The following is a 115,343-nucleotide window of genomic DNA, read 5'->3' as shown; positions in this document are numbered from 1 at the left end:
ACGAACAGCATCAGCCGCGCCAGCGTTCGGCGCAGTCGCTGGTCTGGTTCGACTACGCCCTGGCGGTCGTGGCGACGGTGTTGGCCAGTGCGCTGGCCTGGGCAGTGGTGAGTGTTCTGCCGCTGCCGAATATCTCGCTGGTGTTCCTCGCCGCCGTATTGCTGGTGGCGGTGCGCAGCAGCCTCGGTCCGGCGCTGGCCTGTGCGGCGCTGTCGTTTCTGGCTTATGACTTTCTGTTCATTCCGCCGAATTTCTCACTGAGCATCCAGCGCGAAGAAGACGTCCTGACCTTGCTGTTCTTCCTGCTGATGGCGGCGCTCACCGGCAACCTTGCGGCCCGGCAGCGCCGGCAATTGCAGGCGTTGCGCGACACCCAGGAAGAAACCACGGAACTGCTCGACCTGTCGCGCAAGCTCACGGCCGCCACCGATCGCCAGGCCGTGGTCAGCGCGGCGGCCCAGCACCTCATCGGCTGGACCGATCTGAAGTTGTGCCTGCTCAATCGCGACGGGAACAGTGGCTGGACAGTCGAGACCGGTGGTCCGCTTGAGTTTTCCGAAGCCGAACGCGCCGCTGCCGAGTGGGCCTGGCAACACGATCAACCGGCTGGCGCAGGCACCGGCACCTTGCCGTTAGGCCGTTGGTGGTGGTGGCCGCTTTCGGTGGAGGATGGACCGCTGGCGCTGCTCGGGGTGTGTGCCAAGGAAGGTCAGGCCTTGAGCGGCCAGCGTCGGCGGTTGTTGACCGCGTTGAGCCAGCCGCTGGCCCAGGCGCTGGCCCGGGCGCAATTGGCCGAAGACCTGGAAGCGGCGCGGCTGCACGGCGAAACCGAACAACTGCGCAGTGCCTTGCTGGCGTCGGTGTCCCATGATTTGCGCACGCCGCTGACCTCCATGCGCGGTAGCATCGACAGCCTGCTGGCCCTCGGAGAAGCCATCCCGCTGGAGGATCGTCGGGAACTGCTCGAAGGCACGCGCGATGAAGCCGAACGCCTCGATCGCTACATTCAAAACCTGCTGGACATGACTCGCCTCGGTCACGGCGCCCTGAAGCTGGCGCGCGACTGGGTATCGCCGGCCGACATCGTCGGCAGTGCGCTCAATCGCCTGCGCGCGGTGCTGGCACCCTTGCAGGTCAGCACCGAGGTGTCCGCGCAGTTGCCGCTGCTGTTTGTCCACGCCGCGCTGATCGAACAGGCGCTGGTCAACGTGCTGGAGAACGCTGCACGCTTTTCACCGGCTCACGGGCGCCTGCAATTGCGCGTCGAAGCCGATGACAGCGAGCTGTTTTTTTCGGTGAGCGATGAAGGACCCGGGATTCCGGAAGAGGATCGAGCGAAAATTTTCGACATGTTCTACACCGCTGCGCGTGGCGATCGTGGCGGACAGGGCACAGGGCTGGGGCTGGCAATCTGTCAGGGCATGGTCGGTGCCCATGGCGGGCGGATCAGCGTCGCCGACGGCATCGAAGGGCGCGGCACTTGTATCGCTCTTCACTTGCCGGTGCAGGAACAACCGGGCTTTGAAAGTGAAGCCTGATACCCTTTGCCTCTCACCTTGCCTCGATCGAAAACCATGAGCCAGACCGCGACCATTTTGGTCATCGACGACGAACCGCAGATCCGCAAATTCCTGCGCATCAGCCTCGCTTCCCAGGGCTACAAAGTGCTGGAAGCCGGCACCGGTACCGAAGGCCTGGCGCAGGCCGCGCTAAACAAACCGGACTTGCTGGTGCTCGACCTCGGTTTGCCGGACATGGACGGTCAGCACGTGCTGCGTGAGTTTCGCCAATGGTCGACGGTGCCGGTGCTGGTGCTGTCGGTGCGTGCCGGCGAAGGGCAGAAAGTCGAGGCCCTCGATGGCGGTGCCAACGACTATGTGACCAAGCCGTTCGGCATCCAGGAGTTTCTGGCGCGGGTACGCGCCTTGTTGCGCCAGGCCCCGGCCGGTGAGGCCCAACAGGCGGCACTGACGTTCGGCCCGTTGACCGTGGACCTGGCGTATCGCCGGGTGCTGCTCGATGGCGCCGAGGTGGCGTTGACCCGCAAGGAGTACGCGGTGCTGGCGCAATTGGCCAGGCATCCGGGGCGGGTTATCACCCAGCAGCAATTGCTCAAGGATATCTGGGGGCCGACCCATACCGAAGACAGCCACTATTTACGGATTGTGGTGGGGCATTTGCGGCAGAAGCTGGCGGATGATCCGACCCGGCCGCGGTTTATCGTGACCGAGGCGGGGGTGGGGTATCGGCTTTTGAGTGAGGGTGGTCTTTAGTTTTTTTGTTGTCTGGGCGGGCCTCTTCGCGGGCAAGCCTCGCTCCTACAGTTTTGAGGTGATCACACACTGTGTGAACGACGCAAACCCTGTAGGAGCGAGGCTTGCCCGCGAAGAGGCCCTTGAATCCACCCGAGAACCTCAAGAATCGCGCTTCTGCTCATTCTCATACCGATCCAGCGTATCCCGCGCAATCTCCCGCCCCAGCGCGATCAGCTCCGGCGCCTTGTAGAACTCGAAAAACCGGCACACCCGCTTCGGTACGTTGATCAGAATATCCGGCGGATAACCGGCAATCTTGTACTGCGCCAACGACGTCTGCATCACCTCGAAACTCTGGTTGATCAAATCCAGCAACGAGGCCGGGCCCACATTGTCGATGATGAACGAACCGGTGGCGGACTTAGGCGCGCCGTCACGTTCAGGAGCGGCCGCCGGTTGCTGGGCTTCGGGTTCGGCGGATTCGATCCAGGGGTTGATGTCAGCCCCTTCGGCCATCAACGCTTCCTTTTCCAGCAACAGCAATTGTTCGGCCTGTTTACGGCGAAATGGCAACTTTGATCCGAGCGAATTGATCAGGCTGTCGAAACGGGTCTTGAACGCGGCCGGGCGCTGGATCACCGGCAGTTGATAGTGGCGCTGGTTGGTGGAGTTGAGGTTGACCGCGATGATCAGGTCACAGTGACTCGACACCACCGGCACGATTGGCAGAGGGTTGAGGATCCCGCCGTCCACCAGCATGCGATTGCCTTGCATCACCGGGGTGAACAGGCTGGGGATCGCCGCCGAGGCGCGCATGGCCTGGTGCAGGCAACCTTCCTGGAACCAGATTTCCTGCTGGTTGGTCAAGTCGGTGGCCACCGCGGTGTAGGGAATGCGCAGGTCTTCGATATTGATTTCGCCGACGATCTTGCGGATTTGCCCGAAGACCTTCTCCCCGCGAATCGCACCCAGGCGAAAACTGACGTCGACCAGGCGCAACACATCCAGGTAATCGAGGCTCTCGATCCAGTCGCGATAATCCTTGAGCTTGCCGGCGGCATAGATCCCGCCGACCACGGCACCCATGGAGCAACCGGCAATGCAGGCGATGTCGTAGCCACGCCGCTCGATCTCTTCAATGACCCCGATATGGGCATAGCCCCGGGCTCCACCCGAGCCCAGCACCAGTGCGACACGCTTTTTCATGAATCGCCCTCGTCTGACAAGGTTCAACAATGCGCCAATCGAGGGCCGCGCTTCAATCGCCGGGTGGCTCGGTGGGGCAAACGCGTCGTTTTTTCGACACTCCATGGCGGCAGATGAGTATTCTTCCCGGCACTGTCGTTTCCGCGGCGGGGCCAAGGCACTTTTCCCGCGCCATACCGTCTTACATGCACGATTGTTTAGCTATCTTTGAGGTGTAAGTGATGAAAGCCTGGATCTGTGTGCCGTTGATTGCGCTGGCACTCGCCGGATGCGCCGGCAAAACTGCCTATCGCGACAGTTGCGCCCGCGGAATCGATGCCGCGTGGCACGAACTGGACCTGGCCAAGGCTGAAGGTTTTGCCGGGACCGTCAGTTACTCCAAGGCGCTGTCGTTGTTGACCGGCGCCAAGACCCAGCAGCAATTCGAAGCGTTCGAAGGCTGCTCCAAGAAGGCCGAAAAGGCGCGTTTCTATATTCGTGAGTCTCGCGCCGGCCGTTGAGGCATGATGAGCAACTGGGGAAATTCGATTCAGGGAGCCAAATGATGTCTGCCTTGGTTGATCGGTTGGTGGCTCGGCACTTGGGCCTGGAAATTCGTTTGCTGGCCTGTCAGGCGCGCCTGAGTGCCCGCACCGACCCTGAGGCGCTGCACGACCTGCGCACCACGGTTCGCCGTTTGCGCAGTATGCTGCGACCATTGCGCGGCTTGCCCGGCGTCGAACAGCTGGAAGCGGCGGCGTCCGGGGTCGGTGATTTGTCCACGCCATTGCGCGATCGCGAAGTATTGGCGGCGTATTTGCTCGAGCATGATCAACCCGAGGCCGCGCACCGGCGCATGGCACAAATGGCCGAGGCCTATCCGGCGGTGGCGGCCGGTCCTGCGCTTGCGCAGTTGCTGATGATCCTCGACGCTTTTCCGCGGTTTTTGCGGGCTTCCCAGCGACAAGGCCTGCTCAAGGGCCTGCGCACGCGCATTGAAAAGCGCCTGGCCAGACAATGGAAAAAACTTGATAAGACGCTGCATGACCCTGCCCATGATCGCCATCGTCTGCGCCTGCTGATCAAGCGCGTGCGCTATGGCATCGAAGCTTATCCCGAGCTGGACCGTTTACCGAAGGCGGCCATGCCCAGGTTGAAGGCCGCCCAGGGCGCTTTGGGCGATTGGCACGATTGCTGGCAATGGCTGGCCAGGGCCGAAGAGGAAGCGGATTTGCAGCCTTGTGTGGCAGGTTGGAAAACCGCCTTGGCCGAGGCCGAAGAACGCGCCGATCGTGCCCTCGACAAACTCAGCGTTGCCTGCTTCAAATCTTGAAACCTCGAAAATCGATGGGCTAAACCACATTAGATGTGGGCGCACACACAACCCCCTGTGGGAGCGGGGCTTGCTCGCGAAGGCGGAGTGTCAGCGACATGAATATCGACTGACACGCCCTCTTCGCGAGCAAGCCCGCTCCCACATCAGGTTTTGTTTTGGGCATGGAATCAGTGTTCAAACCGAACGCGGCTTATCTGTCAGTCAATTTGGCCAGAATAAGCGCTGTGCCGTCCTCGTCGGCTGGTTAAGATCCCTACATCCTTTTCCCGCCTTTGAGGTTTCAATGCGCTTTTCCGATCTGCTCGACACCGTCCGCAGCCAGCCGCGCGAGCTGTCTATCCCGGCCGAATGGGCTCAAGGGCGGGCCAGCTTTGGTGGCCTGGTGGCCGCTTTGCAATACGAAGCCATGCGCGCAAGGGTGCCGGCGGATCGTCCGGTGCGTTCGCTGGCGATCACCTTTGTCGGGCCAGTCGAGCCCGAAGTGCCGCTCAGCTTTGAAGTCGATGTGTTGCGTGAAGGCAAGGCCGTCAGCCAGGTACTGGGCCGGGCGATGCAGAAGGGCCAGGTCGTGACGCTGATTCAGGGCAGTTTCGGTGCCTCGCGTCCGTCGGAAGTGAAGGTGACAGCCGAGCGGGCGCCCGAGATGAAACACTGGGACGACTGTCAGGAGCTGCCCTACATCAAAGGCGTGACCCCGGAGTTCATGCGTCATCTGGCGATGCGCTGGAGTGTCGGCGGACTGCCGTTCACCGGTAACAAATCCCGGGAGATGGGCGGCTGGGTGCGTTTGCGTGGGGACGTGAAGGCAGAGGCGGTCAGTGAGTCGCATATTCTGGCACTGGTCGACGCCTGGCCGCCGGCGCTGTTGCCGCACCTGAACAAACCGGCGATGGGCAGTACGCTGACCTGGACCATCGAGTTCGTTCAGCCGTTGCTGGAACTGAGCACGCTGGACTGGTGCAAATACCTGGTTGAAATCGAACATGCCGCTGACGGCTACGGTCATGCCGCCGCGAAGCTGTGGAATGCAGACGGTCAGTTGATCGCCATGAGCCGCCAGACCGTGACGATTTTTGCCTGAATCCCTGAATCAGTGACGACGGTGGCGCTCACGCCAGGCGCGCCACCAGCCGCCGCTCAGGAAAAACCGGGGAAAGGTCAGGAATTGCTCGACCAGCAGGCGTGAAACCGCGTCTTTGCGATCACTGAACGGCTCGGAGGCTTGCGCCTCCAGGCTGTGACCATGGCGTTGCAGGCCCAGGGCTGCCAACAGGCCGATAATGCCGATGGCGAAATTGGCCAGATTCAGGTTGAACACCCCGCAAGCAATCAGCAGGAACCCGACGATAAACAGCGGCACGGCTATCAGGTGCAACACCAGATTGGTCGGGTGCTGATGATTGTTCGGGTACGCTCGCCATTGCCAGGCGGGTAGGTTGGGGTGACGTTTGCCCATGATGCCGATCCTCGATCCGTGTTCAACACATGATTGAAGAATAGGCGCGCCACCAGTCCGCGGCGAATCAAGGTTGGCTATCGAAGTGATAGGAGTCATGGTCAATATTGATGTTGGCCGGGCTGACGCCTTCGCGGGCAAGCCTCGCTCCTACAGGGGATCGCCCTTGTTCAATTCCCCCGCCGGAATGCGCTATCCTGCGCGCCTTGAAAATTCCCTCGCTACAGGATTCCGCCCCATGAAAGCCGCACTCATCGAACTCATCGGCAAAATCAGCTCCGGGTGCATGAGCGATGAAGAAATCCTGAAGATCGCTGACGAAGCGACCCAGGCCTACACCGATCCAGAGGCTTTCCTGACGGCCAATCCGGATATCAACTACGACGACACCTTCCCGATTCCGCTGGGCGAGTGGGTGGTCGTCGGCAGCCTGCCGGAGACCGTGCTATTGCAGGCCGACACTTATATGGATCTGTTCGCCCGGATCGTTGCATCGTTCGGCCCTGGCGTTGATTTCAATATCAAACCCAAGCAATTGGCCAAGACCGAAGCCCTGACCGCGCTCAATCGCATTCAGGTGCAGATGAGCAGCATGAACAAGGAAAACGGCGGTTACGTGCTGATGAACTTCAGCCAGTTGCTCGATGACGAGTTGCAAGTGGTGCTGGTCTACGGCAACGACGTGCCGCGGGTGCTCGAGTTGTGTGCTGAAGTCGGCATCGCTGCCGCGCCTTCGCTGGAAGCCCTGAAAGTGGCGATCCACGTCTGAGGCCGCCATCGGCCTAATAAAACGGAACCCTCGCAGGGGCCAGCTATCCTAAGAGGGCACACCACTCTTAGGGAGCGACGTCATGGGTTCCACGTTCAATGGTCTGGTTGGCCTGATCATTCTTGCCCTGGACATCTGGGCAATCATCAACGTGCTGAAAAGTGGCACCGACACCGGGATGAAAATCGTCTGGGTGCTGTTGATCCTGCTGCTGCCGGTCCTGGGCCTGATCATCTGGGCCATCGCCGGCCCGCGGGGCAATGTGCGGGTTTGACCGGTCCTCACCAACAACACCAAACCCTGTGGGAGCTGGCTTGCCTGCGATAGGATCGCCGCGCTGTATTCGACGGACCGCGACACCCAGGGTAATTCGTCAGCATCAGGCTGACGCGCTGTAATCCGTTTGAACGATAGGTCAGGATAAAAGTCCAAATGGTTGTAAGCCCATTTGCGGGTTTGTTCGAGGAGGCACTGATGCAAAAGTGGAAAATCACTTTCGTGGATGATCACGGTGAAACAGTCGACGAAGTCTTCGAGTGCGACGAATGCCCGGACAACGAGCACGCTGCCAAACTGATCAAGGCCCGTCTCCTTCCTGTCGCTGCCGAACTGGATCTGAATGATCTGGAAGGGCGCACCGCTGATGCGAGCGTCAAAAGTCTCAAGACCCAGAACAGCATACAAATCCTCGGCATTACTCCCATCTGAAACACCTCCTGGCACTTTCGTGAACCAACCAGGCCTTGGCAGCGCCTCTATCTTGGGGCTACTCTGCAAGCGAGATCAGCGAACGGATCGCTAAGGTCTGGTCTTGTCAGCTACATGCTTGCTTCCCACCGGCAACGTTGTTGCCGCATCGCTCGCAGATTGCGTGTGCCGGGAATACGGAAAGTCTATCCATCAATGTGAGGGGGACGTTTCATGAGCACAGCCTATCAAGAAGACATCAGCAGCAGCGTGCTGCGCCGCATGAAAGAAGGCGGTTTCGACTTTTCACGATTCCATCCCATCGAGTTCTACGCCATTTTCCCCGACGAGGAGCGGGCACGCAGGGCGGCAGGGCATTATTGTGGTGAATCCTTGAATGCCCAGATCAGCGTGCGCGATGACGGCGCGTGGCATCTGGAACTGAGTAAAGTGATGTACGCCACCTACGACGGTATCGGCGATTTCGAGCAGGACTTCGAGGCAGTGGTCGAGCCTCTGGGCGGGATCATCGAAGGGTGGGGCGTCAAGCAGGAGGTACGAGGGCGACTCGCATAACATTATGAACAGCGACAACACACAGTAACGGCTGACCTTAGGGTTGGCCGTTTTCATTTCGCAGATCTTAAAACCGAACACGGACCTGTAGGAGCTGCGGTGCGGCGATCCGACTTGTCAGCGAAGGCGATCTCAAGATCACTGCAGCATCCAGCGGTCCCTTCGCCAGCAAGCCGGCTCCTACAGGCTATGCTGTTGACAGGGTTACATATTGCTTCGCAATGAAGCGGGGACGATCAGGTTGGAGCGTTTGCCGCACAGGATTGGTGCGGAAATTGCTGCGTCATTACCCAACTGATTGATATTAAAGCGTTTATGCCGATGGCACGGGCCTTGCGAAGGCTTGGGTGTCCGGGTGACAAGGAGTACGGCATGATGCGCACCTATTTTGATGAAATGTACGATGCCGGCGGCCTGGTCCGCCCGCATTACCGGGAGTTTGCCCGTTGGCTGGCCGAAACGCCTGATGAGCTTTTGGCACAACGGCGACGCGAGGCCGATCTGCTGTTTCATCGCGCCGGGATTACCTTCACGCTCTACGGTGACGAGCAAGGGACAGAGCGTCTGATTCCCTTTGACACCATTCCCCGCAGCATCCCCGCCAGTGAATGGCGAATCGTCGAACGCGGCTGTATCCAGCGGGTCAAGGCGCTGAACATGTTCCTCGCCGACCTCTATCACGAACAGCGCATCATCAAGGCCGGCATCATCCCGGCCGAGCAAGTGCTGGCCAACGAGCAATACCAGTTGGCGATGCAGGGGCTGGATCTGCACCGGGATATCTATTCGCACATTTCCGGTGTCGATCTGGTACGCGATGGCGACGGCACGTACTACGTGCTCGAAGACAATCTTCGTACACCGAGCGGCGTCAGCTACATGCTCGAAGACCGCAAGATGATGATGCGACTATTCCCCGAATTGTTCGCGGCGCAACGCATTGCACCGATCGATCACTATCCGAACCTGTTGCTCGATACCCTGAAAAGCTCCAGTGCGATCGATAACCCGAGTGTGGTGGTGCTGACGCCGGGCCGCTTCAACAGCGCGTTTTTCGAACATGCATTTCTCGCTCGGGAAATGGGCGTCGAACTGGTGGAAGGCGCGGACCTGTTCGTGCGTGACGACAAGGTGTTCATGCGCACCACGGACGGGCCGAAAGCCGTCGACGTGATCTACCGGCGCCTCGACGATGCGTTCCTCGACCCGCTGGCGTTCAATCCGGACTCGATGCTTGGCGTTCCGGGGCTGTTGTCCTCCTACCGTTCCGGCAACGTGGTGCTGGCGAATGCCATCGGCACCGGGGTGGCGGACGACAAGTCGGTGTACCCCTTCGTCACGGACATGATCCGCTTCTACCTCGACGAAGAACCGATCCTGAAGAATGTGCCGACGTGGCAGTGCCGTAATCCCTCGGAACTGTCCCACGTGCTGGCCAATCTTCCAGAGCTGGTGGTCAAGGAAACCCAGGGTTCAGGCGGCTACGGAATGCTGGTGGGGCCGGCGGCGACGGCGGCGGAAATCGAAGCCTTCCGCGCGCGGATCAAAGCCAAGCCCCACGCGTACATCGCGCAACCGACGTTGTCTTTGTCGACCTGTCCGACCTTTGTCGAAAACGGTATCGCTCCACGCCACATCGATCTGCGTCCGTTTGTATTGTCTGGCCGTGAAACCCGGGTTGTGCCCGGCGGTTTGACCCGTGTCGCCCTGCGTGAAGGCTCCCTGGTGGTGAACTCCTCCCAGGGCGGAGGCACCAAGGACACCTGGGTGGTCGAGGATTGAAAGGAAGCCTGCCATGTTAAGTAGAACTGCCTCGGATTTGTATTGGATGTCGCGTTATCTGGAGCGGGCGGAAAACCTCGCACGGATGCTCGACATCAGTTATTCGCTATCGCTGATGCCACAGGATGGTCGCGGTGACGGTTTGCACGAACTCGCCATGCCGTTGCTGATTACCGGCACCCTGGACGATTACCTGGAGCGCCATGGCGAGCTGCACGCCGAGCGGCTGCTGCATTTCTTCGCCCTGGACCCGGCCAACCCGGCGAGCATCTACAGTTGCCTCGGTGCCGCGCGGGCCAGTGCCCATGCGGTACGTGGGCGAATCACCGCCGACATGTGGGAAAACATCAACGCCACCTGGCTGGAAATTCGCGGGATCGCCGACCAGGGCTTGAGTCGCTACGGCATGAGCCGTTTCTGCGAGTGGATCAAGGAACGTTCCCACCTGTTCCGTGGCGCGTCCTACGGCACGATCATGCGTAACGATGCGTTTCGCTTCATTCGTCTGGGGACGTTTATCGAACGGGCTGACAACACGCTGCGCCTGCTCGATGCGCGCTACGAAATGGCTGGGGATCAGGCCGAAGCGGTCAGTGACGGCACAGCGCACGCTTATTACCAGTGGAGCGCTTTGTTGCGGGCCTTGTCGTCGTTCGAGGCCTACACCGAGATCTACCGCGATGCACCCGGCGCCCGGCATGTGGCCGAACTGCTGTTGCTGCGTGCCGACGTGCCGCGTTCTTTGCGCGCCTGCACCGAAGAAATCGACCAGATCCTCGCCCAGCTGCCGGGGGCCAACGGCCGTCCGGCGCAACGCCTGGCGGCGGAAATGGACGCGCGCCTGCGCTACACCGGCATCAGCGAAATTCTCGGCGAAGGCCTGCACGCCTGGCTGACCGAGTTCATCCCGCTGGTGCGCCAGTTGGGCAACGCCATTCACAGTTCCTACCTGGAGGCTGCATGAGACTTTCCATTAGCCACGAGACCACCTATCACTACGAAGACCAGGTGCGGGCGAGCATCCAGTACCTGCGACTGACCCCCCACGACAGCGAACGCCAACACGTGCTCAGCTGGCAACTCGACCTGCCGCGTCCGGTGCGCGCACAACTCGATCCGTTCGGTAACATCCTGCATGTATTGACCCTGGACGAACCCCACGAGGCCATCATCATCGGTGCCCGTGGCCAGGTGGACATCGATGAGCTGCGCGAAGCCGAGCATGAGAGCCAGTCGGCGCTGCCGTTCCTGCGTTTCACCCGACTGACCGAAGCCGACGAAGCCCTGCGCGCGTTCGCCCAGAAGCAATGCCAGCAACGTCGCGATCGCACGGCGCTGATCGACTTGATGCATGGCCTGAACCAGCACATGACCTACACGCCGGGCTCCACCGCAGTGGACACCAGCGCCGCCCAGGCCTTCGCCGGGCGTTCGGGCGTGTGCCAGGACCACACCCATGCCTTCCTCGCCTGCGCCCGCAGCCTGGGGATTGCGTCGCGTTATGTGTCGGGCTATCTGTACAGCGAGGACTGCGAGCACCTGGCCAGCCACGCCTGGGCTGAAGCCTGGCTCGATGACGCCTGGTACAGCTTCGATGTGACCAATGAGCTGGCGCGGCCCGAGCGGCATTTGAAACTGGCGGTAGGGCTGGATTATCTGGATGCCTGCCCGGTGCGCGGCATGCGCCGGGGTGGTGGGAGTGAGCAGATGCATGCGAAGGTGTTCGTTGCGCCGACGCCGATGCCGGTGATCTCCGTTCAACAACAATAACCAGGAACACCGCATAACCCTGTAGGAGCCAGCGGTGCGGCGATCCGACTTGCCGGCGAAGGCGGCCTCAAGCCTTGCACCGCCCATGAAGACGCCTTCGCCTGCAAGTCGGATCGCCGCACCGCTGGCTCCTACAGGGGACAATGTCAGGGCTTCACCTTGCGCCCTGCCATATGCTTCAAATACCCCACCAACATCGCCAGGTCCGCCTCCGGCAACACCGCCGCCGTGAACCCCGGCATCTTCGCCTGCGGCCACTGCCGCAAACTCTGCGGGTCACGAATGTAACGCATGAGGAAGTCCGCGCCGAAGTACTCGGTCGGGTTGAACGGAATATTCAAATCCGGCCCGAACTGCGAATCCCCGGCACCATTGAGCCGATGACAGGCCAGGCAGTTCTTCTGAAACAATGCAAAGCCCTTGTTCACCGGATCATCCGCCACCAGCGCAGGGTCGGGCAGCAGGGAAGGGAAGCGCTCGGCCACCGGCGCCATGCGCTTGATGCTCGCCACTTCAAACGGCCACTGCTCAGGACTGATATTGCCCGCTTGCGGATCGGTCCAGACCAGATAGAACGGCCCGGCACTGTGCTTGCCCTCGGACAACGCCGGCCATGGTTTGGCCGGATCTTCAATCGCCAGCCACGCCCGCGCACCCTTGGCATTGAGCAGCGGCGCCGCCGGCAATTCTGCCGCAAACCCGTCCAGCGCCACGGCTTGCAAGTGATCCTCAGGCTTGATACCCGTCAACAATGCCGCCACGGGAACAGCGCGATAGCTCATGTCCCGTTTGTAGGAAACGTCATTGGTGATGGTGATGGTCTGAACCTGAGGGTGCTTGAGCAATTCCCCGGTCTGCCAGGTGCGACTGTTCGCACCCAGCTCCAGGTTCAGCTGTGCGGCAAGGAGGGGCGTGCTCAGCAGCAAGGCCCCGAACAGCATAAGCGTTTTCACAGTGATCGCCGTCCATGTCGTGCAAGTGCCACTAAGGTTGGCACACCCACGCTGGCCCGGGTAGCGAGCCAGTCACATTTTTAATGAGGCGATATGAAAATAAAAACCTGACGCCGTACTCTTTAAAAACTGACTTAGCCGATCACCTTGGTCAGGTTCGGCAAAATCAACAATAACGTGGTGGCAAATAGAATGAGCCCGGCTTGACGTACTTTCGATTGCTTGAACATGGCTGACCGCCTTTTTTTTGTTATTTCCTGATGCCTGCCTGCATAGCTCCATGACGGCAAGGCGTTGCACTTCCTGTAGGACGAGCGTCTCGGCAAAACCCGACGACAACTTCGTACAACTTCACATTAGAGGCCGCGTCCCACTTGGCTTAGATCCATTTCATATGGTGTGGTAATTAATTGCTGTTAAAAAGATATGAGGCCTATTGCCAGCTTCTTGGGCGCCCGTTTGCTAGACAGCTTGGTGTCCTGAATCGGTTAATCCCCTGGCGGACTACCGTCCGTCCGAGCATGAGCGTCAACGCGGTTGAGCGTTGCGGAGCGCACCTCTCTCGACACCAGTCAGGTCGATGACGTGATGCTCGGCTGCGTAACGCCGATCGGCGGCGCACTGCAGTTCATCAACCAGTACGGCGTAAAGGATTTCGTCGCCCGCGCCCAGTACCTGGCCGGGCAATATGGCGAGCGGTTCGCTCCGCCCGCATTGCTGCTGGAAAAAGCGGCCAAAGGGCAGGCATTCTAGGGTACCGATGACGCATTCCGGGGCTTGCCTTGCTACCGTGTTTCAAGGCACGCTCTGGGTGTGCATTATTCCCGTCACGTGTCAGGTATTTTTTATGTCGTTACGCATCTGCATTCTGGAAACCGACATCCTGCGTCCAGAACTGGTCGATCAGTATCAGGGTTACGGGCAGATGTTCCAGCGTCTGTTTTCGCAGCAACCCATCGAGGCCGAGTTCACCGTCTACAACGTGATGCAAGGCGAGTATCCCGGCGATGAGCTGACCTTTGACGCTTACCTGGTCACTGGCAGCAAGGCCGATTCCTTCGGCACCGACCCATGGATCGAAACCCTCAGGGCTTACCTGCTGAACCGCTACGAGCGGGGCGACAAATTGCTGGGCGTGTGCTTCGGCCATCAATTGCTGGCGTTGCTGCTGGGTGGCAAGAGCGAGCGCGCGACCCAAGGCTGGGGCGTCGGCACTCATAATTACAAGCTCGCCGCCAAGGCGCCGTGGATGAGCCCGGTGCGCGAAGAACTGACGTTGTTGATCAGTCACCAGGACCAGGTGACGGCGCTACCGGAAAACGCCACGGTCATTGCCTCGAGCGATTTCTGCCCGTTCGCCGCGTACCACATCGACGATCAGGTGCTGTGCTTCCAGGGGCATCCGGAGTTCATTCACGATTACTCGCGGGCGTTGTTGGAGATTCGCCAGGAAGCGCTGGGGGAGCAGATTTATCAGAAGGGCGTGGCCAGCCTGGAGCATCAGCACCATGGCGCTACGGTTGCAGAGTGGATGATGCGGTTTGTGGCGCACAAGCCAGATGCTGCGCAAAGCTAAGAGCTTCGCTGGCAAGCCAGCTCCTAAAATGGAATGCGTTCCCCTGTAGGAGCGAGGCTTGCCCGCGAAGCTTGCAGACGCCGCGGTGTCGGCTACAACCACCCCGACCTCTTGAAACTCGCCCACAACCCCACACACCCCACCGCGATAAACCCCAACACCGCGAAATACCCGTAATGCCAGGTCAACTCCGGCATGTTCTGGAAGTTCATCCCATATATGCCAGCCACCGCTGTCGGGAACGCCAGAATCGCCGCCCACGCCGCAAACTTGCGCTGCACCACGCTTTGCCGTGACGCCTCCAACAACACCCCGACCTCGATCGTCTGGCTGGCAATATCCGCCAGGGTCGTCAGGTCCTCCATCTGCCGGGTCACGTGGATCTGCACATCGCGAAAATACGGGCGCATGTTCTTGTCGATGAATGGGAAGCTCAGCTTCTGCAGTTCCTCGCCGATTTCCACCATCGGTGCCGCGTAACGGCGCAGACGCAAGACATCACGGCGCAGACTGTGGAGTTTTTGAATGTCGCGTTCGTTCAGGGAACCGCACATGACATTGGTCTCCAGCTCATCGATCTCGGCATGGATCGCTTCGCCCATGGGCTGGTAGTTTTCGATCACGAAGTCGAGGATGGCATAGAGCACGAAGTCTTCGCCGTGCTCCAGCAACAGCGGACGCGCCTCGCAGCGCTGGCGGACATAGGCGTAGGACGCCGAGTGACCATTGCGTGCGGTAATGATGTAGCCGTTGCCGGCAAAGATGTGAGTCTCGATGAACTCCAGCTTGCCTTCATGGCGGATCGGCGAATAGGTGACGATAAACAGTGCGTCGCCGAAGGTTTCGAGTTTCGGTCGACTGTGTTTTTCCAGGGCATCTTCGATGGCCAGTTCATGCAGGTTGAACTGGCGTTGCAGATTGAACAGCTCTTGAGCGTTCGGCTCTTCGAGGCCGATCCACACAAAGTGGCCCGGCTTGGCTGCCCAGGCCGCCCCTTCGTCGAGGGTGATATTGGTGACTTTCTTACCGGCGCTGTAAACCGCAGCAGCAACAACTCTACCCATGATTCAGGTTCACTTCTTGTTTGCAGGTGGCAGTGGCAGGCAATATTCATCTTAGCCTTGTCTGCTGCTTGAGGGTCAGCAAACTCAGCAGAGTTCGCAGGCAAAAAACTCGCGGGCAAAAGAAAACCCGCACCAGGCGGGTTTCTTTCAAGCGGGTTGCAGTTGCCGGTCCATCGAAGCGATGCATTCGCGCATCTGCTCGCGGCACTGCTCAATCAGTCGCGGCAGGTCATCCAGGCTCAATCCAGCCGTAGGAATCGCCGGCAGCGAGCGGATCAGGATTTTCCCACTGCGCCAGCGGTTCAAGCGCATGTGTTTGACATAAGTGCTGACACACACCGGCACGATCGGCACCCCGGCGGCGATGGCCATCTGGAACGCGCCTTTCTTGAACGGCAACAACTCTTCACCGAGATTGCGCGTGCCTTCCGGAAACACCCAGATCGACGTGTCTTCATTTTGCAGCGTATGGGTGGTGGTCAGCATCGACTGCCGCGCTTTCTGCGCATTGCCACGATCAATCAACACATTGCCCGCCAGCCAGAACAGCTGGCCGAACAACGGCACCCACTTGAGGCTCTTCTTGCCGATGCACACGGTGCGGCGCGGCACCACATTGCCGAACACGAACAGGTCGTAGTTGGACTGGTGATTGGCAATGATCACGCAGCTGTCGGGTTTATCCATCAGCGGCCCGACCTCGGCCTTCACCCGCAGGCGCAAAATACACATCGCCGGCCACGCGTACAGACGCGCGCACAAACGGCTGTTATCCGGATTGAACGGGCGGCACAGCCCCAGCAGTACGCCAAGCACTCCGGCCAGAATAAAATGCAGCCCCATCAGTAACATACGAAACACAAACAGCATTACAGGCCCACCGGGGACAAAAGGTGGCGCAGTGTACGGATGTGCACTGTTTTCGGCAATTGCTGCTATAGACGTCGGAGATAGCCGATGTTTGAGCGCATGTTTCCGACTTGTCGGCAGGAATGGTCAAAAGCGAAGTGGTACGCCGATCCATTGTGGGAGCGAGCCTGCTCGCGAAGCTGTTGATTTTGCCGTTACCGTTGCCGCTGGCTTTAGATATGCCGCCCCATTGCCAGAGGCCGAACGCAGGTGTCGCGCAGGAGACACCGCCATGGATGGCCAATGGCGGCGGGGCGGTCGAGCTTCGGTACTACCGCGCCGGGCTTAACCCAAATGCTCCTGATCCAGGATGATCGCGTGATCCAGCGTCTCCAGCAGTGCCTTGCGCACTTTGAGCTTGGTGTTCTTGTGCGCCGTCATGTTGATCTTCTTCAACTGACGTGCCGCTGCCAGCGCCGCACCCTGCAACTCTTCGGCCGACACCACCAGGTCAAGGAAACCGGCATCCACGGCGCTCTGCGGATTGAACATCTCGCCATTGATCACTGATCGGTGAAATGCCGACTTGCGCAGACGATCACGAGCGATCTCGATACCGGCGTGGTGCATGGTCATGCCGATCTGCACCTCGTTCAGACCAATGCTGAACGGGCCGTCGACCCCAATGCGATAGTCGGCCGACAACAGCAGGAACGCCCCCTTGGCCACCGCATGCCCAGGGCACGCCACTATCACCGGGAACGGGTGCGCCAACAGGCGACGGGCCAGGGTCGAACCGGCCGTCACCAGCGCCACGGCTTGCTCAGGGCCGGACGTCATCACCTTCAAGTCATAACCGCCGGACAAAATCCCGGGCGTACCGGTAATGATCACCACCGCACGATCAGTCACCGCCTGATCCAGCGCAGCATTAAATGCAGCAATCACGTCTGGCGAGATCGCATTGACCTTGCCATTGCTCAAGGTCAGGGTCGCGATACCGTCTTCGAGATGGTAGGAAATCAACTCACTCATGACGCTATTCCTTTCAATAAAGTAGGGCAGACGTTACCCACCGCCCTAGGCCAGGTAAAGCGCCATGACTGACCCGCCAGTCACCCTTTCCCCATCCTCCAGGCGTAGCCCGCCATGCTGGCAGCGCATTGCCCTCTATATAGAAGGGAATGGCCAAGCCGAAGATTGGCAGGTTTGCCATGGCCCGAAACCCGTCGCAACGACTAAATCGCTAACCGCATGAAAATTCTGAAAAAAAAGTTTGCCATCGGAAAAGCTTTCGACTACATTAGCGCGCCTCGACAGACAGAACTTGTTTGACGAGATACGGTGAAGTGTCCGAGTGGCTTAAGGAGCACGCCTGGAAAGTGTGTATACAAGAAATTGTATCGAGAGTTCGAATCTCTCCTTCACCGCCACATTCTGAAAAGCCCCACAAATCAATGGTTTGCGGGGCTTTTTCATTTTCGATTGTACTACTCGATTGTACTACTCGCTGTCTCTCTCCTTGCGTTACCCCGATCCAATCCCTTCGCCATCTCGTTTTTTTCGTTCTGCCCGCAAATCCTCCGGTTAACTACCGCTAGTCCGATTCCAGCCTATTCTCTAAAAACGATCCTCAAGGGGGTTGGGGCGCAATGTGGATGTCGATACCAAAAACTTAAGGTCAGGACGCACCATGAAAACAGGATTGATGGGGGCTGCACTGGCGGGACTAATGTGGAGTGGAGCTGCTATGGCAGCAGACCCAAGTTTCGACGGAAACGAGTTGTTAGGGCAGTGTCAGATTTATATAAAGTTGGTGGACGGCGGCACCGCGAGAAATGATGCACATTATGATGCTGGTGAGTGTGGTGGCTTTGTGCTAGGAGTTGCACGCTCGACCGCCCTCTATGGTGAGTTCATTCCGATTAAACTTAAGTTTTGTACGCCAGACACGGTAACCAACAGTCAGCTAGTGCGTATTGTAGTTAAGTATTTAAAAGATAACCCAAAGACGTTAAGCGACAACAGAACAGTCTTGGTATGGCGTGCACTTCTGGATGCCTACCCCTGCAAATAGGCATTCGTACTGAGAGAGGGTTGCAGACATGACAGTTGAAACTGTAGGTACAGTAAGCAGTGTCATCACCAGTACAGATGTAACGTTCTACCTGAGTATTGCTGCTGCACTGATTAGTCTTGCAACGTTCATTGTCGGTTACTCGCAAATGAGGATTGCGAGTGCCAAGATAAAGTTGGATTTGTACAATAAACGCTTCAATGTGTATTTGGCAACACTTGCTTTCTTTCAGTCAGTATATGACAAGGACGCCCCTAGCATGAATGCGAAGTATGATGAGTTTGCAAAGTGCTGTCGCGAATCACAGTTTCTGTTCGATGAGAAGGATGGAGTTTTCGAAACTATGAGAAAGCTGATAAAAATCGGGGGCGATATACTTTCATATGATAGAAGTCTATCTGGTGCAGATGCGGACGCAACTTTAATGCTCAACCAGAAAATTGATGAGGCAAAGGTGGCGTTTGGGAAAGAGTTAATACGCCTAGAAGATCAGTTAACCAAATACATCAGTTTTAAAACTATTGCAGGGTGGTAGAGCGGCTGCAAGTGACAAATGAACGCAATCATTCAGGCGCTGTGATGCAATCTCCGCTGCTATCTTTCAATAGAAAATCCCGCTCTAGGCGGGCTCTTTCATATCTGTCAGCAATGTCACACTGTATCTGGCTTGGTTACTGCTTTTAACACAGCGTCCTTAACCAGTTCGTAATGCACGGCTGAACGTGAAGGTGGGGAGTCAGGGAGTTTCTTACCTGTGTGCTTCTCGTATTTCTGTTCAGCTTCAAGGAGCTTAGTTCTCAGGTTGGTAACTTCAATGGCGAGCAGCTTGATATAGTCTGCTTTCTGCTGTTCTACGCGTCCCTACGACAAATCCGCCAGCCCAGCAGGGCCATCCCCACTAGATTTCATTGGTTGGCTGATAGTCAGGACACCCCAGCGGGCGGCATAGTCCTGATGATCCAATCACCGAACATCGGGCTATAATAAAAAAACTTGCATGGTTGGCGTAATCATGCTTGACGCTATAAGAAAGTGTAGTAGAGTATGCGTCTAGTCGAGGAAACCACTCGGCTTCTCTCCCGCTGTACCCATATACCCGACTGCCGATACATCGATGGAAACGGACAGTTTCTGTCTGTGTCCTGCAATCCCGTCCTCGCCGTAGAGCTGGTGATCGCGTGATGCATCGGGTGATTTGCTTCCGCAACTGAAGTAATACGCGCACTTCCCCATATAAGTAGCAAACTACTTCATGCCAACGCACCAACTGGCTTAGTCGGTTTCGTGCTGCCCGGAGAAAGACGGTTGAAGGGCCGGGTAGTATAGATTTATGACACGCTAATATGAGCAACTCCGCGTGATACGTGGCTTTCAGCCAATCACCGACTATAGAAAATGAGTGTAAACCATGCGATTGATCGTGAACGAGCAGGCTCAGAAGGAGCTGATCGAGATGATGCAGGCAAGGGGCAAGTACAACCCTTCTTACTTCATAAACCTTCTGATTACAGAAGCATATAAACAGTATTTTGAAATCCCAAACACTGAGGGAAACAATGGAAAGCCGGAAACAACCCACGCAGCGTAACTACATCTGCTGCCAGTGCAGCACCGAGTACCCCGCCAAAAAATTCACCGAGAAGTCCCAACGCTACTGCACCAGCGTATGCCGTAAAAAGGCCCACAGGGCGAGGCAGCCCAGCAAGAAGGTAGAGAACAGATTTGCCAAACTTGCCAAGAACACCTTCTGGCGGTGGGTGATCAGGGAATGCCGAGAGGCTGGCACTGTTCAAGTTCTGACCGGACACACGTCCGCCACCTTGTTAGTTCTGCATTCGTTAAGCGGCGCCATGTACAAGTGTTACGGCTGGAGCAGCGACCAGAAGACGAACCTGTTCAACATCTGCCATATCCAGCCACGGAAGGGCGGGAACGGTTACCTCGGTCTGCTTCACCCGGCAAACCTGTTCATCGGTTGCAGCCAAATGAACCGGGGGCAGAGCAACAAGCCAGTGCCTACCGATGCAGGTCTGAGAATCGCCACTAGTACTTTGAAGCGGAAGTGGGCAGTAGAGCAGGGCGACACAAACGCAGCCATTGCCGAAAAGATCCGCGCCTTTCTAAATAAGGCACTTGATGACTATCTCGACCAAGCCTCGTCGATTGACCTCGATAAGCGCCACACCCTTGCCCGGCGGATCTACAACCGCCAGCAGAAGGGAACCGCCATCCGCAACCTTGACCGTCAATGGACATTGAGCGAGCTGGAGTCACGCGATATCGAAGTCGAAGTGCTGGAGCATATGGACGCGCACCAACGCGGCAAGACGACACCCAACAAGTTCCAGCCAGAGGTATATGCAAGGGCCATCCTGTGCATTTACGCCGATGAGCTGGAGCGTGTCGCCAACACAGCCACCGGGCGCCACCAGGGACACTGCCAGGTAATGTTACGTCTGGTGCGTGTGTTAGGAATGTACTTGGCCCAGACCGAGGACTTTATCCAGCGGCAACACGGTAGTTTCCTCAAGCCCGTCAATGCTACGTGGACACCATTACAGTACTTCTGCCCCCGGAACCCGTGGAAACCGTCAGCACGCATGGTAGATTCTGATCGACAGGGGTTGGTCAAACTGATTACAGAAGCGGCGTTCAATGCATTACAGGGCCTGAATATTCCCGTGGAAATGTTGGATGCGAAGTTGGTGAAGCGCATGCACCTACAGACACTGGTGCCTGTCGTAGAGATTCCTGAGCAATGGTCGTGGGAAGCTTGCGGATCGAACTGGGAAGGTTACACCGCCAACTTGTACCGCTCGTTCGAGAGCACGTGGCAAGCGCTGATGGACGTAGGCATCTGCACTGCCGACGAGATCGCAGCAGCTCGTACAGGCGTACTGGAGAGCCTACATACCGCAATCGGACATGGGCGCCAGCAGTACAAGAATCAACCCTGCTTCAAGCGATGGTATCGCAACAAGTACTACAGCGACTGGGGCTTCAAGGGTTACCCGGCCTATCTGGAGTTTCCACCAGTGGCAGCAGAGCAATCACCGTTGGCTGCGTAGTGGGAGGGGACTTCACCCCAAGCTACTTGTCAATAAGGACTATGGAATGAGAATAACGAGAAACAAGGTGCGGGTGCTTGAAGCGCTCGCTTTTATTGATGCCGACAAAGGCATGTACCCCCCATATAACGCTGTACGGGTCCAGGGGGTGTTGAAGGACGACCTCGGGTATGGTGACTACGATCTAGCCAACCTGACGAGAACGCTGAAGTCTCTTGTGGATCAGGGGTTGGTTGAGTGCTCGCTGGGGCCAGTGGATATGTCTGGCACCAATGGCTTTGTGCAGCGGTGGTTTGAGCAGCAGAGAATGAAGTACTGGCCAGCAGACCTCGACCTTGCAGAGATGGAATTGACGTACAAAGGTACGCCGGAAGAGCAGGAGTTGAAGTGGGACAATGCCTTCCGGCGACTAGGTGGTCTGCCGATGCTCACGATGGAAGAGTTCCGAGCGAACAATGCACGTAAGGCAGCAGCCCTCGGGTAACTAGTAAGGAACTAACTGGGTATCTATTCCTTATAGGCGTCGGTAACAACCGCTACACCACCCTACGCCCGCCAAAGCCCCCTGTTTCCGGTGTGTTCCCGCTACAGGTGTCAAGCCAGCCCTTCTTTTCACATACTTCATGATGGGCAGGCGCTATCATCGAAGATCTATTACGCAGGAGCGGTACGAATGGCTGATGAGCAGAAGATAAGGCTAACAGACAACCAGAGAAGGCTGTTGAATCAGGCGATGGGAAGATTCGACAAGATGCTCTGGGAGCTAATAGACAAAGCCAAGGATGCGGACGGCATGACACGTCCAGAGGAAAAGCTATCCAGCAACGGTGACTTTCGAAAAATGGCTCTGGCGTATCACTCTAGGTTCGAAGAGCACCTCAAGAAGAATAATCTGGTCATCCCTGTTTTTATCCAAGCATCACAGGAATCGCTGTACCACCTGCATCAAATTGTGCCGGGGCAGTCCCGAAACTATGTTCGTCAGAATCTGAACGAATACAGGTGCTGTTTGTTACACCGCATGGAGAGAGACACCGTCAATGTGACCTACGCGTGCAATGGGGCACATCCAACGATTTATCCAGTTCCGCCACAATCCAGCGTTTGAGTTGGCGGGCAACATAGCACTTCGCTCGTGATCGTTTTGACATAGAGTTCGGTATCATCAAATGACCGTTAAACGATACCGTCTATCCGATACTCAAAGTGGTGTCATCAAGTGTGGGTAGACTGGTTGTTGATACCAGTGCAAAATGATCCCACCGTTAATGACACCAAGAGATACGAGAGATGAGCCGCCTATTCGCGTATGGTCGTGTATCCACAACCGAGCAACACACAGACAACCAACTGGTGGCACTCGCCAGCAAGGGCTTCGATATCCTCCCTGCTCGCTGGTTCTCTGAGCAGATTAGCGGTGGAGTGCCAGCCCTACAGCGTCCTCAGTTCGGCAAGATGTTCGAACGTCTGGAAGCGGGCGATACCCTCGTAGTGCTGAAGTTGGATCGTCTAGGTCGCGATGTGCAAGACGTCCTCGCCACAGTTGAGAAGTTGGCTGCTGTAGGTGTCCACGTTCGCTCCCTCGACCTTGATGGCGTAGACCTCACCAGTGCAGCGGGCAAGCTACAGCTCACCGTGCTGGCTGCTGTAGCAGCGTTTGAGCGCGACCGTATTAAGGAACGCACGAAAGAAGGCTTGGCCCGTTCCACCAAGAAGGGTGGTCGTCCAGTAGCAGTTGAAACCACCAAGTCTGTACAAGCGTTGAAAGCCAAAGACATGACACAGTCTCAAGTAGCTGGTGAACTGAAGATCGGTATTGCTACAGTGAAACGCCACTGGAATAAGGCCTAGTCCTCTTCCCGCGAATACCGCAGCCCCGTCAAGTGCGGGGCTTTTCTTTTGTCCGCAATATTCGCCGATTCTAGCCGCTGAGAGTGAGGTGGCACGGGAATGTCGTTAAGGCTCGACCCACACTGAGTGGGATTTCCACCGTTCTGCCGAATCCTACTATCTGATATTGCCGCCACAGATTCACGACTGGTATTACCCAAGGGTGACTGAAAAAATTGAAAAGTGGGGTATCACCGGATGTGGAAAAGTGTCTTACTCGCTGCTCCAGCAACGCCAACCACACTGGTAACTAATGGAGGCACCATGACGGAAACCAACCTCATCCTTGCACTGCAAGCGTTGGACGAAGCTTACGTTGCGTTTAAGAAGGAAAACGAACAACTCGATCAGAAGATCGAGCAATGTCTTCACGCTGGCGGACCTTGGCCAACAGAGGCCGACTATAGGGTCTGGACGGATGCAGCAGATGCACTGCGTAAGGCAGGGCAGGTACACGGTGAAGAGGTAGCCAGCAGTCATGGCGGATAACTCGGATGCGAACATCGCGATTGCAGACACGCTGACATTGCTCCTGCATAACCAGCATGCCTTAGCCGCTGCCATCGAGGAGATAACCAAATGGCTCTCTGAGAATGGTGTGGGGAGTGTTGCCGTTAACGCAATGTCCGCCATGGAAACGCTGGACGCAAATGCTCAAGCCATCACAGATGCGATTATGAGGGTACGCCAATCGTAGGTATCGAGCAGTTCGCACTCACTCCGTGGTAACCCCGGCCATAGGGTTGTACGTTAAAGCAGTCTTTGCCATGCACTGAGTCACTTCTTGCAGGGAAATGCACCCATGTAGGCAATCACTGTGAGCATCGATGCGGGCAGGTGAAGCTGGTCCGGGTGTTCTTGCAAGTACTTCACCACGATCCTCGCCTTCTGGATGTTTGTGGTTCCAGCCACTGGATAGCAGGTTTTCATGTTGGAAGTAACCGAATCATTCAATACAAGTATTGCCCCCTCAACACCATCAACCATCCCCGTGCATTGGCCCACATCGAAAGCGGATACGTTCTTGTCGCCCTCGGAATACTTGATCGTTGTTTGGCAGGAGCTGAGCAGACCGTTTCCGTCTAGTGCCATGGCACTCCCACTTGCCAGTGTCCCTATTATTGCAGTCGCTCCAATCCATGCCTTCATCGTCAGCTCCTATCGTCGTGTGCGGGAGCTTATCGCCTCTGTTGGCCCTGTGCTACTACAAGGCTGCCTCTGATAACATCGGATGAAATCAGCCTGTGGGGGCAGCATGGCTCAAGTCACTCCAAGTAAAACGTCTACTCCTGATCGTGAGATGCACTGGGCATTACGTGCTGTAGTCAGAGCGGTTATTGGCGCATTTATCACTCCGATCATTGGGTACTACTTCAAAGTTCCCTATTTGAGTGCTGCAGTGTCCTGGGTGTGCGTGAGATTTGTCGAGCTACTTGATTGGCTGGGCGAAGACACCGCACTACAACGCTTGCAGGTTCTTAGTGCCGTGGCAGTTGGTTGTGCCTTGGCGACCTTAGCGTTCTGGCTATGGAGAAGACTTGTCGCCAGTGAAGCAAAAAATGCGGAAAGAGAGGGGCCTCAGTCGTTGGTGCTGGATGCAGATCAGCTTGCGGTTCTGCGTGTTATCGGGATGCATGTCGAGCGAAACGCTCACTTACGTTTCGATATCGTCGTGCGGAGAACGGGGTTGACCCGAATCGCCACCCAAGCCGCATTGACTGCTCTGCGGGAGAACGATCTGATACCGCTAGGTCAATGGACCGATGAACTTGCTTCGCTTACCAATGCTGGCAATACCTATATTTTGCAATCCGGATTGCTCGTTACTTCCGAGCTGTAGTGTGATCACCGTAGGCGTATCTCGTGCATAACGCTTCCTGTTCACGCTCGCGGATGTACATTTCGCTCAGCGTCCGCTGAAAACGTTCGTGCTCAATCTTCAATGCGGCCAACTCTGTCGAGCGGTCCCGGTGCATGATGATCAGCTTGGCGATGTTCTTGTGGGCGTTCCGCAAGTCGCGGCGTGTCGTCTCCAGCTCGGCACACAGTAGGGTGCACTGGTGCTTCAGCATCTCTTCGCGGATCGGCATCCCGAGTTCAAAGCCGGTGTCATCGATCAAATCGTCTTCCATCACACGCACATTAACACTGTATGTGTGTACAGTGTAATGGCAGGTGGCGATGTTCAATCTGTCTGCGATGGGTGACCGCCTTACTCGGCGGCTAGGGTAGGGAGTCTGGAGATGGCTTCCAGCTTCTGTGCTGTCGTCGCACCTTTCGAATACACGGCGTGAGTCACTGATTTATTATCGTGACCAACCAGTTCTTTTGCCAAGGCGTCTGGCACGTCAGCCCTGATCAGCCCAGTGACTACGGTGTGGCGGAAACTGTGGAAAACGTGGAGTTTGCTGAAGCCTGCTGTTTTACGCAATCTGCCAAACGCCTTCGATATTGCGTGCGAGCGTTTTCCATATTTGTCGGCGGATTCTGTGGGGATGAGGAAAGTATCAGTGGAGTCTTCGCTCAGACGATCAATGGTCAGCAACAAGCTTGGATGAATCGGCACTACACGTTTGCTCGCCTTGTTTTTGCTACGCGGGAAGTCGAAGCATCGGATGCCATCGACAGTGACCACACTGTCCTTGGCGAGGCGGCATAGTTCTTCGATCCTGCCCCCGGTGTACCAACCCAGTGCGATAAGATCCGCAAGCGGTTTATCTTTGTTGTCCAGTGCGGCTTGATGCAGCTTGAGTGCGTCTGCCCGCGAGTAGATTTCCCTGTCTTGGCCTGCTGTCTCGGAGCCCCCACCCTGCGGCAGTTCGTGGCCTTTGAACGGGTTCACCTTGTCTTTGTATTCTTCACGCCAACTAGCGTCGTATTTCATTGCCCAGTTCCAAAACGCCGTGCCAGCCATGAGGTACTGGCCTAACGTAGCTGGTGCACGATCAAGCGATTTCAGCCATGCGTCTACCGTGTCGAAGTTGATCGGCAACCCTTCTTCCTTTAAGAAGTCCGACAACCGCTCCATCTTGCCCACTTGCTGATCGACATGTTTTGGCGCGCCACCACGACTCTCCCGGAACTCTCGGTAGCTCTTCAGGCGAGCGGGGGTAATTGGGGACTTCGGTTTATAGACCGCCGGATCAAGCACTATTGCCTTCGCTTCGGCTACTTCAGTGGGCGTGAGGTTGTATTTGTATGCCGTCATCTGCTGTTCGATTGAGCGAACAAGGTCCGCAGCCCTCTCCACCGCCTCAACCATGGTTGGGGGAAGTGTTTCAAAATGAGCCATGACTTGCTGAACGATACCTGGCGGCCCATTTTCCTCCCACTTGTGGGCGGCCTGAATCATTGCTTCTCTGCCTCGTAGAAACCAGTCGAGACGGGCATCCGACACGTCGGTAGTCAGAACTCGGTCGGACGGCGGTAGCTTGATAGCTGTCAAAAGCTCGCTATCCACAATCTCGTGTAGCGTGACGCTCTTCGACGCAAGTTCGGTTCGCCAGTTCTCCTTGAGCACCTGTAACTTTGCTCTGGCCGCTTGGATTTCTGCCTTCCACTGGGTGAGATAGGGAAGGCGAGCGACCATGGCCTCTCTGCGTAGTCCAGTCTTCAGCGACCGGATAAAGACCTTCGCTCCCAATACACGCTGTACATCAGCCGGAATAGCCATCTTCACATACCATGTGGATTCGCCTGCCTTCTGAATCAGGTTGTCTGCCATTTGAACGCCTTGCAGTTGGGAGTGGTACAGCGGATTGTACTACTCGATTGTACTACTATTCACGCTGAGAGCCCCGTAATGCCGGCGTTACTGGTCAAAAAGACTGTTAAGTTCGAATCTCTCCTTCACCGCCACATTTAAACGCAAAAGCCCTGATGATTCAGGGCTTTTTCGTTTCTGCGTTTCTGAAAAAAAATCCCAGCCCATGCTTTGGCTCATACCCTGGATGGCTCAGTGCTGTGCGACCAAAGGCTAATTATTCCGGCGGTTTCCAAGCGGTGTAGTCCAGCAGCGATCCGTCGATCGATCTGACTTGCATCGTTGTAATCGGGATCATCCTCTGGCGACACCAACGCACGAACGCCAGGCAGCGATCGTCAGCAGACACTAATAGCGCGTCTCAGCGTGCTGGTTCACATGGTGATTGGGTTCATGGTTTTTAAGGCTGTACTTTTCCACATTACGGTCAACCGTAAGTATAGGTATTCATTGGGGTTTTTTTTGATTTCGTGCTTGACGCCCCAGCCGTAAAAACGTTTAATCCTGCTGCGGCCCAGATAGCTCAGTCGGTAGAGCAGGGGATTGAAAATCCCCGTGTCGGCGGTTCGATTCCGTCTCTGGGCACCACTAATACCGAACAAAAAGCCCCAGCCATGCGCTGGGGCTTTTTGCTTTCTGTAGGTAAAAAATTCCGAGACCGGGCCATTCTCGGCTAACGACCGAACCAGGAGCCTTGCCTGCAGTCCACGTGCTTTAGCGGCATCAAGCACCCGTTCAATTCGAGTACGTAATTTTTCGGACTCCTTCACCGCCATATTCGATTCAAGCAAAACCCCTGATTTCGAGAGAAGTCAGGGGTTTTGTGGTTTCTGCCGTCTGAAAAAAATGTTGGTTGTGCTAGAGAAAAAATTTCCCTAGCATTGTTCTATGGCTACCCTTCATAGCGAACGAAACTGGAAAATAAAAATCTATCCGGACGACCATGCGCCGCCGCACTTTCACGTGCAGACGCCTGATGGGGAGTCGTTGGTGCAGATCGAAGGGCTCGTCGTTTTGGGCAAAGGCGCTGAAAACAAAGCCTTGAAAGCAGCCCTGCTGTGGGCAGGAGCACATATCGCCGAACTCTGGCGGGTATGGAACGAGCAAAACCGGAGGAACTGACTAATGACCAGCAAGCTTCGCATTTCTGCTGTGCAACCAGTTGCCGGCAAACATGCCCTTGACATCGAGTGGAACAACGGCAAACGGCATACCGTTGATGTCACCGAACACATCAAGACCTTTCCCGTACTCAAGCCGCTGCAAGACCTGAAGCTGTTCGGCAAGGTTGCGGTGGGCGAGTGGGGATTTGATGTGACATGGGGAAATGATCTCGAGCTCGCAGCTACGACTCTGCATCGTCTGGCCCTGGAGCAATCCGGAGAGGTCATGCCTACCAGCGATTTCAAGCGGTGGATGTTGACCAACAATCTCTCGCTTTCCGCAGCCGCTGTTGAGTTGGGGTTTACTCGCCGAACCATTACCGCTTACAGCAGTGGTAAGGCGTTGATACCCAAACACGTCGGGCTAGCGTGCAAGGGGTGGGAGTACGAGCATAAAGGCCACGGTGAGAATTGCATTTAGATTTTGGTAACGACGGCTGTTTCTCATCGAACTAACTTAACCCTCTAAAGCCTTCGGGTGGGGGTTTCTGCTACCCGAACCCCTCGAACGGAATCGACACCATGTCTCACCTTCGCATCTCCTCCCGCCGCTTGGCTGTGTCCATCACAGCCGTGTTGATGGGCGTCATGTCATCCCTCGCCACCGCATCCCCTGCCGCAACCTTCCCCGACGCCGCCGCCAGTGACCCCGCAAAACTTGGCTGGATGGTCGGCTCCCCACCGCCCGCCGATCGCACTGTACGTTTCGAGGACGGCAGCTATTTCCAGTTCCCGGCGATGCGCTGGAGTGTGTCGAACTTCCGTCAGCTCATGCCGACGATCAACGTTTCGCGAGGGCTTGGCGCACCGGTTCCATTGCCAATGGCGTTGCGCAACGACATCGACGCCATCAGCTTCGTCCCGCTGGGCGCAAAGGCGTCGATGACCTGGGATCAATCCCTCGCGGCCACCTATACCGACGGGATTGTGGTGATGCATCGCGGCAAGGTTGTCTACGAACGGTACTTTGGCGTGCTGAAGCCTGAAGGCCAGCATGCGGCGATGTCGGTGACCAAATCCGTGGTCGGCACGTTGGGGGCGATGTTGGTGGCTGAAGGGCGGATCGACGCGGATAAGCACGTCGCCGAGTACGTCCCCGAACTGGCGAACTCCGCGTTTGGCAGTGCCACGGTGCGTCAGGTTCTGGATATGACGACCGCGCTCAAATACAGCGAGGACTATGCCGACCCGAACGCCGAAGTCTGGGCCCATGCCAAGGCCGGTAGTCCTTTGCCCAAGCCGAAGGACTACACGGGGCCGCGCAGTTATTACGAGTTTTTACAGACGGTGCAGCTGCAAGGCGAGCATGGCAGCGCTTTCGCCTACAAAACCGTCAACTCCGACGTAGTGGGCTGGATCATCGCTCGAGTGACCGGTCGTAACGTCGCGCAGGTGTTGTCCGAGCGTATCTGGAGTCGGCTGGGGGCTGAGCAGGATGCCTATTTCACAGTGGATTCCATCGGCACCCCGTTTGCCGGCGGCGGCTTGAACACTGGCTTGCGCGACCTGGCCCGGTTTGGCGAAATGTTGCGCAATGATGGCAAGTTCAACGGTCAGCAGATCGTGCCCGAAGCGGTGGTGGACGACATCCGCCATGGCGGCGACAGGCAGGCATTTGCCAAGGCCGGTTATGGCTTGCTCAAGGGCTGGAGCTATCGCTCGATGTGGTGGGTGACGAACAAGGAAGGCGGCGCCTTCATGGCGCGCGGAGTCTATGGTCAGCGTGTTTATGTCGACCCGAAAGCCGAGATGGTGATTGTTCGCTATGCGTCCCATCCGGTTGCCGCTAATTCAGCCAATGATCCGGTGACGTTGCCGGCGTTCGAGGCGTTGGCTCAGTATCTGTCCACGTTGCCCTGAGTGCAGGCGAGTGTTTCCCACGAATTCTTTCACAAAGTTTTCACACCCGTCGACGTAGTCTCAGCTCATCCGTTAGAAAGCAATACTCCAGCCCGTCTCCCCAGCGGGCTTTTTTTTGCCTGTCATAAAACCTTTTCCATAAACGCTGTCCAACCGTCGCCAACTGTGTGGTTGCGGCGACTTGTCTGTGGTCGTTGCTTCATGAACAACATTCAATGACTGCCCTATCGGTTTCCCTTTTTTTTTGAGGTTTCTCGTCATGCGTTTAACTCTGCCCGCTCTGTTTCTGGGACTTTTGGTTGCTCAAGGTGCAATGGCTGCCGGCGACGGTACTGCCGCGTTGGGTGGCGGCCTGGGTGGTGCGCTGGGTAATGTGGTCGGCCAGAAAATGGGCGGCAGCACCGGTGCAGCGATTGGTGCCGGTGTGGCTGGCGCGGCGGGCAGTGCGGTTGCCGCACGCAAAGGCAGCCGTACCAAGGCCGCCATCGGTGGCGGTATCGGCGCGGCGGGCGGTTCGGTGATCGGCAACAGCCTGGGCGGCAAGACCGGTTCCACCATCGGCGCCGGCCTGGGTGGTGCATTGGGCGGTGGGGTGGGCAGCAACCTGTCCAAGGGTCACAAGCGTCATTGATTGTGAGTGATCGATTCGAGGCCCGGCTAAATGCCGGGCTTTTAGTATCAGGATGTGTCTTCCTGCACACTTTTAATCGACAGGCTGTCCAACCAACATCGCTGGCCGGATTCAGCGGGCGCAGATGCTAGACTCCGCCGATCCGTAGCGCGTTCACTTCCCCTGATACGGAATTAGAGGTTCATATCATGCGTTTGACATTGTCCACAGTGGTTCTGGGACTTTTGGTCGCTCAAGGTGCAATGGCTGCCGGTGACGGCACTGCTGCCGTTGGCGGTGGTATTGGCGGTGCGCTGGGTAACGTGGTCGGCCAGCAAATGGGCGGCAGCACGGGGGCAGCGATTGGTGCCGGCGTCGGCGGCGCGGCAGGCAGTGCGGTAGGCGCCCCAAAAGGCAGTCGGACCGAAGCGGCCATTGGCGGCGGATTGGGCTCGGCTGGCGGCTCGGTGATTGGTAACAGTCTCGGTGGCTCCACCGGCTCTACCATCGGCGCAGGCCTGGGCGGTGCGGCGGGTGGTGCGATCGGTAATAACCTGGGGACCGACAGCGGCAGTTCCCATTCCGGCAACGGCCACAAGCACAAGCATAAGAACAAACACAAGAACAAGAACAAGCATCACTGAGTCGACCCCGAATCAACGCGAAAACCCGGCCTGGTGCCGGGTTTGTCGTATCTGTGGTCCTGTTGCGGAACGATTGACTGAAGGCCGCCTCGAACTTCATACACTCCCTGATTGTTGCGAGGATTGCCATGACTCCTGAAACCGAAGGCACGGAAGAAAAAGGCCCGGGAGGGGTCCCATTCATCAACGATCCCGGCAATGAAGACCCGGGCTCCCTGATGGATGACGCGACGGTACCGCTCAACGATGCCGACGACGTGGGCCAGACCGAGTTTGAAGACGAGGACGAAGACGAAGACGAACAATGATCAGGCTCTGGGACCATCCTGACCGATCGTCCGCCTGATCGAACCGTGGCCATTGTGCTGTCATCGAAATTTCAGGACCTGATTTCAGGCCCCTGAGAGGTGTTTTATGAACGCTGATCCAAAAGATTCCGACATCGACGACACCCCTGAATACCCGCTGCCTTCTCCTACCGACCCGCTTCCACGCGACCAGCGCCCGCCGGATGATGACGCAGGAGTGGAGCAAGTGCCGAACGATGATGTGAGGCGCACTGACACTGATGTTGAAGCTACGCCTGACGATCCGGACATTGCCGGCAACGATGGCTCCAACGAGCCAAGTTGACGCACGTTCATGGCTTCCTCGCCGCTGGTCGATCGAGCGGCACCTTTAAAAAAGCGGAGGCTGCCGGAAATCAGGTCAGCAACTTTTAAAGGAGACACACCATGATCAGGTCAAAATTGACAGCCATGACGGTGGCCGGCGTGTTGTCGGTCGGCTCGATGGCGGTGTTGGCTCAGTCCGATGCGCCCATCGATAAAGGCGGCATGCCTCCCTCTACGGAGATGAATGCGGGTTCCGCCGATGGCAATGCCCTGCCACCTGGCTCCATCAAAGGCGGCAATGGCGGTGACGCCAGTGGGAGCAACACCCGCCCGGGGACGGGAAGCGGGTCAATGAGTGGTGGGAGTTCGATGGGGAGCGGTTCTGGAAGTGGGTCTGGAGAATCCGGTCGTTCGGGAATGAGTGGAAGCGGCAGCGGTGGCAGTTCGGGCAGTGCCGGTGGTGGTACGGGTAGCGCGGGCGGTGGTACAGGAGGCTCGGGAGGTGAGTGAATCGCTGAATCCCGGCCATCCTCCAGCAAAGGTTTTTGCATTCGTCGGGTGTGTTGCCGTTGCTCTATGACGGCTGCGCTCGTTATGCTGCTGAAACCTTTAATCAATCACGGATCCGGCCTTGCCCGAATCTCCGGGATGTTAAAAACGGATCAGATGCGATGAATGCAGCGCTGAATGAAATCGGCCCGATAAAGGCCGTGATTTTCGATATGGACGGCTTGCTGCTGGACACCGAGGGCATCTACACCGAAGTCACCTCCCTCATTGCGGGGCGTTATGGGCGGACCTTCGACTGGAGCGTCAAACAGAACATCATCGGCCGTGGGGCGAGTGATCTGGCGCGGTATGTGGTCGAGGCGCTGGACCTGCCGATTACTGCCGAAGAGTTTCTGCGTATCCGTGAACCACTGATGCGCGAGCGTTTTCCACAGGCGCTGGCGATGCCGGGCGCTCAGGAACTGGTTCGGCATCTGAAAGCCAACAATATTCCGATCGCGGTGGGCACCAGTTCCTCGCGTCAGTCGTTTGGCCAGAAAACCACCTTGCACCGCGACTGGTTTGCGCTATTCGACTTCATCGTCACCGCCGATGATCCGGAAGTCGGCGCGGCCAAACCGGCACCGGATATTTTCCTTACCGCTGCGCGGCGCCTGGGTGTATTGCCCGGGGACTGCCTGGTGTTCGAAGATTCGCCGTTCGGTGTCACGGCGGCGAAAGCGGCAGGGATGACGGCGATTGCGATTCCGGACGCGGCGATGGCCGACGAAAAGTACGCACACGCCGATGGCATTCTTCGTACGCTGAAGGCGTTCAATCCGAGTGCCTGTGGTTTGCCACACCTCGACTGGGCTTGACGACGGGAAAGTGAGAGCGGCGGTGCGACGATTCGACTTGCTCCGGGCGTTCCGACGAAGAGTGCGTGTCAGGCAACATTAAAGTTGGCTGACACAACGCCTTCGCGAGCACGCCCGCTCCCACAATGGATTGCGGTTGACTGACCTGAATCAGGCGCCGAAACCACCGTCGATGGTCAGGCTGGCACCGGTGATGTAGCCGGCTTCGGGGCCCACCAGGTAGGCGACGAAACTGGCGATTTCTTCCACTTGGCCGTAACGGCCCACCGCCATCAATGGGATCAGGCTTTCGGCGAAGTCGCCGCTGGCCGGGTTCATGTCGGTGTCGACCGGGCCGGGTTGCACGTTGTTGATAGTGATGCCCCGCGGGCCGAGGTCGCGAGCCAGGCCTTTGGTCAGGCCGACCAGCGCCGATTTGCTCATGGCGTACGGGCCGCCACCGGCGAAGGGCATGCGCTCGGCGTTGGTGCTGCCGATGTTGATGATGCGACCGCCTTCGGTCATGTGTCTGGCGGCGGCCTGGGTGGCGATGAACACACTGCGCACGTTGATCGCCAGCGTCTGGTCGAAGTCTTCGAGTTTGAAATCTTCGAGGGGCGCCACAGCCAGCACGCCGGCGTTGTTGACCAGGATATCCAGGCGACCGAAGGCTTCGACGGTGGCAGTGACGGCGCGGCGAATGGCCTCGGCGTCGGCACTGTCAGCCTTGATGGCCAGCGCGTTGCCGCCGTTGGCGGTGATGCTGTTCTGCAATTCTTCGGCCTTGACCGTGGAGCTGACGTAGGTGAAGGCGACTGTCGCGCCTTCAGCGGCCAGGCGTTTGACGATGGCCGCACCGATACCGCGGGAACCGCCTTGAATCAACGCCACTTTGCCGCTGAGGTTCTGAGTAGTCATATCGATCTCCAAGTCCCGAGGCGAGATGCCGCGGTTGATGGAGCCTAGTATCGATTCAGGATTACAGGCTGTGTAGACGGTCATTGCGCTAGTCTGTGTAAACCAGAAGTTTATAGTGACGCTTATGGAAACCTTCAGCAGTATCGAATGCTTCGTGCGCAGCGCCGAAGTCGGCAGCTTTGCCGAAGCCGCGCGGCGTCTGAGCCTGACCCCGGCGGCGGTGGGCAAGAGCGTCGCCAAGCTAGAGGCTCGATTGGGCGTGCGGCTGTTCCAGCGCAGCACCCGCAGCCTGACATTGACCGAAGCCGGTCATCTGTTTCTCGGCGAGGTCAGCGCCAGCCTGCTCACGATCCAGAATGCCGTGGCCAATCTGGCCAGTGCCGAAGGACGACCGGCCGGCACATTAAAGGTCAGCATGGGCACCGTGTTCGGACGCTTGTACATTGTGCCGTTGCTCGGGGAGTTTCTGCGACGGTTTCCGGCCATCAACCCGGACTGGCATTTCGATAACCGGCAGGTCGACCTGATCGCCCAAGGGTTCGATGCGGCGATTGGCGGGGGATTCGAACTGCCTCAGGGCGTGGTGGCGCGCAAGCTGACACCGGCGCATCGGGTGTTGGTGGCGTCAGCGCAATACCTGGCCGAGCGTGGGGCGATCGTCGAGCCCGAGGATCTCAAGCATCACGATGGCATTCTGATTCGATCGCCGCAAACCGGTCGCGTGCGCTCATGGCAGTTGACCAGTCGCACCCAACAACACAGTCCGTTGACGCTCAAGGCACGGATGACCATGAGTGATTCCGAGGCTGCCTGCGCCACTGCAGTCCAGGGCTTGGGCATCGCGCTGGTGAGCATGCCGTTCGCCGTGGGTTATCTGGAGGCCGGGGCGTTGCAGCGGGTGTTGCCGGAGTGGTATGTCGACGACGGCAATATTTCCATCTATTACGCAGAGCACAAGCTGCTGCCGGGCAAGACCCGGGCGTTTGTGGATTTCGTCATCGAGCAGTTTGCGGAGCAGGGGTTGGGGCGGCGGTTCAGTGCTCTTTGAGCCAGGCTTGGGACCGAGGTGCGGCCTTCGCGAGCAAGCCCGCTCCCACAGGGATTGGTGTCGTACGATGGTTATGTAAACGACACTGAAACCTGTTGGAGCCTGGCTTTGGACCGAGGTGCTGCCTTCGCGGGCAATTCGGATCGCCGCACCGCCGCTCCCACAGGGTTTTGTGTCGTACCACGGTTATGTAAACGACACAAAACCCTGTGGGAGCGAGCTTGCTCGCGAAGAACGATAACGCAGACTATCGGCCAAACCGCCCCGGCCAACCCACAATTTTCTTCGGCCGCGGCGTCGCATAAGTCCGCACCTTGGACGTCGACAACCCCAGCCGCACCAACGACTCGGCAATGGTCACCGCCGCCGTCACACCATCCACCACCGGCACCCCCGTACGCTGACGAATCTGCTCGTCCAGCCCGGCCATGCCGCCGCATCCCAGGCAAATCACCTCGGCCTTGTCCTCAAGCACCGCCAATTCCGCCTGACGCACAATGGCCTCCAGCGCGCGTTCGGGGTCGGACTCCAGCTCCAGCACGGCCAAGCCACTGGCTCGCACCGACGCACAGCGGTCCCAGAGCCCGGAAAGTTTGAGGCGATCCTCGATCAGCGGCACGGTGCGGTCCAGCGTCGTGACCACCGAATAGGCATGGCCGAGAAACATCGCGGTGCTGGCGGCCGCATCGGTGATGTCCACCACCGGCACGTTGAGCAACTCCTGTAACCCTTCGCGACCGTGCTCGCCGTAACCGGCCTGAATCACCGCGTCGAAGGGTTGGTCGTAGGCCATCACCCGATCCATCACGGCGATGGCGGCCAGGTAGCTTTCGAAGTTGCCTTCGATGGAATCGGCGCCGAAGAAGGGCGTCAGGCCGATGATTTCGGTGCCGGGTGCGGCCACGGAATGCGCCGAGCGGGCGATAGCCTGGGTGATGGATTCGGTGGTGTTGACGTTGACCACGAGAATGCGCATGGAAAGTCCTTATGACGGATGGTTCTGCGGCCCGACATCGTCGGGCCGTCACGGGTTTAATGACTGACGTTGTCGACCGCGATGGATTCGCCGCTGACGTCGGCGTAGTGCGGTTGCCGTTTGGTGATAATCAGATAGAGCATGGCGGCGATACCTGCGCCAATCAGCCAGGAGAAGGGCGATACGCTGTGGAAACCCGGCACCAGCGCCAGGATGATGGCGATCAGCGCTGCAGGAATGAATGCCGCCACGGCACGCAGATTGACTCCACGGCTGTAGTAATAAGCGCCGTTGGGATCTTCGCTGTACAGTTGCGGCACGTTGACCTGTGCTTTTCGTACAAGCCAGTAGTCGACCATGATCACCCCGTACAGCGGGCCGAGCAAGGCGCCGAGGCCGGACAGGAAATACACGATCACCAGTGGGCTGTTGTAGAGGTTCCAGGGCAGGATCAGCACGGCAATGGTCGCGCTGATCAGCCCGGCGCGACGGAACGTCAGGTATTTGGGCGCCAGGTTGCTGAGCACGAAAGCCGGGGCGACGAAGTTGGCCATGATGTTCACCGCGACGGTGACGATCAGGAAAGCCAGGCAGCCGAGCACCAGGAAAAAGGTGTTGGGAATCGAGGCGATGATTTCAGTCGGGCTTTCGATGATCCGGCCATTGATCTGGAATTGCGCACCGCAGAGCAGGACGGTGATGCTGGCAAACACCAGGATATTCACCGGCAAGCCCCAGAAATTGCCGACCTTGATCGTCTTGCGGCACGGCGAAGAACGGGCGAAGTCACAGAAATTCAGAATCAACGTGCCGTAGATCGACAGCCACAACGCACCGCCGGCAAAGATGTTGCGCCACATCTCGCCGCCAGTCAGCGGTTCACGGATCGACCAGGCGATGGTTGCATTGGCCTGGAAGTACATCCACCCGGCGAGGGAGGCGACGGTCAGCAAAATCACCGGTCCGGCAAACGCCTCGTAGCGCCGCACCATCTCCATGCCATAGGCGAGGATCGCCAGTTGCACTAGCCAGATCGCCACGAAACATATCCAGCCCAGGCTCGACAGGCCAAGGATCGAATTGTGGTCGTAGTCGGCGAACCCGGGATGCACCGCCGTCAACAGCACGCGTAGCACTACGGACGCCAGGTACGTCTGAATCCCGAACCAGGCAATGGCGATGACGGCGCGGATCAATGCAGGAATTTGCGCCCCGTGAATACCGAAACTGATCCGGCTGATGACCGGGAACGGCACGCCGGTCTTCTGGCCCATGTAGCCGGACAGGTTCATGAACCCGTACACCAGCGCCGCACCGATCCCCAGGGACAGCAGAATCTGCCAGCCACCCAGGCCCAAGGCATACAGGCCGATGGCGAAGGAGTAGTTGGCGATGTTGTGAACGTCGTTGGTCCACAGGGCAAAGATGCTGTAGCGCCCCCAGCGCCGACCTTCAGCCTTGGTCGGGGCCAGGTCTTTGTTATGCAGGCGTGGGCTGAGTACTACAGGTGCTTGGAACGTTTGATCGTAAGTGACGGGTTCGGGGTGAGAGGAGGGCAGATCCAGCGCGATATTGTTATTGGAGAGGCTAGTACGCATTCCGGCAGGCTCCTGAAGCTTGGCGCCGCGATGACTGTGCATGAGCGAAGGCTCGACAAATCTTCGTCGCGGGCAGTAAGCATCATTGGTTACGGGGCATCTGCAGCCTGTACGGGATAGGGCGCTTCAGGCTTGCGGATCTAAAGTGTGTGTATGTTTTGATGATTATTGTATACAAAACATGTATGCACTAAAGCCAGAACTATGCCAGTTACCGAGCTATAAACCATGGCGCTAATTTCGTTTTTTTATCTATATTAGCTAAGTGATTGAAATTAATGCGATATAAATTGACCGCTTGAGCAGGTATTTATTTTTCGGCGAGGTTTGGGAGAAAGATCGGCAGGGAAAGTCAGGAAAGGAGAATGTAACTTTTGGGGGCGCTGAAACGAAAAGTGCACACATAAATGGCACTTATGGTGACATTCGTGTGTACACATTTCTAAGGTCGTTCACAGAACCTGTGGGAGCGGCGGTGCGGCGATCCGACTTGCTCGCGAAGGCGTCGTGTCAGTCAACATCAATGCCTACTGACGCACCGCTTTCGCGAGCAAGCCCGCTCCCACAGGGGATTTCACAAGGCTCGGAATTACGCCTTTGACTTGCTGATGATATTCCCCGCATGCAACCCGCATTCTTTCTGCGTCGCTTCTTCCCACCACCAGCGACCTTCACGTTCGTGCTGGTTCGGCAGCACCGGACGGGTGCACGGTTCGCAGCCAATGCTGATAAAGCCGCGTTCATGCAGGCTGTTGTACGGCAGTTCGAGCATGCGGATGTAACCCCAGATCTCTTCACTGGTCATCTGTGCCAGCGGGTTGAACTTGTACAGGGGGCGTTCCGGCGTCGAAAACGCGCTGTCGATTTCCAGCACGGCTACGGCGCTGCGGGTGCCAGGGCTCTGGTCGCGACGCTGGCCGGTGGCCCAGGCCGTCACGCCGGACAACTTGCGGCGCAGCGGTTCGATCTTGCGGATACCGCAGCATTCGCCATGGCCGTCCTTGTAGAAACTGAACAGGCCTTTTTCCTTCACGAAGGGTTCAAGTTTCGTATAGTCCGGTGACACCAGTTCGATGTCGATCTTGTAGTGCTCGCGCACCTGATCGATGAAACGATAGGTCTCGGGGTGCAGGCGGCCGGTGTCGAGGCTGAATACCTTGACGTTTTTGTTCAGCTTCCAGGCCATGTCCACCAGCACCACATCTTCGGCACCGCTGAAAGATATCCACAGGTCATCGCCGAACTCGGCGAACGCGAGCTTCAGGATGTCCTGGGCGGATTTGTTGGCATAGGTCGTGGCGAGTTCCACGACATCGAACGATGGGCTCATCAGGGCGGCTTCCTACAGGTCGGTGGCGCTGGGCGCTCTATATGGGGCTAATGGTAACAAAATCCTGCAGCGACTGGCGCGCCCTCTGCGTTGCACGGGCCGGCCCGAGTCGCTAGAGTTCGGCAGTCCTTTTGCTTGCTCGACTCAATAATCAATACAAATGGGAGTGTCTTGTGGAAATTGCCTGTCTGGATCTTGAAGGTGTACTGGTCCCGGAAATCTGGATCGCCTTTGCCGAAAAAACCGGGATCGAATCCCTCAAGGCCACCACCCGGGACATCCCCGACTACGACGTGCTGATGAAACAGCGCCTGCGGATTCTCGACGAGCACGGCCTGAAGCTTTCCGACATCCAGGAAGTGATCGCCACGCTCAAGCCGCTGGACGGTGCCGTCGAGTTCGTCGACTGGCTGCGTGAGCGGTTTCAGGTGGTGATTCTGTCGGACACTTTCTACGAATTCTCCCAGCCACTGATGCGTCAGTTGGGCTTCCCGACCTTGCTTTGCCACCGCCTGATAACGGATGACTCCGGTCGGGTGACGAGCTATCAGTTGCGTCAGCGAGATCCCAAGCGCCAGTCGGTATTGGCGTTCAAGAGCCTCTATTATCGGGTGATTGCGGCAGGGGATTCCTACAACGACACCACGATGCTGGGCGAGGCGGATGCGGGGATTCTGTTTCACGCGCCGGACAATGTGATTCGCGAGTTTCCACAGTTTCCGGCGGTGCACAGCTTTGAAGAGCTGAAGCAGGAGTTCATCAAGGCTTCGAATCGGGCGTTGAGTTTGTAGTCGTCAGGGAGGGCCCCATCGCGGGCAAGCCACGCTCCCACAGGTTTTGTGTCGAACCACAATTATGCGGTCAACACATAACCTGCAGGAGCCGGCTTGCCGGCGAAGCTCTTAAAGGTTTTGCAGGGTATCGAGCAACACCTTCACCTTGGTAATCGATTCCTGATACTCGGCCTGCCACTCGGAATCGGCGACGATCCCGCCACCGCCCCAGCAACAGACCTGCCCATCCTTGACCAGCAAGCTGCGAATGGCGATGGAGCTGTCCATCTCGCCGCGTACGTCCAGGTACAGTAACGAACCGCAATACAAGCCGCGTCGGGTTGGCTCCAGTTCATCGATGATCTGCATCGCCCGAATCTTCGGCGCGCCGGTAATCGATCCACCCGGGAAGCTGCCGGCGATCAGGTCCAGGGCGTCCCGCTGATCCGCCAGTTCGCCGGTCACGCTGCTCACCAGGTGATGCACGTTCGGGTAGCTTTCCAGGCTGAACAACTCCGGCACCCGCACCGAGCCGATGCGGCAAGTGCGACCGAGGTCGTTGCGCAGCAAGTCGACGATCATCAGGTTTTCTGCGCGATCTTTCGGGCTGGCCAGCAGCTCGGCGGCGTTCGCCGCATCTTCGGCAGGGGTCATTCCGCGCGGGCGGGTGCCCTTGATCGGGCGGGTTTCCACATGGCGCTCGCTGACTTTGACGAAACGCTCCGGCGACAGGCTCAGCACCGCGCCGCCATCGGGCAGGCTCTGGAAGCCGGAAAACGGCGTCGGGCATGCCGCGCGCAACGCGCAATAGGCGGCCCACGGGTCGCCCTGGCATTGCGCGCGGAAACGCTGGGCGAAGTTGACCTGATAGCAGTCGCCGGCCTGTATATAGTGCTGAATGCGCGCTAGCGCGTGGCGATACTCGTCAGCGCTCAAGTCGGCACTCATCGGTGCTTTCAGTTTGAAAGGCTCGAACGGATCGATCCCGGGCTGACTGAACAAGGCGATCAGACGTTGCTGTTCGCTGTCGATCAGCGTCGGGTGAAAGACCAGCTGACTGGTCTTGAGTTGGTGATCGCTGATCAGGGCCCAGGCATAGAGCCCGAAACGCGCATCAGGCAACTGCAGGTCGTCCTGCGCCAGGCTCGGCAGGTGCTCCAGGTGACGGCCGAAGTCATAGCTCAGGTAACCGATCAAGCCGCCTGCGAAAGGCAAGTCAAACGGCAGCGCGGCTTCACCCAGCCGTGTCAGGTTATCGCGCAGGCGTTGCAGGAAATCGCTACCGCTTTCGTCAGGCAATACGGCCAGGTGTTCCAGCGGCCAGGCGCTGAGCAAGTCATAGCGACCGCGATCCGCAGTCGGCCGACCACTGTCGAGCAGTACGGCACCGGGAGCATGACGAATCACCGCGAAGTAGTCGGCGGGATTGGCGCGATAGGGGAGCGGGTGTACGGAACAGGTCAACATGGGCGGGGCGGATCAGCCATCGAGGCGGGGGTGGCGATTGTAGTCTGCTCGGGGAATTGCTCCTAGAGGGGATTGGCAGATTGGCGGCAGGGTTAAGCGCTGTAGTGACCGGGAGTCCGCCTTCGCGGGCAAGCCTCGCTCCTACAGATTTAGCATCGTTCACATTCCCGATGTACGACACAAATCCTGTAGGAGCGAGGCTTGCCCGCGAAGGGCGCGCCGCGGTCCTGGATCAGCCCTCAACCGCCGGAATATGCCCGAACATCTCCTGAACAAACTCCACCCGTTCCTCGACCGTTTCGCTGATCCCGCGAGCCTTCAATGCTTCAATCCGCGCCTCGACCGCATGGGTACGCAACGTCAGGCCGCAATCATTGGCAATCTGAATGTTCAACCCTGGCCGGGCGTTGAGCTCGAGAATCAGCGGGCCTTTCTCCTGGTCCAGCACCATGTCGACCCCGATGTAACCCAGCCCGCACAGTTCATAACAGCCGGCGGCGAGTTTCATGAAACCGTCCCAATAGGGCAGTTGCACGCCGTCCACCGCGTTGGTGGTGTCCGGGTGTTTGGTGATGATGTTATTCAGCCAGGTGCCGCGCAGGGTCAGGCCGGTGGCGAGATCCACACCGACGCCGATGGCGCCCTGGTGCAGGTTGGCCTTGCCGCCGGACTGACGGGTCGGCAAGCGCAACATGGCCATGACCGGGTAGCCCATCAGCACGATGATGCGGATGTCCGGCACGCCTTCGTAGCTGATGCTCTTGAAGATCTGGTCCGGGGTCACGCGGTATTCGATCAGCGCCCGGTCGCGATGACCGCCAAGCGAATAGAGGCCGGTAAGGATGCTGGAAATCTGGTGCTCGATTTCCTCATGGCTGATGATTTTGCCGGACACCGTGCGATAACGCCCCTCGAAGCGGTCGGCGATCACCAGGATGCCGTCACCGCCAGCGCCCTGGGCCGGTTTCACCACGAAATCGTTGCGCCCGCCGATGATCTCGTCGAGGTTGTCGATTTCCTTCTCGGTGGAGATCACGCCATACAGTTCCGGCACATGAATGCCGGCGGCGATGGCGCGCTCCTTGGTGATGATCTTGTCATCGACGATCGGGTACAGGCTGCGCTTGTTGTACTTGAGCACATAGTCCGCGTTGCGCCGATTGATCCCCATGATGCCCCGGGCTTCCAGGGCCTTCCAGGTCTTCCAGAGGCCGAACATCAGGCGTCAGCCTTCTTCAGGAAGGCCTTGAAACGCACCAGTTCGGTCAGGCGGTAGCCGCGATAACGACCCATCGCCAGCATGAAGCCCACCAGGATCAACAGGATCGCCGGGAAGGTGAACACGAAGTACACCAGCTCCGGGACACTCATGATCAGGTGCGCCAGGGCCGCGGCGAACAGCGTGCCGATCGCCACCTTCATGGCATGGCCGCCGCCGCGTTCTTCCCAGGTGATCGACAGGCGTTCGATGGTCATGGTCAGGATCACCATCGGGAACAGCGCGACCGACAGCCCGCGTTCCAGGCCGAGTTTATGGCTGAGCAGGCTGATCGTCGCGATCAGCACCACCACAAAGGTCAGCACCACCGACAGCCTCGGCAACATTTGCAGCTTCAGGTGTTCAAGGTACGAGCGCAGCGACAGCCCCAGCGCCGTAATGATGGTGAACAGCACGATCCCGAAGCCGAGCTGGGTTTCGCGGAAGGCCAGGGCGATCAGCACTGGGGTAAAGGTACCCAGGGTCTGGATGCCGATCAGGTTGCGCAGGATCAGGATCACCAGTACGCCGATCGGGATCATCACCATGATCATGAAGGTCTGCTGGGTTTGCAGCGGCAGACCGTACAACGAGTATTCGAGGAAGTTGGCGTCGGTGTTTTCGTCGGTCAGCTTGGCCAGGCGAATGGCGTTCATTTCGCTGTTGTTCATGCTGAAGGTGACAGTGGCTTTCTTGCCGCCGTCGACGGTGATCAGGTTTTCGTCACCGGTCCACCACAGCAGGCGGTCGGTGGGCAGGCCTTGTTCACCGGTTTCCGGGTTGAAATACAGCCAGTCGGTGCCGTTGAAGCTGCGCAGCCAGAGTTCCGGTAGTTGCGGCTGATCGGCTACCAGGCGAATGGTGTGGACCTTTTCCACCGGCACGTGGGCGATGGACAGTACCAGCTCGACGATTTTGGCTTTGTTCGCGGTAGACGGATCGCCGCCCAGCAGCAGTTTCACGTTGTCATCGTTGACGTTATTGACGCGCTTGATGGCTTCGCCGATGAAGGTCTCGACGTCCGCCGAATGCTGGCGGATCGGGGCGAGCAGGGCTTCGGCGGCGATTTTTTCCGGGCCTTCCACGGCAATGCTGTCACGGAAGGTCGGGCCTTTGATCTTCAACTTTTCGCCGCTGTAACGCTTGGTCAGCACCAGACGGTAATAAAGGGTCTGGTTGCCCTTGGCCCTGCGCGCCGACCAGGTGACCTTGCGGTTGCCGTCGACCCGGTTCACGGCCACGCCGTAGTTATTGGAGATGAAGCTCTCGTTGAGGCTGACGTAATCGCGGCTCAGCGGCGGCACGAACATCTGGATCTTGACCGGGTCCTTGGCACTGGCGACGAACTCGACCTTGGCGTCGATGTTCCACAAGTCGTCGGTGGCGTCTTCGGTCACGGGAATGCCGAGCACAAAGATCTGATAGGCCGTAACTGAAATGCCCAGGACCACCAGGATGGCGATCAGCAGTTTCAGATGGAGGGTAAGAGAGCGCATTGGAATTACTCTGCGGTATGTGCGTCGGTGGCGCAGGCGGGTTTGCCAGCAGCGTATTTAAGACTGGGGTCGACCAGCGCATCGAAGCGTTTCAGGGCTTCGGAGCCAATCAGGAGCGGGTATTGGAAGGCGCTTCGGTCGGTCAAGTTCACTTCGATGCTGCGTAAAGCCGAACCCATGCAGATATCAAGCTCGATCACCGGACGGGCGGTGTACTTCTTGCCCGCTTCCGGATCGTAGTCACCGGCCCTGCGCTTGATCTTGCTGACCCGGGCCAGCGGCCGTTCGATCGGGTGCGAATGGGCGGCGTCGATGGCCAGGTAGAAGCGCACCCAGGACTCGCCATTGCGTTTGAAGCGTTTGATGTCCCGGGCACTCAGCGAGGCGGTTTTCGCTCCGGTGTCGAGTTTGGCGGCGACTTCCAGGTCGATGCCGTTCAGCGAGGCGTACTCGTTGAGGCCGTACACGGTTTTTTCCCCCGCCGCGGCAAAACCGGGCAGGCAAAGCATAAAGAGGAATGCGGGGAAGGGCTTGAGTCTCATAAATCCTGGTGCGCGGCGGTCCATACTTCAATTCAAGGCCCTGGCATCGCTGCGCAAGCTCCCTCGTATGCCTATCAACGATGACAAGCCGTGCAGATGTCACAAACAAATGCGGCCGGCATTCTAGCACGGTGGTTTTATGGCGCCAGCGCTGGCGGCTGGCTGTCAACCGAGTGACTGCGTGGATGGAATACAGACGGTTATTAGACGATTGTCGACAATTACCAATTATCCTTTGACTATACCGCCTGTATTCGTTAGTTTTTGCGGCATTGGTTATCAAGGTGTCGACAATATGCTGGATCAACTCGATCCGCCGGTCATTGCACAGGACGATTCGGAAACCCTTTCCGAGAATGTCTTCCGACGCATTCAGGCGGCCATCGTCAAGGGCGAAATCGCTCCGGGCAGCAAGATCTCCGAGCCGGAACTGGCGCGCACCTACGGCATCAGCCGCGGCCCGTTGCGTGAGGCGATCCACCGCCTGGAAGGCCAGCGCCTGTTGGTGCGCATACCGCACGTCGGCGCGCGGGTGGTGTCGCTCAACCACGCCGAGCTGCTGGAACTCTATGAGATCCGCGAGTCCCTCGAAGGCATGGCCTGCCGTCTGGCGGCCGAACGCATGACCCTCGAAGAAATCGACGAACTGCGCCGGGTCCTCGAAACCCACGAGCGCGATGCGGCGTTTCAGGCCGGAGTCGGCTACTACCAGCAGGAAGGCGATTTCGACTTCCACTACCGAATTATCCAGGGCAGCGGCAACCGCACCCTGACCCAGATGCTCTGCGGCGAGCTTTATCAACTGGTGCGCATGTACCGCATCCAGTTTTCCACCACGCCCAATCGGCCGCGCCAGGCCTTTGCCGAGCACCACCGGATTCTCGATGCCATCGCCGACCGTGACGGTGAGTTGGCCGAGTTGTTGATGCGCCGCCACATCGGCGCCTCCAAACGCAATATCGCCCGTCACTACCAGGACGGCGTTAACCCGACAGCCACTGAACGAGGTGAGTCATGAGTTCCAACAAGAGCACTCCAGGCCAGCGTTTCCGCGATGCGGTCGCCAACGAGCATCCGCTGCAAGTGGTCGGCGCGATCAACGCCAATCACGCGCTGCTGGCCAAGCGCGCCGGTTTCAAGGCTATCTATCTGTCCGGTGGCGGGGTGGCTGCCGGCTCCCTCGGCGTGCCGGACCTGGGCATTACCGGCCTCGATGATGTGCTGACCGATGTGCGTCGCATCACCGACGTCTGCGACCTGCCGCTGCTGGTGGACGTGGACACCGGTTTCGGTTCCTCGGCGTTCAACGTCGCGCGCACCGTCAAGTCGATGATCAAGTTCGGCGCGGCGGCGATTCACATCGAAGACCAGGTCGGCGCCAAGCGCTGCGGTCACCGTCCTAATAAAGAGATCGTGTCCCTGCAGGAAATGGTCGATCGCATCAAGGCCGCGGTCGATGCGCGCACCGATGACAGCTTCGTGATCATGGCCCGTACCGACGCCCTGGCGGTGGAAGGGCTGGACTCTGCGCTGGAGCGCGCTGAAGCGTGCATCGAAGCCGGTGCCGACATGATCTTCCCGGAAGCCATCACTGAACTGGAAATGTACAAACTGTTCGCCAGCCGCGTGAAAGCGCCGATCCTGGCCAACATCACCGAATTCGGCGCGACGCCGCTGTACACCACCGAGCAGCTCGCCGGTGCCGACGTGTCGCTGGTGCTGTACCCGCTGTCGGCGTTCCGTGCGATGAACAAGGCGGCGGAAAACGTCTACACCGCGATCCGCCGCGACGGCACGCAGCAGAACGTCATCGACACCATGCAGACGCGCATGGAGCTTTACGATCGCATCGACTACCACACCTTCGAGCAGAAGCTCGATGCGTTGTTCGCCGCGAAGAAGTAATGAAACCCCTGTAGGAGCGAAGCTTGCTCGCGAAAGCGGTGTATCAGACGACATCAATGTTGAATGGTAGTCCGTCTTCGTCGGATCGCCGCCCGGAGCAAGCTTCGCTCCTACAAGTTTCCCTAACAAATTCAAAAACTGGAGACAGCAATGGCCGAAGCAAAAGTACTCAGTGGCGCCGGGCTCCGTGGCCAGGTTGCCGGACAAACCGCACTGTCCACCGTGGGCCAGTCGGGCGCAGGCCTGACCTATCGCGGCTACGACGTTCGCGAACTGGCGGCTGACGCCCAATTCGAAGAAGTGGCCTACCTGCTGCTTTACGGCGAACTGCCGACCCAAGCGCAACTCGCCGCCTACATCAACAAGCTGGGCAAGCTGCGCGACCTGCCGCAAGCGCTGAAAGAAGTGCTGGAGCGCATTCCCGCCGACGCCCACCCGATGGACGTGATGCGCACCGGTTGTTCGTTCCTGGGCAACATCGAGCCGGAGAACGACTTCTCCGAGCAGCACGACAAGACCGACCGCCTGCTGGCCGCGTTCCCGGCGATCATGTGCTACTGGTATCGCTTCAGCCACGACGGCAAGCGCATCGACTGCGTGAGCGACGAACAAACCATCGGCGGCCACTTCCTGCACCTGCTGCACGACAAGAAGCCGAGCGAACTGCACGTCAAGGTGATGAACGTATCGCTGATCCTCTATGCGGAGCACGAATTCAACGCCTCGACCTTCGCCGCGCGGGTTTGCGCCTCGACGCTGTCTGATCTGTTTTCCTGCGTCACGGCGGCCATCGGCACCTTGCGCGGTCCGCTGCACGGCGGCGCCAACGAAGCGGCGATGGAAATGATCGAACGTTTCAGTTCGCCGGAGGAAGCGATCAAGGGCACCCTCGGCATGCTCGAGCGCAAGGACAAGATCATGGGCTTCGGTCACGCGATCTATAAGGACAACGATCCGCGCAACGAGGTGATCAAGGCCTGGTCGAAAAAGCTCGCTGACGAAGTGGGCGACACGGTGCTGTTCCCGGTCTCCGAAGCCATCGACAAGACCATGTGGGAGCAGAAGAAACTGTTCCCGAACGCCGACTTCTACCATGCGTCGACGTATCACTTCATGGGCATTCCGACCAAGTTGTTCACCCCGATTTTCGTCTGCTCGCGCCTGACCGGCTGGGCGGCGCATGTGTTCGAGCAACGTGCCAACAACCGCATCATCCGCCCGAGCGCCGAGTACACCGGCGTCGAACAGCGCAAGTTCGTGCCAATCGAACAACGCTGAATGGTGTGGGCCGGCACCTGTTGCTGAATGAACCGGGAACCCCCTGTAGGAGCGAAGCTTGCTCGCGAAGACGGACTGACATTCAACATCAATGTCGACCGACAGACCGTTTTCGCGAGCAAGCTTCGCTCCTACAGGACCGTGTTCGCTTCGGGAGCCGTACCAGGCCCGACCCTTTGAAACTACCGTGACCGAGTCCCTGACGATGAACACAGAATTCCGCAAACCGCTGCCCGGCAGCCATCTGGATTACTTCGACGTCCGCGCGGCTGTCGAAGCCATCCAGCCCGGCGCCTACGACACCCTGCCGTACACCTCCCGCGTGCTGGCGGAAAACCTGGTGCGCCGCTGCGACCCGGCCACGCTCACCGAATCCCTGAAGCAATTCATCGAGCGCAAACGCGACCTCGACTTCCCGTGGTTCCCGGCCCGTGTGGTGTGCCACGACATCCTCGGCCAGACTGCCCTGGTCGACCTCGCCGGCCTGCGTGACGCCATCGCCCTGCAAGGCGGTGACCCGGCGCAAGTGAACCCGGTGGTGCCGACGCAATTGATCGTCGACCATTCCCTGGCCGTGGAGCGCGGAGGCTTCGATCCGGAAGCGTTCGAGAAGAACCGCGCCATCGAAGACCGTCGCAACGAAGACCGTTTTCACTTCATCAACTGGACCAAAAAAGCGTTCAAGAACGTTGATGTGATTCCGCCGGGCAACGGCATCATGCACCAGATCAACCTGGAGAAAATGTCTCCGGTGATCCAGGTGCGTGACGGCGTGGCATTCCCTGATACCTGCGTCGGCACCGACAGCCACACCCCGCATGTCGATGCACTGGGCGTGATTGCCATCGGTGTCGGTGGCCTGGAAGCGGAAAGCGTGATGCTCGGCCGCGCGTCGTGGATGCGTCTGCCGGAAAGCGTCGGCGTCGAACTGACCGGCAAGCTGCAACCGGGTATCACCGCCACCGACATGGTGCTGGCGCTGACCGAGTTCCTGCGTCAGCAAAAAGTCGTCGGCGCGTGGCTGGAGTTCTTTGGCGAAGGCGCATCCGCGCTGACCCTTGGCGACCGCGCGACCATTTCCAACATGGCCCCGGAATACGGTGCCACTGCGGCGATGTTCTACATCGACCAGCAGACTATCGACTACCTCAAGCTCACCGGCCGTGAAGACGAGCAGGTACAGCTGGTCGAGAACTACGCCAAGGTGACAGGCCTGTGGGCCGACAGCCTGAAGGGCGCGCAATACGAGCGCGGGTTGACCTTCAACCTGTCCTCGGTGGTGCGCAACATGGCGGGCCCGAGCAATCCTCACGCCCGTGTCGCGACCTCGGATCTCGCCGCTCAAGGCATCAGCGGTCAGTGGGACGATGTTCCCGGCCAGATGCCGGACGGCGCGGTGATCATCGCGGCCATCACCAGCTGCACCAACACCAGCAACCCGCGCAACGTCATCGCTGCCGGCCTGCTGGCGCGCAATGCCAACAAGCTCGGGTTGACCCGCAAGCCGTGGGTCAAATCGTCCCTGGCACCGGGTTCGAAAACCGTGGCGTTGTACCTCGATGAAGCGGGCTTGACCGATGAACTGGAACAACTGGGTTTCGGCGTCGTGGCCTTCGCCTGCACCACCTGCAACGGCATGTCCGGCGCGCTGGATCCGGTGATCCAGCAAGAAATCATCGACCGCGACCTGTACGCCACTGCTGTGTTGTCCGGTAACCGCAACTTCGACGGGCGGATTCACCCGTACGCCAAGAATGCGTTCCTCGCCTCGCCGCCGCTGGTAGTGGCTTATGCCATCGCCGGGACCATCCGTTTCGACATCGAAAAAGATGTGCTGGGCCTGGATGCCGAGGGCAAGGAAATCCGCCTGAAAGACATCTGGCCGAGCGACGAAGAAATCGACGCGGTGGTCAAGGCCTCGGTCAAGCCCGAGCAGTTCCGTCAGGTCTACATCCCGATGTTCGCCATCCACGAAGACACCGGTCCGAAAGTGACGCCGCTGTACGACTGGCGCGAAATGAGCACCTACATCCGCCGTCCGCCGTACTGGGAAGGCGCACTGGCCGGCGCGCGTCCGCTCAAGGGCATGCGTCCGCTGGCCGTGCTGCCGGACAACATCACCACCGATCACCTGTCACCTTCCAACGCGATCATGCTCGACAGCGCCGCCGGCGAATACCTGGCGAAAATGGGCCTGCCGGAAGAAGATTTCAACTCGTACGCGACCCACCGTGGCGACCACTTGACCGCACAGCGCGCGACCTTCGCCAACCCGAAACTGTTCAACGAAATGGTCCGGGAAAACGGCAAGGTCAAGCAGGGTTCTTTGGCCCGCGTCGAGCCGGAAGGCAAAGTGATGCGCATGTGGGAAGCCATCGAAACCTACATGGAACGCAAGCAGCCGCTGATCATCATCGCCGGCGCCGACTACGGCCAGGGTTCGTCCCGGGACTGGGCGGCGAAGGGCGTGCGGCTGGCGGGTGTGGAAGCGATTGCGGCCGAAGGTTTCGAGCGCATCCACCGCACCAACCTGGTGGGCATGGGCGTGTTGCCGCTGGAGTTCAAACCGGGCACCGACCGCCACACCCTGGCCATCGACGGCAGTGAAACCTACGACGTGATCGGCGAGCGCACACCGCGCGCCGAGCTGACGCTGGTGATCAACCGCAAGAACGGCGAACGCGTCGAAGTGCCGGTGACCTGCCGCCTGGACACCGCCGAAGAAGTGTCGATCTACGAGGCCGGCGGCGTACTGCAGCGTTTCGCCCAGGACTTCCTCGAAGAATCGGCGGTCGCCGTTTAACACGCGCCAAGCGGGCACGGGACTTCAGGTCCCGTGTTTGTTTTCAGATCAGGAGTAAGCAGCACCATGGCTCACGCAGCTACTTTTCCAAAGCAAATAAGGATACCCGCCACCTACATGCGTGGCGGCACCAGCAAAGGCGTGTTCTTCAGTCTCAAAGACTTGCCTGAAGCCGCACAGATTCCCGGTCCTGCTCGCGACGCGCTGTTACTGCGCGTGATCGGCAGCCCCGACCCTTACGACAAGCAAATCGACGGCATGGGCGGCGCAACGTCCAGCACCAGCAAAACCGTGATCCTGTCGAAAAGCCTCAAGGCCGATCACGACGTCGATTACCTGTTCGGCCAGGTCTCGATCGACAAGCCTTTTGTCGACTGGAGCGGCAACTGCGGCAACCTGACGGCAGCGGTCGGTTCGTTTGCCATCAGCAACGGTCTGGTGGACGCCAGCCGCATCCCGCACGACGGTGTGGCCGTGGTTCGGGTGTGGCAGGCCAACATCGGCAAGACCATCATCGCCCACGTGCCGATCACCAATGGCCAGGTGCAGGAAACCGGCGACTTCGAACTCGACGGCGTGACCTTCCCGGCCGCCGAAGTACAGGTCGAATTCATGGACCCGGCGGCGGAAGAAGAGGGCGGCGGTGGTTCGATGTTCCCCACCGGCAATCTGGTGGATGATCTGGAAGTGCCCGGGGTCGGGACCTTCAAGGCGACCATGATCAATGCCGGCATCCCGACGATTTTCGTCAATGCCGCCGACATCGGCTACACCGGCACCGAACTGCAAGGCGCGATCAACGGCGATCCGAAGGCCTTGCTGATGTTTGAAACCATTCGGGCTTACGGCGCACTGCGCATGGGCTTGATCAAGGATCTGGACGAAGCGGCCAAGCGCCAGCACACGCCGAAAGTGGCCTTCGTTGCCAAACCGGCGGACTACGTAGCGTCCAGCGGCAAGGCAATCGCGGCGGGTGATGTCGACCTGCTGGTGCGTGCGTTGTCCATGGGCAAGCTGCACCACGCCATGATGGGCACGGCGGCCGTGGCTATCGGCACGGCCGCCGCGATATCCGGCACCCTGGTGAACCTCGCCGCGGGCGGTATCGAACGCAACGCCGTGCGCTTCGGCCATCCGTCCGGCACCTTGCGTGTGGGCGCCGAGGCCAGTCTGGTAAACGGTGAATGGACCGTGAACAAGGCCATCATGAGCCGCAGCGCACGGGTACTGATGGAAGGCTACGTCCGCGTGCCGGGCGATTCTTTCTAACTGACACCTATCCCCGGTAGGAGCCAGGCTTGCCGGCGAAGGCGTCCTCAAGATCGCCTTCGCCGGCAAGCCTGGCTCCTACAGAACCGCATTTCAATAATAAGAATGAGATTGCCCTGAACCGAGGTCCCATCAACGAACCACTTCAAGAGTGAATCGAACATGAGCGCCAACGTCGACCTGAACAACCGCCCCGGCTACGACAGGGTCCTGCAGGACATTGCCGATTACGTCCTGACCTTCAAAATCGAGTCCAAAGAAGCGTTGGACACGGCCCGCAACTGCCTGATGGACACCCTCGGCTGCGGCCTCCTGGCCCTGCGCTTCCCCGAATGCACAAAACACCTGGGCCCCATCGTCGAAGGCACCATCGTGCCTTTCGGCGCGCGCGTCCCCGGCACCAGTTACCGCCTCGATCCAGTCAAGGCCGCCTGGGACATCGGTTGCATCGTCCGCTGGCTCGACTATAACGACACCTGGCTCGCCGCCGAATGGGGCCATCCGTCCGACAATCTCGGCGCTATTCTGGCGGTGGCCGACCACCTGTCGCAAAAGCGCCTGGCCAATGGCGAGGCGCCGCTGACCGTTCGCACGGTGCTCGAAGCCATGATCATGGCCCACGAGATTCAGGGCGTCATCGCGCTGGAAAATTCCTTCAATCGCGTAGGCCTCGATCACGTCATTCTGGTGAAGGTCGCCTCGACCGCGGTCACTGCCAAGCTCATGGGCGCCAATCGCGAGCAACTGCTGTCCGCGCTGTCCCACGCTTTTGCCGACGGTCAGGCACTGCGTACCTATCGCCACGCGCCGAATGCCGGGTCGCGCAAATCCTGGGCGGCGGGCGACGCGTCCAGCCGTGGCGTGCGTCTGGCGGACATCGCAATGCGCGGTGAAATGGGCATCCCCGGGGTGCTGACCGCCAGGCAGTGGGGCTTCTACGACGTACTGTTCAGCCACACCAACAACGATCTGGCGCTCAAACCCGAAGACAAGCGTGCCTTCAGTTTCTCCCGGTCGTTCGGCAGCTACGTCATGGAAAACGTGCTGTTCAAAATCAGCTTCCCCGCCGAATTCCATGCCCAAACCGCCTGCGAAGCGGCGGTGACCCTGCATCCGCAGGTCAGAAATCGCCTGCACGACATCGACAGGATCGTCATCACCACCCACGAGTCGGCCATCCGCATCATTTCCAAGGTAGGCCCGTTGGCCAATGCCGCCGACCGTGATCACTGCATCCAGTACATGACGGCCGTACCGCTGGCGTTCGGCAATCTTGTGGCCGAGCAATACGAAGACGACTTCCATGCCGCCCATCCGATCATCGACGTGCTGCGCGAGAAAATGGTCATCGTCGAAGATCCGCGCTACACCCGCGAATACCTGGAAGCCGACAAGCGCTCCATCGCCAACGCGGTGCAGGTGTTTTTCAAGGACGGCTCGAGCACCGAAAACGTGGTGGTTGAGTACCCGATCGGCCATCGTCGGCGCCGTTCCGACGGGATTGCGTTGCTGGAGGACAAGTTCAAGGCGAACCTGGCGACGAGGTTCACTGCCCAGCGCAGTGCCGAGATTTTTGCGTTGTGCAAGGATCAGGCGGCGCTGGAAGCAACGCCGGTGAATCGGTTTGTGGATTTGTTTGTGATCTGACGCTAATCCCTGTAGGAGCCAGGCTTGCCGGCGAAGGCGTATTTGAGTGCGCCTTCGCCGGCAAGCCTGGCTCCTACAGCGAAGGCGGTCTGGCAGGCGCTGCAGAATTACTTGAACCGCCGCTCGACACCTTTCTCCACAAGGATCTTCGCGGAAATTTCCTCAACCGAGAAGTGCGTGGAATTGATGTGCGCGATGTTCTCCCGACGAAACAGGTTCTCCACCTCGCGCACTTCGAACTCGCACTGGGCGTAGCTCGAATAGCGGCTGTTGGGCTTGCGCTCGTGGCGGATCGCGGTGAGGCGGTCCGGGTCGATGGTCAGGCCGAACAGCTTGTGCTGGTGGGTGCGCAGGGCGGTCGGCAATTGCAGGCGCTCCATGTCGTCTTCGGTCAGCGGGTAATTGGCCGCGCGGATGCCGAATTGCATGGCCATGTACAGGCAGGTCGGGGTTTTGCCGCAACGCGATACGCCCACCAGGATCAGGTCGGCCTTGTCGTAATAGTGCGTGCGTGCGCCATCGTCATTGTCGAGGGCGAAGTTCACCGCCTCGATCCGCTCCATGTAATTGGAATTGCTGCCAATGGAGTGGGACTTGCCGACGGTGTAGGAAGAATGCTCGGTCAATTCCTGTTCAAGAGGCGCCAGAAAGGTCGAGAAAATGTCGATCATGAAACCATTGGACGTTGCGAGGATCTCACGAATGTCCTGATTGACGATGGTGTCGAAGATGATCGGCCGGAAGCCGTCGTTTTCGGCGGCTTTGTTGATTTGTTGTACCATGGCCCGCGCTTTATCCGCGTTGTCGATGTACGGTCGCGTGAACTTGCTGAAGGTAATGTTTTCGAACTGCGCCAGGAGGCTTTGGCCGAGGGTTTCGGCTGTGATGCCGGTACCGTCGGAAATAAAGAAGGCAGATCGTTTCATTTGCACCTTGGGCCTTGAGTGAGTGTCCGGTATCACAAATGCGGTCCTTTTTGACGGCGCCTGCTGTCGCCATACTGCGTTGCCGCTCCTCGCCATAGCCAGCTATGACTCGTCGCGGCGCCTTGTCTGGCAACAACAGTCACTCGCCAAAAAAGAACGCATTTGCAACACAGGACACTTGTGACGAATCTTGGATATGATAGGCGCGATTTGCCGGCCGCCAATGGCCCGCATTCTCACTTATTTTCCAGGTCCAGGCCATACTGCTGGCAAACGCTCCCTGGAGCAGCCGGCGTCTGAGCTTATCCAACACCGTTAGTGGAGAGATCACCTTGGTAGAGTACGTAGTTTCCCTCGATAAGCTCGGCGTCCATGATGTAGAGCATGTGGGGGGCAAGAACGCATCCCTGGGCGAGATGATCAGTAACCTGGCCGGTGCCGGTGTATCGGTGCCCGGTGGCTTTGCCACGACAGCTCAGGCTTATCGTGATTTTCTGGAGCTGAGCGGCCTGAACGAGCAGATCCATGCCGCGCTCGACGCCCTGGACGTCGACGATGTGAACGCTCTGGCCAAGACCGGCGCGCAGATCCGTCAATGGATCATGGAAGCCGAGTTCCCCGAGAAGCTCAACGCCGAAATCCGCACCGCGTTCGCCACGTTGTCGGCCGGCAACCCTGACATGGCCGTGGCCGTGCGCTCGTCGGCTACCGCCGAAGACCTGCCGGACGCTTCCTTCGCCGGTCAGCAGGAGACCTTCCTGAACATCCGTGGCGTCGAAAACGTCATTCGCGCCGCCAAAGAGGTGTTCGCCTCTTTGTTCAACGACCGCGCCATTTCCTACCGCGTCCACCAGGGCTTCGACCACAAGCTGGTGGCCCTGTCGGCCGGCGTGCAGCGCATGGTCCGTTCCGAAACCGGCACCGCCGGCGTGATGTTCACCCTCGATACCGAATCGGGCTTCCGTGACGTGGTGTTCATCACCGGCGCCTACGGCCTGGGTGAAACCGTCGTGCAGGGCGCGGTGAACCCGGATGAGTTCTATGTCCACAAGGGCACGCTGGCGGCTGGTCGTCCGGCCATCCTGCGTCGCAACCTGGGCAGCAAGGCCATCAAGATGATCTACGGCGAAGTCGCCACGGCCGGCAAGTCGGTCAAGACCATCGACGTCGACAAGGCCGATCGCGCCCGTTTCTGCCTGAGCGACGCCGAAGTCAGCGAACTGGCCAAGCAAGCGATGATCATCGAAAAGCACTACAAGTGCCCGATGGACATCGAGTGGGCCAAAGACGGCGACGACGGCAAGCTCTATATCGTTCAGGCCCGTCCTGAAACCGTGAAGAGCCGTACCTCGGCGAATGTCATGGAACGGTACCTGTTGAAAGAAACCGGCACCGTGCTGGTGGAAGGTCGCGCCATCGGCCAGCGCATCGGCGCCGGCAAGGTCCGCATCATCAAGGACGTGTCGGAGATGGACAAGGTCCAGCCAGGCGACGTGCTGGTCTCCGACATGACCGACCCGGACTGGGAACCGGTCATGAAGCGCGCCAGCGCCATCGTCACCAACCGCGGCGGCCGTACCTGCCACGCGGCGATCATCGCCCGTGAGCTGGGCATCCCGGCGGTGGTCGGTTGCGGCAACGCCACCCAGCTGTTGAAAGACGGCCAGGGCGTGACCGTTTCCTGCGCTGAAGGCGACACCGGCTACATCTTCGAAGGCGAACTGGGCTTCGACATCAAGAAGAACTCCGTGGATGCCATGCCGGATCTGCCGTTCAAGATCATGATGAACGTCGGCAACCCGGACCGCGCCTTCGACTTCGCGCAACTGCCGAACGCCGGCGTGGGCCTGGCCCGCCTGGAGTTCATCATCAACCGCATGATCGGTGTGCACCCCAAGGCGCTGTTGAACTACGACGGCCTGCCGCAGGACATCAAGGACAGCGTCGACAAGCGCATCGCCGGTTACGACGACCCGGTCGGCTTCTACGTCGAGAAGCTGGTCGAAGGCATCAGCACCCTGGCGGCAGCGTTCTACCCGAAAAAGGTCATCGTGCGTCTGTCGGACTTCAAGTCCAACGAATACGCCAACCTGATCGGCGGCAAGCTCTACGAGCCGGAAGAAGAAAACCCGATGCTGGGCTTCCGCGGTGCCTCGCGTTACATCAGCGAAGCGTTCCGCGACTGCTTCGAACTCGAGTGCCGTGCCCTCAAGCGCGTGCGCAACGAGATGGGCCTGACCAACGTTGAAATCATGGTGCCGTTCGTGCGTACCTTGGGCGAAGCGAGCCAGGTGGTCGATCTGCTGGCGGAAAACGGCCTGGCCCGTGGCGAAAACGGCCTGCGCGTGATCATGATGTGCGAACTGCCGTCCAACGCCATCCTGGCGGAAGAATTCCTCGAGTTCTTCGACGGTTTCTCCATCGGCTCCAACGACCTGACCCAGTTGACCCTGGGCCTGGACCGTGACTCCGGGATCATCGCGCACCTGTTCGACGAGCGTAATCCGGCGGTCAAGAAGCTGTTGGCCAATGCTATTCAGGCCTGTAACAAGGCTGGCAAGTACATCGGCATCTGCGGCCAGGGTCCTTCGGACCACCCTGATCTGGCGAAATGGCTGATGGAGCAGGGCATCGAAAGCGTATCGTTGAACCCCGATTCCGTGTTGGAAACCTGGTTCTTCCTGGCTGAAGGTCAAGCCTCGGCTTGATGATGTTGTAGGAGCAAGCTCGCTCCTACAGTATGAAGCCCCGGTCTTTCGGCCGGGGCTTTAAGATTCAAGCAGGGCGGGCTCCTCTGGAAGCCGCCCTTTTTTGTGCAAGAGCATTATGCAAAGCAGCAGCAACCTATTTCCTGTCGCCTTGCTCAGCGCCGAACGACGCGGTGATCTGAGCGAAGACGTCTATCGTTTGAAACCCGGCAACAGCCCCGACGGCACCGTCGAATTGGCTGTGACACGACTCGGCATGGCCGACGAGCCCGCCGTGCGTGGCGTGCCGGTGATCCTGTTGCACGGCAGCTTTTCCAATCGACGGTTCTGGTTTTCCCCCAAAGGCCTGGGGCTGGGCGCTTATCTGGCGCGCCAGGGGTTCGATGTGTGGATTGCGGAAATGCGCGGTCATGGCTTGTCCCAGCGCAACCAGAACTATCGCAACAACCGCGTTGCCGATTACGCTCGATACGATCTGCCCGCCATTGGCGCCTTCGTGCGTGAGCAAAGTGGCCAGGCCCCGCACTGGATCGGTCACTCCCTCGGCGGCATTACACTGGCCGCGGCATTGGGCGGTGAGTACATCGGCGAACCGGTCGTGGCTTCTGCGGCATTCTTCGGTACACAGGTCAGCCGAACCTACTGGCCGTTGAAATTTCCGCCGGTGGAGTGGAGCGGGCGCTTTATTCTCAAGCGTTTTGCCCAGCTGTCCGGGTCGCGGCTCAAGCGCGGTCCGGAAGACGAGCCGATCGGTCTGGCGCTGGAAAGCATGCGCTGGTATGGCCTGTTCGGGCGTTTTGGCGATGCCGATAAAGATTGGTGGGCCGGACTGGCCGACGTCCAGTTGCCAGTGCTGGCCGTGAGTGCCACGGGTGACCATCAGGATCCGGCCTGGGCCTGTCGTAAACTGTTCGATCAGGTGGGTTCTGAGCACAAACAATTCGTTACCCTGGGTCGCGAACAGGGCTTTGGCGATAATTTTGGTCACGTAGAAATGCTCGTCAGCAAAGCGGCCCAGACCGAAGTCTGGCCATTGGTGGCACGCTGGCTGGCGGATCAGCGAACACCTTTACTGGGCGAAAAACCGGATTTTGCCACTGCGATCCGAGCCTGATGCTCTAACAAGGGCATTTCGCTCTCATCGGCTTGCGGCTAAGATATGACGCGTTGAGCTGTTCTGGTCATTTTCGACTGCTGTGCCCTCAGTGATGTTCGTGCTTGCCTTCCTCTTTACAGGAGTTTCTCGATGAAACATTACCTCACGCCTGACCTGTGCGACGCCTATCCGGAGCTGGTGCAGGTGCTGGAACCGATGTTCAGCAATTTCGGCGGCCATGATTCCTTCGGCGGCGAAATCGTGACCATCAAATGCTTCGAAGACAACTCGCTGGTCAAGGAGCAGGTCGAGCTCAAGGGTGAGGGCAAGGTATTGGTAGTCGACGGCGGCGGTTCGCTGCGCTGCGCACTGCTGGGCGACCTGCTGGCCGAGAAAGCCGCGAAAAACGGCTGGGAAGGGCTGGTGATCTACGGTTGCATCCGCGACGTCGACGTCATCGCGCAAACCGAGCTGGGGGTTCAGGCCCTGGCCAGTCACCCGATGAAAACCGACAAACGCGGTATCGGCGATCTCAACGTGGCCGTGACCTTTGCTGGCGTGACGTTCCATCCAGGCCATTACATTTATGCGGACAACAACGGCGTGATCATCTCGCCGAGCCCGCTGGAAATGCCTGAATAAGCTGGCGTACCCACAAAGGAGTGAGGATGTTCGAGGAAGAAAACGCGCAGTGGGGGCTGGTACATGCCCTGGTGCTGGACGGTAAAGGCGGTGCGCGTTCGATAGCCCGGACTGAACTCGATGACTTGCAGCTGCAGGCCCATGAAAGCCTGTGGTTGCACTGGGATCGCAGTCACCCGCAAACCCAGACCTGGCTGCGTAAATCCAGCGGCCTGAGCGAATTCAGCTGTGACCTGCTGCTGGAAGAGAACACCCGGCCGCGTCTTTTGCCATTGCCGGACTCCGAGCTGCTGCTGTTTTTGCGCGGGGTCAACCTCAACCCCGGGGCCGAGCCGGAAGACATGGTGTCGGTGCGGATCTTCGCCTCGGCCCAACGGGTCATTTCCCTGCGCTTGCGTCCATTGCGCGCCACCGACGAGCTGCTGGTGCAGCTCGCCGCAGGCAAAGGGCCGAAAACCGCCTCCGAACTCATCCTTTATATGGCTCAGTACCTCACCCACAAAGTGCAGGACCTGGTCGCTTGCCTCTCGGAAGTGGTCGATGAGGAAGAAGAAAAGCTGGATGCCGACGAACGGTATACCCCCGAGCATGGAGCCGTTTTGCAGATCCGGCGCAGGGCGGCTGCGCTGAAGCGCTTTCTCGCTCCGCAACGGGATATTTTCGGTCAGCTGACGCGGATAAAATTGCCCTGGTTCGTCGAGGACGATGGCGATTACTGGAACGAATTGAACAACAGCCTGACCCGCTATCTCGAAGAGCTGGAACTGACCCGGGAGCGGGTGGGGCTGGTCCTGGAGGCCGAAGATAGACGTTTGAGCGTGCGCATGAACCGCACGATGTACCGCTTCGGGATCATCACCGGGATCTTTTTGCCGATGAGTTTTCTGACCGGTCTTCTGGGGATCAATGTCGGCGGAATCCCGTTCTCCGAAAGCCCCTATGGCTTCCTCGTCGCCTGTCTGTTGATGCTCTCGGTGGCAATGGGGCAGTGGTGGTTATTCCGACGTTTGCGCTGGGTCTGAAGGCGCGCCATGTGACCCGGGCAAATTTGATCGCGTCTTTCACAGACATCACGAGAGGTGCGTATGCACGATCCGTTCGAACAGTCTTTGCGTGACATGCTCAGGGCATCACCGTCCACCCGGGACGACGATGCGTGCCTTGGCCGTGTACTGAAAACCGCCAACCGCCAGGTCGGCGCCGGTGATCTGTTTGGCCTGCTGGGCCGTTGGCTGCCCGCGCTGATGATCGCCCTGAATAACGGATCGGCCCATGTCTCGCCGGTTTCCCGTCACCGTAAACCTACCGCTCGCACTGCAGATAAGGCTGATTGAATATGGAACTTGATCTCTGGACTCAGAGCCTCGTCACTGCAATGACTGCGTTATGGACCAAGGTTGCAAATTTTATCCCGAACCTGTTCGGCGCACTGGTTGTTTTGCTGTTGGGTTTCGTCGTTGCGAAACTTTTGGACACTTTGTTGTCCAAGTTGCTCGCCAAGCTGGGACTCGATCGTCTGATGGGCGGCACCGGTCTGACCAAATTGCTGTCCCGGGCCGGTCTTCAAGTGCCGATCTCGACCCTGATCGGGAAGATCGTCTACTGGTTCGTTCTGCTGATTTTTTTGGTTTCGGCCGCAGAATCTCTTGGACTTGAGCGAGTTTCAGCTACGCTGGATATGCTTGCGTTGTATTTGCCGAAAGTATTCGGCGCCGCGCTGGTGCTGTTGGTGGGTGTGTTGCTGGCGCAATTGGCCAATGGGCTGGTGCGCGGAGCGGCAGAGGGTGTAGGGCTGGATTACGCCGCAGGGCTTGGGCGAATTGCCCAGGGCCTGGTGATTATCATCAGTATTTCGGTCGCAATCAGTCAGTTGGAGGTCAAGACTGACCTGCTCAACCATGTGATTGTGATCGTATTGATTACCGTTGGTCTGGCGGTTGCGCTGGCCATGGGATTGGGAAGCCGGGAAATTGCCGGTCAGATTCTTGCGGGAATCTATGTGCGTGAGTTGTATCAGGTTGGGCAACAAGTGCGTGTTGGCGAGGTCGAAGGCCAGATCGAAGAGATCGGCACGGTTAAAACCACATTGCTGACCGATGAGGGTGAGCTGGTCTCTTTCTCCAATCGGATCCTCCTGGAGCAGCATGTGAGTAGCCGCTAACCCGGCAAACCCTGCTAATGTATGCCGCCGCAAATTGCCCTGAAGGCTGCGGCGGACATTGACCTGACTGTCGGCCCGACTTGTTTTGAATAAAGCTCAATCGCTCTCCACGCGCTACGACCCCCGCGAGCTCTCTGATGAGGAGTTGGTCGCGCGCTCGCATACCGAGCTGTTTCACGTAACGCGCGCCTATGAAGAACTGATGCGGCGTTACCAGCGAACATTATTTAACGTCTGTGCACGGTATCTTGGGAACGATCGCGATGCAGATGATGTCTGTCAGGAAGTGATGCTGAAGGTGTTGTATGGCCTGAAGAACTTCGAGGGCAAATCCAAGTTCAAGACATGGCTTTATAGCATCACGTACAACGAATGCATCACGCAGTATCGGAAAGAAAGGCGAAAGCGTCGCTTGATGGACGCGTTGAGTCTGGACCCCCTCGAGGAAGCGTCTGAAGAGAAGGCGCCGAATCCCGAGGAGAAGGGCGGACTCGATCGCTGGTTGGTGTATGTGAACCCGATCGACCGTGAAATCCTGGTGCTACGATTTGTCGCAGAGCTGGAATTTCAGGAGATCGCAGACATCATGCACATGGGTTTGAGTGCGACAAAAATGCGTTACAAACGTGCTCTAGACAAATTGCGTGAGAAATTTGCAGGCGTTGCTGAAACTTAGTTCAGCGCAAATATCTCTTACGTGTAGGCAAGTTCTGATAGACTTGCCGCCGAGTTGTCCCCCGGTTTGCGGGACTGCTTCACAATCACCAGATGGGGATTTAACGGATGAAACTGAAAAACACCTTGGGCTTGGCCATTGGTTCTTTGATTGCCGCTACTTCGTTCGGCGCACTGGCACAAGGCCAAGGCGCAGTTGAAATCGAAGGCTTCGCAAAAAAAGAGTACTTTGACAGCACTCGCAACTTCAAAAACGACGGCAATCTGTTCGGTGGTTCGGTTGGTTACTTCCTGACCGACGACGTTGAACTGCGTCTGGGCTACGACGAAGTGCACAACGTGCGTTCCGATTCCGGCCAGAACATCAAGGGCGCCAACACCGCTCTGGATGCTCTGTACCACTTCAACAACCCAGGCGACATGCTGCGTCCTTACGTCTCAGCCGGTTTCTCCGACCAGAGTATCGACCAGAACGGTTCGAACGGTCGTGACCGTTCCACCTTCGCCAACGTTGGTGGCGGCGCCAAGCTGTACTTCACCGACAACTTCTACGCCCGTGCCGGCGTTGAAGCTCAGTACAACATCGACCAGGGCAACACCGAGTGGGCTCCTAGCGTCGGTATCGGTGTGAACTTCGGTGGCGGCTCCAAGCCTGCCGCTGCTCCAGTTCCAGCACCGGCTGAAGTCTGCTCCGACAGCGACAACGATGGCGTGTGCGACAACGTCGACAAGTGCCCGGATACCCCAGCCAACGTAACCGTTGACGCTGATGGCTGCCCGGCAGTTGCTGAAGTTGTTCGTGTTGAGCTGGACGTGAAGTTCGACTTCGACAAGTCGGTAGTCAAGCCTAACAGCTACGGCGACATCAAAAACCTCGCTGACTTCATGAAGCAGTACCCATCCACCAGCACCACTGTTGAAGGTCACACTGACTCCGTCGGTCCTGACGCTTACAACCAGAAACTGTCCGAGCGTCGTGCAAACGCCGTCAAGCAAGTTCTGACCAACCAGTACGGTGTTGAATCGTCCCGCGTTCAGTCTGTTGGCTACGGCGAATCCCGCCCAGTTGCCGACAACGCTACTGACGCTGGCCGTGCTGTAAACCGTCGCGTAGAAGCGCAGGTTGAAGCTCAAGCTAAGTAATTAGCTCGCAGCTCTGAGAAAAGCCCGGCTTCGGCCGGGCTTTTCTTTGTCTGCGATTTGAGTTCTGGCGTTACTTGTAGGAGCGAGCTAGCTCTGGGCGGCGTTCCGACGATGGTCGTCAACGATAACGCTGCCAGCCTGACACCCCGCGATGTTCTCAGGTTCATCGCGAGCAAGCTCGCTCCTACTGGGAGAGCATGCTGCCACAGCGCCGATGACCAGAATGGCCGGGCTCTTCAACTCAAAGGCGCAGGCATCTTCCTCCATCGCCGTCAGGTCACTGCGACATTCCCGCTGATGTGGCAGTGAAGCGTTTTCAATCATCGCCACCGGCATATCCGCCGCCATTCCGCCGGCCAGCAGCTGCTCGCGGATCTCGCTCAGCTTCGCCACTCCCATGTAGATCACCAGCGTCGTGCCGCCCTGGGCCAGGGCTTGCCAGTTCAGGCTGCTGCCATCCTGGGTGTGGGCAGTGACCAGCGTCACGCCGCGCGCAACGCCGCGCAGGGTCAACGGGATATCGCATTGCGTCGCACCGGCAAGCCCGGCAGTGATGCCATTGACCAGCTCGGCCTCGACGCCACGTTCACGTAACCACTGTGCCTCTTCACCGCCCCGGCCAAAAATGCACGGATCGCCACCCTTGAGCCGCACCACGCATTTACCCTGGCGGGCATAACGCAGCATCAGGCGATGGATGAACGCCTGGGGCGTGGAGCGACAGCCGCCGCGCTTGCCCACGGGAATGATCCGCGCCTGGGGGCAATGCTCCAGCACCGCGGCATTGACCAGATCATCGATCAGCACCACATCGGCTTCCCGCAGTGCCCGTACCGCCTTCAGGGTCAGCAATTCCGGGTCGCCAGGACCCGCACCCACCAGCCAGACTTTTGCGCTCATAGTGTTTTTCCTCACGAGACAACGGCGATCGGCTGCGCAGTGGCGGCCAGCAAACGCTTGATTTCCGGGACACAGGAGCCGCATTGCGTGCCGCAGCCCAATTCTTGTTTCAGACCCTGCAAGTCCAGGCCTCGACCGATGCCGGCACAGACCGCGCCTTGGCTGACGTTCATGCAGTTGCACAGGGTTTTGCTACCCGCGGTCGAGGCATTGGCCTGGCCTGGTGCTGCGCTCAGGGGCGCGAGCAACCAGCGCCGCAGTTGTTCGTCGGCGCGACCTTCCAGCCACAGGGTCTGCAGCCAGTGCTGGGCGAGGGTTTCGCCGGCCAGGCGAATCGCGGTGATCCGGCCGTTCTCGATCCGCACCCGTTTGCCGATGGAGCGCCGAGGATCGTCGTAGGCCAATACCGGGCCGTCGTTGAGGCCCAGGCATTGATCGATCTCACGCAACAACTGCGGGTCTGGCGCGACGGCGCTGGCAGCGCGTATGAGCAGCGCCGGGCGTTCACGGCCAGCGATGCTCAGGCTGACGTAGGAAAACGCCTCACAGAGCGGTCGTAGCGTCTCAAAATGCTGTTGAACATTGCCCTCGATGAGGGCGAACAGCTGCCACGGCAGGCTCACAGGTTCAAGGCGCACGCCGCTGTGCTTGAGTTCCGGTTGTTTCGACAAGGGATCGAACGCCGGTTGGGTCAGCGCATTCACGCCGCCCTTGAGGAAACGGTCGCCCCAATGCATCGGCAGAAACGCCTGGCCGGGCCGCACACTGTCATCGCTGTCGACGGGCACGATCACCGCGCCCCGGCGACTTTTCAGGCTGATCAGGTCTCCCGGTTGCAGGCGATGGCGGCGCAGTTCGTCCGGGTGCAGGCTCAACACGGCTTCGCTGACGTGACCGAACAGCTGGGCGGCGGTGCCGGTGCGGCTCATGCCGTGCCATTGATCGCGCAGACGGCCGGTGATCAGGGTCAGCGGGAAACGCGCGTCGCGTTGTTCCTTGGCGGCGCGATATGGATCGGCGACAAACTGCGCGCGTCCGCTGGCGGTCGGGAAAACGCCGTCCAGGTACAACCGCGCCGTGCCTTCGCTGGCGCCCTCGGGGAAGGGCCATTGCTGTGGGCCGAGACGGTCGATCAGCGCATGGCTGATGCCTGACAGGTCCAGGTCGCGGCCGCGAGTCAGTTGCTTGTACTCGTCGAAAATCTGCGCCGGTGTTTCAAACGCAAACAGACTGGCAAGCCCTGGACGCAGATGTTTTTCCAGGCGTTGTGCGAAATCCACGGTGATCGCCCAGTCGGAACGGGTCTCACCGGGTGCGACGATCGCCTGCCGGACGTGGGAAATACGCCGCTCGGAATTGGTCACAGTGCCCTCTTTTTCACCCCAGCTGGCGGCAGGCAGCAGCAGGTCGGCGAACGCGGCGGTCTCGGTGGTGCGGAAGGCTTCCTGCAGGACCACGAATGGACAGGCTTGCAGTGCCGCGCGCACGGCGCTCTGATCCGGCATGGATTGCGCGGGGTTGGTGCAGGCGATCCACAGCGCCTTGACCTTGCCGCTACGCACCTGTTCGAACAGTTCGATGGCGGTCAGGCCGGTGGTTTGCGGGAGTTGCTCGACACCCCAGTAAGCCGCCACTTGCGCGCGATGCTCGGCATTGCCGGCTTCGCGATGACCTGGCAGCAGGTTCGACAGGCTGCCGGTTTCCCGGCCGCCCATGGCATTGGGCTGACCGGTCAGCGAGAAGGGGCCGGCGCCGGGGCGGCCGATTTGCCCGGTGGCCAGGTGCAGATTGATCAGTGCGCTGTTCTTGGCGCTGCCGGCGGTGGACTGGTTCAGCCCCATGCACCACAGCGACAGGAAACTCGGCGAAGTCCCGACCCATTCGGCACATTGCTGCAGTTGCTCAACGCTGATCCCGCACAGCTGCGAGACCATTTGCGGCGTGTAATCACGCACCAGGTTCTTCAACTCGGCCAAGCCTTGGGTGTGCGCCTTGATGAAATCGCGGTCGATCCAGTCTTCCCACAGCAAAAGGTGCAAAATCCCATGGAACAAGGCGACGTCGGTACCCGGAAGAATCGCCAGGTGCAGGTCAGCCAGGTCGCAGGTGTCGGTACGACGGGGGTCGATGACGATGACTTTCATCTGCGGCCGGCGGGATTTGGCTTCTTCCAGGCGCCGAAACAGCACCGGATGCGCGTAGGCCATGTTGCTGCCGACGATCATCACGCAGTCGCTCAATTCCAGGTCTTCGTAGCTGCAGGGCGGAGCGTCGGCACCCAGGCTGCGCTTGTAGCCAACCACCGCCGAAGACATGCACAACCGTGAATTGCTATCGATGTTGTTGGTGCCCACCAGCGCGCGCGCCAGCTTGTTGAAGCTGTAGTAATCCTCGGTCAGCAATTGCCCGGAAATGTAGAACGCCACGCTGTCAGGGCCGTGTTCGGCAATGGTTTGGGCGAAGACGCTGGCGGCGTGATCGAGGGCGGTGTCCCAATCCGTGCGGCTGCGGGCCAGGCCTTTGCCGAGGCGCAGTTCGGGGTACAACGCCCGAGCCGCCACGTCGCCGGTCAGGTGCAGGGTCGAGCCCTTGCTGCACAACTTGCCGAAGTTGGCCGGATGGGCCGGATCGCCGCTGACGCCGAGGATGCGCTCGCCGTCATGCTCGATCAGTACGCCGCAGCCGACGCCGCAGTAGCAGCAGGTGGAAGCGGTGATCTGATGGTTCATTAGCTTGCTTCCCGCAGGGACAGCAGCACCCGGCCATTTTCGACCCGGGCCGCATGGTGGTGAGCGCAACCGATGTCCGGCGCCTGGGCTTCGCCGGTTTCCAGATCGATCTGCCAGTTGTGCAGCGGGCAGGCGACGCGTTTGCCATAGATCAAGCCTTGGGACAGCGGACCGCCCTTGTGCGGGCAGCGGTCGTCGAGGGCGAACACTTCATCGTCGCTGGTACGAAAAATCGCGATGTCGCCTTTCGGGCCGGCGATGATCCGCGAACCCAGGGCATTGATTTCTTCCAGTGCGCAGATATCGAGCCAGGTCATGCCAGCACCTCCAGGTTCTTCACGGTGATGACGTCAAACTCTTTCTTCAGCAGTGGTTGCTCCAGGCGTTCCTTCCATGGGTCCTGTTCGAACGACAGGGAGAATTGCAGGCGCGCATTGAGTGCCTTGCGCCGCTCCGGGTCTTCCAGCACGGCTTTCTTGATGTGTTCCATGCCGACCCGTTGCAGGTAATGCACGGTGCGTTCGAGGTAGAAGGCTTCTTCGCGGTAGAGCTGCAGGAAGGCGCCGTTGTACTCGCGCACTTCTTCGGCGGTCTTGAGCTTGACGAAGAACTCGGCGACTTCGGTTTTGATCCCGCCGTTGCCGCCGATGTACATCTCCCAACCGGAATCCACGCCGATAATTCCGACGTCCTTGATGCCTGCTTCCGAGCAATTGCGTGGGCAACCGGAGACAGCCAGCTTCACCTTGTGCGGTGACCACATGTTGAACAGGTCATGCTCCAGCTCGATCCCCAGTTGCGTCGAGTTCTGGGTGCCGAAGCGGCAGAACTCGCTGCCGACGCAGGTTTTCACGGTGCGGATGGATTTGCCGTAGGCGTGGCCGGACGGCATGTCGAGATCCTTCCAGACCCCCGGCAGGTCCTGCTTCTTGATCCCCAGCAAGTCGATGCGCTGGCCACCGGTGACCTTGACCATCGGTACGTTGTACTTGTCGGCCACGTCGGCGATGCGCCGCAGTTCCGAGGGGTTGGTCACGCCGCCCCACATCCGCGGGACCACAGAGTAAGTGCCGTCTTTCTGAATGTTGGCGTGAGCCCGTTCGTTGATCAGGCGCGATTGCGGATCGTCCTTGGCTTCGCCCGGCCACGTGGAAATCAGGTAGTAGTTGAGCGCCGGACGGCAGGTGGCGCAGCCGTTCGGGGTGCGCCAGTTCAGGTAGCTCAGGGTGCCGGCAATGGTCAGCAAATGCTGCTCGCGGATGGCCTGCCGGATTTGCCCGTGATTGAGGTCGCTGCAGCCGCAGATGGCTTTTTCGCTTTTTGGTTTGACGTCGGCGGCGCCGCCCACGGTGTTGATCAGGATCTGTTCCACCAGGCCGGCGCAGGAGCCGCAGGAGCTGGCGGCCTTGGTGTGCTTCTTGACGTCGTCGACGCTGAACAGGCCATGCTCCTGAATCGCCTTGACGATGGTGCCTTTGCATACGCCGTTGCAACCGCAGACTTCGGCAGTGTCGGCCATGCTCATGGCTTTATCCTGGCCCTGATGTCCTACGTCGCCGAGTGCGTTTTCACCGAACATCAGGTGATCACGGATCTCTCCGATGGCGTGGTTCTCACGGATTTGCCGGAAATACCAACCGCCATCTGCCGTATCGCCGTACAGGCAGGCGCCGACCAGCACGTCATCCTTGATCACCAGCTTTTTGTAGACCCCGCCGATCGGGTCGGAGAGGGTGATGGTCTCGGTGCCTTCGCCGCCCATGAAGTCGCCGGCGGAAAACAGGTCGATGCCGGTGACTTTCAATTTGGTCGAGGTCACCGAACCCTTGTAAGTGGCAAAGCCCAGCTGGGCCAGGTGGTTGGCGCAGACCTTGGCCTGTTCGAACAGCGGCGCCACCAGGCCGTAGGCGGTGCCACGGTGGCTGGCGCATTCGCCGATGGCGTAGACCCGCGGGTCGTAGGTTTGCATCGTGTCGTTGACCAGGATCCCGCGGTTGCAGGGGATGCCGGCTTTTTCCGCCAGTTCGGTGCTCGGGCGTATGCCGGCGGCCATCACCACCAGGTCGGCGGGGATAATGTCGCCGTTCTTGAACTCGACCGAGCCGACCCGGCCATTGCCGGCGTCGTGCAGGGCCTGGGTCTGTTCCCGCAGGCGAAAGTGCAGGCCGCGACCTTCAAGGGCAGTTTGCAGCAGTTCGCCGCTGGTCTTGTCCAGTTGCCGTTCCAGCAGCCATTCGCCGATGTGCACCACGGTGACGTGCATGCCGCGCAGCATCAGGCCGTTCGCCGCTTCCAGGCCGAGCAGGCCGCCGCCGATGACCACGGCGTGCTTGTGGGTCTTGGCGGTGTCGATCATCACCTGGGTGTCGGCAATGTCGCGGTAGCCGATCACGCCCTGCAAGGTATTGCCGGGGATCGGCAGGATGAACGGAGTCGAGCCGGTGGCGATCAGCAGGCGGTCGTATTCAGCCTCGGTGCCGTCTTCGGCGATGACCCGGCGCTTGACCCGGTCGATCTCCACCACTTTACGGTTGAGCAGCAGCTTGATGTTGTTTTCCAGGTACCAGTCCAGGTCGTTGAGCACGATCTCTTCGAACGTCTGTTCGCCGGCCAGTACCGGCGACAGCAGGATGCGGTTGTAGTTGGTGTGGGGTTCGGCGCCGAAGACCGTGATGTCGTACAGCTCGTTGCTCAGCTTGAGCAGTTCTTCCAGGGTACGAACCCCGGCCATGCCGTTGCCGATCATCACCAGTTTTAGTTTTTTCATCAGGTTCTCCGGGGAGCTCAGACCCGCCTCATCAGGGCTTTCAGGTCTTGCTCGACAAATTTTGCGCAAACAAAAAAAGGCATCCCGCCAGTTGCCTGGCGAGGACGCCTTTGTCCTTGTCCCGTTCTCTCGGGCAGCGCACCCTTCGTCGTTGAAGGTTGGGCTTTATGTCAGTTGAGAGAGGTAATGCAGTGGTTGTGCCAAGTTGTCAGGGGGTGGGATTTATTGGCTCTAATGGAGGTTTTGAACCAAATGATTCGATTTTTTGCACCGAATCGAAGCGCGTTGCCCGTTAATGGAGCGTAAGGCGAACACGTGCGGTGTTTTGCAGTCCGTCTTCGCGAGCAAGCCCGCTCCCACAGGGATATGAACGCCATAGATCACCTGTGGGAGCGGGCTTGCTCGCGAAGGGCGCGACTGGATCTTAGCCATGAAATACCAATATCAGCAGCACCAGATTCACCAGCAACGACACCAATGCCAAGGTGCGCCAGACCTTCAACGGCTCACGTTCCAGCAAGGGCCTGGGCCGCACGCTCAAGCTGCTCCGCTCGCCCTGTTCCAATAGCAGCAACCATTCTTCCGCCGTTTCAAAGCGCTGATCCGGATCCGCCGCAATGGCGCGCTCCAGGCTTTGTGCGATCCATTCCGGCAGGTCGGGCCGGTAGCGACTGGCACTGACCGGCACGCCAAATCGCGGTCGCTGGAACGCTTCGATTTCGCCGTAGGGATAGTGCCCGGTGAGCAGGAAATACAAGGTCACGCCGACCGCATACAGATCCTGTTGCGGAGTCGGAGCGCCTCCGCCAAAGGCTTCCGGCGCGATGTAGCAGGGGGTCCCGGGCAGGGTAGAGGGCTGATCTTCGGACAGGCCGGGGCAGTAGGCGAGGCCGAAGTCCAGCAGGCGCAACTCACTGTCGTCCCCCAGCAGCAGGTTCTCCGGTTTGATATCGCGATGCAGAATCTGTCGTCGGTGCAGCATGCCCACCGCCCGCAGCAGGCGTTCGGCCAGATCCCGCCATTGGGCCAACGGCAGCGGTCCGACGTTCTCCTGCAGTTGCGCCAGGGTCGACCCCGAATATTCACGCATCACGTAGTACAAATGCTGACGCTGGCTGGCGGCGTGGACTTCAGGGAAATGCCGTCCGGCGACGCGTTTGAGAAACCATTCCTCCGACAGCAACGCTTGCCCCGCCAGGTGGTCATCGCGCAACGCGCCGGGCAAGGTTTTCAATAGCCAGGGCTGTTGTTGCCCGTCGCGAACCCGATAGAGCAGCGATTGCTGGCTCTGACCGAGTATCCCTTCGACCTGCCAGCCCTCGAAGGTCTGGCCCGGTTTCAGCGCCGGCGGCAGCGGCCATTGCTGCAAATGAATCAATGCGTCGCCGATGCTGGTTTCACCCAAGGCATCGACCCGCACCAGCAAGGCGCTGGCATTGTCCTGACTGCCGGCCAGATGCGCGGCGTTGACCAGGGTCTGCGCGGCGCTGTCCAGATCGGGCTGATCGCGCAGGATCGCCGCAATAGCGGTATCACCCAGTACGGCCCAGATCCCATCGCTGAGCAGCACGAAGCTCTCGTTGACGCGCAATTCGCCATCGAGAAAATCCAGTACCAGGTGCTGATCCAGCCCCAGCGCCCGTTTGAGTACATGCTGCATGCCCGGCTGGTCCCAGACATGATCCTCGCTCACCCGTTGCAAAGCGTTGGCGTGCCAGCGATATACCCGGCAATCGCCGACATGGGCCAGGGTGAAGCGCCTGCCACGCATGACCAGAGCGCTGACCGTGGTGAGCAAGGGTTGCCCTCCACCGTTGGCCTGCAACCAGCGATTTTGTGCCAGCAACAGGCGATCCAGCGCCTGGGCGACACCCCAGGTTTCCGGGGTGGCGTAGTAGTCCAGCGCCAGGGCCTGCAAGGTCGAGCGGGCGGCCAGGCCACCATCGGCGCACTGGCTGACGCCGTCGGCGATGGCGAACAGATAACCTTTGCTCGCCGCCAGCGCCGGGGGCGGAGTGACCAGGCGCAGGGCGTCCTGATTCTCCTCGCGAGGGCCGATGGCGCTCGCTTCGGCGAAACTCAATTGCAGGCTCATTCAGCCCTCACACCCGTGCAGCGGTGACGGCAGCCGAACCCCAGGTGGTTCTCCAGCGACGTTTCACACCGTGCAGGCCGAACCAGGCAAGGACCCCAAGGCTGGCGAACAACCACAGCGCCAGTTGATAACTGCCGGTACTTTGCTTGATCGCACCCATGCCGGCCGCCAGCGCGAAGCCACCGATACCGCCGGCCATGCCGATCAAACCGGTCATCACGCCGATCTCCCGACGAAAGCGCTGCGGAACCAACTGGAATACCGCGCCGTTGCCCGCACCCAGACCGAGCATGGTGCACACGAAAAGGGCCAATGCCGCGTAGGAACTTGGCAGATTGAAGCCCACTGCCGCAATGCAGGTCGCTGCCACGGTGTACATCACCAGCAGTGTGCGGATCCCGCCGAAACGGTCGGCCAGGGCGCCGCCCAACGGACGCATCAGGCTGCCACCGAACACACAGGCCGCGGTGTAATAACCGGCGGTCACCGGGCTCAGGCCGTATTGGTCGTTGAAGTAGCCGGGCAGGGCGCTGGCCAGGCCGATGAAGCCGCCGAAGGTCACGCTGTAGAAAAACATGAACCACCAGCTGTCGCGGTCGCCCAAGGCCTTGAAATAATCGGACACGGACTTGGCTTTCGGCCGTTCAGGGGCGTTTTTGGCCAGCCAGGCAAAGGTGATGATAGTCAGGATCAGCGGGATCAGGGCGAAGCCGAACACGTTGCTCCAGCCAAACGAGGCGGCCAGGACGGGTGCGATCAGGGCCGCGAGCACAGTGCCCGAGTTGCCGGCGCCGGCGATGCCCATGGCTTTGCCTTGATGCTGCGGCGGGTACCACTGCGACGCCAGCGGCAGCGCTACGGCGAAGGACGCACCGGCCATGCCGAGGAACAGGCCCAGCAGCAGCGCTTGTTCATAACTGTGAATCCCGTGTTTCCAGGCGACGAACAGGGCGCAGATGACGATCACCTGGCCGATCAGCCCGGCGGTCTTGGGCGACAGGCGGTCAGCCAGCAGGCCCATCACAAAGCGCAGGAGGGCCCCGGCCAGAATCGGCGTGGCGACCACCAGCCCGCGTTGCTGGGTGGTCAGTTGCAGGTCGGCGGCGATCTGCACCGCCAGCGGGCCGAGCAGGTACCAGACCATGAAGCTCAGGTCGAAATAAAGAAAGGCCGCGAACAGTGTCGGGGTATGGCCGGATTTCCAGAAGCTTGAATTCATCGCGCACCTCAGCTGTTAGTCGTCTCGAGAAGGAGTCATGAGCTTGCAAGTGGGGCGCCGCATTCGGCCGCACCACCGGCCCCGGGCTATGGGGCCAAAACAAAAAAACGCCGCCACCCGATTCGCCAGGAGCGAAGGGGGTGAGCGACGTCTTTGTCGTAGGTGGGGCAACCGCCGTTGGTTACCTGTGGTAATTACCTAGCGAGATCTGTGCCAACAGGTGAAACCGAGTCGCCGCCATTCGCGAGCAAGCCCGCTCCCACAGGGGAGTTGTGTCGTACACAAATCAGCTGTGGGAGCGGGCTTGCTCGCGAAGGCGCCTTGACAGGCGTCACAGGCTTCAGCCAAGCAATTCCCACAGGGTAATTGCGTCGTACACAAATCAACTGTAGGAGCGAGGCTTGCCCGCGAAGGCGCCCCCACAGGCAATGCAGGGCTTCAGCCCAGCAACTCACTCATGGCAATGATCTGCTCCGCCACCTGAATCAGCTTCTGCTGACGGCTCATGGCCTGGCGGCGCATCAGGGTGTAGGCCTGTTCCTCGTTGCAATCCTTCATCTTCATCAGCAGCCCCTTGGCCAGCTCGATGCGCTTGCGCTCGGCCAGTTGCTGGTCCCGGGCCTGCAGCTGCGCACGCAAGGCCTGGTCACTTTCGAAGCGCGCCATGGCCACATCGAGAATCGGCTGCAAGCGTTGCGCGTGTATGCCTTCGACGATGTAGGCACTGACCCCGGACTTGATCGCCTGGCGCATCACGTCAGGGTCATGCTCGTCGGTAAACATCACGATCGGCCGCGGCTGGTCGCGGCTCACCAGCACCACTTGCTCCATGACATCGCGGCTCGGTGACTCGGTATCGATCAGGATCACGTCCGGACGCACCGTTTCGACGCGCGCGGGCAAGTCGATGGTCAGGCCGGATTCGTCGATCACCTCGAACCCGGCTTCGGTCAGGGCCGCTTTCAGGCGACCGACTTTCTTCGCGGTGTCGTTGATCAGCAGGATTCGCAGCATAGTTGCAGTCTCCTGTCAGCGGCTGGCGAAAAGGGGTGAGCTGTCGCTCATGGCATGCAGCTTGAAACTGCGGGCATAGCCGGCAGGGTCCGAACCGTCCCAGACCTTGCCGTCGATCAACTGGCTGCTGCGCATCGCATGACTCCCGGCGGCGACACCGACTGCGGTGGCGGCCTCTCGGTACAAGTCTAGTTGCTGCACCTGCCGGGCCACGGCGAGGTAGTCCGGATCGTCGCGCAACAGACCCCAGCGGCGGAACTGGGTCATGAACCACATGCCATCGGACAAATAAGGCAAGTTGACCTCGCCAGCGCCATGCAGGCGCAGTGCGTGCGGGTCCTGCCAGTGATTTCCGAGGCCATCGGCATAGTCGCCGAGCAAGCGCGGTTCGATGCAGTCGAGTGGCGCGTCGAGGTATTGCGCAGCGCTGAGCAGTTGGGCGGTGCTGCGGCGATTCTCGGTGCTGGCTTCGATGAAGCGGCTGGCCTCCAGAACCGCCATCACCAGCGCCCGGGCGGTGTTGGGGTATTGCTCGACGAAGGTGCGGGTGCAGCCGAGGACTTTTTCCGGGTGATCGGGCCAGAGGGTCTGGGTGGTCGCCATGGTAAAACCGAGATTGTGCTTCACCGCACTGGCGGACCAGGGTTCGCCGACGCAAAAACCATCGATGCGTCCCGCTTGCAGGTGCGCGACCATTTGCGGCGGCGGCACCACTACGCTGTCGACGTCGTGCAACGGATGGATGCCTTGGCTGGCCAGCCAGTAATACAGCCACATGGCGTGGGTGCCGGTTGGAAACGTTTGGGCAAAGGTCAGTTTTGGGCGACTTTGGTGCACATGCCGCTCCAGTGCTTCAGGACTGGTCACGCCCAAGGCCTGCAAGCCATGGGACAGGTTGATGCTCTGGCCGTTCTGGTTCAGGCCCATCAACACGGCCATGTCGGTCGCCGCCACGCCGCCTATCCCTAAGTGAACCGCATAAATCAAGCCGTACAGGCTGTGAGCGGCGTCGAGTTCACCGCTGACCAGTTTGTCCCGCAGATTGGCCCACGACGACTGGCGCTTGAGGTTCAGGGTCAGGCCGTAGGGCTGGGCGAAACCCTGGGTGGCCGCGACTACCACCGATGCGCAGTCGCTCAGGGCCATGAAGCCGAGGTTGATTTCGGTCTTTTCCGGGGCATCGCTGCCGTGGACCCAGGCCAGGGGGGTGGCTGGAATTTCAATCATGGGTAAACACCTTCCATAAAAAAGCGCCGTACCGGCTTTGCCCGAGCAAGGCCAGATGACGACGCCTTTGTCTTTCGACCCATCCCGCCGTTGGCATGGGTGCTGATGGCAGTGACGGTGCAAGGCATATGCCAGTGACGGCTGTTTTTGTTGCGTGCCTCGCCTGCACCCCCGATGCCCGGCTATAATCGCTGCCTCATTTCGCCGCCAATCGAGTCAAAGCCGCCCATGTACACCCTGGCCCGTCAGCTGTTGTTCCAACTTTCCCCGGAAACCTCCCACGATCTGTCCCTGGACCTGATCGGCGCGGGCGGGCGTTTGGGCCTCAACGGCTTGCTGTGCAAGGCGCCGGCGAAAATGCCGGTGACCGTCATGGGCCTGGACTTCCCGAATCCGGTGGGGCTGGCAGCCGGTCTCGACAAAAACGGCGCGGCCATCGACGGTTTTGCCCAACTGGGTTTTGGCTTTGTCGAAATAGGCACCATTACCCCGCGTCCGCAACCGGGCAACCCGAAGCCACGGATTTTCCGTCTGCCGGAAGCCGAGGCGATCATCAACCGCATGGGTTTCAACAACCTCGGCGTCGATCACCTGTTGGCCCGCGTTGCAGCGGCCAAGTACAAGGGCGTGCTGGGGATCAATATCGGCAAGAACTTCGATACCCCGGTCGAGCGTGCGGTCGACGATTACCTGATCTGCCTGGACAAGGTCTACGCTCACGCCAGCTACATCACGGTCAACGTCAGCTCGCCGAACACCCCGGGCCTGCGCAGCCTGCAGTTCGGCGACTCGCTCAAGCAGTTGCTGGCCGACCTGGCCACGCGTCGGGCGGAACTGGCTTTGCGCCACGGTAAGCACGTCCCGTTGGCGATCAAGATCGCGCCGGACATGACCGATGAAGAAACCGTTCAGGTCGCGCAAGCATTGATCGAAACCGGGATGGACGCGGTCATCGCCACCAACACCACCCTGAGCCGTGTCGGCGTCGAAGGCATGGAGTTCGGTGACGAGGCGGGCGGCCTGTCCGGCGCACCGGTTCGCGACAAAAGCACCCACACGGTGACAGTGCTGGCGGCGGAACTGGCCGGTCGTTTGCCGATCATCGCCGTGGGCGGCATCACCGAAGGCAAGCACGCGGCCGAGAAAATCGCGGCGGGGGCGAGCCTGGTGCAGCTTTATTCCGGCTTCATCTATAAGGGCCCGGCGCTGATTCGTGAGTCCGTCGACGCAATAGCAGCCTTGCGCTGAACCTTTGTAGGAGCCGGCTTGCTGGCGAAGGTGCCTGTAGGAGCGAGGCTTGCCCGCGAACCAGGCGCCGCGGTGTATCTGTTGTACCGCGTCAGCGTTCTTCGCCGGCAAGTCGGAACGCCGCCCGCTGGCTCCTACAGGGAAGGTGTGTGACAGGAGATGCATAAAAAAGGGCTCCTCGAGGGAGCCCTTGGGCCGAAGCCCGCCGCCCGGATGGGGCGTGCGTGGTAAGTCGTTACATAATCAGATTGTCGTGTCGGAGTGTTAAGCCTTGTGTTAGCCGACGGCGTGAAGTTCGTTGAGTTTGTGGATTCCCGCAGTGCCGGTCATACCGTCCCAGTTGTCGCCGCGTCCTTCTCGCCAGCCGTTAATCCAGGCTTGGCGTACCGACGGTAGAGTAAATGGGCAAAGCTCACGGGATTTGCCACCAACGCCATATTGATATCCGCGCAAAAATGCTCTTTCCAACGGATCACGCTTAAGTCTTCTCATAGGGTGTTGCCCTCACTTGTTGACTGTATTTATCGCGTCGACCTCAATTGAGGTCTGGCAGAAAAAATTTCTGCCGTTGGGGCTCGCTGCCGGCGTCGCGAGCCAAGGTGTTGACGCCGTTGCGACGTCAACCTGTATTGAGTTCTAACCAATGCGTCACATCGAGGGAATGATCGTTTTGTCATAAGGACGTAACGATAATGATGGTAAGGCGATAAGTAACACGATGTTTGTCCGCCGTTAATTGGTAAAACCCCGGTATGATTGGCCCTGCGCCAGATGCTGGGGGTTGATCCTTTGCTGAGAATATCTCGCGTTCTGGCGGGCATTATTCGACGAAGGGTCGATTTATGACATTTTGTTGCTACAACTTTTTTATCTACCTGTGCATCTAAGCTCTTTTGACCGGAGCAGCAGGGGTGGGACGGCACACCTTCGTGCCACGCGGGCGCTCTTTTAGAAAAGCGCCTGATTGAAAACCGGGCCGGCAATGCGTTGCCGGTCCACTCAGCTAAAGGTTCTGGAATTCCCATGTCCGATCGTTTCGAACTCTTCCTCACTTGCCCCAAAGGCCTTGAAGGCCTGCTTATCGAGGAAGCCGTCGGGCTTGGCCTTGAAGAAGCGCGTGAGCACACCTCTGCCGTGCGCGGCATGGCAACCATGGAAACCGCTTATCGCCTGTGCCTGTGGTCGCGTCTGGCGAACCGGGTGCTGCTGGTGCTCAAGCGTTTCCCGATGAAGGATGCCGAAGACCTCTACCACGGTGTGCTCGATATCGAGTGGCAAGACCACATGCTCAATGACGGCACCCTGGCCGTCGAGTTCAGCGGTCACGGCTCGGGGATCGACAACACCCACTTCGGCGCCCTGAAGGTCAAGGACGCCATCGTCGACAAACTGCGTACCCCGCAGGGCGACCGTCCCTCCATCGACAAGCTCAACCCGGACCTGCGCATTCACCTGCGCCTGGATCGCGGCGAAGCGATTCTCTCCCTCGACCTGTCCGGCCACAGCCTGCATCAGCGCGGTTATCGCCTGCAGCAAGGTGCGGCGCCACTGAAGGAAAACCTCGCGGCCGCCATCCTGATCCGTTCCGGCTGGCCACGCATTGCAGCCGAAGGCGGCGCGCTGGCTGACCCGATGTGCGGTGTCGGTACCTTCCTCGTGGAAGCGGCGATGATCGCTGCCGACATGGCACCGAACCTGCGTCGCGAGCAGTGGGGCTTCACCGCCTGGCTCGGTCACGTGCCGGCGCTGTGGAAAAAACTTCACGAAGAAGCCACCGAGCGTTCCGCTGCCGGCCTGGCCAGGCCACCGCTGTGGATTCGTGGCTACGAAGCCGACCCGCGCCTGATTCAACCGGGCCGCAACAACGTCGAGCGCGCCGGCCTGAGCGAGTGGATCAAGATCTACCAGGGCGAAGTCGGTACCTTCGAACCGCGTCCGGACCAGAACCAGAAAGGCCTGGTGATCTGCAACCCACCGTACGGCGAACGTCTGGGTGACGAGGCGAGCTTGCTCTACCTGTACCAGAACCTCGGCGAACGTCTGCGTCAGGCTTGCCTGAACTGGGAAGCCGCGGTATTCACCGGCGCCCCTGACCTGGGCAAACGCATGGGCATTCGCAGCCACAAACAATATTCATTCTGGAACGGCGCCTTGCCGTGCAAATTGTTGCTGATCAAGGTCACACCGGACCAGTTCGTCACCGGCGAGCGGCGCACCCCGGAACAGCGTCAGCTCGAGCGTGAACAAGTTCAAGCCGAAGTAGAAGTCACCGACAACGATGTGGTGCCGGGCAAGTACGAGAAGTACAACAAGAACGGCAACCCGATCAAACCGACGCCGGTGGTGGTCGAGCAACCGCGCTTGAGCGAAGGCGGACAGATGTTCGCCAATCGCCTGCAAAAGAACCTCAAGGCCCTGGGCAAGTGGGTCAAGCGTGAAGGCATCGACTGCTATCGCGTGTATGACGCCGACATGCCGGAATACTCCATGGCCATCGACCTGTATCAGGATTGGGTCCACGTCCAGGAATACGCCGCACCGAAATCCATCGATCCGGAAAAAGCCTCGGCGCGCATGTTCGACGCCCTCGCGGCCATTCCGCAGGCGTTGAACATCGACAAGAGCCGCGTGGTGGTCAAGCGTCGCGAACGTCAGAGCGGCACCAAGCAATATGAGCGCCAGGCCGCCCAGGGCAAGTTCGTCGAGGTCAACGAAGGCGGCGTGAAGCTGCTGGTCAACCTCACCGACTACCTCGACACCGGGCTGTTCCTTGACCATCGGCCGATGCGCATGCGAATCCAGAAAGAGGCGGCCGGCAAGCGCTTCCTCAACCTGTATTGCTACACCGCGACCGCCAGCGTCCATGCGGCCAAGGGCGGTGCACGCAGCACCACCAGCGTCGACTTGTCGAAAACCTACCTGGACTGGGCGCGTCGCAACCTGTCGCTCAATGGCTTCTCCGACAAGAACCGGTTGGAGCAGGGCGACGTGATGGCCTGGCTTGACGCCTGCCGTGACGAGTACGACCTGATCTTCATTGACCCGCCGACCTTCTCCAACTCCAAGCGCATGGAAGGCATCTTCGATGTGCAACGTGACCAGGTGCAGCTGATCGACCTGGCCATGGCGCGGCTGGCACCGGGTGGGGTGTTGTACTTCTCCAACAACTTCCGCAAGTTCACCCTGGAGGAGAACCTCACCGAGCGTTACGCGGTCGAGGATATTACCGCCCAGACTATCGATCCTGATTTCGCCCGTAATGGCAAAATCCACCGCGCGTGGAAAATCACGGCGCGTTGACAGTGAATTGATTGGAACAACTGTAGGAGCCAGCGGGCGGCGATCCGACTTGCCGGCGAAGAACGATAATGCGGTGCAACAGATACACCGCAGCGTCTGGTTCGCGGGCAAGCCTCGCTCCTACAGGCGAAGAACGATAACGCGGTATTACCGTTACACCGCGGCGCCTGGTTCGCCGGCAAGCCTGGCTCCTACAGGCGAAGAACGATAACGCGGTATTACAGAGACACCGCGTCGTCTGATTCGCCTGTAGGAGCGAGGCTTGCCCGCGAAGAACGATAACGCGGTATTACCGTTACACCGCGGCGCCTGGTTCGCCGGCAAGTCGGATCGCCGCCCGCTGGCTCCTACAGGACTGGTGAATTTAGTGGCTAATAGCTATAACTCAAGGTAGCCAATGGGCTTTCCCGCACCTGGCGTCTTGAGTTGCGTCTATGTCGTTGAACGCCGTGCGCCCGAAGATCCTGGGGTTTATCAGTGAAGACGTCTCGGCCTGGCTGGTCGCGCTGCTGGTATTGCTTGTTGGCGGGATTCTCACGGGATTGCTGGCCTGGGCGACGCTGAATCTGTTTCACCAACAATTGCGGCAACGTTTCCAGCTGCTGGCCAGTGAACGTTACAGCCGTATCGAAGAACGCTTTGAAAATCAGCAGCAGCGCCTCGATGGCCTGCGCCGGTTCTTTGCCAATTCCGACTCGGTATCCCGTGAGGAATTCGACGGTTACACCCAATCTTTGCTTCATAGAGCCCAGGCGTACTCGTTCGCTCGACGGGTGAGCCGTGCCGAACGGCCGGAATTCGAGCGGCAGGTGCGCGAAGAAGGGCTGCCTGATTTCACCATCCGTGAACTTGTTGCCGACGGTCAGCTGCAACGGGCGGCCGAACGGGATGAGTACGTGCCGGTACTCTTCAGTCAGACCCAGAGCACACTCGGCTCGCCACTGGGCTACGACTTGCTGGCCCAACCCTTGCGTCGCTCCACGCTTGAGCGGGCGGACGCGCTGGGTGGCATGGCGGTTTCGCAGCCGCTGCATCTGGTCAATATCGAACCGGCCTATGCGCTCGGTGTGCTGCTGGTGGCACCGCTGATGCCGCGCGACAGTCCGAGCGCGACAGCAGTCAAACCTTACGGCTATGTGATGGCGGTCATCAGCATGCGCCAGTTGCTGGCGGACGGGTTGCCCGAGGCGGATCGTGATTATCTCTCGGTGCGTATCCTCGATTTATCCACCGACGATCGGCACGAAGTGCTTTTCCAATCCTCCAATACGCCTGCTACCAGTGAGTTGTCCGCGACCCGGTTGCTGCGAATGGCCGACCGCGATTATCAAGTCGACATCCTGTCCAGCGAGGCCTTCCTGCAGGCCAACCACTCTTCGGTAACCAGCCTGGTGGTGCTGGGCAGTTTGCTCAGTGTGTTGCTCAGTGCCTTGCTTTACGTGCTGGTCAGTCAGCGTCAGCGGGCGCTGAAAATGGTCGAACAGCGGACCCAGGAGCTGCACGCCCGTGAACGGGAGCTGCGCGGCACCCACGGCCAGTTGCGCGGCGTGCTGGATGCCGCGACGCAGGTGGCGATCATTGCCACCGACCTGCGGGGCATCATCAGCACGTTCAACGCCGGTGCGGAGCAAATGCTCGGCTACACCAGCGCGCAAGCGGTGGGCCATATGACCCTGGAAAACCTGCACCTGCCCCGAGAGCTCGTGGCGCGTTCGGCGGAGTTGAGCGCGCGTTATGGCAAGCCGATTCCGACCTGCCAGGCGATGTTGGTCGAGGGTGGCGAAGAGGGCGGTCACGAAGCGCGGGAGTGGACGCTGCTGCGCAGCGATGGCAGCCATCTGGCGGTGAACATGCTGGCAACCCCGGTACTCGACGAGCAAGGCCTGTGGGTCGGCCACTTGGCGATCTGTATCGACATCACTGAGCGCAAGCGGGTCCACGAGGCCCTGGCGGCCCGGGATCTGTTGCTGAAGAAGCTCAGCGCCCATGTGCCCGGAGGCATCTACCAATTCAAGATGGAGTTCGACGGGCGCTTCAGTGTGATTTACGCCAGCGACGGTATCCGTGAGATCTATGAGTTGGAACCCGAGGTGTTGTTGCTCGATGCCGAAACGATGTTCACCCGGATTCATCCCCAGGACACGGCCCGGGTCCGCGCCTCGATCCGGGCCTCGGCAGACACCCTCAGCCCGTGGCGCGAAGAATACCGCGTGCAGTTGCCCGTGCGCGGCCTGCGCTGGGTCCGGGGCGAGGCGACCCCGGAGGAACTGCCCGGCGGCGGCGTGCTCTGGCACGGCTACATCTCTGACATTTCCGACATGAAACGGGTCGAGGAAGAGCTGCGGGCGCTGTCGGTCACGGACTCCCTGACCGGGATCCACAACCGCCGCTATTTCCAGGAGCGCCTGACCACCGAAATGGCCCGGGTCGAGCGCGGTGGCGGCAAGTTGTCGGTGATCATGCTCGACATCGACCACTTCAAGCGCATCAATGACCAGCATGGCCACGCGGTGGGCGATCGAGTGTTGCAGGCAGTGTGCGAGCGCATCGGCCATCGGTTGCGTCGCACCGATGTATTTTGTCGCCTGGGGGGCGAGGAGTTCATGGTGCTTTGCCCGGATATCGACGGCGATAAGGCCCGGGTGTTGGCGTTGGAGTTGTGGCAAGGGTTGCGCGGTTCACCGATCGACGACGTCGGGATCGTCACCGCGAGTTTCGGCATTGCCAGTTGGCGGGTCGGGGAGGGGGCGGATGGGCTGCTGCTGCGGGCCGATTCCGGGGTTTATGCGGCGAAACAGGCGGGGCGGGATCGGGTTGAAAGCGAGATGGATTAACGAGCTGGCTGTACGCGATCAACTGTAGGAGCGAGGCTTGCCCGCGAAGGCGTAGTGTCAGTCAACATCAATGTTGGATGGAGCGACGCCTTCGCGGGCAAGCCTCGCTCCTACAGTTGATCTCTGTGTTCTTGAAATCGGGTTACAACACCGAAGCCGTTTCCGGCAGTTTCGGCTGGCGATACAGGTCCAGCAGCACCTGATCCAGCACCGAGGATGCGCCAAACGGTGCCTTGTCGTTGAGGATCGCCACCACCGCCCAGGTATTGCCATTGATGTCGCGGCTGTAGCCGGCAATCGCCCGAACGGTATTCAGGGTGCCGGTCTTGACGTGGGCTTCGCCGCGCATGGCGGTGGTCTTCAGGCGTTTGCGCATGGTGCCGTCGGTGCCGGCAATCGGCATCGAGCTGATGAACTCGGCCGAATACGGGCTTCTCCAGGCCGCTTGCAGCATGCCGGCCATTTCCCGGGCACTGACTCGTTCGGCACGGGACAGGCCGGAACCGTTCTCCATCACCAGGTGCGGCGCGGTGATGCCTTTTCTCGCCAGCCACTGACGCACGACACGTTGAGCAGCCTTGGCGTCGTCACCGTCGGCGTCAGTGCGGAATTTCTGGCCCAGGCTCAGAAACAGCTGCTGGGCCATGGTGTTGTTACTGTATTTGTTGATGTCGCGGATGATTTCCGCCAGGTCCGGCGAGAAGGCGCGGGCCAGGACCTTGGCGTTTTTCGGCGTTGGCGCCAGCACATCCTTGCCCTGAATGCTGCCGCCCAATTCCTTCCAGATCGCCCGCACCGCACCCGCGGTGTAGGTCGCGTGGTCGAGCAGCGACAGGTAAGTCTGGGAACTGCAGCCGTCGCCCAGCTGGCCGCCGACGGTCACGGTCACGCTGCCGTCGGCCTGGGTGACGGGGTTGTACCGTACGCCCCCGGTGCATTGCTTGGAATTGACGGCCTTGACCTGGTTTTCGATACGAATGCTGGCGATCGGCGGTTCCACCGACACCAGCACCCGGCCGTTGTCATTGCGCGCGACAAAACGCAGGGCCTTGAGGTTGACCAGCAGCGAGTCGGGTTTGACCAGGAACGGTTTGTTGTCGTCATTGCCGTCGTCGTTGAACTCGGGCAGTTGCGGTTGCATGAAGAAGTTGCGGTCCAGCACCAGATCGCCGGTGATCTGCGTTACACCGTTGGCACGCAGGTCGCGCATCAGCAGCCAGAGTTTTTCCATGTTCAGCTTGGGGTCGCCGCCACCCTTGAGGTAGAGGTTGCCGTTGAGAATGCCGCCGCTGAGGGTACCGTCGGTGTAGAACTCGGTTTTCCACTGGTGATTCGGGCCGAGCATTTCCAGGGCCGCGTAAGTGGTGACCAGCTTCATGGTCGAGGCCGGATTGACCGAGACGTCAGCGTTGTAAATGGTCGGGGTGCCAGGGCCGTTGAGCGGGATCATCACCAGCGACAGGGCGGTATTCGGCATTTTGCTGGCCTTGATGGCCTTTTCGACATTGGGTGACAGAGCGGTATTGATCGCAGCGGCGGAGACGGAGAAGGCCAGGGGAAACAGTAAACCGGCCAGCAACAATGGGCGCAAAGACTTGATCATGTGCAATAAAACCCTACAGCCGAGGGGAAAAAGACGAGGGCATGAAGATGAATTCCCTCAGTGGTCATGAAAGTGTCGGCATTATGCCCCAAGGTGTAGCGGCTTGCGCCGTGCCCTGGCCTCCAAACCCGCTATTTTTTACCGACGGTAGGCGTGGCGGCGCCGAGAGACGGGCAATCGGCGTCTTAAACTGCTAAAGTGCCGCCCGTTATTACTTATGAGGATTGTTCCAATGGCGACTAACCGTTCCCAGCGTCTGCGCAAAAAACTGTGCGTCGATGAATTTCAAGAGCTGGGTTTCGAGCTGAACCTGGATTTCAAAGAAGATTTGGCTGATGAAGCCATTGATGCTTTCCTCGATGCATTCCTCAAAGAAGCCATGGAAGCCAACGGTCTGGGCTATGTTGGCGGCGACGACTTCGGTCTGGTTTGCCTGCAGAAGCGTGGCTCGGTTTCCGAAGAGCAGCGTGCCGCTGTTGAAGCCTGGCTCAAGGGCCGCAGCGAATTGACGGAAGCGACCGTCAGCCCGCTGATCGACGTCTGGTACCCGGAAAAGCCGATCAATCCGGTAGCTTGATGTCATAAAAAACGGCGACCCTCGGGTCGCCGTTTTTTTATGCTTTTTTTTTGTAGGAGCGAGGCTTGCCCGCGAAGGCGTCGTGTCATTCAACATTGATATCGACTGACGCGACGCCTTCGCGGGCAAGTCGGATCGCCGCCCGCTCGCTCCTACAAAGTCACGTTCTACGCCAATTCAAGATAACCAGCGTCAACACCCCCGCCACAATCCCCCAGAACGCCGAACCGATGGAAAACAGCGTCAACCCCGACGCCGTGACCATGAAGGTGATCAGCGCCGCTTCACGCTCCTTCACTTCGTTCATGGCAATGCTCAAGCCATTGATGATCGAGCCGAACAGCGCCAGCGCGGCGATCGACAGCACCAACTCTTTAGGCAATGCGGCAAACAGGGCCGCCAACGTTGCGCCGAACACCCCGGCGATCCCGTAGAAAATCCCGCACCAGACGGCTGCCGTGTAGCGCTTGTGGCGATCCTCATGGGCATGGGGCCCGGTGCAGATCGCCGCGCTGATGGCCGCCAGGTTGATCCCGTGGGAACCGAAGGGTGCCAATAATAATGAGGCGATGCCGGTGGTGGTGATCAGTGGCGAGGCCGGCACGGTGTAACCGTCGGCGCGCAACACGGCGATGCCCGGCATGTTCTGCGACGTCATCGCCACCACGAACAGCGGAATGCCGATGCTGATGGTCGCGGCCAGGGAGAAGTGCGGGGTAGTCCAGACCGGCGTCGCCAGTTCCAGATGGAAACCGCTGAAATCCAGCAACCCCATCAAGCCCGACAGCGCCGTGCCGATCAGCAATGCCGCCAGCACCGCATAACGCGGGGACAAGCGCTTGACCAGCAGATAAGTGAAGAACATCCCCAGCACCAGCGCGGTGCGATGTTGCGCGGCGACAAAGATTTCACTGCCGATCTTGAACAGAATCCCTGCCAGCAAGGCCGCGGCCAATGAGGCCGGAATCTTTTTCACCAGACGCTCGAAGCTGCCGGTCAAACCACAGGCCGTCACCAGCACCGCGCAAGTAATGTAGGCGCCGATGGCTTCGCCGTAGCTCACGCCGCCCAGGCTGGTGATCAGCAAGGCTGCGCCGGGGGTCGACCAGGCGATGGTAATGGGCGTGCGATAACGCAACGACAGGCCGATCGAGCACACCGCCATGCCGATCGAGATCGCCCAGATCCACGATGAAATCTGCCCGCTGGTCAGGCCCGCCGCTTGCCCGGCCTGGAACATCAGCACCAGGGAGCTGGTGTAGCCGGTCATCATCGCGATGAAGCCGGCGACGATGGCCGAGGGCGAGGTGTCGGCCAGAGGGCGGAGCTGCGTGTGCGTGGCGTCGGTCATGACAGCGGTGTTCCTTATACGTACGAAAATATCCGTAGCGCACTGAATCCTGTAGGAGCGAGGCTTGCCCGCGAAGGCGTGGTGTCAGTCGACATCAATGTTGATTGACACCACGCCTTCGCGGGCAAGCCTCGCTCCTACAGGAGATCGCAGCTGCGGATTCTGGGTTAAAGCCTAAACTCAAACCTAATGGACCGTTGCAATACAGCCGCGGCGACAAACAGCCGTACAGTCGTGTTGCCACCCGTCATTGTGTACAATCGCAGTGTTTTTTACGCGATACTTGCCAGTGACCCACTGTGCCGTATTACAGTCACGGTCAATTCGCCGCCGTTCTCCCGATTCGAGTGCCCATGAACGAACAGTTGCAGCCCCTAAAGAAACAACCGCGCGCAGGCAAAGCCGGCCGCAGCGGTACCCAGGACGATATTGTCTATGCGCATATCTTCGAGGCGATCCTCGAACAGCGTCTGGCGCCCGGCACCAAGTTGAGCGAAGAAGCGCTGGGGGAAATTTTCGGGGTCAGTCGCACCATCATTCGCCGTGCGCTGTCGCGCCTGGCCCATGAAAGCGTCGTGCTGCTGCGTCCGAACCGCGGCGCAGTCGTCGCCAGCCCGAGTGTGGAAGAAGCCCGCCAGGTGTTCCTGGCCCGGCGTCTGGTGGAGCGGGCGATCACTGAACTGGCCGTGCAGCACGCCACTGCCGAGCAGATTGCCGAATTGCGACAGATGGTCGACGACGAGCGTGACAGCTTCTCCCGTGGCGATCGGGGTGCCGGTATCCGTTTGTCGGGCGAGTTCCATCTGAAGTTGGCCGAAGCGGCGAAGAATGCCCCACTGATCAGCTTCCAGCGCAGCCTGGTGTCGCAGACTTCGCTGATCATCGCCCAGTATGAAAACGGCAACCGTTCCCACTGTTCCTACGACGAACACACCCAGCTGATCGATGCCATCGAAGCGCGCAACGCTGAGCTGGCGGTGGATTTGATGATGCATCACATGAATCACATCGACAGCAAGCTCAACCTTGACGAGGAAAGTGCGTCGGATGACCTGCATGCGGTGTTCTCGCATTTGTTGCAGACCAGGAAGCCGGGGCGGCCGTTGGCCAAGTTCTAAGTCAGACCGAGTCGCGGCCTTCGCCAAGCTCTAAGTTAGACCGAGTCGCACCCTTCGCGAGCAAGCCCGCTCCCACATTCGATTTATTTCGATCACAGCATGTGTGTACGACATCGATCTAATGTGGGAGCGGGCTTGCTCGCGAAGGCGGCTTCAAAGACACAGAGAAATCCCCCGCAACCACAATCGCGGGGGATTTTTTATGCCCGGAATAACCTACCGCTGATGCACCTGATTCCCCGCCGCATAAGTCTGCAGAACAGTCCGGTCATCCCCCAGCGTCATCAACACAAACAAGGTCTCGGCAATGTTATTGGCCTGCTTCAAGCGATAGCTCAGCAACGGCGTGGCGTTGTAGTCCAGCACCAGGAAGTCGGCGTCGGTGCCCGGTTGGAGGGTGCCGATCTTGTCTTCCAGGCGCAGCGCACGCGCGCCGCCGAGGGTTGCCAGGTACAGCGATTTGAACGGGCTCAGTCGCGCCCCTTGCAGCTGCATGACCTTGTACGCTTCGTTCAACGTTTGCAGCAGCGAGAAACTGGTGCCGCCGCCGACGTCCGTACCCAGCCCGACATTCAGCTTGTGCTTCTCGGCCATTGGCAGGTTGAACAGGCCACTGCCGAGGAAGAAGTTCGAGGTCGGGCAGAAGGCGATGGCCGAGCCGGTTTCCGCCAGCCGGGCGCACTCGTCGTCGCACAGGTGCACGCCATGGGCGAACACTGAACGCTCACCCAACAACTGGTAGTGATCGTAAACGTCCAGGTAGCCTTTACGCTCCGGGAACAGTTCCTTGACCCATTCGATTTCCTTGAGGTTTTCGCTGATGTGGGTCTGCATGTACAGATCCGGGAATTCGCTGAGCAACTGCCCAGCGAGGGTAAGCTGTTCCGGGGTGCTGGTCGGAGCGAAGCGCGGGGTGACGGCGTAGTGCAGGCGACCCTTACCGTGCCAGCGTTCGATCAGCGCCTTGCTTTGCACATAGCTGGATTCGGCGGTGTCGGTCAGGTAGTCCGGTGCGTTGCGATCCATCATCACCTTGCCGGCGATCATCCGCAGGTCCAGCTGTTCGGCGGCCTCGAAGAACGAGTTCACCGACTGCGGATGCACGCTGCCGAAGACCAGCGCGGTGGTGGTGCCGTTACGCAGTAGTTCCTTGATGAAAATGTCGGCGACTTCATCGGCGTGGGCCTTGTCGGCGAACTGGCTTTCGCAGGGGAAGGTGTAAGTGTTGAGCCAGTCCAGCAATTGCTCGCCGTAAGCACCGACCATGCCGGTTTGCGGCAGGTGGATGTGGGTGTCGATGAAGCCGGGGGTAATCAGCGCGTCCTGGTAATGGGTGATTTCGATATCGGCCGGCAGGGAGGGCAGCAGTTCACTGGCGTGACCAAGGGCACTGATTTTGCCGTTGTCGACCACCAGCAAGCCGTCTTCGAAATACTCGTACGAGGCTTCGATGCCCACTACGGCGGGGTCGGCGATGCTGTGCAGGATGGCGGCGCGGTAGGCTTTGCGAGTCAGAGGCATTGTCGTTCTCAGTTCGTGGCTTTTTAGTTCGAAGCGTGGCTGCGGCGTGAAGCAGGCAGCAGTTTGGCAATCGAGGATCCGGCGCTGGCAGTGTGCTGACCGAAATCGGCGTTATAGGTGGCGATGATTTCGCCGGCGATGGAGATGGCGATTTCCACAGGCAACTTGCCTTTGACTTCGCCGATGCCCATGGGGCAGCGCATGCGTTGCAGCACGGCGCTGTCGAAGCCTCGGTCGCGCAGGCGGTGTTCGAACTTCACCCGCTTGGTATTCGAACCGATCAGGCCGAAGTAGGCGAAGTCGTTGCGCTTGAGGATGGCGGCGGTGAGTTCAAGGTCGAGCTGGTGGTTGTGGGTCATGACGATGCAGTAGCTGCCGGCGGGCAGGTCGTCTACTTCGTCTACCGGTTCTTCGCTGACAATCTTGCGCACGCCGTGGGGCATCTGTTCCGGGAATTCCGTTTCCCGCGAGTCGATCCAGCGCACCCGGCAGGGCAGGCTGGCGAGCAACGGCACCAGCGCCCGACCGACATGACCGGCACCGAACACGGCGATCTGTGCCTGGACCTGGCCCATCGGCTCGAACAGCAACACGGTCACGCCGCCACAGCACTGGCCGAGGCCGGCGCCGAGGCTGAAGCGTTCCAGATGGGTGTCTTGCTTGCCGCTGGCAAGCATCTCGCGGCCGATCTGCATGGCCTTGTATTCCAGATGCCCGCCACCGATGGTGTCGAAGGTCTGGCTGGCGCTGATGACCATCTTCGAGCCGGCATTGCGCGGCGTCGAGCCGAGCTCTTCGATGATGGTCACCAGCACGCAGGGTTCACCCCGGGATTGCAGGTCGGCGAGGGCGTCGATCCAGTTGTACATGTTTTCACCCCTACAACATTGTTGTCTGTTCGGGTCTCTTCGCGGGCAAGCCTCGCTCCTACGGGATTGATGGTGGTCGGGAGATCACCGCCAACCTGTAGGAGCGAAGCTTGCCCGCGAAGGCCGCACCTCGGTCTTAAAGTGAAGCCAGCTCGGTTTCGGCCTCGACAGCCTTTGCCACCGTCAACTGCCGCATCTGCTCACACCCCCACAACACCCGCTCCGGCGTCGCCGGCGCATCGATTTTCGGCTGATGCCTGTAGTCGCCCAGACTCGCCACCGCATCCTTGATCGCACACCACGACGCAATGCCGAGCATGAACGGCGGCTCACCCACCGCCTTGGAATGAAACACCGTGTCTTCCGGGTTCTTGCGGTTTTCCACCAGCTTCACTCGCAGGTCCAGCGGCATGTCCGCCACCGCCGGAATCTTGTAGCTCGCCGGGCCGTTGGTCATCAGTTTGCCCTTGGCATTCCAGACCAGCTCTTCCATGGTCAGCCAGCCCATGCCCTGGATGAAACCACCCTCGACCTGGCCGATGTCGATGGCCGGGTTCAGCGAGTCGCCGACGTCGTGGAGGATGTCGGTGCGCAGCATCTTGTACTCGCCGGTCAGGGTGTCGACGATCACCTCGCAACAGGCCGCGCCAAAGGCGTAGTAGTAGAACGGCCGACCACGGGCCTGACTGCGGTCGTAGTAGATTTTCGGGGTCTTGTAGAACCCGGTGCTCGACAGCGAAACCTGAGCGAAATACGCCTGCTGGATCAGCGATTCGAAGGTCAGGATGTGATCGCGAACCCGCACATGACCGTTGTGGAATTCCACGTCTTCTTCGCTGACCTTGTAGTGCCGCGCGGCAAATTCGACCAGGCGCTTCTTGATGATTTCAGCGGCGTTCTGTGCGGCTTTGCCGTTGAGGTCGGCCCCACTGGAAGCGGCGGTCGGCGAGGTGTTCGGCACCTTGTCGGTGTTGGTCGCGGTGATCTGCACGCGGTCCATTTCCACCTGGAACACTTCGGCCACCACCTGCGCGACCTTGGTGTTGAGACCCTGGCCCATTTCCGTGCCGCCATGGTTCAGGTGGATACTGCCGTCGGTGTAGACGTGGATCAAGGCACCTGCCTGGTTAAGGAAGCTGGCGGTAAAGGAAATACCGAATTTCACCGGGGTCAGCGCCAGGCCTTTTTTCAGGATCGGGCTGTTGGCGTTGTAGCGACGGATCGCTTCGCGGCGCTCGGCGTACTGGCTGCTTTGTTCCAGTTCGGCGGTCATTTCCTCGAGCATGTTGTGCTCGACGGTCTGGTAGTAGTGAGTGACGTTACGCTCGGTCTTGCCGTAGTAGTTGGCCTTGCGCACCGCCAGCGGATCCAGGGCCAGGTGGCGGGCAATCGCGTCCATCACTTCTTCGATGGCGACCATGCCTTGCGGGCCGCCGAAACCACGGTAAGCGGTGTTCGACGCGGTGTTGGTCTTGCAGCGGTGGCCGTTGATGGTGGCATCGCCCAGGTAGTACGAGTTGTCGGCGTGGAACATCGCACGGTCGACGATCGACGCCGACAAATCGGGCGAGCAACCGCAGTTGCCGGCCAATTCCAGGGCGATGCCGTGCAGGCGACCGGTGCTGTCGAAGCCGACGTCGTACTCGACGTAGAACGGGTGACGCTTGCCGGTCATCAGCATGTCTTCGACCCGCGGCAGGCGCATCTTGGTCGGCTGGCCGGTGAGGTGCGCGATCACTGCGCACAAGCATGCCGGGCTGGCCGCCTGGGTTTCCTTGCCGCCGAAACCGCCGCCCATGCGACGCATGTCGACGACGATCTTGTTCATTGACACGTCCAGCACCTCGGCCACCAGTTTCTGCACTTCGGTGGGGTTCTGGGTCGAACAGTAGACGATCATCCCGCCGTCTTCGGTCGGCATCACCGAAGAGATCTGGGTTTCGAGGTAGAAATGTTCCTGGCCGCCGATGTGCAGCGTGCCTTGAATGCGATGCTCTGCGCTAGCCAGTGCCGATGCCGAATCGCCCCGCTGATGGGTGTGACTGTCGAGCACGAAGTGGCGTTTGCGCAGGGCTTCGACCACGTCCAGTACCGGCTCGAGATCTTCGTATTCGATGATCGCGGCCATGGCCGCCTTACGCGCGGTTTCCAGGTCTTTCGCCGCGACGGCGAGCACCGGTTGGCCGACGAACTGCACGTCATCGATGGCCAGCAGCGGGTCGCCAGGCAGCAAGGGGCCGATGTCTTTCAGGCCCGGCACGTCTTCGTGGGTGATGGCGATGCGCACGCCTTCGAAGGCGTAGCACGGCTGGGTGTCGATGCTGATGATTTTCGCGTGGGCGCGGTCCGACAGCCGTGCATAAACGTGCAGTTGGTTCGGGAATTCCAGCCGGTCGTCGATGTACTGCGCTTCGCCGGACACATGCTTGGCGGCGCTGTCGTGCTTGACGCTGCGGCCGACACCGGTGGTCAGGTCCTTGGCGAACAGTTCAGCCAGTTCGGCCTGGGTCTTCTCTACGGCGTGATGATTAGACATAAGCGGTCACCCGAGTCTCGATGTGCGGTGTTTGCAGTTCGATGAAGTATTTGCGCAGCAGGTTCTGCGCGCTGAGCAGGCGATATTCCTTGCTGGCGCGGAAGTCCGAGAGCGGTGTGAAATCCTCGGCCAGTGCGGCGCAGGCCCGCTCGACGGTATCGTTGTTCCAGGTGGCGCCCAGCAGCACGGCTTCACAGTGCTTGGCGCGTTTGGGGATGGCCGCCATGCCGCCAAACGCCACGCGGGCGTCGGCAATCACACCGTTGTCGATGCGCAGATTGAACGCGGCGCAGACCGCGGAAATGTCATCGTCCAGACGCTTGGACACTTTGTAGGCACGGAACAATTGTTCGGCACTGGCACGGGGCACGACGATCTTCTCGATGAACTCGCTCTCCTGGCGCGCGGTGACCCGGTAATCGATGAAGTAATCTTCCAGGGCCATGGTGCGGCGGGTTTCGCCTTTGCACAGTACGATCTGCGCACCCAGGGCGATCAGCAGCGGTGGTGAATCACCGATGGGCGAGGCGTTGCCGATGTTGCCGCCGAGGGTGCCCTGGTTGCGGATCTGCAAGGACGCGAAACGCTGCAACAGTTCGCCGAAGTCCGGGTATTCGGCCTTCAAGGCCTCGTAGCAATCGGAGAGGGCGGTGGCGGCACCGATTTCCAGGCGATCGTCGAACACCTCGATGCGCTTCATCTCGGTGACGTTGCCGACGTAGATCATCACCGGCAGGGTGCGATGGAACTGCGTGACTTCCAGCGCCAGATCCGTACCGCCGGCCAGCAGGCGCGCTTGTGGATAAGCGTCGTAGAGGTCAGCCAGGTCGGCCACGGTCAGCGGCACCAGGCAGCGCTTGTCGCCACTGTTGAGTTCGCCGATGTTGGTGGGGGCGATGGCTTTCAGACGGGCAATGGTATCGGCTTCACGCACATCGAACTGGTCCGGTTGCTTGGCGCAGCAGGACTGTTCGGCAGCGGCCAGGATCGGTCGATAGCCGGTGCAGCGGCAGAGGTTGCCGGCCAGGGCTTCGTGAGCTTTATGGGCGTCCGGTTGATCGCTGTTCTTTTGCAGGGCGAACAGCGACATCACGAAGCCCGGGGTGCAGAAGCCGCATTGCGAGCCGTGGCACTCGACCATGGCTTTCTGCACGCTGTGCAGTTCGCCCTTGTGCTTGAGGTCTTCAACGCTGATCAGTTGTTTGCCATGCAACGACGAAACAAAGGTCAGGCACGAGTTGAGGCTGCGGTAGCGAATGTGTTCGCGGCCGTCGTCTTCGGTCTGGAGTTCGCCAACCACCACGGTGCACGCGCCACAGTCGCCGCTGGCGCAGCCTTCTTTGGTGCCGGGTTTGCCCACATGGTCGCGCAGATAATTGAGCACGGTCAGGTTCGGGTCCAGGGCGTGCTCGCTACGGAGTTCCTGGTTAAGTAAAAACTGGATCACGGAAGGCCTCGCAGACTCGTTATTGTTGTTAACCGACAGGTACCGAATTTAGCAGGTCTGACTTTTCGGTCAATGATTTTTTGACCTAAAGGTCAGGAAATGATGTTTTGTCGATCAACGACTGGTTTGTTCATTATTGACCCTGGTTCGTCAGTCTGCTTTTTGCTTGAATCGTGCCAAAAACCACCGGACGGGCACTCCGCCAGGGCCTATCAATTGCGCTACACTGCGCCGCTTGTGCAAATCGAAGAGTTTGAAGAACAACCATGACGTTCAAGGCGCCGGACAGCCTCGCCGAGCAAATCGCTCACCACCTCGCCGAACGCATCATTCGTGGCGAAATGAAGCCCGGAGAGCGCATCCAGGAACAGAAGGTCACGCTGGCCCTCAATGTCAGCCGCGGTTCGGTTCGCGAAGCCTTGCTGATCCTCGAGCGGCGCCACTTGATCGCGATCCTGCCGCGACGGGGCGCCCATGTCACCGAGCTCACCGTCCACAAGGTGCAGAGCCTTTGCACGCTGATGAGCGAGTTGTACATCCTGCTCGGCAATGCCGTGGCCAGCGGCTGGCAAGTCCAGGCCGACATGGCGCCGTTCGTGCAGATCCAGCAGCGCCTGACCGCCAGCTACGAGCGTCAGGACATCCGCACCTTCGTCGATGACAGCTTCAACGTGATGCGCGCCGCGTACCCGTTTGCCAATAACCCGTACTTGCAGGAAACCGTCGAGAATCTGCAGCCGGCCATGAGCCGCGCGTATTTCCTCGCCCTGGACCAGCGCAAGGCCTCGATGAGCGAGTTCCTCGAGCTGTTCGAGCGCCTGCTCGCCGCCGTGCTGGCCCGTGACTTTGCGCAGATCCGCGTAGTGCTGACGGCGTATGCCCAGCGCAGCTGCGATCTGGTGGTCTCCGCCCTGACGGACGCTTAAGGGTGCGGCTCAAGTGCATCAAACTGGCGGGGTTCAAATCCTTCGTCGACCCGACCACGGTGAACTTCCCCAGTAACATGGCGGCGGTGGTCGGACCCAATGGTTGCGGCAAGTCGAACATCATCGACGCCGTCCGTTGGGTGATGGGCGAGAGCTCGGCCAAGAACCTGCGCGGCGAGTCGATGACCGATGTCATCTTCAACGGCTCCACCAGCCGCAAACCGGTGAGCCAGGCGAGCATCGAACTGGTGTTCGATAACTCCGATGGCACCTTGATCGGCGAATACGCGGCCTACGCCGAAATCTCCATTCGCCGCAAAGTGACCCGCGACAGCCAGAACAGTTATTTCCTCAACGGCGCCAAATGCCGTCGTCGTGACATCACCGACATCTTTCTCGGCACCGGCCTCGGCCCGCGCAGCTATTCGATCATCGAGCAGGGGATGATCTCCAAGCTGATCGAAGCCAAGCCGGAAGACCTGCGCAACTTCATCGAAGAAGCGGCCGGCATCTCCAAGTACAAGGAGCGCCGGCGGGAGACCGAAAACCGCATCCGCCGCACCCACGAGAACCTCGCCCGCCTGACCGACCTGCGCGAAGAGCTCGAGCGTCAGCTCGAACGCTTGCACCGCCAGGCTGAAGCCGCCAAGAAGTATCAGGAATACAAGGGCGAGGAGCGTCAGCTCAAGGCCCAGCTGTCGGCGCTGCGCTGGCAGGCGTTGAACGAGCAGGTCGGCCAGCGCGAAGCGATCATCGGCACTCAGGAAATCAGCTTCGAAGCGCTGGTGGCCGAGCAGCGCAATGCCGACGCGGCGATCGAACGCCTGCGCGACGGGCACCACGACCTGTCCGAACGCTTCAATCTGGTGCAGGGGCGCTTCTATTCGGTCGGCGGCGACATCGCCCGGGTCGAGCAGAGCATCCAGCACGGCCAGCAGCGCTTGCGCCAGTTGCAGGATGACTTGAAGGAAGCCGAGCGCGCGCGCCTGGAAACCGAATCGCACCTGGGTCACGACCGCACCTTGCTGCTGACCCTGGGCGAAGAGCTCGACATGCTCACCCCGGAGCAGGAAGTCACCAGCGCCGCCGCGGAAGAAGCGGCCGCCGCGCTGGAAGAATCCGAAACCACCATGCACGGCTGGCAGGAGCAGTGGGACACCTTCAACCTCACGGCGGCCGAGCCCCGTCGTCAGGCGGAAGTCCAGCAGTCGCGGATCCAGCAGCTGGAAACCGGCATGGAGCGCCTGGCCGATCGGCAGAAGCGTCTTGGCGAAGAGCGCACGTTGCTCTCGGCGGACCCGGAAGACGCGGCGATCATGGAGCTCGGCGAGCAGTTGGCCGCGAGTGAAGCGACCCTTGAAGACTTGCAGTCCAGCGAAGAAGCCCAGGTCGAACGCCTCGAGCAACTGCGTCAGGAACTGCAGCAAGCGCTGTCGGCGCAGCAGCAGGCCCAGGGTGATTTGCAGCGCCTCAACGGGCGCCTCGCTTCCCTGGAAGCCTTGCAGCAAGCCGCACTCGATCCGGGCACCGGCACCGCCCAATGGCTGCGCGAACAGCACCTGGCGGATCGCCCGCGCCTGGCCGAAGGCCTGAAGGTGCAAGCCGGTTGGGAGCTGGCGGTGGAGACCGTGCTCGGCGCCGATCTGCAAGCGGTGCTGGTGGACGATTTTGCCGATTTCGACCTGGCCGGGTTTGCCCAGGGCGATCTGCGTTTGCTCAGCCCGGCCAGCGATGGCATGTGTGTAGCTGGCAGCTTGCTCGACAAGGTCGAGGCGCAGATCGATCTGTCACCGTGGCTGGGGCAGGTCAAGCCGGTGGAAAATCTCGAACAGGCCTTGGCCTTGCGCAGTCAATTGAGCGCCGGCCAAAGTCTGATCAGCCGCGATGGATACTGGGTCGGACCGCACTTTTTGCGCGTGCGTCGGGCCAGCGAAGCGGAAAGCGGCGTGCTGGCCCGTGGCCAGGAAATCCAGCGCCTGGGCCTTGAGCGCGAAGAGCGCGAAGCCACGGTGGAAACCCTGGAAGCCCGTTTGCAAAACCTGCGGGCACAGCAACGTCAGCAGGAAAACGGTCGCGAACACCTGCGCCGTTTGCTGCAAGATGAAGCCCGTCAGCAAGGCGAATTGAAAGCCCGGTTGTCGGCCGGCAAAGCCAAGATCGAACAGCTGACATTACGCCGTACCCGCCTGGACGAAGAACTGGTCGAGCTCGGTGAACAACGCGCGCTGGAGCACGAAAACATCGGCGAAGCGCGCCTGCAACTGCAGGAAGCCCTCGACAGCATGGCGCTCGATACCGAGCAGCGCGAGTTGCTGCTGGCCCAGCGCGACAGCCTGCGCGAGCGCCTCGATCGGGTGCGGCAGGAAGCCCGGCAGCACAAGGATCACGCGCATCAACTGGCGGTGCGCCTGGGTTCGCTCAAGGCCCAGCACGATTCCACGCGTCAGGCGATGGAGCGGCTGGAGATGCAGTCCGAGCGCCTGACCGAAAAACGCGAACAGCTGAGCCTCAATCTGGAGGAGGGTGAGGCACCGCTGGAGGAGTTGCGCCTCACGCTCGAAGGGTTGCTCGACAAGCGCATGACCGTCGACGAAGCACTCAAGACCGCGCAGATCGCCCTGGAAGATGCCGATCGTGAATTGCGCGAAGCGGAAAAACGGCGTAACCAGGCCGAGCAGCAATCGCAATTGATCCGCGGCCAGCTCGAACAACAGCGCATGGAATGGCAAGCCCTGAGCGTACGCCGCAAGGCCCTCGAAGATCAGTTGCTCGAGGACGGCTACGACCTGCACGGCGTACTCGCCACCCTGGTGCCCGGGGCCAACGAGAAAGACGCCGAGGAGGAACTCGAACGCATCGCGGCGCGGATCCAGCGTCTCGGCGCGATCAACCTGGCGGCCATCGACGAATACCAGCAACAATCCGAGCGCAAACGTTATCTGGATGCGCAGAACGACGATCTGGTGGAGGCGCTGGACACCCTCGAGAATGTGATTCGCAAGATCGACAAGGAAACCCGAAACCGCTTCAAGGATACCTTTGATCAGATCAATGCCGGTATTCAGGCCCTTTTCCCAAAAGTTTTCGGTGGAGGCAGCGCGTATTTGGAACTGACGGGCGAAGATCTACTCGATACAGGGGTAACGATCATGGCGCGGCCGCCAGGAAAGAAGAACAGCACCATCCATTTGCTCTCCGGTGGCGAAAAAGCCCTGACCGCATTGGCCCTGGTATTTGCCATCTTCAAGTTGAATCCGGCGCCGTTCTGCATGCTCGATGAAGTTGACGCGCCACTGGATGACGCTAACGTTGGACGCTACGCACGGCTGGTCAAAGAGATGTCGCAGACGGTGCAGTTCATCTACATCACCCACAACAAGATCGCCATGGAAATGGCCGATCAACTGATGGGGGTGACGATGCACGAGCCGGGTTGCTCGCGTCTGGTGGCAGTGGATGTCGAGGAGGCGATGGCGATGGTCGAGGCCTGAGTCGCGGGCTTGCAGGACAATGCAGGGCACGTGTTCGTGAGAAGCGGGACGAATGACCGGTCGCTACTTGCTGGCCAGTCGACATATTCGCGCAAGCCAGAAGACAGACGGTGTAAAGTTGCCTTTGGTCGTGCTAGTTTAATGTCAATTTATCGTATATGTGGGCAAAACGCCTGTCAGAACATAGAGTTGGCGCCACGATTTAAAGCGGTTTACCAGTTGTAAACCCCTTATTTTTCAGCATTTTTTATAGAGGCACGGGATTACATGGAAATCGGTCTGCGCGAGTGGCTGATCGTCATCGGCATTATTGTCATTGCCGGTATTCTTTTCGACGGCTGGCGCCGCATGCGCGGCGGCAAGGGGAAACTGAAATTCCGTCTTGACCGCAATTTGTCCAATTTGTCGGAAGAGGACACCAGCGCCGAGCTGTTGGGTCCGCCCCGGGTGTTGGATACCCATAAAGAACCGCACTTGGACGAGCACGATCTGCCGTCGGTGAGCATGCCGGCCCGTGAACAGCGCGAATCGGGTTCCAAGCGCGGCAAGCGTGGCCACGGCGAGCCATCCCAGGGCGATATGAACCTCAACCTGGACCTGGAAAGCGGCCCGGGCTTCAGCAGCCGTGACGACGATTTCCCTGATGACACCAGGACTTCAGGCTCGGCCAGCGACAGGGAACAACCGCAAGCCGAAGAAGTGCTGGTGATCAGTGTGATCTGCCGTGACGCTGCCGGCTTCAAGGGCCCGGCACTGTTGCAGAATATTCTGGAAAGCGGTCTGCGCTTTGGCGAGATGGACATTTTCCACCGCCACGAAAGCATGGCCGGTAACGGCGAAGTCCTGTTCTCGATGGCCAATGCGGTCAAGCCGGGGGTTTTCGACCTGGATGACATCGACCACTTCAGCACGCCGGCGGTGAGCTTCTTCCTCGGCCTGCCGGGCCCGCGTCATCCCAAGCAAGCCTTCGACGTGATGGTGGCGGCGGCGCGCAAACTGTCCCAGGAACTGAACGGCGAACTGAAAGACGACCAGCGCAGCGTTTTGACTGCCCAGACCATCGAACACTACCGTCAGCGCATCGTCGAATTCGAACGCCGCGCCCTGACCCAGAAGCGCTGATCTGTAGGAGCCAGCGGTGCGACGATTCGACTTGCCGGCGAAGGCGATCTCACGTACGCCTTCGCCGGCAAGCCTGGCTCCTACAATGAATCTACGCCGCTTCAACAGATTGAGCAGCCTCGGCTGCTCTTTTGCATTATGAGAGAACACCCCATGACCGCCGCCAAAAAACGCATTCCAGAGCTGCGCGCCGAGCTGGATCAGCACAACTATCGCTACCACGTGCTGGACGAGCCGAGCATTCCGGACGCCGAATACGATCGGTTGTTCAACGAGCTCAAGGCCCTCGAAGCGGCCAATCCCGAATTGATCACCAGCGACTCGCCGACCCAGCGTGTCGGCAGCGCAGCGCTGTCGGCATTTACTCAAGTGCGCCACGAAGTGCCGATGCTCAGTCTCGGCAACGCCTTCGAAGAAACCGACATGCGCGAGTTCGATCGCCGGGTGAACGAGGGTCTGGATCTGCCGACTGGCGATTTGTTCGGTGCCGCCGCCGCGGTGGAATACAGCTGTGAACCCAAGCTCGATGGCCTGGCGGTCAGTCTGTTGTATCAGGATGGCGTACTGGTGCGCGGCGCGACCCGCGGCGATGGCACCACCGGTGAAGACATCAGCGTCAACGTGCGCACCGTGCGCAATATCCCGCTCAAGCTGCATGGCAGCGGCTGGCCGGCGACCCTGGAAGTGCGCGGCGAAGTGTTCATGTCCAAGGCCGGTTTCGAGCGGCTCAATGCCACGCAACTGGAAGTCGGCGCCAAGACCTTTGCCAATCCGCGTAACGCGGCGGCGGGCAGTTTGCGCCAGCTGGATTCGAAGATCACCGCCAACCGTCCGCTTGAATTCTGTTGCTACGGCATCGGCCAGATTTCAGCGGATATTGCCGACACGCACATTGGCAATCTCAAGCAACTCAAAGCCTGGGGCCTGCCGATCAGCCATGAGCTGCGACTGGCGTACGGCATCGATGAATGCCTGAATTACTACCGTGACATCGGTGAGCGCCGGAATGCGCTGCCCTATGAAATCGACGGCGTGGTGTTCAAGGTCAACAGCATTGCCTCCCAGCGTGAACTGGGTTTCCGTGCGCGGGAACCGCGCTGGGCCATCGCGCACAAATTCCCGGCCATGGAAGAACTCACCGAGTTGCTCGATGTGGAATTCCAGGTGGGCCGTACCGGTGCCGTGACGCCAGTGGCGCGCTTGAAACCGGTCAAGGTGGCCGGCGTCACCGTGGCCAATGCGACCTTGCACAACATGGACGAGGTCGCGCGCCTGGGCTTGATGATCGGCGACACGGTGATCATCCGTCGCGCCGGCGACGTGATTCCGCAGGTGGTGCAAGTGGTCACCGAGCGCCGCCCGGACGATGCCCGGCCGGTGCAGATCCCCGAGCAGTGCCCGGTGTGCGGTTCCCATGTCGAGCGCACGCAACTGGTCAAGCGCAGCAAGGGGCGCGAGACCGTCAGCGAAGGCGCGGTGTATCGCTGCGTGGGTCGGCTGGCCTGCGGTGCGCAACTCAAGCAGGCGATCATTCACTTCGTCTCCCGTCGCGCCATGGACATCGAAGGCCTGGGCGACAAGAGCGTCGAGCAGCTGGTGGATGAAGGCCTGGTGAGTTCGCCGGCAGATCTGTATGCCCTGAAGTTCGACGACATCGTCGATCTGGAAGGTTTTGCCGAACTGTCGAGCAACAAATTGCTCAGTGCGATCGAGGACAGCAAGCAGCCAGGCCTGGCACGCTTCATCTACGCCCTCGGGATTCCCGACGTCGGTGAAGAGACAGCCAAGGTGCTGGCACGCTCTCTCGGCTCGCTGGAGCGAGTCCGGCAGGCATTGCCGCAAGTGCTCACGTACTTGCCGGATGTCGGACTGGAAGTGGCTCACGAGATCCACAGCTTCTTCGAAGATGCGCACAACCAGCAGGTGATCAAGGAACTGCTCAAGCACGGCCTGCAGATTCAGGATCAGGGCGAGCTGGGCGCCGAATTTTCCGCCAGCACCACCCTCGGCGGTTTCCTCGACAAGCTGCACATACCGTCGGTAGGACCGGGCGGGGCGCAGAAGCTGGCTGACAAGTTTGGATCGCTGGAAGCGGTGATGAATGCCGACTGGCTGGACATGCGTCAGGCGTTGCCGGAGAAGCAGGCGAATTCGGTTCGGGAGTTTTTCGCGCTGGCGCAGAATCGTCAGCTCGCTGAGGCCGCTGAAAAGCAGCTGCGCGATTTCGGCATGCACTGGCAGAGCGAGAAGAAAGTCGTCGAAGGCTTGCCGCTGGCTGGGCAGACCTGGGTGTTGACCGGTTCGCTGGAGCTGATGAGCCGTGATATCGCCAAAGACAAACTTGAAAGCCTCGGTGCCAAAGTGGCTGGCTCGGTGTCGGCCAAGACCCACTGCGTGGTCGCCGGGCCGGGTGCCGGTTCCAAGTTGGCCAAGGCCAATGAACTGGGGTTGAAAGTGCTGGATGAAGAAGCGTTTGTCGTGTTCCTGGGCAAGCACGATATTTCGGTGTGATGCCCTTCGCGAGCAAGTCGGAGCGGCGGTGCGACGATTCGACTTGCTCGCGAAGGCAATAGTTGCCGTTGCGCAAAAAGCGGGAACGATCCCGGTCTGAGAATGATCTAGTCTTGGCCAGTCCCAGGGAGAGATCGCCATGTACCGCTTCTTCGAGCAGCTCAGCTCACGCATCGCCGCGCCTTTCATGGCCGAGAGCTTGCGCAACAGCAAAGTCTGGCAGTGCCGCTGCGGGCAGTCGCTGTTCTTTCGCAACAGCCAGTGCCTGGCCTGTTCGGCTGCGCTGGGTTATCAACCCGAGCAAAGCCGCCTGTCCTCGCTGCAGCCCGGCTTGCAGGCGGACACCTGGCTGCTCGACGCCGATCCCGAGGCGGGCGTGTTCCGCCGCTGCGCCAATCTCGACGCCCCGGCCGCCTGCAACTGGCTGCTCCCGGCCAACGATCATGATGCGCTGTGCATCGCCTGTAGCCTGAACCACACCATTCCCGACCTGTCGATTCCTGAAAACCATGAACGCTGGCGCAAGGTCGAAACCGCCAAGCGGCGTCTGGTCGCGCAGCTGATCAGTCTGGGTTTACGGGTGATGCCAAAGACCCTGGATGAAGAGAGAGGCCTGGCCTTTGACTTCATCGGCGTCGACCTCGAAGGCCAGTCACCGACCACCGGTCACGCCAATGGCCTGATCACCCTCGATATCAAGGAAGCCGACGACGCCCATCGCGAGCAGGTCCGGGTGCAGATGCACGAACCGTATCGCACGCTGCTCGGGCACTTTCGTCACGAAGTGGGGCATTACTATTGGGACCGCCTGATCGCCAACAGCCACTGGCTGGAACCGTTCCGCGATTTGTTCGGCGACGATCGCGCCGGCTACGCCGATGCCCTCGAGCGCCACTATCAACAAGGCGCGCCGCTCGACTGGCAACAACAGTGCGTCAGTGCCTACGCGACCATGCATCCGTGGGAGGACTGGGCCGAAACCTGGGCTCACTACCTGCACATGATGGACGCAGTGGACACCGCATTGGGATTCGGCATGAGCGCCCGGGAACTGGACTTCGACTACCAGCCATTCCCCTCCAGCACCCTCTACGACCCGCAGCATCCCGGAGGGGCGGCGTTCCTGTCATTCGTCAACGCATGGATCGAACTGGCCGGCATGCTCAACGAACTGTCGCGCAGCATGGGCCAGCCGGATTTCTATCCCTTCGTCCTGCCACCGGCGGTGATCGCCAAGCTGCACTTCATCCACCTGGTGATCCAGCAGGAGGGTGGCAGGGCGGATGAGGTGTTGGCATGTCCTTGAACGGGCTCATTTTTTTTAATCCATCCGAACGGTTGTAACTTCTTCTCAGATAGGTACAATGGCGCGGCTCGCCGTCAGGTGAGCGTCGTTATGGTGACCCCATCGGTCCCCCCGCAACGATCAACCGTGAACCCGGTCAGGCCTGGAAGGGAGCAGCCGCAGCGGTGACATTGTGTGCCGGGGTGTGGCTGGTGGGGTTACCACCTATCTCTAAATCCTTGACTCTACAAGGATTTTTCAGTCAAAAATCTCGAAGTGTGACAGCGTTCAGGGACACCTGAGTGGTGCACTGCACTGCGCTTTGCATTCCAGCTTGAGAGCGTGCGGGAAACGGACAGGACGACCCTTGCCCTGATTCTGAACAATTCTGCAGCGCGACTACCACCAGCCTCCTCAAAGGCTAACCTTCCTTGAATCATGGGGGGATTATACTTTGATGACTCGGATCGGATGGGTGGCACCGGTAGCGCTGGCGGTCCTGGTGTCACTGGAGTGTGGGCAAGCCCTCGCAGACGGGCACAATTTGCTCATGGCCTGCAAAATGGTCAAGCAGAACAGCCCAACTGACTACAACGCCCTTGAGAGCGGTCTATGCATCGGGTTGGTCCAAGGAGTCCGCCAAACGCTAGTGGCGTACGCAGACCTGCTACCGAAAGAATATCGCGTCTGCATTCCACGGGCAGTTAACAATGAACAGAGCGTGGGAGTCGTCGTCAGTTATCTGGAGGATCACCCCAACGAGCTATACCTGCCGGAAGTAGCTCTGGCGATTCAGGCACACCGAGAGGCATACGTCTGCAAATCAAGCAGCGTCTCAGGTGAGCCAATCGGGTCGCTGCGAAAGAATGTCCGCTGATGTGTGTTTATATTGTATTGGTTATGTGCAGGGCCGCAAGGTCATGGGTGTCACCTTCCTGGAGCTGTTCCAGTGTCAATAATCATGTATGACGCTCTAGCGTGAATAGGGGCATGGGCGAAGGGAGCGGCGTTCCACAAGTGAAGGGCGAAAGAGGATTATCCTATAAAGGCATCAGTGGTCCTTGAATACTTCCTTGTTACTGGTCGATGGAAGTTCTTTGTCCCATCCATACCACTTTGCAATACCCATCACTATCAGTAGCCAGGTCATGACAATCACAATCAACAGAAAAATGAATTTGGGTATGTTCATAGGATGTATCCCTGTTGTTTTACGTTCATTTGACCAGGCCCTGGTTTCATAACGCGCTTCTGCACATTCAACTCACTCACCACAGGCGTTATGTCTTCAAGTGAAAGCAACAATGCTGCACCACAGACTAGAGTAAACCACGTTGTGGTCAGGATGAGCAGGAACACAACCAGTTGATTCGGTTTCATGCTGGCTACCGTTTGGAGTGGAGATTCATTGTTCCGTCTTTCAATGAGGCTCTTCGCTAACGTTGGCGGATAGAGGTAAAGGCTTTGACGTGGCTAGCACTATCACACCTGTTACCAGGGCGGACCAAGAAACACCGAGCACTAGCAGAAGTATAACAAGTTGGTATGGTTTCATTTCGATGTTCAGCTCCGTAGGTGATGAAGAGATCACCTTGAGACTAGTTCATTGTCATGTTTAGGAAAGTGCAGTTCGTCGAATAATAATCCCCAATTAGTTGCCGATAAATGTCCAGTTTTGTTACATGTGTTTCAGTTATGTAACTTGATAGATGGCCTGGAATCCACACTCCATGGAACTTTGAGGTTCTGGCGCAGGCGTGGCACATAAAAAGGAGACGGACTTTATCAAGCAGACAAGTCAGCCTCCTTTTTTATTACTGCACTAAGGCTTGGACAAGACCTGGTCAACCGCTGCAATCAGTTTTCCCAGATCCTTCGGGGTGGCTTTATGAATGACGCCGAACAGGTATGCCCGCTGTTCATCTTCATCGCCCGGATCGGCGAAAAAGGCTTTCAGTGTCACCCCCAGCACCTCGGCAAGCAGGAACAGGGTCTCCACGCTGGGGGTATTGGTGCCGGTTTCGAAGCGACTGATGGTCTTGGGGTCAAAACCGGTTTTTTCGCCGAGTTCGTTTTCATGTGTTCGACGTGTACCGGGATCGGGAAGTCAAGGTCACGCACCAGACCGTCGAGCGAGTGCGTCAGGCGCTGGTGATGCTGGCTCGCAAGCTTGCTCGGGTGGTATTCGCCTTGCTGAAAGGGCAAAGCGAATATCAGCCAAAAGTCAGTTGAGGGGGGTCCCCTCAACCATAGAATCTCCCACAGATGACGGTTTGCCGGGCTCTCCACCGACATGGAGCCGGATAATGTCATCGATCTCCCCGGTCATTTTCATTCGCAGCAAGGCGCGCAGAATGCGTTGCACAGGTGCTTTGGGGTCGTTACGCACGTAGCAACCGCGAATCTTGGCCAGATTAGACGAGCGCACCGGATGCAATTTCGGCCTTGCTCCGCTAGCATTAGCCGCTTCTGTTCCTTGGTTGCGACGGTTTTCGATGAGTTATCAGGTTCTTGCACGTAAATGGCGTCCGCGCTCGTTTGGCGAAATGGTCGGCCAGACCCATGTGCTCAAGGCTCTGATCAATGCCTTGGACAGCCAGCGGCTGCACCATGCCTATCTGTTCACCGGTACCCGTGGCGTGGGCAAGACCACCATCGCGCGGATCATCGCCAAATGCCTGAACTGTGAAACAGGTATCACTTCGACGCCTTGCGGCGAGTGCTCGGTGTGCCGCGAGATCGATGAAGGCCGTTTCGTCGACCTGATCGAGATCGACGCCGCGAGCCGGACCAAGGTCGAAGATACCCGCGAGCTGCTCGACAACGTGCAGTACGCCCCGAGTCGCGGGCGCTTCAAGGTCTACCTGATCGACGAAGTGCACATGCTTTCCAGCCATTCCTTCAATGCGCTGTTGAAAACCCTCGAAGAGCCGCCGCCCTACGTCAAGTTCATCCTGGCCACCACCGACCCGCAGAAACTTCCTGCAACGATTTTGTCGCGGTGCCTGCAGTTCTCCCTGAAAAACATGACACCGGAGCGCGTGGTCGAGCATTTGACCCACGTGCTGAGTGTCGAGAACGTGCCGTTCGAAGACGATGCGCTGTGGCTGCTGGGCCGCGCCGCCGATGGTTCGATGCGCGATGCCATGAGCCTGACCGACCAGGCGATCGCGTTCGGTGAAGGCAAGGTCATGGCCGCCGATGTGCGGGCCATGCTTGGCACGCTCGATCACGGGCAGGTCTACGACGTTTTGCATGCGCTGATCGAGGGCGACGCCAAGGCGTTGCTCGAAGCCGTGCGTCACCTGGCCGAACAAGGCCCGGACTGGAACGGCGTACTCTCGGAAATTCTCAACGTGCTGCACCGTGTCGCCATCGCCCAGGCCTTGCCTGAAGGCGTCGACAACGGTCACGGCGACCGTGATCGGGTGTTGGCCCTGGCCCAGGCCCTGCCGGCCGAAGATGTGCAGTTCTATTATCAGATGGGCTTGATCGGACGCCGCGACTTGCCGTTGGCGCCGGATCCCCGGGGTGGTTTCGAAATGGTCCTGCTGCGCATGCTCGCCTTCCGGCCGGCAGACACCGCGGACGCTCCGAGGCATTCGCTAAAGACAGTGGGGATCAGCCAGGCCACAGTTGATTCCGCCCATTCAGTGGCTGCCGCGCGAGTGGCTGCGCCGGTAGTTGCACCGGTCGTCTCTGCACCGGTTGCGCCAGTGATTGCTCCAGCTCCAGCTCCAGCTCCAGTGCCACCAGTGCCTGTGCCGGAAGCAGTCGCACCGGTCATCGTGCCCGAGCCGGTGATCGAGGCGGTAGCAGTCGAGGCCGTCGTCGACCTGCCGTGGAACGACCCGGTAGACCCCGAAGTCGTCCAGCAGCCCGCAGTCGAACCGGTTCTGGAAACCGCCGCTGAACAACCCGAATTGCCGCCGATGCCATTGCCGACGCCCGACAGCGTCGTGCCGGACGCCCCGGAGTGGGCCGCAGCGCCGATCCCGGAACCCTCCGTGAGCGAAGTCGATGCGGCAACGCCGGGCATGGACCTGGACGACGAGCCGCCGCTGGACGAGGACTACATCGAGCCGGACATGGATTCGTCCTACAGCTACCTGGACGACCTGGCCAGTGAGCATGCCGCCGAACCGGCTCCGGAGCCCGAACCAGAGCCGGCCGCCATGCCGGCTACCGGTTTGGCCCTGCAATGGCTGGAACTGTTCCCGAAACTGCCGATCTCCGGCATGACCGGGAGCATCGCCGCCAACTGTACCTTGATCGCCGTAGAGGGCGATCACTGGCTATTGCACCTGGACCCGGCCCATAGCGCCTTGTTCAACGCGACCCAGCAACGACGTCTCAACGAAGCGTTGAACCAGCATCACGGGCGTACGCTGACCCTGAGCATGGAGCTGATCAAGCCGGAGCAGGAAACGCCGGCCCAGGCCGCGTCCCGCCGACGGGTCAATCGTCAGCGCGAGGCCGAGGAATCGATCCACGGTGATCCGTTCATCCAGCAAATGATGCAGCAGTTCGGTGCTGTGGTCCGTAACGATACTATTGAACCTGTCGAAGCCCTGGTCAGTCAGGGCTAATAACTGAAGGCATTTGGCCCCAATGGCCGGATGCTGTTTTTATCCAAGTACCTTGAGGTGATTACCATGATGAAGGGTGGCATGGCCGGCCTGATGAAGCAGGCGCAGCAGATGCAGGAAAAAATGGCCAAGATGCAGGAAGAGCTGGCCAACGCCGAAGTGACCGGTAAAGCCGGCGGCGACATGGTCACCGTGGTCATGACCGGTCGTCACGACGTCAAGCGCGTGACCATCGACCCAAGCCTGGTCGAAGGCCTGAGCGAAGACGACAAGGAGATGCTGGAGGCGGTATTCGCCGCCGCCGTCAACGATGCCGTGCGCAAGATCGAAGCCAACAGCCAGGACAAAATGTCCGGCATGACCGCAGGCATGCAACTGCCGCCGGGCATGAAACTGCCGTTCTGATCCACCACGATCACACGTTCATCCTGAACAAACGCGCCCCCCTGTAGGAGCAAGCTTGCTCGCGATGGACGTCAACGATAACGCGTTCATCCTGAATGAACGCGTTAGCTGTAGGAGCGAGGCTTGCCCGCGAAGAACGATGACGCGCTGTGCCTGAACGACCGCAGCGCCTGGTTCGCGGGCAAGCCTCGCTCCTACAAAGAGCGGGTCACAGCTTGATCAACACCGACTTCAACTCGGTGTAATGCTCGATCGCCGCATACCCCATTTCCCGCCCAACCCCCGACATCTTGTACCCGCCGAACGGCAGCGCCGGGTCCAGGGCGCTGTGGCAATTAACCCACACCGAGCCCGACTTGATCCGCGGAATCATCCGGTGCACCGCCGCCAGATCATTGGACCAGACACTCGCTCCCAACCCATAGGGACTGTCATTGGCCATGCGCAACGCATCGGCTTCGTCATCGAAGGGTATCGCCACCAGCACCGGACCGAAGATTTCTTCCTGCACCAGCGAGTGCTGCTGATCGACATCGACAATAACCGTCGGCTTGACGAAGAACCCCGGCCCGAACTGCTCACCGCCGCAAGCGATGGTCGCGCCACTTTCCCGGCCCATTTCGATGTAGCGGTACACCCGCTCCTGCTGGCGCGCCGAGATCAGCGGCCCCATCTCGACACTCGGGTCCAGGCCGTTGCCGAGCTTCATGGCGTTGGCAATGTCGGCGATGTCCGCCACCACATTGTCGAAGTGCTTGCGCTGCACATACAGCCTCGACCCGGCACAGCAGACCTGGCCCTGATTGAAGAAAATCGCGCTGGCGGCACCCGCGGCGGCGGTCTTGAGGTCGGCATCGGCCATGACGATGGTGGGGGATTTGCCGCCCAGTTCCAGGGTGACCCGAGTCATGGAGTCCATGGCGATCTTGCCGATCTGCTTGCCCACGGCGGTGGAACCGGTGAAGGTCAGCTTGTCCACCAGCGGATTGTGGGTCAGCGCCGAGCCCGCAGTGATGCCCGTGCCGGTCACCACGTTGAACACGCCGGCGGGGTACCCGGCTTCCAGCACCAGTTCGGCGAGTTTCAATGCGCTCAGAGGGGTTTCGTCGGCGGGCTTGAGCACCACGGTGCAGCCGGTGGCGAGGGCCGGGCCGAGTTTCCAGCAGGCCAACAGCAGCGGAAAGTTCCAGGCGACGATGGCCCCGACCACGCCCACTGCTTCGCGACGGATGAAACTGTGGAATTGATCGTTGGGCATCAACGGCATCGACACTTCGACGCTGGAGCCTTCGATCTTGGTCGCCCAGCCCGCCATATAGCGCAGGAAGTCGATGGACAGCTGCACGTCCATGACCTGGGCAACCGCGGCGCTTTTGCCGTTGTTCAGGCATTCCAGTTGCGCCAGCAGTTCGGCGTCGCGCTCCATGAGGTCGGCGAGTTTCCACAGCAGGTTCTGCCGCTCCCGCGGCCGGGTGCGGGTCCAGGCCGAATCATCGAAAGCCTGGCGCGCGGCCAGTACGGCACGGTCGACATCCTCCGGTGTGGCCCGTGGCACCACGCACAGCACTTCGCCGGTGGCCGGGTTGTGCAGGGGCATGGTCTGGCCGTCGGCGGCCTCGACCCAGTCACCGCCGATAAGCATGCGCGGGGCGCGCTGGATGAATGCCGAGGTGGCGGGAAGCAGATAGGGGAGGGACATGGCGAGGCCTCTTGTTGTTCATGAGAACCGGGCTTTCGCAATGGCTGTGCCAAGTGCCCGCAAATGCAGGGCCGCCCTTTGCCTGCGGGGTTCAGGGGCACTCAAGGGAATGGAGGGGCTGCGGGACTGTTGCAAATTGCGACAATATGAGACGACGAGCAACCGGGTTGCGACCTTGAGGCTCCCGGTATTGAGGAATAGAATTTTCTGGCTCGGTGGGTGAAATGGCGGACCGTTCATCCGGCAATACATCTGGCGCGAGGGAGGTAGTAATGTTCCTTTCAATACTGGAAATTCAAAACATCATCGAACACCAAATGCTGCCCGCCGTGTGCACGTGCGTCATGGAGGCAGACCAGACCCTGACCATTCGGGTCTGCGACTGCGTGACTGGCAAAGTAGATCTGGTGGCGACCCATGTTCCCCTGTGGACACTGGACAGTCCCCATGCCATCGCCTCGCTGTTGGCGGACATGCGGCAAGAAATCGAGGCTCACAAAAGCACTCAGCCCACGTATAGCATCTGAATCGGCGTCAGGCCGCACCATCGGAATAGGTTGCGGCCTGCGTTGATCGATCAGGTGGAAAACTTCCGGTAAATCTCGTCGTATGTGTTGCCATCCACGGCAGCGAGCAGCTTCCTGTCATCCTTGAGCGTCGCCAGAAAAGTCACTTCGGTTTCCTTGCCGGCCAACATGAAACCGGCAATGGCCCCGATGGGACCGAGCAGCATGGCGCCAGCGACGCCGAAGCCGATGGCATCCTTGATGTTGTTGATCGAACCCTCATTGGCCACTTCCATGCGCTTGAATGAAGAGAGCGGCAGGTTAATGCCGGGCCACGGGTGAAGCGACGTCCTCAGAGTGAAAACGCCGTCTCTGTACTCACCATCACCCTGCAGAAAGTCCCCCGCCAGGACAGTGATGCTTGCCATTTTTTATCCCCTGTCGGCCATCGGTGAATACCCATTTCGCGCTAGCGGGGGATTGTCGTCAATCGTCGGGCGATGAACTGTTCCGGCCGCGGTATCCATGCTGTCTCAGAGTGCAACAACTGTCGCGATATTAGACGCAGTCGATCTCGTCCAGACGCGACTAGCAGGTCTTGTCTTCACGTAACTGCTTGATAGAAAAGGGTATCGGCAAGCTGGCACGCTCCGTGTATTGCTCATCGCAGACGTTTCTCCTGCCTGGGCCAGCGGTTCGCCGCCGATGGCAGAAACCATAAAAACGATAAGCCACAAAAATAAGAAAGCACCGTGCGAGGTTCGACGTTGATGAAGAGAAAACTCCGATCAGGCCTGAGTGCCAGCCTGCTGGCCGTGGCGGCCTGTGTGGCGCTGCATTCGCCTTACAGCCTGGCAGCTCGCGATGCCCAGACCATCCTCAAGGAAACCTGTCAGGGCTGCCATACCCCCGAAGCGGACAACGCCCTGAGCCGCATCAGTCACCAGCGCAAGACCCCGGAAGGCTGGCTGATGAGCATCGCCCGCATGCAGGTCATGCATGGGTTGCAGATCAGCGATGACGACCGCCGTACCCTGGTCAAATACCTGGCCGACACCCAGGGTCTGGCCCCGAGCGAAACCGATGGCGTGCGTTATGCCCTGGAGCGCCGGCTCAATACCGTTGAAAAATTCGACGACCAGACCAGCCAGATGTGTGGCCGCTGCCACTCCGGTGCACGGGTGGCCCTGCAACGGCGTCCGGCCCAGGAATGGGAGCGTCTGGTGAACTTCCACCTCGGCCAATGGCCGTCCCTGGAATACCAGGCCCTGGCCCGGGATCGCGACTGGTTCGACCTGGCCCGCAAAGAGATGGTGCCGCTATTGGCCAAGCGTTATCCGCTGGACAACCCGGCCTGGAAAAAATGGCTGAGCACCGCACCCAAATCCGACGCCCTGGTGGGTGACTGGAGCTTCAGTGGTCACTTGCCGGGTAAAGGTGAACTGGCTGGCGTAATGAGCGTCAGTGCCGATGGCGGTGACACCTTCAAGGTCAGCGTCAAAGGCCAATACACCGACGGCAGCCCGTTCAACGGCGACGGCAGCGCGATTCTCTATACCGGTTACGAATGGCGCGGCAACGTGAGCATCGACGGCGTGACCATGCGCCAGGTGTTCGCCGCCCAGGGCAATGCCCTGCAAGGCCGGATGTTCGAGGCCGAGCATGACGAACGCGGTCTGGACTTCATCGCCGCCAAACAGGGTTCCAGTCGTTTGCTGGCGGTGCAGCCGGATTATCTTAAGGCTGGCGCCGAAACGGCAGTCACCCTGATCGGCAGCGGTCTGACCGGTAAGCCGAACTTCGGCAAAGGGGTGGAAGTGGTCGAAGTCGTCGAGCAGACCCCGGAACGGATCAAGGTCAAGCTCAAGGCCGCTGCCAATGCCCAGCCGGGTCTGCGCAACGTCACCGTCGGCACGCTGAAAGGCCCGACGTTGTCGGTCTACAGCAAAATCGCTTCGGTCAAAGTCGTGCCGGAATTTTCCGTGGCACGGATCGGTGAGGGCGGTGGTTCGACGCCGAAAGTCCAGGGTCGGTTCGATGCCGAAGCCTGGGGCAAGGGCGCCGACGGCGAGCCGTATCGCATCGGCGTATTCCCGGCGCAGTGGTCGGTCGAAGCCTTTGACGATCGCGCCAGGGAAGACGAAGACGTCAAGTTCGCCGGCACCATGCAGGCCGACAGCGGCGTGTTCACCCCAGGGGACGCGGGGCCGAACCCGCAACGCAAAATGTCCACCAACAACGCCGGCAACCTCAAGGTGATCGCCGCCGTCGACGACGCAGGGAAATCCCTGACCGGCGAGGGCCACATGATCGTCACCGTGCAACGCTGGAACAATCCACCCATTCCATGAGGTCGAGAACGTGAGCTGGCTGGCTGTTCACCGTTTCAAACACTTTTCGGAATGACCGCAGGCCCCGTAAAACGGGGTTTGCACAGGAGGTTGCAATGGGCGCTATCTTGAATCTGGTCGAGCGGAACCTGCACGAAGTGCACGTCGATGCCGACCGCATGCTGTTTCACATCCCCAGCAGTTCGCTGTTCGCCAGCGATGAGCTGACGGGCACCATCATCGACACCTTGCGCGGTCCCGGTTGTTCGTCGGACGACCTGATCCAGCGCCTGGCCGCGCGCTTCAACGGTGAAGAAATCACTGAAACCCTGCGCGAGCTGATGTCCCTGGAGCTGGTCAGCGACGGCTCGCCACTGACCCCGGACATCGGCACCAAACGGGTCGAGCGCACGGCGATCAATACCGTGGTGCTCAACGTCAACACCGGCTGCAACCTGAGCTGCACCTACTGCTACAAGGAAGACCTGGACAAGCCGTCGGCCGGCAAGAAGATGGACGTCGAAACGGCAGTTGCCTCGATAGAAATGCTGCTGCGCGAATCCCCGGATGAAGAGCGCTTTACGGTGGTGTTTTTTGGCGGCGAGCCGCTGAGCAATCGCAAGCTGATCGAGTACATGGTCAACTATTGCGAGAAGCGATTCCGCGAAGCCGGCAAGTTCGTCGAGTTCGTCATGACCACCAACGCGACGCTGCTTACCGAAGAGACCGTGGACTATCTGAATGCCCACCGGTTCGGGCTCTCGGTGAGCATCGACGGGCCAAAAACCGTGCACGACCGCAACCGCATCACCGTGGGCGGGCAGGGCACTTACGACGTGGTGCGGCGTAAAGCCGAGATGCTGCTGTCGCGCTACAACAGCCGTCCGGTCGGTGCGCGGGTGACCTTGACCACCGGCGTCACCGACGTCGAAACCATCTGGGATCACCTGTTCAACGAACTGGGGTTTGCCGAGGTCGGGTTTGCCCCGGTGACCTCCGGTGACATCAGCACCTTCAACCTCTCCAGTGACGAGTTGATCGAGGTCTTCGCCAACATGAAGAAACTCGGCCGTCGTTACCTGGAAGCGGCGCTGGAGCACCGCAACATCGGGTTCTCCAACCTGCACCAGTTGATCACCGACATCCACGAAGGCCACAAGAAAGCTTTGCCCTGCGGCGCGGGCCTGAAGATGCTGGCGGTGGATCACAAGGGCGAACTGAACCTGTGCCACCGCTTTACCGGTTCATCGTTGCCGACCTTCGGTAACGTGCACAGCGGGGTGAAACAGGTCGAGTTGAACGACTTCCTGTCCCAGCGCCTGGACCGCACCAACACCGGCTGCGAGGACTGCCAGATCCGCAACCTGTGCTCCGGCGGCTGCTACCACGAGAGCTACGCCCGGTACGGCGACCCGACCCACCCGACCTATCACTACTGCGAACTGATGCGTGACTGGGTCGACTTCGGCATCGAGGTCTACACCCGGATCATGGCCCACAACCCTGCGTTTATCAGCAGCTACATCACTCCGCGCAAGGCTCACTGATATGAAACATCTCAAGGCAATCAATAACAAAGCGCTGAAACTCGATGAGGCCGCGGCCGAAAACCGCATCGAAGAAGTGGTGGCGATGAGTTCCGTCGCGGGCTGCGCCTCGACCACCGACCCGGGTTGGGAGATCGATGCGTTCGGCGGGGTGTCGTCGCTGTGCCAGCCGATGGAAGCCGACCTTTATGGTTGCTCCGACCCTTGCTGGTGGCCGGCCCAGGTGCCCGACATGATGAGCACCTACCCGGACTGGAACAAGGATGCCCAGGCGTCCAACGACAATTGGCGCAACCTCGGCACTGTCTTTCCTAAAGACAAGTGACCGGACCGAGAAGAAGGATTCCAGCATGCCTAGCATCAACGCCTGCGGCCTGGCCGCTTTCGCCGTCCTGAGCGCCTGTTCGCTCAATGTTCTGGCCGATGAAATCACTGCGCTCGAAACCGGTCACGAGTACATGGTGACCACCAATTACCCGAACAACCTGCACGTCATCGACCTGGCCACGGACACACTGTTCAAGACCTGCAAGATGCCCGACGCCTTCGGCCCCGGCAGCGTGCAGTTGTCGCCGGACCGCAAGACCGCCTACGTGCTGAACAACCACTACGCCGATGTCTACGGCGTCGAGCTGGACAGCTGCAAGCAGGTGTTCCACGCCAGCATCACCCAGAAGCCGGGGGAAAAAGCGAGGTCCATGTTCGCCTTCACCGTCAGTCACGACGGCAAGGAGTTGTTCACCATCGCCAACCCGACATTGATGCTTAATGACCGTTATGAAGTGCAGCAGCCTCGACTGGATGTCTATGCCACCGACGCCGGCCTGGACGCCAGGCCGCTGCGCAGTTTCCCGGCACCACGGCAGCTGACCATCATGCAGAGCGGCGACGACGGCACGCTGTATGTGGCGGGGGCGGATGTCTACAAGGTCGATGTGAACACCGGCAAGTTCGACGTGCTGATCCCCAGCCGTCACTGGAAACGCCCGAACTACAGCGCACCGGATGTGCTTTACGTGTGGAACCAGCAGACCTTTCGCCATGACTTCTCGCTGCTCTACACCGCGGCGAAATTCAAGGACAAGAAGCAGGACCCGGCCACCGCCGAGTACCTCTACGGTCTGTTCAGCATCGACCTGAAAACCGGCAAGACCGAAACCACCGACTTCGGCCCGCTGACGGAAATCTATTTCAGCGGCATGCGCTCACCGAAGGATCCGAACCTGATGTTCGGCGTGCTCAACCGTCTGGCCAAGTACGACATCAAGCAGAAGAAAATGCTCCAGGCGGCGACCCTGGATCACTCCTACTACTGCATTTCATTCAACAAGGCCGGGAGCAAGATCTACCTGGCCGGGACGTTCAACGATGTGGCGATCTTCGATCCCGAGACCATGAAGCAGATAGGCAATATCAAATTGCCGGGTGGGGATATGGCGATCACCACCGCGCAGATATTTGTCCGGTAATTGCAGCGCCTGTGCTGACGCCTTCGCGGGCAAGCCCGCTTGTATGCTAGGACTTGAAGGGAGGAGAAGGGACAAAGCCCGATTCTGACTGTTGACGCAGTACAGATCCGTGGGAGATTTCGCCCCTCCTCCTTTCACCCAAGCGCCGATAAAGAA

At 59.6% G+C, this 115,343-nt stretch carries 102 protein-coding genes, 2 tRNA genes, 1 other RNA gene and 3 pseudogenes (1 of these 108 running past the window's edge); 71 read left to right on the top strand and 37 right to left on the bottom strand.

Annotated features, from left to right (window positions below):
• Both F8N80_RS04425 and F8N80_RS04420 read left to right on the top strand, forming a co-directional pair.
• Positions 1-1,538: the 3' portion of a sensor histidine kinase gene (locus F8N80_RS04425; RefSeq protein WP_150783284.1), read on the top strand. 1,114 nt of this gene lie to the left of the window's left edge; the window shows 1,538 of its 2,652 coding nt (coding positions 1,115-2,652); the start codon falls outside the window, past its left edge; its stop codon occupies positions 1,536-1,538.
• Between the two features lie 36 nt (positions 1,539-1,574).
• Positions 1,575-2,273 carry a response regulator gene (locus F8N80_RS04420; RefSeq protein ID WP_150747010.1) on the top strand — a complete coding sequence of 233 codons (699 nt, stop codon included), beginning with the start codon at positions 1,575-1,577 and terminating at the stop codon, positions 2,271-2,273.
• Between the two features lie 141 nt (positions 2,274-2,414).
• On the opposite strand, the gene F8N80_RS04415 is transcribed toward F8N80_RS04420, so the two are convergent.
• Positions 2,415-3,461 carry a patatin-like phospholipase family protein gene (locus F8N80_RS04415; protein ID WP_150747011.1) on the bottom strand — a complete coding sequence of 349 codons (1,047 nt, stop codon included), beginning with the start codon at positions 3,459-3,461 and terminating at the stop codon, positions 2,415-2,417.
• Positions 3,462-3,682: 221 nt separating this feature from the next.
• Between F8N80_RS04415 and F8N80_RS04410 the strand changes: the two genes are divergently transcribed.
• The 3 genes from F8N80_RS04410 (at position 3,683) to F8N80_RS04400 (ending at position 5,857) form a co-directional block, all read left to right on the top strand.
• Complete coding sequence (locus tag F8N80_RS04410; RefSeq protein WP_150747012.1) at positions 3,683-3,961, top strand: hypothetical protein; 279 nt, start codon at positions 3,683-3,685, stop codon at positions 3,959-3,961.
• 44 nt (positions 3,962-4,005) lie between these two features.
• Positions 4,006-4,773: a CHAD domain-containing protein gene (locus F8N80_RS04405; protein ID WP_150747013.1), complete on the top strand. Its 768-nt coding sequence runs from the start codon at positions 4,006-4,008 to the stop codon at positions 4,771-4,773.
• 286 nt (positions 4,774-5,059) lie between these two features.
• The gene (locus tag F8N80_RS04400) at positions 5,060-5,857 is read left to right on the top strand and encodes an acyl-CoA thioesterase (RefSeq protein WP_150783283.1); all 798 of its coding nucleotides are present in this window, start codon (positions 5,060-5,062) and stop codon (positions 5,855-5,857) included.
• Between the two features lie 9 nt (positions 5,858-5,866).
• Here the strand turns inward: F8N80_RS04400 and F8N80_RS04395 are convergent, their stop codons facing one another.
• Positions 5,867-6,232, bottom strand: coding sequence for an Mpo1-like protein (locus F8N80_RS04395; protein WP_150747015.1), 366 nt, complete (start codon positions 6,230-6,232; stop codon positions 5,867-5,869).
• Between the two features lie 238 nt (positions 6,233-6,470).
• Here F8N80_RS04395 and F8N80_RS04390 point away from each other — a divergent pair, with 238 nt between their 5' ends.
• The 7 genes from F8N80_RS04390 (at position 6,471) to F8N80_RS04360 (ending at position 11,816) form a co-directional block, all read left to right on the top strand.
• Complete coding sequence (locus F8N80_RS04390) at positions 6,471-7,001, top strand: hypothetical protein (RefSeq protein ID WP_150747016.1); 531 nt, start codon at positions 6,471-6,473, stop codon at positions 6,999-7,001.
• Between the two features lie 82 nt (positions 7,002-7,083).
• Positions 7,084-7,275, top strand: a complete 192-nt coding sequence (locus F8N80_RS04385; RefSeq protein WP_064678942.1) for a PLDc N-terminal domain-containing protein — start codon at positions 7,084-7,086, stop codon at positions 7,273-7,275.
• Positions 7,276-7,475: 200 nt separating this feature from the next.
• Positions 7,476-7,709: a hypothetical protein gene (locus F8N80_RS04380; protein ID WP_034151304.1), complete on the top strand. Its 234-nt coding sequence runs from the start codon at positions 7,476-7,478 to the stop codon at positions 7,707-7,709.
• A 213-nt stretch (positions 7,710-7,922) separates the two neighbouring features.
• Positions 7,923-8,264 carry a ribonuclease E inhibitor RraB gene (locus F8N80_RS04375; protein ID WP_150747017.1) on the top strand — a complete coding sequence of 114 codons (342 nt, stop codon included), beginning with the start codon at positions 7,923-7,925 and terminating at the stop codon, positions 8,262-8,264.
• Positions 8,265-8,636: 372 nt separating this feature from the next.
• Positions 8,637-10,046, top strand: a complete 1,410-nt coding sequence (locus F8N80_RS04370; protein WP_150747018.1) for a circularly permuted type 2 ATP-grasp protein — start codon at positions 8,637-8,639, stop codon at positions 10,044-10,046.
• Positions 10,047-10,059: 13 nt separating this feature from the next.
• Positions 10,060-11,010 carry an alpha-E domain-containing protein gene (locus tag F8N80_RS04365; protein ID WP_150747019.1) on the top strand — a complete coding sequence of 317 codons (951 nt, stop codon included), beginning with the start codon at positions 10,060-10,062 and terminating at the stop codon, positions 11,008-11,010.
• Positions 11,007-11,816 carry a transglutaminase family protein gene (locus F8N80_RS04360; protein ID WP_150747020.1) on the top strand — a complete coding sequence of 270 codons (810 nt, stop codon included), beginning with the start codon at positions 11,007-11,009 and terminating at the stop codon, positions 11,814-11,816. The genes F8N80_RS04365 and F8N80_RS04360 overlap by 4 nt, the downstream gene beginning before the upstream one ends.
• A gap of 146 nt (positions 11,817-11,962) precedes the next feature.
• Here F8N80_RS04360 and F8N80_RS04355 read toward each other — a convergent pair.
• Positions 11,963-12,785, bottom strand: a pseudogene (locus F8N80_RS04355) (c-type cytochrome).
• Positions 12,786-13,381: 596 nt separating this feature from the next.
• Here F8N80_RS04355 and F8N80_RS04350 point away from each other — a divergent pair.
• Positions 13,382-13,522 (top strand): annotated as a pseudogene (locus F8N80_RS04350) (hypothetical protein); the annotation flags it as partial.
• A 94-nt stretch (positions 13,523-13,616) separates the two neighbouring features.
• Entirely contained in the window at positions 13,617-14,345 is a 729-nt protein-coding gene (locus tag F8N80_RS04345) for an amidotransferase (RefSeq protein ID WP_150747022.1), read from the top strand.
• A gap of 92 nt (positions 14,346-14,437) precedes the next feature.
• Here F8N80_RS04345 and F8N80_RS04340 read toward each other — a convergent pair whose 3' ends face one another.
• From F8N80_RS04340 to F8N80_RS04330, 3 genes are all read right to left on the bottom strand, one after another.
• Positions 14,438-15,409, bottom strand: coding sequence for a magnesium and cobalt transport protein CorA (locus F8N80_RS04340; RefSeq protein ID WP_150747023.1), 972 nt, complete (start codon positions 15,407-15,409; stop codon positions 14,438-14,440).
• A 147-nt stretch (positions 15,410-15,556) separates the two neighbouring features.
• The gene (locus tag F8N80_RS04335; protein ID WP_150783282.1) at positions 15,557-16,279 is read right to left on the bottom strand and encodes a lysophospholipid acyltransferase family protein; all 723 of its coding nucleotides are present in this window, start codon (positions 16,277-16,279) and stop codon (positions 15,557-15,559) included.
• Positions 16,280-16,603: 324 nt separating this feature from the next.
• The gene (locus F8N80_RS04330; protein WP_150747025.1) at positions 16,604-17,293 is read right to left on the bottom strand and encodes a crotonase/enoyl-CoA hydratase family protein; all 690 of its coding nucleotides are present in this window, start codon (positions 17,291-17,293) and stop codon (positions 16,604-16,606) included.
• A 308-nt stretch (positions 17,294-17,601) separates the two neighbouring features.
• Between F8N80_RS04330 and F8N80_RS04325 the strand changes: the two genes are divergently transcribed.
• The 10 genes from F8N80_RS04325 to F8N80_RS04285 all read left to right on the top strand — a co-directional run bounded on the left by F8N80_RS04325 (position 17,602) and on the right by F8N80_RS04285 (position 23,990).
• Positions 17,602-17,691: transfer RNA gene (locus tag F8N80_RS04325), tRNA-Ser, on the top strand.
• A 260-nt stretch (positions 17,692-17,951) separates the two neighbouring features.
• Positions 17,952-18,335 (top strand): Rap1a/Tai family immunity protein, encoded by a 384-nt coding sequence (locus F8N80_RS04320; RefSeq protein WP_150783281.1) that lies wholly within the window; start codon positions 17,952-17,954, stop codon positions 18,333-18,335.
• A 28-nt stretch (positions 18,336-18,363) separates the two neighbouring features.
• A complete protein-coding gene (locus F8N80_RS04315; protein ID WP_150783280.1) occupies positions 18,364-18,870 on the top strand; it encodes a hypothetical protein in 507 nt (168 codons plus the stop codon).
• An 873-nt stretch (positions 18,871-19,743) separates the two neighbouring features.
• Positions 19,744-19,923, top strand: coding sequence for a hypothetical protein (locus F8N80_RS31105; RefSeq protein ID WP_191632856.1), 180 nt, complete (start codon positions 19,744-19,746; stop codon positions 19,921-19,923).
• Complete coding sequence (locus F8N80_RS04310; protein ID WP_150783279.1) at positions 19,892-21,403, top strand: hypothetical protein; 1,512 nt, start codon at positions 19,892-19,894, stop codon at positions 21,401-21,403. The genes F8N80_RS31105 and F8N80_RS04310 overlap by 32 nt, the downstream gene beginning before the upstream one ends.
• 46 nt (positions 21,404-21,449) lie before the next feature.
• Complete coding sequence (locus tag F8N80_RS04305) at positions 21,450-21,887, top strand: hypothetical protein (protein WP_150783278.1); 438 nt, start codon at positions 21,450-21,452, stop codon at positions 21,885-21,887.
• Between the two features lie 189 nt (positions 21,888-22,076).
• Positions 22,077-22,511: a hypothetical protein gene (locus tag F8N80_RS04300; protein WP_150783277.1), complete on the top strand. Its 435-nt coding sequence runs from the start codon at positions 22,077-22,079 to the stop codon at positions 22,509-22,511.
• Positions 22,512-22,693: 182 nt separating this feature from the next.
• On the top strand, positions 22,694-23,254 hold the full coding sequence (locus tag F8N80_RS04295) for a recombinase family protein (RefSeq protein WP_150783276.1): 561 nt from the start codon (positions 22,694-22,696) through the stop codon (positions 23,252-23,254).
• A gap of 303 nt (positions 23,255-23,557) precedes the next feature.
• Positions 23,558-23,782: a hypothetical protein gene (locus F8N80_RS04290; protein WP_150783275.1), complete on the top strand. Its 225-nt coding sequence runs from the start codon at positions 23,558-23,560 to the stop codon at positions 23,780-23,782.
• Positions 23,772-23,990, top strand: a complete 219-nt coding sequence (locus F8N80_RS04285; RefSeq protein WP_150783274.1) for a hypothetical protein — start codon at positions 23,772-23,774, stop codon at positions 23,988-23,990. The genes F8N80_RS04290 and F8N80_RS04285 overlap by 11 nt, the downstream gene beginning before the upstream one ends.
• Positions 23,991-24,070: 80 nt before the next feature.
• Here the strand turns inward: F8N80_RS04285 and F8N80_RS04280 are convergent, their stop codons facing one another.
• A complete protein-coding gene (locus tag F8N80_RS04280; RefSeq protein ID WP_150783273.1) occupies positions 24,071-24,442 on the bottom strand; it encodes a Rap1a/Tai family immunity protein in 372 nt (123 codons plus the stop codon).
• A gap of 106 nt (positions 24,443-24,548) precedes the next feature.
• Between F8N80_RS04280 and F8N80_RS04275 the strand changes: the two genes are divergently transcribed.
• The gene (locus F8N80_RS04275) at positions 24,549-25,133 is read left to right on the top strand and encodes a hypothetical protein (RefSeq protein WP_150783272.1); all 585 of its coding nucleotides are present in this window, start codon (positions 24,549-24,551) and stop codon (positions 25,131-25,133) included.
• Here the strand turns inward: F8N80_RS04275 and F8N80_RS04270 are convergent.
• Complete coding sequence (locus tag F8N80_RS04270) at positions 25,117-25,425, bottom strand: hypothetical protein (protein WP_150783271.1); 309 nt, start codon at positions 25,423-25,425, stop codon at positions 25,117-25,119. The genes F8N80_RS04275 and F8N80_RS04270 overlap by 17 nt on opposite strands.
• A gap of 80 nt (positions 25,426-25,505) precedes the next feature.
• Positions 25,506-27,017 (bottom strand): site-specific integrase, encoded by a 1,512-nt coding sequence (locus F8N80_RS04265; protein ID WP_150783270.1) that lies wholly within the window; start codon positions 27,015-27,017, stop codon positions 25,506-25,508.
• A gap of 551 nt (positions 27,018-27,568) precedes the next feature.
• Here F8N80_RS04265 and F8N80_RS04260 point away from each other — a divergent pair.
• The 10 genes from F8N80_RS04260 to F8N80_RS04215 all read left to right on the top strand — a co-directional run bounded on the left by F8N80_RS04260 (position 27,569) and on the right by F8N80_RS04215 (position 33,314).
• Positions 27,569-27,644, top strand: a tRNA-Phe gene (locus tag F8N80_RS04260).
• Between the two features lie 300 nt (positions 27,645-27,944).
• Positions 27,945-28,178: a DUF4160 domain-containing protein gene (locus tag F8N80_RS04255; protein ID WP_150747026.1), complete on the top strand. Its 234-nt coding sequence runs from the start codon at positions 27,945-27,947 to the stop codon at positions 28,176-28,178.
• Positions 28,179-28,181: 3 nt separating this feature from the next.
• Positions 28,182-28,640: a DUF2442 domain-containing protein gene (locus tag F8N80_RS04250; RefSeq protein ID WP_150747027.1), complete on the top strand. Its 459-nt coding sequence runs from the start codon at positions 28,182-28,184 to the stop codon at positions 28,638-28,640.
• 101 nt (positions 28,641-28,741) lie between these two features.
• Positions 28,742-30,079, top strand: a complete 1,338-nt coding sequence (locus F8N80_RS04245) for a serine hydrolase domain-containing protein (protein ID WP_150747028.1) — start codon at positions 28,742-28,744, stop codon at positions 30,077-30,079.
• A 259-nt stretch (positions 30,080-30,338) separates the two neighbouring features.
• Entirely contained in the window at positions 30,339-30,710 is a 372-nt protein-coding gene (locus F8N80_RS04240) for a bacteriocin (protein ID WP_150747029.1), read from the top strand.
• Positions 30,711-30,898: 188 nt separating this feature from the next.
• A complete protein-coding gene (locus F8N80_RS04235) occupies positions 30,899-31,333 on the top strand; it encodes a glycine zipper domain-containing protein (protein ID WP_064678911.1) in 435 nt (144 codons plus the stop codon).
• 128 nt (positions 31,334-31,461) lie between these two features.
• Positions 31,462-31,641, top strand: a complete 180-nt coding sequence (locus F8N80_RS04230) for a hypothetical protein (protein WP_150783269.1) — start codon at positions 31,462-31,464, stop codon at positions 31,639-31,641.
• Between the two features lie 106 nt (positions 31,642-31,747).
• Positions 31,748-31,966 (top strand): hypothetical protein, encoded by a 219-nt coding sequence (locus F8N80_RS04225; RefSeq protein WP_150747031.1) that lies wholly within the window; start codon positions 31,748-31,750, stop codon positions 31,964-31,966.
• 101 nt (positions 31,967-32,067) lie between these two features.
• The gene (locus tag F8N80_RS04220) at positions 32,068-32,457 is read left to right on the top strand and encodes a hypothetical protein (protein ID WP_150747032.1); all 390 of its coding nucleotides are present in this window, start codon (positions 32,068-32,070) and stop codon (positions 32,455-32,457) included.
• A 161-nt stretch (positions 32,458-32,618) separates the two neighbouring features.
• Positions 32,619-33,314, top strand: coding sequence for an HAD-IA family hydrolase (locus F8N80_RS04215; RefSeq protein WP_150747033.1), 696 nt, complete (start codon positions 32,619-32,621; stop codon positions 33,312-33,314).
• A 150-nt stretch (positions 33,315-33,464) separates the two neighbouring features.
• Here F8N80_RS04215 and F8N80_RS04210 read toward each other — a convergent pair whose 3' ends face one another.
• Entirely contained in the window at positions 33,465-34,211 is a 747-nt protein-coding gene (locus tag F8N80_RS04210) for a 3-oxoacyl-ACP reductase family protein (protein ID WP_150747034.1), read from the bottom strand.
• A gap of 124 nt (positions 34,212-34,335) precedes the next feature.
• Between F8N80_RS04210 and F8N80_RS04205 the strand changes: the two genes are divergently transcribed.
• A complete protein-coding gene (locus tag F8N80_RS04205; protein WP_150747035.1) occupies positions 34,336-35,259 on the top strand; it encodes a LysR family transcriptional regulator in 924 nt (307 codons plus the stop codon).
• Between the two features lie 247 nt (positions 35,260-35,506).
• On the opposite strand, the gene F8N80_RS04200 is transcribed toward F8N80_RS04205, so the two are convergent.
• From F8N80_RS04200 to F8N80_RS04185, 3 genes are all read right to left on the bottom strand, one after another.
• The gene (locus F8N80_RS04200) at positions 35,507-36,235 is read right to left on the bottom strand and encodes an aspartate/glutamate racemase family protein (protein WP_150783268.1); all 729 of its coding nucleotides are present in this window, start codon (positions 36,233-36,235) and stop codon (positions 35,507-35,509) included.
• 56 nt (positions 36,236-36,291) lie between these two features.
• The gene (locus F8N80_RS04195; RefSeq protein WP_150747037.1) at positions 36,292-37,833 is read right to left on the bottom strand and encodes an NCS1 family nucleobase:cation symporter-1; all 1,542 of its coding nucleotides are present in this window, start codon (positions 37,831-37,833) and stop codon (positions 36,292-36,294) included.
• Between the two features lie 589 nt (positions 37,834-38,422).
• The gene (locus F8N80_RS04185; RefSeq protein WP_150747039.1) at positions 38,423-39,163 is read right to left on the bottom strand and encodes a phosphoadenylyl-sulfate reductase; all 741 of its coding nucleotides are present in this window, start codon (positions 39,161-39,163) and stop codon (positions 38,423-38,425) included.
• Between the two features lie 173 nt (positions 39,164-39,336).
• On the opposite strand from F8N80_RS04185, the gene thrH reads away from it, so the two are divergent.
• Positions 39,337-39,954, top strand: coding sequence for a bifunctional phosphoserine phosphatase/homoserine phosphotransferase ThrH (thrH, locus tag F8N80_RS04180; RefSeq protein ID WP_150783266.1), 618 nt, complete (start codon positions 39,337-39,339; stop codon positions 39,952-39,954).
• Positions 39,955-40,065: 111 nt separating this feature from the next.
• Here thrH and pabB read toward each other — a convergent pair whose 3' ends face one another.
• From pabB to rloA, 4 genes are all read right to left on the bottom strand, one after another.
• Positions 40,066-41,403 (bottom strand): aminodeoxychorismate synthase component I, encoded by a 1,338-nt coding sequence (gene pabB / locus F8N80_RS04175; RefSeq protein WP_150783265.1) that lies wholly within the window; start codon positions 41,401-41,403, stop codon positions 40,066-40,068.
• Positions 41,404-41,635: 232 nt separating this feature from the next.
• Positions 41,636-42,622, bottom strand: a complete 987-nt coding sequence (locus F8N80_RS04170) for an alpha-L-glutamate ligase-like protein (RefSeq protein WP_150783264.1) — start codon at positions 42,620-42,622, stop codon at positions 41,636-41,638.
• Positions 42,622-44,157 carry an osmotic stress tolerance membrane protein RloB gene (gene rloB / locus F8N80_RS04165; RefSeq protein ID WP_150747043.1) on the bottom strand — a complete coding sequence of 512 codons (1,536 nt, stop codon included), beginning with the start codon at positions 44,155-44,157 and terminating at the stop codon, positions 42,622-42,624. Before rloB ends, F8N80_RS04170 begins: the two co-directional genes overlap by 1 nt.
• A gap of 5 nt (positions 44,158-44,162) precedes the next feature.
• The gene (gene rloA / locus F8N80_RS04160; protein WP_150747044.1) at positions 44,163-44,699 is read right to left on the bottom strand and encodes a retropepsin-like aspartic peptidase RloA; all 537 of its coding nucleotides are present in this window, start codon (positions 44,697-44,699) and stop codon (positions 44,163-44,165) included.
• Positions 44,700-44,997: 298 nt separating this feature from the next.
• Between rloA and F8N80_RS04155 the strand changes: the two genes are divergently transcribed.
• From F8N80_RS04155 to prpD, 6 genes are all read left to right on the top strand, one after another.
• Positions 44,998-45,717: a GntR family transcriptional regulator gene (locus F8N80_RS04155; protein ID WP_178084770.1), complete on the top strand. Its 720-nt coding sequence runs from the start codon at positions 44,998-45,000 to the stop codon at positions 45,715-45,717.
• Entirely contained in the window at positions 45,714-46,604 is an 891-nt protein-coding gene (gene prpB / locus F8N80_RS04150) for a methylisocitrate lyase (protein WP_150747045.1), read from the top strand. Before F8N80_RS04155 ends, prpB begins: the two co-directional genes overlap by 4 nt.
• A 150-nt stretch (positions 46,605-46,754) precedes the next feature.
• Positions 46,755-47,882, top strand: a complete 1,128-nt coding sequence (gene prpC / locus F8N80_RS04145; RefSeq protein ID WP_150747046.1) for a bifunctional 2-methylcitrate synthase/citrate synthase — start codon at positions 46,755-46,757, stop codon at positions 47,880-47,882.
• Positions 47,883-48,087: 205 nt separating this feature from the next.
• Positions 48,088-50,685 carry a Fe/S-dependent 2-methylisocitrate dehydratase AcnD gene (gene acnD, locus F8N80_RS04140; protein WP_150747047.1) on the top strand — a complete coding sequence of 866 codons (2,598 nt, stop codon included), beginning with the start codon at positions 48,088-48,090 and terminating at the stop codon, positions 50,683-50,685.
• 66 nt (positions 50,686-50,751) lie between these two features.
• Positions 50,752-51,954: a 2-methylaconitate cis-trans isomerase PrpF gene (gene prpF / locus F8N80_RS04135; protein WP_150783263.1), complete on the top strand. Its 1,203-nt coding sequence runs from the start codon at positions 50,752-50,754 to the stop codon at positions 51,952-51,954.
• 162 nt (positions 51,955-52,116) lie between these two features.
• Complete coding sequence (gene prpD / locus F8N80_RS04130; RefSeq protein WP_150783262.1) at positions 52,117-53,601, top strand: 2-methylcitrate dehydratase; 1,485 nt, start codon at positions 52,117-52,119, stop codon at positions 53,599-53,601.
• A gap of 107 nt (positions 53,602-53,708) precedes the next feature.
• On the opposite strand, the gene ppsR is transcribed toward prpD, so the two are convergent.
• Positions 53,709-54,527 (bottom strand): posphoenolpyruvate synthetase regulatory kinase/phosphorylase PpsR, encoded by an 819-nt coding sequence (gene ppsR / locus F8N80_RS04125; RefSeq protein WP_150747050.1) that lies wholly within the window; start codon positions 54,525-54,527, stop codon positions 53,709-53,711.
• A 332-nt stretch (positions 54,528-54,859) separates the two neighbouring features.
• Between ppsR and ppsA the strand changes: the two genes are divergently transcribed.
• From ppsA to F8N80_RS04085, 8 genes are all read left to right on the top strand, one after another.
• Entirely contained in the window at positions 54,860-57,235 is a 2,376-nt protein-coding gene (gene ppsA / locus F8N80_RS04120) for a phosphoenolpyruvate synthase (RefSeq protein ID WP_150783261.1), read from the top strand.
• A gap of 118 nt (positions 57,236-57,353) precedes the next feature.
• The gene (locus F8N80_RS04115) at positions 57,354-58,349 is read left to right on the top strand and encodes an alpha/beta fold hydrolase (RefSeq protein WP_150783260.1); all 996 of its coding nucleotides are present in this window, start codon (positions 57,354-57,356) and stop codon (positions 58,347-58,349) included.
• A gap of 132 nt (positions 58,350-58,481) precedes the next feature.
• Entirely contained in the window at positions 58,482-58,973 is a 492-nt protein-coding gene (gene rraA / locus F8N80_RS04110) for a ribonuclease E activity regulator RraA (RefSeq protein WP_150745427.1), read from the top strand.
• 26 nt (positions 58,974-58,999) lie between these two features.
• Complete coding sequence (locus F8N80_RS04105) at positions 59,000-59,995, top strand: zinc transporter ZntB (protein WP_150745426.1); 996 nt, start codon at positions 59,000-59,002, stop codon at positions 59,993-59,995.
• A gap of 63 nt (positions 59,996-60,058) precedes the next feature.
• Complete coding sequence (locus tag F8N80_RS04100) at positions 60,059-60,307, top strand: CrfX protein (protein WP_150745425.1); 249 nt, start codon at positions 60,059-60,061, stop codon at positions 60,305-60,307.
• Between the two features lie 2 nt (positions 60,308-60,309).
• The gene (locus F8N80_RS04095; protein WP_150745424.1) at positions 60,310-61,134 is read left to right on the top strand and encodes a mechanosensitive ion channel family protein; all 825 of its coding nucleotides are present in this window, start codon (positions 60,310-60,312) and stop codon (positions 61,132-61,134) included.
• An 85-nt stretch (positions 61,135-61,219) separates the two neighbouring features.
• Positions 61,220-61,810, top strand: coding sequence for an RNA polymerase sigma factor SigX (gene sigX / locus F8N80_RS04090; RefSeq protein WP_028621383.1), 591 nt, complete (start codon positions 61,220-61,222; stop codon positions 61,808-61,810).
• A gap of 107 nt (positions 61,811-61,917) precedes the next feature.
• Positions 61,918-62,952, top strand: a complete 1,035-nt coding sequence (locus F8N80_RS04085; protein WP_150783259.1) for an OmpA family protein — start codon at positions 61,918-61,920, stop codon at positions 62,950-62,952.
• Positions 62,953-63,039: 87 nt separating this feature from the next.
• On the opposite strand, the gene cobA is transcribed toward F8N80_RS04085, so the two are convergent.
• The 8 genes from cobA to F8N80_RS04045 all read right to left on the bottom strand — a co-directional run bounded on the left by cobA (position 63,040) and on the right by F8N80_RS04045 (position 74,903).
• A complete protein-coding gene (gene cobA, locus F8N80_RS04080) occupies positions 63,040-63,852 on the bottom strand; it encodes a uroporphyrinogen-III C-methyltransferase (RefSeq protein WP_150783258.1) in 813 nt (270 codons plus the stop codon).
• 11 nt (positions 63,853-63,863) lie between these two features.
• On the bottom strand, positions 63,864-66,581 hold the full coding sequence (locus tag F8N80_RS04075) for a nitrate reductase (RefSeq protein ID WP_150783257.1): 2,718 nt from the start codon (positions 66,579-66,581) through the stop codon (positions 63,864-63,866).
• Positions 66,581-66,898 carry a nitrite reductase small subunit NirD gene (nirD, locus tag F8N80_RS04070; protein ID WP_064678880.1) on the bottom strand — a complete coding sequence of 106 codons (318 nt, stop codon included), beginning with the start codon at positions 66,896-66,898 and terminating at the stop codon, positions 66,581-66,583. The genes F8N80_RS04075 and nirD overlap by 1 nt, the downstream gene beginning before the upstream one ends.
• Entirely contained in the window at positions 66,895-69,348 is a 2,454-nt protein-coding gene (gene nirB, locus F8N80_RS04065; protein ID WP_150783256.1) for a nitrite reductase large subunit NirB, read from the bottom strand. Before nirB ends, nirD begins: the two co-directional genes overlap by 4 nt.
• A gap of 424 nt (positions 69,349-69,772) precedes the next feature.
• A complete protein-coding gene (locus F8N80_RS04060) occupies positions 69,773-71,443 on the bottom strand; it encodes a bifunctional protein-serine/threonine kinase/phosphatase (protein WP_150783255.1) in 1,671 nt (556 codons plus the stop codon).
• Positions 71,444-71,450: 7 nt separating this feature from the next.
• On the bottom strand, positions 71,451-72,662 hold the full coding sequence (locus F8N80_RS04055; protein WP_150745417.1) for a nitrate/nitrite transporter: 1,212 nt from the start codon (positions 72,660-72,662) through the stop codon (positions 71,451-71,453).
• Between the two features lie 438 nt (positions 72,663-73,100).
• Positions 73,101-73,676: an ANTAR domain-containing response regulator gene (locus F8N80_RS04050; RefSeq protein ID WP_150745416.1), complete on the bottom strand. Its 576-nt coding sequence runs from the start codon at positions 73,674-73,676 to the stop codon at positions 73,101-73,103.
• 15 nt (positions 73,677-73,691) lie between these two features.
• The gene (locus F8N80_RS04045) at positions 73,692-74,903 is read right to left on the bottom strand and encodes a CmpA/NrtA family ABC transporter substrate-binding protein (RefSeq protein WP_150783254.1); all 1,212 of its coding nucleotides are present in this window, start codon (positions 74,901-74,903) and stop codon (positions 73,692-73,694) included.
• Positions 74,904-75,131: 228 nt separating this feature from the next.
• On the opposite strand from F8N80_RS04045, the gene F8N80_RS04040 reads away from it, so the two are divergent.
• A complete protein-coding gene (locus F8N80_RS04040) occupies positions 75,132-76,151 on the top strand; it encodes a quinone-dependent dihydroorotate dehydrogenase (RefSeq protein ID WP_150745414.1) in 1,020 nt (339 codons plus the stop codon).
• Between the two features lie 276 nt (positions 76,152-76,427).
• Here the strand turns inward: F8N80_RS04040 and rmf are convergent, their stop codons facing one another.
• Positions 76,428-76,643: a ribosome modulation factor gene (gene rmf / locus F8N80_RS04035; protein WP_150745412.1), complete on the bottom strand. Its 216-nt coding sequence runs from the start codon at positions 76,641-76,643 to the stop codon at positions 76,428-76,430.
• 531 nt (positions 76,644-77,174) lie between these two features.
• On the opposite strand from rmf, the gene rlmKL reads away from it, so the two are divergent.
• Together rlmKL and F8N80_RS04020 are read left to right on the top strand one after the other, a co-directional pair.
• Complete coding sequence (rlmKL, locus tag F8N80_RS04030; protein ID WP_150745411.1) at positions 77,175-79,451, top strand: bifunctional 23S rRNA (guanine(2069)-N(7))-methyltransferase RlmK/23S rRNA (guanine(2445)-N(2))-methyltransferase RlmL; 2,277 nt, start codon at positions 77,175-77,177, stop codon at positions 79,449-79,451.
• 434 nt (positions 79,452-79,885) lie between these two features.
• Positions 79,886-82,285: a sensor domain-containing diguanylate cyclase gene (locus F8N80_RS04020; protein WP_150783252.1), complete on the top strand. Its 2,400-nt coding sequence runs from the start codon at positions 79,886-79,888 to the stop codon at positions 82,283-82,285.
• A 142-nt stretch (positions 82,286-82,427) separates the two neighbouring features.
• Here the strand turns inward: F8N80_RS04020 and dacB are convergent, their stop codons facing one another.
• Positions 82,428-83,888 carry a D-alanyl-D-alanine carboxypeptidase/D-alanyl-D-alanine endopeptidase gene (gene dacB, locus F8N80_RS04015; protein ID WP_150745408.1) on the bottom strand — a complete coding sequence of 487 codons (1,461 nt, stop codon included), beginning with the start codon at positions 83,886-83,888 and terminating at the stop codon, positions 82,428-82,430.
• A 232-nt stretch (positions 83,889-84,120) separates the two neighbouring features.
• On the opposite strand from dacB, the gene F8N80_RS04010 reads away from it, so the two are divergent.
• Entirely contained in the window at positions 84,121-84,465 is a 345-nt protein-coding gene (locus tag F8N80_RS04010) for a YggL family protein (protein ID WP_007896965.1), read from the top strand.
• Positions 84,466-84,625: 160 nt separating this feature from the next.
• Here the strand turns inward: F8N80_RS04010 and F8N80_RS04005 are convergent, their stop codons facing one another.
• Entirely contained in the window at positions 84,626-85,816 is a 1,191-nt protein-coding gene (locus tag F8N80_RS04005) for a benzoate/H(+) symporter BenE family transporter (protein ID WP_150745407.1), read from the bottom strand.
• A gap of 353 nt (positions 85,817-86,169) precedes the next feature.
• Here F8N80_RS04005 and F8N80_RS04000 point away from each other — a divergent pair, with 353 nt between their 5' ends.
• Entirely contained in the window at positions 86,170-86,934 is a 765-nt protein-coding gene (locus F8N80_RS04000; RefSeq protein WP_150745406.1) for a GntR family transcriptional regulator, read from the top strand.
• Between the two features lie 216 nt (positions 86,935-87,150).
• Here F8N80_RS04000 and guaD read toward each other — a convergent pair whose 3' ends face one another.
• The 4 genes from guaD to xdhA form a co-directional block, all read right to left on the bottom strand.
• Entirely contained in the window at positions 87,151-88,455 is a 1,305-nt protein-coding gene (guaD, locus tag F8N80_RS03995; RefSeq protein ID WP_150745405.1) for a guanine deaminase, read from the bottom strand.
• Positions 88,456-88,478: 23 nt separating this feature from the next.
• On the bottom strand, positions 88,479-89,324 hold the full coding sequence (gene xdhC / locus F8N80_RS03990; RefSeq protein ID WP_150783251.1) for a xanthine dehydrogenase accessory protein XdhC: 846 nt from the start codon (positions 89,322-89,324) through the stop codon (positions 88,479-88,481).
• A gap of 136 nt (positions 89,325-89,460) precedes the next feature.
• On the bottom strand, positions 89,461-91,860 hold the full coding sequence (gene xdhB, locus F8N80_RS03985) for a xanthine dehydrogenase molybdopterin binding subunit (protein WP_150783250.1): 2,400 nt from the start codon (positions 91,858-91,860) through the stop codon (positions 89,461-89,463).
• Positions 91,853-93,307, bottom strand: a complete 1,455-nt coding sequence (gene xdhA, locus F8N80_RS03980) for a xanthine dehydrogenase small subunit (RefSeq protein ID WP_150745402.1) — start codon at positions 93,305-93,307, stop codon at positions 91,853-91,855. Before xdhA ends, xdhB begins: the two co-directional genes overlap by 8 nt.
• Before the next feature lie 266 nt (positions 93,308-93,573).
• On the opposite strand from xdhA, the gene F8N80_RS03975 reads away from it, so the two are divergent.
• The 7 genes from F8N80_RS03975 to F8N80_RS32020 all read left to right on the top strand — a co-directional run bounded on the left by F8N80_RS03975 (position 93,574) and on the right by F8N80_RS32020 (position 103,519).
• On the top strand, positions 93,574-94,233 hold the full coding sequence (locus tag F8N80_RS03975; RefSeq protein WP_150745401.1) for a GntR family transcriptional regulator: 660 nt from the start codon (positions 93,574-93,576) through the stop codon (positions 94,231-94,233).
• 2 nt (positions 94,234-94,235) lie between these two features.
• Complete coding sequence (gene smc / locus F8N80_RS03970; RefSeq protein ID WP_150783249.1) at positions 94,236-97,724, top strand: chromosome segregation protein SMC; 3,489 nt, start codon at positions 94,236-94,238, stop codon at positions 97,722-97,724.
• A gap of 267 nt (positions 97,725-97,991) precedes the next feature.
• Positions 97,992-98,846, top strand: a complete 855-nt coding sequence (gene zipA, locus F8N80_RS03965; protein WP_150745399.1) for a cell division protein ZipA — start codon at positions 97,992-97,994, stop codon at positions 98,844-98,846.
• 153 nt (positions 98,847-98,999) lie between these two features.
• Positions 99,000-101,357, top strand: a complete 2,358-nt coding sequence (gene ligA, locus F8N80_RS03960; RefSeq protein WP_150783248.1) for an NAD-dependent DNA ligase LigA — start codon at positions 99,000-99,002, stop codon at positions 101,355-101,357.
• Positions 101,358-101,496: 139 nt separating this feature from the next.
• Positions 101,497-102,663, top strand: coding sequence for a zinc-binding metallopeptidase family protein (locus F8N80_RS03955; protein WP_150745397.1), 1,167 nt, complete (start codon positions 101,497-101,499; stop codon positions 102,661-102,663).
• A 100-nt stretch (positions 102,664-102,763) separates the two neighbouring features.
• Positions 102,764-102,860: signal recognition particle sRNA small type (gene ffs / locus F8N80_RS03950), an RNA gene on the top strand.
• A gap of 239 nt (positions 102,861-103,099) precedes the next feature.
• Positions 103,100-103,519 (top strand): Rap1a/Tai family immunity protein, encoded by a 420-nt coding sequence (locus F8N80_RS32020; protein WP_224790634.1) that lies wholly within the window; start codon positions 103,100-103,102, stop codon positions 103,517-103,519.
• 311 nt (positions 103,520-103,830) lie between these two features.
• Here F8N80_RS32020 and F8N80_RS03945 read toward each other — a convergent pair whose 3' ends face one another.
• Together F8N80_RS03945 and F8N80_RS03940 are read right to left on the bottom strand one after the other, a co-directional pair.
• Positions 103,831-104,022: a hypothetical protein gene (locus tag F8N80_RS03945; protein ID WP_150745396.1), complete on the bottom strand. Its 192-nt coding sequence runs from the start codon at positions 104,020-104,022 to the stop codon at positions 103,831-103,833.
• Positions 104,023-104,464: 442 nt separating this feature from the next.
• Positions 104,465-104,713, bottom strand: a pseudogene (locus F8N80_RS03940) (helix-turn-helix domain-containing protein); the annotation flags it as partial.
• Positions 104,714-104,721: 8 nt separating this feature from the next.
• Between F8N80_RS03940 and F8N80_RS32095 the strand changes: the two are divergent.
• The 3 genes from F8N80_RS32095 to F8N80_RS03920 all read left to right on the top strand — a co-directional run bounded on the left by F8N80_RS32095 (position 104,722) and on the right by F8N80_RS03920 (position 107,636).
• On the top strand, positions 104,722-104,874 hold the full coding sequence (locus F8N80_RS32095) for a hypothetical protein (protein ID WP_440131178.1): 153 nt from the start codon (positions 104,722-104,724) through the stop codon (positions 104,872-104,874).
• A gap of 263 nt (positions 104,875-105,137) precedes the next feature.
• Entirely contained in the window at positions 105,138-107,231 is a 2,094-nt protein-coding gene (gene dnaX, locus F8N80_RS03925; RefSeq protein WP_150783247.1) for a DNA polymerase III subunit gamma/tau, read from the top strand.
• A 66-nt stretch (positions 107,232-107,297) separates the two neighbouring features.
• Complete coding sequence (locus F8N80_RS03920; RefSeq protein WP_008028561.1) at positions 107,298-107,636, top strand: YbaB/EbfC family nucleoid-associated protein; 339 nt, start codon at positions 107,298-107,300, stop codon at positions 107,634-107,636.
• Positions 107,637-107,844: 208 nt separating this feature from the next.
• Here F8N80_RS03920 and F8N80_RS03915 read toward each other — a convergent pair whose 3' ends face one another.
• On the bottom strand, positions 107,845-109,335 hold the full coding sequence (locus F8N80_RS03915) for an aldehyde dehydrogenase family protein (protein ID WP_150745392.1): 1,491 nt from the start codon (positions 109,333-109,335) through the stop codon (positions 107,845-107,847).
• Between the two features lie 272 nt (positions 109,336-109,607).
• Between F8N80_RS03915 and F8N80_RS03910 the strand changes: the two genes are divergently transcribed.
• Complete coding sequence (locus tag F8N80_RS03910) at positions 109,608-109,862, top strand: DUF1652 domain-containing protein (protein ID WP_150745391.1); 255 nt, start codon at positions 109,608-109,610, stop codon at positions 109,860-109,862.
• A gap of 50 nt (positions 109,863-109,912) precedes the next feature.
• Here F8N80_RS03910 and F8N80_RS03905 read toward each other — a convergent pair whose 3' ends face one another.
• The gene (locus F8N80_RS03905) at positions 109,913-110,269 is read right to left on the bottom strand and encodes a hypothetical protein (protein WP_150745390.1); all 357 of its coding nucleotides are present in this window, start codon (positions 110,267-110,269) and stop codon (positions 109,913-109,915) included.
• Positions 110,270-110,611: 342 nt separating this feature from the next.
• On the opposite strand from F8N80_RS03905, the gene peaA reads away from it, so the two are divergent.
• From peaA to peaD, 4 genes are all read left to right on the top strand, one after another.
• Positions 110,612-112,192, top strand: coding sequence for a quinohemoprotein amine dehydrogenase subunit alpha (gene peaA, locus F8N80_RS03900; protein WP_150783246.1), 1,581 nt, complete (start codon positions 110,612-110,614; stop codon positions 112,190-112,192).
• Positions 112,193-112,287: 95 nt separating this feature from the next.
• Positions 112,288-113,718, top strand: a complete 1,431-nt coding sequence (gene peaB, locus F8N80_RS03895; RefSeq protein ID WP_150783245.1) for a quinohemoprotein amine dehydrogenase maturation protein — start codon at positions 112,288-112,290, stop codon at positions 113,716-113,718.
• Between the two features lies 1 nt (position 113,719).
• On the top strand, positions 113,720-114,043 hold the full coding sequence (gene qhpC / locus F8N80_RS03890) for a quinohemoprotein amine dehydrogenase subunit gamma (RefSeq protein WP_008027961.1): 324 nt from the start codon (positions 113,720-113,722) through the stop codon (positions 114,041-114,043).
• A gap of 25 nt (positions 114,044-114,068) precedes the next feature.
• Positions 114,069-115,187: a quinohemoprotein amine dehydrogenase subunit beta gene (gene peaD / locus F8N80_RS03885; RefSeq protein ID WP_150783244.1), complete on the top strand. Its 1,119-nt coding sequence runs from the start codon at positions 114,069-114,071 to the stop codon at positions 115,185-115,187.
• Positions 115,188-115,343: the final 156 nt, after the last annotated feature.

Source organism: Pseudomonas fluorescens (genome assembly GCF_902497995.1).
Lineage (GTDB): Bacteria > Pseudomonadota > Gammaproteobacteria > Pseudomonadales > Pseudomonadaceae > Aquipseudomonas > Aquipseudomonas fluorescens_BK.
This window is presented reverse-complemented; position numbering and strand designations above follow the sequence as displayed.

Bases quoted from the DNA above. Each gene is read 5' to 3' on its own strand.
- F8N80_RS04390 (WP_150747016.1), top strand. From the start codon at position 6,471: ATGAAAGCCGCACTCATCGAACTCATCGGCAAAATCAGCTCCGGGTGC.
- F8N80_RS04235 (WP_064678911.1), top strand. From the start codon at position 30,899: ATGCGTTTGACATTGTCCACAGTGGTTCTGGGACTTTTGGTCGCTCAA.
- F8N80_RS04230 (WP_150783269.1), top strand. From the start codon at position 31,462: ATGACTCCTGAAACCGAAGGCACGGAAGAAAAAGGCCCGGGAGGGGTC.
- F8N80_RS04330 (WP_150747025.1), bottom strand. From the start codon at position 17,293: ATGAGTGAGTTGATTTCCTACCATCTCGAAGACGGTATCGCGACCCTG.
- F8N80_RS04010 (WP_007896965.1), top strand. From the start codon at position 84,121: ATGGCGACTAACCGTTCCCAGCGTCTGCGCAAAAAACTGTGCGTCGAT.
- F8N80_RS04000 (WP_150745406.1), top strand. From the start codon at position 86,170: ATGAACGAACAGTTGCAGCCCCTAAAGAAACAACCGCGCGCAGGCAAA.
- F8N80_RS04200 (WP_150783268.1), bottom strand. From the start codon at position 36,235: ATGCGCATTCTCGTGGTCAACGTCAACACCACCGAATCCATCACCCAG.
- F8N80_RS04420 (WP_150747010.1), top strand. From the start codon at position 1,575: ATGAGCCAGACCGCGACCATTTTGGTCATCGACGACGAACCGCAGATC.
- F8N80_RS04040 (WP_150745414.1), top strand. From the start codon at position 75,132: ATGTACACCCTGGCCCGTCAGCTGTTGTTCCAACTTTCCCCGGAAACC.
- ppsR (WP_150747050.1), bottom strand. From the start codon at position 54,527: ATGAAACGATCTGCCTTCTTTATTTCCGACGGTACCGGCATCACAGCC.
- prpD (WP_150783262.1), top strand. From the start codon at position 52,117: ATGAGCGCCAACGTCGACCTGAACAACCGCCCCGGCTACGACAGGGTC.
- peaA (WP_150783246.1), top strand. From the start codon at position 110,612: ATGAAGAGAAAACTCCGATCAGGCCTGAGTGCCAGCCTGCTGGCCGTG.
- nirD (WP_064678880.1), bottom strand. From the start codon at position 66,898: ATGACCTGGCTCGATATCTGCGCACTGGAAGAAATCAATGCCCTGGGT.
- F8N80_RS04340 (WP_150747023.1), bottom strand. From the start codon at position 15,409: ATGGGTAGAGTTGTTGCTGCTGCGGTTTACAGCGCCGGTAAGAAAGTC.
- rraA (WP_150745427.1), top strand. From the start codon at position 58,482: ATGAAACATTACCTCACGCCTGACCTGTGCGACGCCTATCCGGAGCTG.
- F8N80_RS04270 (WP_150783271.1), bottom strand. From the start codon at position 25,425: ATGGAAGACGATTTGATCGATGACACCGGCTTTGAACTCGGGATGCCG.
- ligA (WP_150783248.1), top strand. From the start codon at position 99,000: ATGACCGCCGCCAAAAAACGCATTCCAGAGCTGCGCGCCGAGCTGGAT.
- F8N80_RS04240 (WP_150747029.1), top strand. From the start codon at position 30,339: ATGCGTTTAACTCTGCCCGCTCTGTTTCTGGGACTTTTGGTTGCTCAA.
- F8N80_RS04290 (WP_150783275.1), top strand. From the start codon at position 23,558: ATGACGGAAACCAACCTCATCCTTGCACTGCAAGCGTTGGACGAAGCT.
- F8N80_RS04105 (WP_150745426.1), top strand. From the start codon at position 59,000: ATGTTCGAGGAAGAAAACGCGCAGTGGGGGCTGGTACATGCCCTGGTG.
- F8N80_RS04170 (WP_150783264.1), bottom strand. From the start codon at position 42,622: ATGTTCGGCCTCTGGAAGACCTGGAAGGCCCTGGAAGCCCGGGGCATC.
- acnD (WP_150747047.1), top strand. From the start codon at position 48,088: ATGAACACAGAATTCCGCAAACCGCTGCCCGGCAGCCATCTGGATTAC.
- F8N80_RS04310 (WP_150783279.1), top strand. From the start codon at position 19,892: ATGGAAAGCCGGAAACAACCCACGCAGCGTAACTACATCTGCTGCCAG.
- xdhC (WP_150783251.1), bottom strand. From the start codon at position 89,324: ATGTACAACTGGATCGACGCCCTCGCCGACCTGCAATCCCGGGGTGAA.
- F8N80_RS04055 (WP_150745417.1), bottom strand. From the start codon at position 72,662: ATGAATTCAAGCTTCTGGAAATCCGGCCATACCCCGACACTGTTCGCG.
- F8N80_RS04320 (WP_150783281.1), top strand. From the start codon at position 17,952: ATGAAAACAGGATTGATGGGGGCTGCACTGGCGGGACTAATGTGGAGT.
- F8N80_RS04005 (WP_150745407.1), bottom strand. From the start codon at position 85,816: ATGACCGACGCCACGCACACGCAGCTCCGCCCTCTGGCCGACACCTCG.
- F8N80_RS04315 (WP_150783280.1), top strand. From the start codon at position 18,364: ATGACAGTTGAAACTGTAGGTACAGTAAGCAGTGTCATCACCAGTACA.
- F8N80_RS03910 (WP_150745391.1), top strand. From the start codon at position 109,608: ATGTTCCTTTCAATACTGGAAATTCAAAACATCATCGAACACCAAATG.
- qhpC (WP_008027961.1), top strand. From the start codon at position 113,720: ATGAAACATCTCAAGGCAATCAATAACAAAGCGCTGAAACTCGATGAG.
- F8N80_RS04365 (WP_150747019.1), top strand. From the start codon at position 10,060: ATGTTAAGTAGAACTGCCTCGGATTTGTATTGGATGTCGCGTTATCTG.
- F8N80_RS31105 (WP_191632856.1), top strand. From the start codon at position 19,744: ATGCGATTGATCGTGAACGAGCAGGCTCAGAAGGAGCTGATCGAGATG.
- F8N80_RS04405 (WP_150747013.1), top strand. From the start codon at position 4,006: ATGTCTGCCTTGGTTGATCGGTTGGTGGCTCGGCACTTGGGCCTGGAA.
- F8N80_RS04115 (WP_150783260.1), top strand. From the start codon at position 57,354: ATGCAAAGCAGCAGCAACCTATTTCCTGTCGCCTTGCTCAGCGCCGAA.
- F8N80_RS04045 (WP_150783254.1), bottom strand. From the start codon at position 74,903: ATGATTGAAATTCCAGCCACCCCCCTGGCCTGGGTCCACGGCAGCGAT.
- F8N80_RS04285 (WP_150783274.1), top strand. From the start codon at position 23,772: ATGGCGGATAACTCGGATGCGAACATCGCGATTGCAGACACGCTGACA.
- xdhB (WP_150783250.1), bottom strand. From the start codon at position 91,860: ATGTCTAATCATCACGCCGTAGAGAAGACCCAGGCCGAACTGGCTGAA.
- F8N80_RS04335 (WP_150783282.1), bottom strand. From the start codon at position 16,279: ATGCTGTTTGTGTTTCGTATGTTACTGATGGGGCTGCATTTTATTCTG.
- F8N80_RS32020 (WP_224790634.1), top strand. From the start codon at position 103,100: ATGACTCGGATCGGATGGGTGGCACCGGTAGCGCTGGCGGTCCTGGTG.
- F8N80_RS04345 (WP_150747022.1), top strand. From the start codon at position 13,617: ATGTCGTTACGCATCTGCATTCTGGAAACCGACATCCTGCGTCCAGAA.
- F8N80_RS04085 (WP_150783259.1), top strand. From the start codon at position 61,918: ATGAAACTGAAAAACACCTTGGGCTTGGCCATTGGTTCTTTGATTGCC.
- F8N80_RS03920 (WP_008028561.1), top strand. From the start codon at position 107,298: ATGATGAAGGGTGGCATGGCCGGCCTGATGAAGCAGGCGCAGCAGATG.
- F8N80_RS04300 (WP_150783277.1), top strand. From the start codon at position 22,077: ATGGCTGATGAGCAGAAGATAAGGCTAACAGACAACCAGAGAAGGCTG.
- F8N80_RS04050 (WP_150745416.1), bottom strand. From the start codon at position 73,676: ATGCTGCGAATCCTGCTGATCAACGACACCGCGAAGAAAGTCGGTCGC.
- nirB (WP_150783256.1), bottom strand. From the start codon at position 69,348: ATGAAAAAACTAAAACTGGTGATGATCGGCAACGGCATGGCCGGGGTT.
- F8N80_RS04020 (WP_150783252.1), top strand. From the start codon at position 79,886: ATGTCGTTGAACGCCGTGCGCCCGAAGATCCTGGGGTTTATCAGTGAA.
- F8N80_RS04075 (WP_150783257.1), bottom strand. From the start codon at position 66,581: ATGAACCATCAGATCACCGCTTCCACCTGCTGCTACTGCGGCGTCGGC.
- F8N80_RS03905 (WP_150745390.1), bottom strand. From the start codon at position 110,269: ATGGCAAGCATCACTGTCCTGGCGGGGGACTTTCTGCAGGGTGATGGT.
- F8N80_RS04275 (WP_150783272.1), top strand. From the start codon at position 24,549: ATGGCTCAAGTCACTCCAAGTAAAACGTCTACTCCTGATCGTGAGATG.
- F8N80_RS04360 (WP_150747020.1), top strand. From the start codon at position 11,007: ATGAGACTTTCCATTAGCCACGAGACCACCTATCACTACGAAGACCAG.
- rloB (WP_150747043.1), bottom strand. From the start codon at position 44,157: ATGCGCTCTCTTACCCTCCATCTGAAACTGCTGATCGCCATCCTGGTG.
- cobA (WP_150783258.1), bottom strand. From the start codon at position 63,852: ATGAGCGCAAAAGTCTGGCTGGTGGGTGCGGGTCCTGGCGACCCGGAA.
- F8N80_RS04100 (WP_150745425.1), top strand. From the start codon at position 60,059: ATGCACGATCCGTTCGAACAGTCTTTGCGTGACATGCTCAGGGCATCA.
- dacB (WP_150745408.1), bottom strand. From the start codon at position 83,888: ATGATCAAGTCTTTGCGCCCATTGTTGCTGGCCGGTTTACTGTTTCCC.
- rmf (WP_150745412.1), bottom strand. From the start codon at position 76,643: ATGAGAAGACTTAAGCGTGATCCGTTGGAAAGAGCATTTTTGCGCGGA.
- rlmKL (WP_150745411.1), top strand. From the start codon at position 77,175: ATGTCCGATCGTTTCGAACTCTTCCTCACTTGCCCCAAAGGCCTTGAA.
- F8N80_RS04255 (WP_150747026.1), top strand. From the start codon at position 27,945: ATGGCTACCCTTCATAGCGAACGAAACTGGAAAATAAAAATCTATCCG.
- F8N80_RS04385 (WP_064678942.1), top strand. From the start codon at position 7,084: ATGGGTTCCACGTTCAATGGTCTGGTTGGCCTGATCATTCTTGCCCTG.
- F8N80_RS04380 (WP_034151304.1), top strand. From the start codon at position 7,476: ATGCAAAAGTGGAAAATCACTTTCGTGGATGATCACGGTGAAACAGTC.
- F8N80_RS04195 (WP_150747037.1), bottom strand. From the start codon at position 37,833: ATGCGTACTAGCCTCTCCAATAACAATATCGCGCTGGATCTGCCCTCC.
- F8N80_RS03955 (WP_150745397.1), top strand. From the start codon at position 101,497: ATGTACCGCTTCTTCGAGCAGCTCAGCTCACGCATCGCCGCGCCTTTC.
- peaD (WP_150783244.1), top strand. From the start codon at position 114,069: ATGCCTAGCATCAACGCCTGCGGCCTGGCCGCTTTCGCCGTCCTGAGC.
- F8N80_RS04205 (WP_150747035.1), top strand. From the start codon at position 34,336: ATGGAAACCTTCAGCAGTATCGAATGCTTCGTGCGCAGCGCCGAAGTC.
- F8N80_RS03915 (WP_150745392.1), bottom strand. From the start codon at position 109,335: ATGTCCCTCCCCTATCTGCTTCCCGCCACCTCGGCATTCATCCAGCGC.
- F8N80_RS04415 (WP_150747011.1), bottom strand. From the start codon at position 3,461: ATGAAAAAGCGTGTCGCACTGGTGCTGGGCTCGGGTGGAGCCCGGGGC.
- pabB (WP_150783265.1), bottom strand. From the start codon at position 41,403: ATGTTGACCTGTTCCGTACACCCGCTCCCCTATCGCGCCAATCCCGCC.
- F8N80_RS04210 (WP_150747034.1), bottom strand. From the start codon at position 34,211: ATGACTACTCAGAACCTCAGCGGCAAAGTGGCGTTGATTCAAGGCGGT.
- F8N80_RS04250 (WP_150747027.1), top strand. From the start codon at position 28,182: ATGACCAGCAAGCTTCGCATTTCTGCTGTGCAACCAGTTGCCGGCAAA.
- F8N80_RS04395 (WP_150747015.1), bottom strand. From the start codon at position 6,232: ATGGGCAAACGTCACCCCAACCTACCCGCCTGGCAATGGCGAGCGTAC.
- F8N80_RS04215 (WP_150747033.1), top strand. From the start codon at position 32,619: ATGAATGCAGCGCTGAATGAAATCGGCCCGATAAAGGCCGTGATTTTC.
- F8N80_RS04095 (WP_150745424.1), top strand. From the start codon at position 60,310: ATGGAACTTGATCTCTGGACTCAGAGCCTCGTCACTGCAATGACTGCG.
- F8N80_RS04305 (WP_150783278.1), top strand. From the start codon at position 21,450: ATGAGAATAACGAGAAACAAGGTGCGGGTGCTTGAAGCGCTCGCTTTT.
- F8N80_RS04225 (WP_150747031.1), top strand. From the start codon at position 31,748: ATGAACGCTGATCCAAAAGATTCCGACATCGACGACACCCCTGAATAC.
- F8N80_RS04220 (WP_150747032.1), top strand. From the start codon at position 32,068: ATGATCAGGTCAAAATTGACAGCCATGACGGTGGCCGGCGTGTTGTCG.
- F8N80_RS04375 (WP_150747017.1), top strand. From the start codon at position 7,923: ATGAGCACAGCCTATCAAGAAGACATCAGCAGCAGCGTGCTGCGCCGC.
- prpF (WP_150783263.1), top strand. From the start codon at position 50,752: ATGGCTCACGCAGCTACTTTTCCAAAGCAAATAAGGATACCCGCCACC.
- F8N80_RS04265 (WP_150783270.1), bottom strand. From the start codon at position 27,017: ATGGCAGACAACCTGATTCAGAAGGCAGGCGAATCCACATGGTATGTG.
- F8N80_RS04400 (WP_150783283.1), top strand. From the start codon at position 5,060: ATGCGCTTTTCCGATCTGCTCGACACCGTCCGCAGCCAGCCGCGCGAG.
- dnaX (WP_150783247.1), top strand. From the start codon at position 105,138: ATGAGTTATCAGGTTCTTGCACGTAAATGGCGTCCGCGCTCGTTTGGC.
- peaB (WP_150783245.1), top strand. From the start codon at position 112,288: ATGGGCGCTATCTTGAATCTGGTCGAGCGGAACCTGCACGAAGTGCAC.
- F8N80_RS04280 (WP_150783273.1), bottom strand. From the start codon at position 24,442: ATGAAGGCATGGATTGGAGCGACTGCAATAATAGGGACACTGGCAAGT.
- F8N80_RS04295 (WP_150783276.1), top strand. From the start codon at position 22,694: ATGAGCCGCCTATTCGCGTATGGTCGTGTATCCACAACCGAGCAACAC.
- F8N80_RS04245 (WP_150747028.1), top strand. From the start codon at position 28,742: ATGTCTCACCTTCGCATCTCCTCCCGCCGCTTGGCTGTGTCCATCACA.
- prpC (WP_150747046.1), top strand. From the start codon at position 46,755: ATGGCCGAAGCAAAAGTACTCAGTGGCGCCGGGCTCCGTGGCCAGGTT.
- rloA (WP_150747044.1), bottom strand. From the start codon at position 44,699: ATGAGACTCAAGCCCTTCCCCGCATTCCTCTTTATGCTTTGCCTGCCC.
- F8N80_RS04370 (WP_150747018.1), top strand. From the start codon at position 8,637: ATGATGCGCACCTATTTTGATGAAATGTACGATGCCGGCGGCCTGGTC.
- guaD (WP_150745405.1), bottom strand. From the start codon at position 88,455: ATGCCTCTGACTCGCAAAGCCTACCGCGCCGCCATCCTGCACAGCATC.
- F8N80_RS04185 (WP_150747039.1), bottom strand. From the start codon at position 39,163: ATGAGCCCATCGTTCGATGTCGTGGAACTCGCCACGACCTATGCCAAC.
- prpB (WP_150747045.1), top strand. From the start codon at position 45,714: ATGAGTTCCAACAAGAGCACTCCAGGCCAGCGTTTCCGCGATGCGGTC.
- F8N80_RS04060 (WP_150783255.1), bottom strand. From the start codon at position 71,443: ATGAGCCTGCAATTGAGTTTCGCCGAAGCGAGCGCCATCGGCCCTCGC.
- F8N80_RS03975 (WP_150745401.1), top strand. From the start codon at position 93,574: ATGACGTTCAAGGCGCCGGACAGCCTCGCCGAGCAAATCGCTCACCAC.
- F8N80_RS04410 (WP_150747012.1), top strand. From the start codon at position 3,683: ATGAAAGCCTGGATCTGTGTGCCGTTGATTGCGCTGGCACTCGCCGGA.
- F8N80_RS03945 (WP_150745396.1), bottom strand. From the start codon at position 104,022: ATGAAACCGAATCAACTGGTTGTGTTCCTGCTCATCCTGACCACAACG.
- zipA (WP_150745399.1), top strand. From the start codon at position 97,992: ATGGAAATCGGTCTGCGCGAGTGGCTGATCGTCATCGGCATTATTGTC.